A 112828-nucleotide genomic window follows, 5' to 3' on the forward strand; every position below is an offset into this window, starting at 1 on the left:
CCCCGCGCGCGCGGGGCTTCCGACAGGAGGCCCGGCGTGCGCGCGCCCGCCCGGCCCCCCGCCCCGCCGTCCCGGCCCCGGACGCCCCGCTCCCGCGACCGCTCCCACCCGAACCCGGGGAGCCGCCCGAGCCGGAGCCCGCGCCCGAACCACCGCCCGGGCCCGAGCCGGAGCCGGAACCCTTGAAGCTGATCGGCGTGAAGGTGTCCTGGCTTCGGTCGGGGGCGCCGTGCGCGGCCATCGTGATGACGTAGCACCGCGTCTTCAGGCAGTCGACCTTCTTGCCGTTGCCGTCGGTGTAACGGGCCTTCACCGGCAGGCTCACCGAGAAGCCGCCGGACGCGCTCATCGGCGCCTGCCCGCCGCCTCCGGACCCGCCGGGATGCACCCATGTCGCGGCCAGGTACGCGTTGGAGTTCGACACCCAGTCCGGGCCGCGCGGCCCGAAGACGACATAGACGCCGAACTTGTTGTTGCGCACCGCCTCGAAGCCGGAGCCGCGGACCGTGATCGTCTGCCCGCCCGGGTCGAGACCCGTCGTCGGGGACACCCGCACCGACGCCGCGAACGCGGGCTGGGGGGCGATGACGAGCAGGCCGAAGGCCGTCACGGCGACGGCCGCGCTCCGCCGGGACGCGCCGCCGGCCGATCGGAAGTTAGGCAAGGCTCACCTCTTAAAAGTTAGGCAAGGCTAAGCTAATGTAATCGCGAATCTTGGTAAAGCCCCTGGTGGGCCGAGGATCGCCTCCGTTGCCGCCGGAGGACGAGAGGGACTGAAAGCCCGATGCACGCACCACGCAACACCGCATGCCCGATCGCCGCGCTCGCACTGGCGGCGGCGGCCGGCCTCGCGCTCGCCCCCGCCGCGCACGCCGGGGCCGGCAAGGCCACCGGCCCGGACGGGCAGACCCTCACCGTCTCGGAGGTGGAAGGCCTGCCCTCCGACGGCGCCACGGTCCAGGTCAAGGGCTCCGGCTTCGACCCCGGCAAGGGCATCTACGTCGCGCTGTGCAAGGACAACGGGCCGGGCAAGGCCCCCTCACCCTGCGGCGGCGGCGCCGACACGTCCGGGAAGGCCGGGGCCTCGCAGTGGGTCTCGTCCAACCCGCCCCCGTACGGCAGGTCGCTCGCCGCCCCGTACGGGCCGGGCGGCACCTTCGACGTGAAGATCCGGATCGGCTCAGCCCTGTCCGATTCGGTCGACTGCACCGAGGTGCGCTGCGCCGTGGTCTCCCGGGCCGACCACACGCGAGGATCCGACCGCTCCCAGGACGTCGCCGTCCCGGTGACGTTCGGCGACGGCGGCGACTTCCCGGCGTGGGCCTGGGCTGCGTCCGGCACCGGCGGGGCGGTCGTGGTCGCGGGCGGCGCGCTGCTCGTCCTGCGCCGCCGGAAGGCCGCCGCGCCGTCCGGAGCCGCCGCATGACCCGACCCTCCCGGAACGGAGCCGGGCGGCTGGCCGCCCTCGCGCTGGGCGCCGCGCTGCTGCTCAGCGGATGCGGCGTCGGCGCGGCCGGGACGACCGCGGGCGGCACCGACCCCGCCGCCCACTGCGGGCCGAGCACCGTCGCCGCGCCGGAGGGGGACCCGGTTCCCGTCGGCGCGCCGCCCGAGCCCGCGATGCCGGTCACCGTCCGGTCCGCCGACGGCACCGACGTGACCGTCCGCGACGCGCGGCGCGTCCTCGCCGTCAACCTGTACGGCTCGCTGGCCGAGATCGTCCACGCGCTCGGCCTCGGCGACCGGCTCGTCGGACGGGACGTCTCCACCACCTTCCCGGCCGCCCGCGCGCTCCCGCTGGTCACCGGGCAGGGCCACGACCTGTCCGCCGAGGGCGTGCTCAAGCTCGACCCGTCCGTCGTGATCACCGACACGAGCATGGGGCCGCCGGAGGTGCTGGACCAGCTCCGCCGGTCCGGCGTGCCGGTCGTGCTCGTCGACGACCGGCAGACGCTGCCCGCGATCGGCGCGCACATCCGCGCGGTGGCGGGCGCCCTCGGCGTGCCCGAGGCGGGCCGGAAGCTGGCCGCCCGCGTCGACGGCGAGATCAAGGCCGCCGCCGCGCAGGCGTCGGGCACCGGCCTCCGGGTCGCGTTCCTCTACCTGCGGGGCAGCGCGGGCGTCTACCTGATCGGCGGCAAGGGCGCCGGCTCGGACGCGATGATCGAGGCGATCGGCGCGACCGACGCGGGCACGTCCATCGGTCTGTCCGGCTTCCGGCCGCTGACCAGCGAAGGGCTCATCAACGCCGCACCCCACGTGCTGCTCGTCATGACCGCCGGGCTGGAGTCGGTCGGCGGCGTGTCCGGCCTGCTCAAGCTGCCCGGCGTCGCGCAGACCCCGGCCGGGCGGAACCGGCGGATCGTCGACGTCGCGGACGGGACGCTGCTCACCTTCGGCTCGCGCACCGGCGAGACGATCTCCGCGCTCGCCGACGCCGTCCACCGGCCCTGCCGATGAAGGAAGAGCGCACGCACCGCCGGGTGCGCGGGACGGGCCTGATCGCGGTGCTCTGCCTCGCCCTGGTGATCCTGTCGCTGGCCGCGGCCGGAGTCGGGCAGGTCAACGTCCCGCCGGACCAGGTCATCGGGTCGATCCTGCACCGGATCGGGCTCGACGTCGGCCCGCTACCGACCGCCGCGCAGGGCGACAACGCGCTGTGGATCGTGCGGTTCCCGCGCGTCGTGCTGGCCGTCCTCGTCGGCGCCGCGCTCGGCGCGTCCGGCGCGGTGATGCAGGGCGTCTTCGGCAACCCGCTCGCCGAGCCGGCCGTCATCGGCGTGTCCTGGGGAGCCGCGGTCGGCGCCGCCACCGTCATCGTGTTCGGGCTGACCGTCCTCGGCAACTGGACGATCGTGGCCGCCGCGTTCGTGTGCGGCCTGCTCACCACCCTGGTGGTGTACGCGGTGTCGCGGGCGGCGGGCCGTACCGAGGTGGTCACGCTGCTGCTCACCGGCATCGCGATCAACGCGGTGGCGAGCGCCCTGCTCGGGCTGCTGATGTTCGCGGCCGGCAACGACGCGCTGCGCGCCATCACGTCCTGGAACCTCGGCAGCCTGGCGGGCGCGAACTGGGGCGCGGTCGCGACCGTCGCGCCGCTGGCCGCGGCGGGCCTGGCGGTCGCGTTCGGCTGCGCCGGCCGGCTCGACCTGCTGTCGCTCGGCGAGCGCACCGCCCGGCACCTGGGCGTGGACGTGGAGCGGCTGCGCTTCACCGCGATCGTCGTGATCGCGCTGCTGACCTCGTCGGCCGTCGCGTTCGCCGGCGTCATCTCCTTCGTCGGGCTGGTCGTCCCGCACCTGATCCGGATGGCGGCGGGGCCCGGGCACCGGACGCTGATCCCGGCGAGCGCGCTCGGCGGCGCGGTCGTGCTCGTCGCCGCGGACCTGGTCGCCCGGACCGCGATCCCCTACCAGGAGCTTCCGCTCGGCGTCCTCACCGCCCTGTTCGGCGGCCCGTTCTTCTTCTGGCTGCTGCGCCGCGCCCGTAACGGCTCGGGAGGCTGGGCGTGACCGGACTGGACGTGATCAGGCAGAGCGTGATCGGGCTGCGGGCCCGGCGGCCGCGTCCGCCGCGCCCCGTCCCTGCGGGGTCGGCGGCGATCGAGGTGCGGGGGCTGGGCGCCCACCGCGGCGCGCGGACGGTCCTCGCCGGCGTCGGCCTGACCGTCCGGGCCGGTGAGGTGCTGGCGCTCGTCGGCCCGAACGGCGCCGGCAAGTCCACGCTGCTCGGCGCGATCAGCGGGGACGTCGCCGCGACCGGGGACGTCACGGTGGACGGCGCGCCGCTCGGCGCGTGGAGCCACGCGGAGCTGGCGATGCGGCGCGCGATCCTGCTGCAGCGGCAGGCGGTGTCGTTCCCGTTCACCGTCGCCCAGGTCGTCCGGATGGGCCGCGCCCCCTGGGAGGGGACGCCGCTGGAGGACGACGACGAGGCCGCCGTCGCCGAGGCGATGCGGCAGACCGACACCGAGACCTTCGCGCACCGCCCGTACCCGCAGCTGTCGGGCGGCGAGCAGGCCAGGGTCGCGCTGGCCCGCGTCCTCGCGCAGCGGACCGGCGCCCTGCTCCTGGACGAGCCCACCGCCGCCCTCGACCTGCACCACCAGGAGATGGTCTTCGACGTCGTCCGCGGGCGCGCCGCGAACGGTGCCGCCGTGGTCGTGGTCGTGCACGACCTCGGGCTCGCCGCCGCGCACGCCGACCGCGTCGCGGTGCTCGCCGAAGGCCGCCTCGCCGCGTGCGGCCCGCCCGGCGACGTCCTCACCGCCGCGCTGCTCAGCGACGTCTACCGGCACGACGTCGAGGTCCTCCCGCATCCGCGCACCGGCCGCCCGCTGATCCTGCCGCGCCGCGCCGCGCCCGGGTGATGGCCGCCCCGGCCGGTCAGGTGGGAACGTTGAACCGGTGGGCTCCCCGTCGACGTGCAGTGGGTGTCGCGTCTGCGGCGGGGGGACCGAGCCTGGGAGGACGTGCTGACCACCGATAGCCGCCTTGAGCGGGCGAAAGACGATGACGGCGCCGCCGGAGGCGCCACGCAGAAGGCCGCGCAGAAGGCCACGCAGAAGGTCGCGGAGACCGGCCCCGGGCCGGGCGGGCGGCGGAGATGGCGGCGGGCGGCGGGCCGGGCGGTCACCGTCGCGGCCTTCCTGTTCGTGGTGGCCGCGCTCGTCGCACCGGCCGAGTCCTCACGGCTGACCCCGGCGGCGTTCGTGCGGGTGCCGCTGGAGGGGATCGTGGGCATCGCCCTGATCCTCATCTCCCCGGCGAAGGCGAGACGGTACGTCGCCGGGACGGCGGGGGCGGTCCTGGGGATCCTGTTCGTCCTGAAGATCATGGACCTCGGTTTCGAGGCCGTGATGTTCCGGCCGTTCGACCTCGTCCTCGACTGGCCGCTGCTCAGTCCCGCCATCGAGTTCGTCGAGGGGTCGGCCGGGCGGGCCGGGGCGACCGGCGTCGTGATCCTGGCCATCGTGCTGGCCGTCGCCGCGGTCGCGCTCATGTCGCTGTCGGCGCTGCGGCTCGGCCGCGTCGCCGACCGCCACAGCGCGGCGGCGGCGCGCTCGGCCGTCGTCCTCGGCGCCGTCTGGCTGCTGTGCGCCGCACTGGGCGCCCAGCTCGTCGACGGGGTGCCGGTCGCGTCGCGGAGCACCGCCGTCCTCGCCTACGACCACACCGTGCAGGTGCGGTCCAGCCTGAACGACGGGGAGGAGTTCGCCGAGGCCGCCGCCGTCGACGCCTTCCGCGACACGCCCCCCGGCAAGCTGCTGACCGGGCTGCGCGGCAAGGACGTCGTGCTGGCGTTCGTGGAGAGCTACGGGCGTTCGGCGGTGGAGCACCCCGACTACGCGCAGCAGGTCGGCGCGGTGCTGGACGCCGGAACGCGGCGCCTGGACGAGGCGGGGTTCTCCGCGCGCAGCGGCTGGCTCACCTCCCCCACGGCGGGCGGCGGCAGCTGGCTGGCGCACGCGACCCTGCTGTCCGGCCTGCGGGTGGACAACCAGCAGCGCTACCGCACCCTCGTCAACAGCGACCGCTTCACCCTCAACCGCGCGTTCCACCGCGCCGGGTCGCGGACGGTCGCGCTCATGCCGGCCATCACCCGGGCCTGGCCGGAGGGCGAGTTCTACGGCTACGACAAGGTGTACGACAACCGCAACCTCGGATACCGGGGGCCGCGCTTCGCCTTCGCCACCATGCCCGACCAGTACACGCTGTCGGTCCTCCAGCGCAACGAGCTCGCGGCGGACGACCACGCCCCGGTGATGGCGGAGACGGCCCTCGTGTCGAGCCACGCGCCGTGGGCGTCGATCCCCCGCCTGGTCCCGTGGGACAAGGTCGGCGACGGCTCGGTCTTCCAGGGCATGGGCAAAGGCTACGACGCGCCGTGGCCCCCGCCCGACGAGATCCGCGCCGAATACCGCAAGTCCGTCGAGTACACGCTGAACACCCTCGTCTCCTTCATGGAGACCCACGGCGATGAGGACACCGTGCTCGTCTTCCTCGGCGACCACCAGCCCGCGCCGGTCCTCACCGGCCCGGGTGCGAGCCGCGACGTGCCGATCACGATCGTCGCCCAGGACGAGGCCGTCCTGGAACGGATCTCCGGCTGGGGCTGGCAGGACGGTCTCAAGCCCGCGAAGAACGGCCCGGTCTGGCCGATGAAGGATTTCCGCGACCGATTCCTCACGGCTTTCGGTGGCTGACCGAATTGGCGGGTATCGCGTTCTGGAAATGGTCGATGATGATCGATATCGCCGTCCGGAAGAACGGCGCCACGCCAGGAAGTAGATGACGGTCTTCTCATAAGGCGGCATGCGAAAGTGATCCGGTGACCTCTCTTTCCGCCGAGCAGGGAAGGCCGGCGTCTCCCGATGAGGCGCGGACAGGCCGATTCGCGGTGTTGCGCCGGCACCGGCGGTGGCTGCTCGCGCTCGTCGTGGCGGCGCTGCTGGCCGAAATGGCCGTCGCGATGGCCGCCACGGCCGTACGGCAGTCGCCGACCAGCGACGAACCCGTCTACGTGGTGTCCGGCGTCGAGTACCTCCTCGAACACGATCTGCGCCACAACCCGGAGCATCCGCCGCTCGGCAAGCTGCTCATCGGGGCCGGGGCGGTGCTCGCCGGCCCGCATCACGACGCCGCCTACACCGGGTCGCAGACGCAGGCGGGGCGGCACCTGCTCTACGAGTCGGGCAATGACGCGCAGCGGCTGCTGCTGGCCGCGCGGCTCCCGGTCATCCTCGTGACCCTGCTGTTCGGCCTGGTCGTCTTCGCCTTCGCCCGTGACCTGGCCGGGCCGGCCGGCGGGGTGGCGGCGCTCGCGCTGTACGCGTTCTCGCCCGGCGTCATCGCGCACGGTTCCCTGGCGACGCTGGACGTGCCCACGGCCGGTCTCCTGGTGACTTCGGTGTGGCTGGCGTGGCGTGCGAGGCGGCGGCCGCGGCTCTATGTGCCGCTGTCCGGGCTGGCGCTCGGCGCGGCCCTGGCCACCAAGATGTCCGCGCTGCCCGCCGTTCCCGTCCTGATGGCGCTGGTGGCGGTGTCGGTGTGGTCGTCCCGCCGGTCCGGTCGCGCCGCCGCGGCGGCGGCGGCCGGTGTGGCGGCGCTGGCGGTCGCCGTCGTGTGGGCGTCCTACCTGGCCGTCGATCCGCGGCTGCAGTGGACGACGCCCGCCGGCGTCCCCGCCGTGAACGGGCTGCGGGGCCTCGCCGTCGGCCTCATGCCGTTCCCGGAGCCGTTCCGGGACGGCATGCGCCTCCAGTTCGGCTTCGAGAACCTGAAATGGGGCGGATTCCTGTTCGGCGACGCCTACCGGGGCACCCGCTGGTACTACCTGCCGGCGGCGCTCCTGGTGAAGACACCGCTCGGGACGCTCGCCCTGTGGGCGGCGGGGATCGCGGCGACGGCGGCGCTGCCGCGGCTGCGTCCCGCCGCGCCGTACGTCCTGGGCTCCACGGCCGTGCTGCTGGCGGTGGCGATGACCGGCTCTCGCGACTTCGGCATCCGGTACGTCATCTTCATGCCGATGTTCCTGGCGGTGGTGGCGGCCGGCGTGACGCTCGTCCGGTGGCGGTGGGCCAAGGCCGCCGCCGGTGTGCTCGTGCTGTTCGTCGCGGTCAGCTCGCTGCGGACGTTCCCGTACTACCTGCCGTACTCCAACGAGGCGTTCGGCGGCGCGGCCGAAACCCACCGGTACCTGCACGACTCCAACGTCGACTGGGGCCAGGACCTCTGGCGGCTCGCCGACCGGCTTCACGACCGCCACCCGGGCGAGAAGGTCTGGCTCGTCTACAAGGGCGGCGGCGTCCCGGCCTACTACGGCGTCCACGCGTCCGACCCGCGCACCGCGCCGCCGGACGAGGTGCACGGGCTTCTGGTGGTGTCCAACAGCTGGGTCGCCAAGCGGGACCCGCGGCTGGTGCCGCTGATCCGCTCCAGCGAGCGGATCGGCGAGGTCGGCCACTCCATCACCATCTTCCGCCGCCCGTAGGCGCGGGTCCGCGGCGGTGGCTGTGGGCGCGGGCCCAGAGCGCCGGCCAGCCGCCGGAGGAGAGCCAGGACGCGGGGACGCGCAGGCCGTGCGCGGCGATCTCGTCCCAGAAGGCGGCGGTGTCGGCGCCGAGCTCGCGGGCGGCGGGCAGGGCCCGCACCCACGGGCCGTCCTCGTCCTTGAGGGTGGTGGCCGGGTAGCCGGGGACCCTGATCCTCCGCGGCGCCGTCACGGGCACCGGTTCGATCGCGGAGGCGTCGCAGTTGACGGTGACGACGAGCGCGCAGAGGAGCGGCTCGGTCGCTCGCCGCGCGAGGGCGCGGGCGATGACCGGGTCGTCCTGGACGGCCAGCCGCCCGATCGCCAGCCGCGTCCGGCGGCCCGCGAGGTCGAGGTTGTAGGCGTCGGCGACGTCGGGGAGCTTGATGAGCCTGCGCAGCGTCTTCGGGAGCGGCGGCTCGTCCAGCAGGAGCGCGAGCTGGTCGAAGCGGTCGCGCAGGGCCGGGTCCAGGGCGTTCAGCGCGGTGGCGAGGGGGCGGGCCGCGGTCGCCGTCCACAGGCCGAGCAGGTCGGCCGTGCCCGCGTCCAGCGCACGCCGGACGGCGGCGGCCAGCTGGGCGGCGCCCATCCGGCGCAGCCGGACGAGCGCGGCGTCCGGCGGTGTCGCGGCGACGGCGGCGAAGACGTCGAGCACCCCGGGGCCGGCCTCCTCCCAGGCCCGCCGCGCGAGCGGCCCGAGCGCCGGGCCCGCGTCCTCGACGAGGCGGGGCGCGGCACGGCGCCGCGCGGGCCGGGCGGGCGGCAGCTCGTCCGGTACCCGGACGGTCTCCTCCTTGACGGCGCCGGGGATCGCGGCGACCCACTCGCGGAACCGCCGCTCCAGTTCCTCGTCCGGATCGATGTTGAACCTCGCCGCGATCTCGCTGACCCGCCACCCGCGCGACGCGGGCTTCAGCGGGAACAGTTCGGCGTTGACGGCGAGAACCCCGTGCTTGTCGTACAGGCCCACGAGGCCGGAGCGGCCGTTCCTGGCCCCTTCGACGTAGGCCGGGCCGGCGATGCAGTTGCCCATGTAGTCGGCCCACTCCGCCAGGTCGCGGACGCTGCGCGCGACCCTGACGCGGACGCCGGTGCCCGTGACGGCCGCCCCGTCCCGGGCGAGCAGCGGCGCCGGGACGGCGAACTCGCCGGTCAGCGCCTCGGCGATCGCGGTGCCCGACATCAGGGCGCCGGTGAGCTCCGGCCACGTCCGGGCCCCGCGCGGCGGGACGCCGCCGAGCGCGACGAGCTGCGCGGCGCCGGAGACCGCCAGCGTGATCGAGTCGAGCCGCGGCGCCAGCGGCTCGACGGCCGGCTCCGGGTCGTGGTCGAGCCAGGGCGCACCGAAGCCGGGCACGCCCTGCGCCCTGTCGTGCCCGTGCAGCCGGGCCAGCGCGTCGACCAGGTCGGCGTACCACAGCAGGTCGCCGACCTTCTCCACGTCCGCCGGGTCGTCCGCGCCGGCCAGCCGGGCGTGCAGCGGCTCGGTGTCCGGCAGGAGCGGGCCCGACCAGGGCGGGATGCCGGCCCAGCCGGCCGGGGGCCGCTCGTGGCCCACCGCCTCGCGCCAGTCCCGCAGCCCGGTCGCCGCCCACCCGCGGAGCGCCTCGTCGCGGACGCCGATCATCTCGTCCATCAGCCGCTCGACGTCCTCGATGATCAGGACGGCGTAGGCGCGGGCGGACGTCAGGCGGGGCCTGATGTAGGCGGCGAACTTGGCGTCCCTCGGCGCCCCGCCGGAGAGCCTGCGGTGGATGTCGCGGACGTGGGCGGCCGGGCGCGCCGGGATGCCGGTGAGTCCCGGCACGCGGCGCGCCGAATGCGCCGCGGTCATGTCGTCCACCTGCGCCGCCGCCGCGCGGATCAGGGCTGCCGAGCGGTCCAGTCCGTCATGCAGCCCGTGGTCGGCGACCGCCACCGCGGTCCGCAGCAGCGCCGTCGCACCGAGCGCGTCCTGGAGGACGTGCTGAAGCCGGTCACGCCAGTACCGCTCGTCCGGCGTCCACCGCGCGGCTTCCGCTAGCGACGGGTCCCGCACGATGCCCATGGACGTCCGCAGCAGATTCAGAATCCATGCGTCCTCGTAGTGGCGGCGCCGCTCGCGCAGGTCGGGGACCCTGTCCCGGCTGCTCTGCGTCGCCAGCCGCCGCTTCCGCCGCGCCGCCCCCGCATGGTGCTCCAGGACCCGTCCCCACAGATCCACGATCAGGTCGAGCCTGCGGGGCCGCGGCACCGCCTCCATCACCTGCCGCAGGTAGAGCCCGAGCACCGACGGCAGGCCGCCGGGGACGACGTCGACGTCCTCCGGCGCCTCCAGCGCGAGAATGCGTTCCAGCTGCTCGGGCCCGAGGACGTCGCTGGCCGCCACCGCCAGGTGCAGCGCCGCCCACCGCCCCTCCTCCACGGCCCGCCCCGCCGCCGCGCCCACCCGCTTCGTGACCGCGGGCCCGAACAGCGCCACCAGGAACCCGGTCCTGTTCCCCAGCCGCCCCGCTTCGTGGAGGCCGACGACGCGCAGCGCCGCCAGCACCGCGTCGCGCTGGTCCCCGCGCGCCCCGTCCAGCCGCGCGGACCGGAACCCGGCCCCCAGGTCGACGCCCGCCCCCGCCGCGACCGCTCCCCCGGCGGCGACGAGCCGCGCCAGTTCCGCGACGGCGTGCCCGGCATCCCCCTCGGCGGCGTCCTCGGGCCCCAGCGCGACGGCCTCGCCCGGACGCGCGTCCGCTCCGTCAGGCAGCCGGGCCGGACCCGCCGGCCGGGCGACCCAGGCGCCAAGGCCCGAAGCCACCACACCGCCGGAAAGCCGAATCTTCACCCGCCCCATCATCCCGGCCGGACGGCCCGGCGCCAACGGGATTCAGGGCCTCACTCCGGCCGGGACGCGCCGTATCCGTGGGCGACGATCCGCTCGGCCGCCTGCCGGTACGCGTCCTCGTGGGGCGGGAGGCTCGTGGCCAGCCCGTCCACGTACCGGTTGTACATGCAGAAGGCGGCGGCGATGAGCACGGTGTCGTGGATCTCCACGTCCGTGGCGCCGGCCGCCCGCGCCGACGCGACGTGCTCGTCGCCGACCTCTTTCCCGCCGCGCTGCACGGCGGCCGCGACGGCGAGGAGGGCCCGCAGCTTCTCCGAGACCGGCGCGGCGCCGGGGTCGGCGTGGACCTGCCGAACCAGCGTCATCCCGCCGGGCAGCTGCGCCGCCGCGCAGGCCCCGTGGGACGAGGCGCAGAAGTCGCAGTCGTTCAGTTCGGACACGTAGGCGGCGATCAGCTCCCGCTCACCGCGCTCCAGCGGGCTCGGCCCGCGCAGGAGGACCTCCGCCAGCGCGCTGAGCGGCCCCGCCGTCTCGGGCCGGAACCGCAGGAGGGACGGGAGCCCGGGAACCCCGTCGTCCAACTCGATGTGCGCCAAAGAACTGCCTCCAGGAGGGGTGCCGTGTGCCGGTCACCCGATCCTCCATCGAACGCCCTCACGCGGGTAGTTTTCTGGCCACTCCACAAAAGGTCATGGTCTCCCGCGGCTCGCCCCAGGGGCTGGGTTCGGGGCGCCAGCGGGAGCACGACACGACACCCGGCTCCAGCAGCTCCAGGCCGTCGAACAGCCGCTCGATCTCCTCGCGGGTCCGGGCCTTGATGGGGTGCGGGGTGCCGCTGTCGTTCCACGCGCTGACGGCGGTGCGCGTCACCTCCACGTCCAGGCAGGCGTGGGACAGGGCCACGAAGCTTCCCGGGGGCAGTGCGCCCACCAGTTCCGCGAGGATGGCGCGCACCTCGTCGTCGTCGGTGACGAGGTGCAGCAGGGCCAGCAGCATCAGCCCGACGGGCTTCCCGAAGTCCAGCGTGGCCGCGGCGGCCTCCACGATGCGGCGGGGGTCCCGGACGTCCGCGTCGATGTAGTCGGTGACGCCCTCCGGCGAGCTGGTGAGGAGCGCACGCGCGTGGACGAGCACGAGCGGATCATTGTCGACGTAGACGACGCGCGACTCCGGCGCGACCCGCTGCGCGATCTCGTGCGTGTTGTCGACGGTCGGCAGTCCGGTGCCGACGTCGAGGAACTGCCGCACCCCCTCCACGCCCGCGAGGTGGCGGACGCAGCGCCCGAGGAAGAGCCGGTCCGTACGCGCCGCCATCACGATCCCGGGCACCTGCCGGGCGACGCGTTCCCCCGCCTCCCGGTCGACCTCGTAGTGGTCCTTGCCGCCGAGCCAGTAGTCCCAGACCCGCGCCGACAGCGGCCTGTCCGTCCGTACCACGTGCGGCGGTCCGCCATCGTCGGTGCTCATGCGGCCTCTCCTGCTGGGCGGGGGCATTTGCGGAATCGACGGTACACGGCGCCGCGGCGGACGGGGGCCGGGTGTGATCGGGATCGCGCGGCGCCGGGGCTCGCCGCCCGCGCGCCGATCCCGGTCACCGCCGGCCGCAGGCCCGGTGCAGGGCCTCCGTCACGGGTCCGGGGTCGCAGGACGGGAGGACGGCGGCGAGGTGGCCGTCCGGGCGGACGACGTGAACGGTGTCCGGGCCGGCTCGCAGGGCCCTCCGGAGGACTCCGCCGGCGTCGATGTCGTCCAGCGCGTGGAAGCGGTGGGGAACGTCGGTCTCCAGTTCCGGCGCCCGGCGATTCGCCGTCAGGATGACGAAGCCGGTCCCGAACAGGCGGCGCAGGCGGCCGGGCCCTCCGGAGACGACGCACGGGCCGTCCGGGCAGAGGGTTCCGGGCACGGGCGGGCGGACGGCCCCCGGTTCGAGCGGGAAGTCGTCCACCGGGCCGGACGGGGTGGTCAGCGGCGAGTCCAGGTACCAGAACGGTTCGGCGAGCCTGCCCGAGTCGATGATCGTGCGGGGTTCCGGATGCGTCCGGGCCTTCTCCAGCGACTCCAGCCGGTGGGCGCGCTGCGCGGACGTCTGCGGGACGAGGAACTCCATCGTCCGCGTGGTCACGCGGAGGTTCTCCTCCGCTGCGGCGCGGCGTTCGGCGTCGTAGGAGGCGAGCAGCCCCTCGGGCGCCCAGCCGTGCCGGACGAACGCGAGCTTCCACGCGAGGTTCTCCGCGTCCTGGATGCCCGAGTTCAAGCCGCGGGCGCCGAACGGCGCGTACAGGTGGGCGGCGTCCCCGGCGAGGAACGCGCGGCCGGACGCGAACGTCGCGGCACGCCGCTCGTGGAACCGGTACACGGTCGCCCACACGATTTCGTACGGAACATCCCCGACGATCTTCCGGATCCGGGCGTCCAGTGCCCCGGAGGCGCGTTCGGTGTCGAGGTCGTGGTCGGCGGGGACCTGCCAGTCGATCCGCCAGGTGCCGTCCGGGCACTGGTGGACGAGGACCTGCCGGCCGGGGTTCCACTCGGGGTCGAAGTAGAACCGCCGCTCGCTCGGGAACGGCAGATCGGCGCGGATGTCGCAGATGAGGAACCTGTCGGCGAACGTGCGTCCGGGGAAGCCGATGCCGAGCAGCCGCCGGACGGTGCTGTGCCCGCCGTCCGCGCCCACCAGATGGCTGCCCCGGACGGTGACGCCCGCGTCGACCTCGACCCCGCGCCCGTCCTGGTGGACCTCGCCGACGGGATGCCCGTACCGGAGGTCGACCAGCGGCTCGGCCGCCGCGAGGTCGCGCAGGTGCCGCTCCACCTCCGCCTGGGAGATGTTGATCCAGGGCGGGACGGCGCCGCGTCCCGCGTCGGGGAAGGTGACCGAGAACAGCTCGTCCCCGCGGTAGTAGGTCCGGCCGGTCGTCCACGTCACGCCGCGGGCGATCAGCTGCTCGGCGCAGCCGACGCGGTCGAGGACGTCCAGGACATCCCGCTGAAAGCAGATGGCCCTGGACCCGGACGGATCGCGCCGGGCGGCGGCCTCCAGCACCACGCTCGGGACGCCGTGCCGCGCCAGCAGCAGGGCCGTGACCAGGCCGACCGGCCCGGCGCCGACGACGACGACCGGCTCCATCGCGTTCCGGGAGCTCACCTATGAAATGGTGCGCCGCCCGACGGCCCCCGTAAAGACGGCCACGCCGCACGCACCCCCCGGGACCCGGTCAGGTCGTCGTCTTCGTCCGTGCCCGTTCGGCGGCCTGGGAGATGGTCTGGTCGGCGATCTCGCGGTCCTGCCAGCCGCGCACGTCGGAGCTCTTGCCCGGCTCCAGGTTCTTGTAGATGTCGAAGAAGTGGGCGATCTCGTTGCGGACGTGCTCGTGCACGTCGCCCAGGTCCCGGAGCTCGGCGTAGCGGACGTCCTTGGACGGGACGGAGAGGATCTTCGCGTCGGGGCCGCCCTCGTCGTGCATCCAGAACACCCCGAGGCTGCGGACGGTGATCTGGCAGCCGGGGAAGGTCGGTTCCTCCAGCAGCACCATCACGTCCAGCGGGTCACCGTCGTCGGCGATGGTGTCCGGTATGTAGCCGTAGTCGACCGGGTACTGGGTCGAGGTGAACAGCATCCGGTCCAGCCGGATGCGGCCGAGCCGGTGGTCCATCTCGTACTTGTTGCGCGATCCCCTGGGGATCTCGACGATCATCTCGATCTCCATGCGTGCCTCCCCGTGCGTCTTCTACCCCGTGGCCGGTGGTTCATCGGGCCGGTGGTTCATCGGCCGTGGTTCAGTGGGCGGTGGTTCAGTGGGCGGCGGCGTTCCAGTCCGGACCGGTGCCGACGGCGACCTCCAGTCCGACGGAGATCGGGTAGGCGGTCGTCATGTGGGTGCGGACGAGCTCCTCCACCCTGTCACGTTCGCCCGGCGCGATCTCCAGGACGATCTCGTCGTGGACCTGGAGCAGCAGGCGGCTGGCGAGCCCGGCGCCGGTGAGCGCCTCGTCCACCCGCAGCATCGCGATCTTGACGATGTCGGCGGCGGAGCCCTGCACGGGGGCGTTCAGCGCCATCCGCTCGGCGGTCTCGCGGCGCTGCCGGTTGTCGCTGGTCAGGTGCGGCAGGTAGCGGCGGCGGCCGAGGACCGTGCGGGTGTAGCCGGTGACGCGCGCCTCGGCGACGACGTGGTCGAGGTAGTCGCGCACGCCGCCGAGCCGCTCGAAGTAGGCGTCCATCAGGGGGCGCGCCTCCGCCATCGCGATGCCGAGCTGCCTGGCCAGGCCGAACGCCGACAGGCCGTACGCCAGCCCGTACGACATCGCCTTGATCTTGCGCCGCATGTCGGGCGTGACCGCGTCCGGGGCGACCCGGAACACCTGCGCCGCCATGGTCGTGTGCAGGTCCTCGCCGGACTCGAACGCGGCGAGGAGCGTCGGATCCTGCGACAGGTGCGCCATGACGCGCAGTTCGAGCTGCCCGTAGTCGGCCGTCATCAGCGACTCGAAGCCGTCGCCCGGCAGGAACGCGCGGCGGATGCGCCGGCCCTCCTCCGTCCGGACCGGGATGACCTGCAGGTTCGGCTCGGTCGAGGTGAGGCGGCCGGTGGCGGCGACGGTCTGCTGGAACGTGGTGTGGATCCGGCCGTCCACGCCGATCTCCCGGATCAGCCCGGCCACGGTGGTGCGCAGCCGCGCCTGGTCGCGGTGGTGCAGCAGGACCTGCGGCAGGCCGTTGTCGGTCTGAGCGGCGAGCCAGGTCAGCGCGTCGACGTCGGTGGAGTACCCGGACTTGATCTTCTTGGTCTTGGGCAGGCCCAGCTCGCCGAACAGGACCTCCTGGAGCTGCTTGGTCGAGCCCGGGTTGAAGCGGCGCCCGGCGATGTCGGCGGCCTCGTCGGCGGCGCGTTCCATCGCGTCGGCGAAGTGGCGTTCCAGCTCGTGCAGGAGGCCGGCGTCGACATGGACTCCGGCACGTTCCGCTCTGGCGAGCAGATCCGACAGCGGCAGTTCGACGTCGCGGAGGACCTCGTCCATGCCCGTGGAGGCGAGGTCGGCGGTGAACTTGCCCGCCAGGTCGAGGACGGCGCGCGCGTTCAGCATCAGCCCGGCGGCCCCCTCGGCGGGCGGACGGCGCCCCAGGTGACGTCCCGCGAGGTCGGCGATGCCGTAGGCGGCCAGGCCGGGCAGCAGAAGGTAGGCGGCCATCGCGGTGTCGGCGGCGATTCCGCCGAGCCGCCAGCCGCGTTCGCCGAACACGCGCAGCAGCGACTTCACGTCGTGCAGCGCCTTGGGACGGCGGGGATCGGCCAGCCATTCCGCGAAGGCCCGCTCGTCGTCCCCGGTGAGGCCGGACGGTTCGAACGAGGCCGCATACCCGTCGCCGGTGGCCAGCGCGATCCTGGTGACGTCGCCCGCGCCGCGGATCCAGGTGGAGTCGGCGGCCAACCCGACCTCGCCGGCCGCGTGGGACCGGAGCCAGTCCGCCAGCTCGCCGGGCCCCAGCTCACGGCCCCTGATCGGCTCGGGCCGCCCGGCCGGCCCGGCCTCCGGAGGGCGGCCGCCGCCGGGATCGGCGGCGAACAGGCGCTGCCGGAGGCTGGCGTTGCGGAACTCCAGCTCGTCCAGCAGGGCCGTGAACGCGGACAGGTCGTAGGGCCGCCGCCGCAGGTCACCGATCTCCACCGGCAGGTCCAGGTCGCGGACGAGTTCGGTCAGCCGCCGGTTGAGCCGCACCGAGTCGAGCGCGGCCCGCAGCTTATCGCCCGCCTTCCCCTTCACCTCGCCGGACCGGTCCAGCAGGGCGTCGAGGGAGCCGAACTCGCGGACCCACTTCGCGGCGGTCTTCTCCCCGATGCCCGGAATGCTCGGCAGGTTGTCGGACGGGTCGCCGCGCAGCGCCGCGAAGTCGGGGTACTGCGCCGGGGTCAGCCCGTACTTCTCCCGGACCGCGGCGGGCGTGTACCGGATCATCTCCGAGGCCGTCCGGTAGAAGTACAGGACGGTGACGTCGTCGCTGACGAGCTGGAGGACGTCCCGGTCGCCGGTGATGATGAGCACCTCGATGCCGTCCGCCTCGGCCCTGGCGGTGAGCGAGGCGATGACGTCGTCGGCCTCGTAGCCGGGCGCCCGCAGCACCGGCATGTTCATCGCGGCGAGGAACTCGTCCAGGATCCTCAGCTGGCTGCCGAACCCCTCCGGCGACCGTGACCGGGTGGCCTTGTACTCGGGGAACGCCTCGGTCCGGAACGTCTGCCGCGAGACGTCGAACGCGACCGCGGCGTGCGTCGGCCGCTCGTCGCGCAGTGCGTTGGCCAGCATGTTCGCGAACCCGTACACGACGTTGGTGGGCTGCCCGGCGGTGGTGCTGAAGTTCTCGACCGGCAGCGCGTAGAACGCCCGGTACGCCAGCGAGTGGCCGTCCAGGAGCAGCAGGCGGGGCCGGTCGGTCATGCGTCACATACTGGCACCCGGGAAGGGGGCATGAAACGGCCGGACGACTTGTTGGGGGACGGCATGACGAAGATCGATCTGGGCCGGCTCGGAATCTGGCGCCCGTGGAGCGAACTCGACCCCGGACTGGCCGGGGACGTCGAGGACCTCGGCTACGGCACGATCTGGATCGGCGGTTCGCCGCGCGGGGACCTGAAGGTCGCCGAACGACTCCTCGCCGCCACCGACCGCATCGTGATCGCGACCGGGATCGTGAACATGTGGACCACGCCGGCCGATGAGGTCGCGGCCTCGTACCACCGGCTCGACGACGCCTACGGCGGCCGGTTCCTGCTCGGCGTCGGCATCGGCCATCCGGAGACGACGCAGGAGTACCGCAGCCCGTACGAGACGATCCTGCGGTATCTCGACCGGCTCGACGCGGCGGACGTCCCGGCGGACCGGCGGGTGCTGGCCGCGCTGGGGCCGAAGGTGCTGCGGCTGTCGGCGGAGCGCGCCGGGGGCGCGCACCCGTACCTGACCACGCCCGAGCACACGCGCCGGGCGCGGGAGACGCTCGGCGACGGCCCGATCCTCGCCCCGGACCAGAAGGTCGTGCTCGACACCGACCCCGAGCGCGCCAGGGCGCTCGCCAGGAAGAACATCGGCTTCTACTTCCGGCTGACGAACTACGTCTCCAGTTTCAAGCGGCTCGGCTTCACCGACGAGGACGTCGCCGGAGACGGCAGCGACGCGCTCCTGGACGCGCTGGTCGCGCACGGGGACCCGGCGGCGGTGGCGGCGCGGCTGAGCGGCCATCTCGACGCGGGCGCCGACCACGTGGCCGTCCAGGTACTGACCGAGAAGGGCGCGGACCCCCGTCCCGCACTGCGGACGATCACCGAGACGCTCTCCCCGCGCTGAGCCCCGGCACGGCGCGAACGGCACGGCGAACCGGCACGGGAAACAGCACGGGGAAACGGCGAGGGACGCGCCCTATCGCGGGCGCGTCCCTCTGAAGAACTGTTCTGACGAACTGCTCTGACGGGCTACTTCGTCGCGAAGTGGCCGATGACGTCCGGCATGGCGCGCTTGCCGGCCTGCGCCTGCCTCCTGGCGAGTTCGTTGCCGTTGACGGTCAGGGTGCTGTACGCGAACTTCTGGGTGACCGCCGCGGTGCCGTCGATCATCTGGTCGAAGCCCCGGAGGTCCACATTGCCGTAGCGGTCGCAGACGGCGTGATAGCACGGGTCGTACGCCTGCCCCGCGGTTCCGCCGTACACCTGCGCCTGCTCGGGCGTCTTGATGCCCTCGGCGCCGGTGAACAGGCCGCCGGCGGGGATGCCGACGGTGATGAAGGCGTTGTAGTCCGACCGCCCGTTGAACGGCGACGGGTCGGTGGCCAGGTCCCGCTTCGCGAAGTAGTCGTTGAACGCCTTCTCGATCGCGCCGGACCCGGCGGGCGCCTCCACGTTGTTCTGCCCGGCGCTGTTGTCGCCGTCGTAAACGAACCGGACGAAGTTCGGCGAGCCGATCATGTCGAAGTTGAGGTTGAGCGCGATCTTGTCCCGCTCCTCCTGCGTGAGGCCGTCGACGTAGTGCTGGGAGCCGAGCAGGCCCTCCTCTTCGGCGCCCCAGAAGGCGAACCGCACCGTGTTGCGGAGCTTGGGCCCGAGCTTGTGGATCTGCGCGGCCATCTCCAGCAGCGCCGCGGTGCCCGAACCGTTGTCGTTGATGCCGGGCCCGTCGAGGACGCTGTCGTTGTGCGCGCCGACGACCACGACGTTGTCGTCCTTGCCGCGGCGGGTGTCGGCGATGACGTTGGCGGCCTCGCGCTTCTCGCTGAAGGTGTCGGTCTTGACGCGCAGGGTCACGCCGCCGTCCTGCGCCTGCTGGACGAGCGCCGTCCCGACGGCGTTGGTCGGGCCGATGACCGGGATGCCGTACGGCTTGGTCAGCGTGCCGGCGACCGGTCCCGGCTGGTCGGGGAGCTGGTAGATGACGACGGCGGTGGCGCCGGCGGCGATGGCGTTGTCGGCCTTGAGGGAGAAGAAGCAGCCGCCGCGCTGGATCAGCGCGATGTGCCCCGCGGGGAAGCCGGCGAAGTCGTCGGCCTCGCAGCCGCTGCCGACCCCGGTGGCGCCCGGGTCGACGGGGGACGCGGCGGCGGTGACGTCGCCGGCGCCGGAGTACTGCATGGTCGCGAAGTCGGCGCCTGGCTCGAACGTCCTCTGCTCGGGTGCGGTCTGCTCGAAGACCGGCTCCGACAGCTCCTGCCAGAAGTCGAACTCGAACTTCTGGACGGTCGGGTCGTATCCGGCCCGTTCGAGCTGGTTCGCGATGTACTTGACGGTGATCTCGCTGCCGGGGAGCCCGGCGGCCCGGTTCCCGCCGTTGGCGTCCGCGATCTTCTGCAGGTTCAGCTGGTGGTGGCGGACGTTCTTGAGCTTGACCAGGCGGGCCAGTTGGGAGTGCGCCGGTGCGGCGGCCTGGGCCGGAACCGCGGCCAGGGTGGCGGCGGCGAGTGACAGCCCGGTGAGGGCTGCTAGCGCGGCTCTGCGCATGACTAGGTCTCCGTTTGTGGGGGGACGAAGCAACCCGAAGCCTGACATGCGTCAATTCATGCAACAAGACACGACTTTGCATCGAAACGGCCAATATTGGTCTCATCCGGAACATGCATTTACAAGATCAAAATTCGCCTCGCGATCAGCGTCCGTCCCCGCGGACACCACCGCCGGCGCCGATCACGACGGCACGGGCGGAAACGCGTTCTCCAAGGTCAGCACCGGAATGGCCGGCTTGTGCACGTGGTGACCTGCGGGAACGGCGGACGAGCGGGCGCGGGCGCGCGGCGCCCGCCGGCCGGGCCCCGAGACGGGCGGCACATCGGGCGAGCCCGAGTTCCAGCAGGTGAGGCCACTGGCCCCCGGCAAAACGGCCTGAGTATGCTTCGTCACCCTTGCTGGTGGCCGCCGACGATCAGGAGTGGGCCGTTGTCGAGTCCCGAACAGGTGCACCGATCCCGGAGGCGTCCCCGGACGAGTCCGATCGGGCGAAGGATCGCGCTGCTCCTGGCGATACCCGTGGTGTCACTCGTGTCCCTTTGGGCATTTTCGGCCGTCCCGGCGCTGAACGACGCGCTTGAGCGGATCCAGTACGCCGGGAACCATGACCGGGTCGGCCAGCCGTCCAACCTCGCCATGCAGGCGCTGCAGGAGGAACGCGCCGCCGCGATCGCCGCGCTGACGGCGCCGACCGCCGCGAACACGCAGAAGTTCCAGGCCCAGATCGGCAAGACCGACCGCGCGGTGGCCGTCTTCCGCAAGTCGGCGTTCTCCCCCGAGGCCACGCGGAACCGGACCGAAGAGGCGATGCAGCGCACGCGCAACGTCGGCAACCAGTTCGACCAGCTGGCGAGCATCCGGTCGCAGATCACCGCGCGGAACGTCTCGGCGCTGGAGACCATCAACACCTACAGCGAGGCCTTCGACAACGTCGTCCGGCTGCTCAGCGCGCTGGTGAACATCGACGACATCGGCGTCTACCAGCAGACGAGCGGCATCCTCTACATGTACTGGTCGCGCGACTTCATGCTGCGCGAGGACCTGCTGCTGACCAGCCTGCGCGGAAACCGGCTGGGGTCCGGCGGCCGCGCCGCGTTCGCCCAGTGGGCGGGCTCCCGCGCGGAGCTGTTCGACCTGGGCCAGACATTGATCAGCGGCAAGGTCGCGCGGACCATGAGCGGACTCGTGAACTCCCCCGCGTTCGCCAACTACATCGCGTTGGAGAACGGCGTCGTGCGGCAGGGCCGGGCTCCCGACCCGCAGCGGTGGCAGGCCGCCGTCAAGGGGGCCGGCCAGGTGTGGCTCGGCACGACCTACAAGGCCGGCGAAATGATCCAGCACGACGAGCTCGAGCCCGCCGCTCAGCGGATCATGCTGCGGGTCTACCTGGCGGGCGGCGTCGGGCTGCTGGCCGTGATCGTGTCCATCGCGCTGACGCTGCTGTTCGCCCGCCGCCACGCCCGCGAGCTCAGGAGGCTGCAGCGGTCGGCGCAGGAACTGGCGAACGAGCGGCTGCCCCGCGTCGTCGCCCGGCTGCGGCGCGGCGAACACGTGGACCTGGAGGCGGAGACGCCCCGCCCCCCGGCCGGAAGGACCCGCGAGGTGGCCCTGGTCAGCGAGGCGTTCGACACCGTCCAGCGGACGGCCGTCAGCACCGCGATCGGCGAGGCGGGCCTGCGCGCGAGCATCAACCGGGTCTTCGTCAACCTGTCGTGGCGCAGCCAGTCGCTGCTGCACCGGCAGCTGCGGCTGCTGGACCAGATGGAGCGGCGCGCGTCCAGCCCCGAGGAGCTGGACGACCTGTTCCGCCTCGACCACCTGACCACCCGCATGCGGCGGCACGCCGAGGGCCTGGTCATCCTGTCCGGCTCGCCGACCGTCCGGGCCTGGGACCATCCGGTCGCGGCCGAGGACGTGATCCGCGCCGCGATCGCGGAGGTGGAGGACTACACCCGGGTGGAGCTGACCGGGGAGTCCTCGGCCGCGGTCTCCGGCGGCGTGGTCGCCGACGTCATCCACCTGCTGGCCGAGCTGATCGAGAACGCGACGATGTTCTCGCCGCCCGCCACCGAGGTCACCGTCAAGGTCGAGACCGTCGCCAACGGGCTGGCCGTGGAGGTGGTCGACCGGGGCCTCGGGCTGAGCGCGGAGGAACGGGACGAGCTGAACCGGCGGCTGGCCAGCGCGGTGGAGTTCGACCTGGTCGACACCGAACGCCTCGGCCTGTTCGTCGTCGCGCGGCTGGCCGCCCGGCACGACATCAGGGTCTCTCTGCAGCCCTCGCCGTACGGCGGGACCACCGCGATCGTGCTCGTCCCGCACGCCCTGGTCGTCCTGAGCGACGACTGGCACTCCTCCCGGGGGCTCGGCGCCGGCGCGCCGCAGCCGGTCGGGGCGGCGGCCGCGATCGGCTCCCCGCCGCCGCTCGGCCGCCCGTCCCGCCCCGCGCTCCCGGCGGCCGACCTGCCGCCCTCGCCGTCCGGCGAGCCGGCGCCGGGTCCGGTCCTCGACCCGTCGGGCCCTGTTCCCGGCCCGCCGGGCCTCGCCTCCGACCCGGCGCATCCCTCCTTCGACCCGGTGGAGCCGGGCGACGCCCTCGCACGCGGCCGCGGCCGCCCGTCCCGCGAGGACCCGGAGGCGGGCGGCATCGAGGACAGCGAGATCACCGGCAGGCTCCCGCGCCGGGTACGCCGTGCACACCTGGCGCCGCAGCTGCGCGCGCGTCCCGCGCGGCGCAACGCCGAACCGCCCCCGGGGGCCGACGACGACTTCGACGAGCCCAGTCCGGAGTTCAGCCGCGACCTGATGGCCTCGCTACAGTCGGGTTGGCTGCGCGGCAGGAACGCCGACGACGAACCGGGCGATCTCGATCCACGCGACGAATGGGGGGACTCATAATGGGGCAGGGCCACGCCACCGGCGAGCTCGACTGGCTGCTCGACGATCTGGTGGAGCGGGTCGGCGAGGTCCACCAGGCCGTCCTGCTGTCCCGGGACGGGCTGGTCATGGGCGCCTCGAAGGGCGTCACCCGCAAGGACTCCGAGTTCCTGGCGGCGCTGTCGTCCGGCTTCCACAGCCTGGCCAACGGGGCGCGCGAACACTTCGAGGCCAAGCAGGTGCGGCAGACCGTCGTCGAGCTGGACGGCATGCTGTTCTTCATCATCCCCGCCGGCAGCGGCAGCTGCCTGGCGGTGCTCAGCGACGCCGGCGGCAACGCCGGGCTGGTCGCCTACGAGACCACCATGCTGATCAAGCGGGTGCGCCGCCAGCTCAGCGCCTCGCCCCGGACCCCGGACGACGCGCAGGACCCCTCGCTGCATTCGGGTGCCTCGGGCTGATCCGACGGTGGAGACTCCGAGAGAGCGCTGGATCGGGCGGGACGCAGGCCCGGTCGTCCGGCCGTACGCGGTCACCCGCGGGCGCACCCGCGCCCGCGGGCCCGCCGTCGACCTGGTGGCCATCCTCGTCGCGACCGGGCGGACCCCGGGCGACCGGGTGTGGCTGTCGCGTGAGCACCGGATGCTCCTTCAGATGTGCGGGCGGCCCTCCACCCCCGCCGACCTCGCCTCGAAGGCCGACCTGCCGTTCCGGGTGGTGCAGATCCTGCTGGCGGACCTGCGCGAGTACGGCCTGATCGAGGAGTCGGACCAGGACCGGCAGTCCGAACGCCCCGACCCCCGCATACTGATGAGAGTGCTCGATGAACTTCGCCGCCTCTGACACCGTCCCGCCGCGAGACGCGGACGACGACATCCCCCTGCACACGCTGAAGGTGCTGGTGGCCGGCGGCTTCGGCGTCGGCAAGACGACGCTCGTCGGCACGGTGAGCGAGGTCCACCCGCTGCGCACGGAGGAGACCCTCACCGACGCCTCCGTCGGCGTGGACGACCTCGGCGGCGTGGAGCGCAAGACGACCACGACCGTCGCCATGGACTTCGGCCGGCTGACGTTCTCCGGCGGTGTCCGGCTGTACCTGTTCGGGACGCCCGGCCAGGAGCGGTTCTGGTTCATGTGGGACCAGATCGCCTACGGGGCGATCGGCGCGATCGTCCTGGTCGACACCCGCCGGCTCACCACGAGCTTCGCGTCCATCGACTTCTTCGAGCAGCGGCAGATCCCGTTCATCGTCGCCGCGAACAGGTTCGACGGCGCCCGCCCCTACTCCGTCGAGCAGATCCGCGACGCCCTCGACGTCGACCCCGAGGTCCCCGTCATGCTGTGCGACGCGCGGGACCGCGACATGGCGCGGGGCGCCCTCGTCGCGCTCGTCGAGCACGCCCTGCAGGCGTCCAAGGTCTAGCCGGCCGGTCCGGTAGCGGGTCTAGCCTGCCGGTCTAAGTCGGCACGGTCCGGTCGGCGGCCATCCGGGCGACGATGAGGGACGCGAGCGCGGCGTAGGCGGCGGAGTCGTCCAGGCCGGTCTGCGCCTTGATCTCGCCGCGGTGGATGGACTCCATGACCTGCCCCGCGACGGCGCCGACGAAGGCGGCGTCAGCGTCGTCAGAGTCGTCAGAGTCGTCGCCCGTGTCGGCGCCGGTGCAGGGGGCCGCCTCGCGGACGAGCCCCTGCACGCGCCGGACGGCGAACCCGGTGTTCCGCTTGTAGATCTCGCGGGCAGGCGGGAAGGCGTCCAGGTCGGCGAAAAAGGCGGGCGACGCGGGCGCCAGCTCGCCGGAGATCGCGCGCAGGTAGGCGCCGACGCGGTCGCGGGGGTCGGCGCCCGCCCGCGTGACCGCGTCGAGCGCGGCCTCCACCCGGTCGGTGGCGCGGCGGAAGAACGCGCGGACGACGGTCACGATGATCTGCTCCCGGCTCGCCGCGACGGAGTAGAGGGTGCTCTTCGAGCAGCGCAGGGCGGCGGCCAGCTCCGCGACGCTCAGCTCGGCGAAGCCGCGGTCGAGGAAGACGTCGATGAGGCGGCCGACGAGGGCGTCGCGCCGCAGCATGGCCCGGGAGGCCCGGGGGGTGGGCGTGGCGCGGGCGCCGTCCAGCGAGGTCATGCCCAGACGGTACCAAGGACAGTACTGAGGCCGGTTCGCCAGTACTGTCATTGGTACTGTTGGGGCATCGAGAGGAGTCCGCCCATGCCCGCCACCCGGCACCTGCCCACGCCCGAGTCCGAGGACCTCATCGCGCTCACCCGCGAGATCGCGGCGAAGGAGCTGGAGCCGCGGGCCGCCGGCGCCGAGCGCTCCGGGACGTTCCCCCGCGAGGTGTTCACGACGCTGGGCCGTGCGGGGCTGCTCACGCTGCCGTACCCGGAGGAGTTCGGCGGCGGCGCCCAGCCGTACGAGATCTACCTCCAGGTCCTTGAGGAGATCGGCGCGGCGTGGGCGAGCGTCGGCGTCGGCGTCAGCGTCCACGCGCTGTCGTGCTTCCCGCTGTTCGCCTACGGGACCGACGAGCAGCGCGCCGAGTGGCTCCCCGACCTGCTGTCCGGCGAGCGGCTCGGCGCGTACTGCCTGTCGGAGGCGCACGCCGGGTCCGATCCGGCGGCGATGCGGGCCAGGGCCGTCCGGGACGGCGGCTCCTACGTCCTGAACGGCGCCAAGGCGTGGACGACCCACGGCGGCAAGGCCGACTTCTACACCGTCATGGCCCGCACGTCCGACGACGGCGCACGCGGCATCTCCTGCTTCCACGTCCCCGCGGGCACGGCCGGGGTGGAGTTCGACGAGCCCGAGGACAAGATGGGCCTGATGGGGTCGACGACCGCGACCGTCCGGTTCGAGGACGCCCGCGTCCCGGCGGGCAACCTGATCGGCGACGAGGGCCAGGGCCTGTCGATCGCGCTCGCGGGCCTGGACGCCGGCCGCCTCGGCATCGCGGCGGTCGCCACCGGGCTCTCCCAGGCCGCGCTCGACACCGCCGTCGCCTACGCCAGGGAGCGCGAGGCGTTCGGCAAGGCGATCATCGACCATCAGGGCCTGGCGTTCGTGCTGGCCGACATGGCCGCCGCCGTCGAGTCGGCCCGCGCGACGTACCTGTCGGCGGCGCGGCTGAAGGACGCGGGCCGCCCCTACGGCCGGGAGGCGTCGATCGCCAAGCTGGTCGCCACCGACAACGCGATGAAGGTGACCACCGACGCCGTCCAGGTCCTCGGCGGCGCCGGCTACACCCGCGACTTCCCCGCCGAGCGGTTCATGCGGGAGGCGAAGGTGATGCAGATCTTCGAAGGCACCAACCAGATCCAGCGCCTCGTCATATCCCGCCATCTGGCCCGCTGAACGACGCCCCCCGGCTACAGCCGCACGTACTCGTAGTCGAAGGGCTTGCCGTTGATGCCGTTGCGGGGCGGGGCGATCCAGGCGGCGATCTTGCCGCGTTCGTGGACCGGTCTCATCAGCGACCGGACGTGCGTCTTGTCGACCTCGGTCGGGAGCCAGGCGCCCTTGCGGCGCTCCCATTCCCCGGCGGAGAGCACCTCGCCGCCGGGGGCGGCCTCGATGCCCGCGAACGCGCCGACCTTCCGGTTGAAGGCGATGTCGGGGAGGTAGAGGCGCTGCGGGAGTCCCGCGTCGGCCAGGATGCGGTTCCAGCGGTTGACGCCGCTCTGGCAGTCGGCGATGTACTCGCGGCGCAGGTCGGTGTTCAGGCCGACGAGCGCGGCGACCTCGGTCTGCCCGACGGCGCCGTCGACGAAGGCGTCCACCATGATCGCGTCGTCGGTGAGGCGGTGGTCGTCCTTGCGGCGGCCCTCCATCCAGCGGCCCTTGAGTCCGGCGGTGTAGTAGTTCGCGACGTTGCTGGACGTCTCGGAGCCGAACAGGTCGAGCGACACCGAGTAGTGGAAGTTCAGGTACTTCTGGATGACGTCGAGCGAGATGGCGCCGTGCGGCGTGACGTCATCGGTGTCGTGCTCCTTCATGAGCTGGACGGTCCGTTCCACGACGCGGTCGATGCCGGTGGTGCCGACCATCATGTGGTGGGCCTCTTCCTTGAGCATGAACTCGCACGTCCGCGACAGCGGGTCGAAGCCGGACTCCTTCAGCGTGCCGAGCTGGTACTTGCCGTCCCGGTCGGTGAAGTAGGTGAACATGAAGAACGACAGCCAGTCGGGCGTCTCCTCGTTGAAGGCGCCCAGGATGCGCGGCGACTCGTCGCTGCCGGAGTTGCGGTGCAGGAGCTCCTCGGCCTCCTCGCGCCCCTCACGCCCGAAGTGGGCATGCAGCAGGTACACCATCGCCCACAGGTGGCGGCCCTCCTCGACGTTCACCTGGAACAGGTTGCGCAGGTCGTACAGGCTCGGCGCGGTCGCCCCCAGGTTGCGCTGCTGCTCGACGGAGGCGGGCTCGGTGTCACCCTGGATCACGATGAGGCGCTGCAGGTCGGCGCGGTACTCGCCGGGGACCTTCTGCCAGGCGGGCTCGCCCTTGTGCCGGCCGAAGCCGATGCGCCGGTCGCCGTCGCGTTCGGCCAGGAAGATGCCCCACCGGTAGTCCTTCATGGCGACGTGCCCGAAGTGCGCCCAGCCTTCGCGGCCGACGTTGACGGCGGTGCGCAGGTAGACGTCCTGGGTGGGCAGGGTGGGGCCCATGGACTCCCACCAGTTCAGGAAGTTGGGCTGCCACGACTCCAGGGCGCGCTGGAGGCGCCGGTCCTCGTGCAGGTCGACGTTGTTGGGGATCTTCTCGCTGTAGTCGGCGGAGCCGGTCCCGGTCATCGACATGGTCACACTCGCTCTCGGTCGAAGTCGGCGCGCCGCCCGGTGCCGTAGCGGCGCAGGGCGCCGTCGGGGCCGGACGCGTTCGGACGGGTGAAGATCCAGTTCTGCCAGGCGGTGAGGCGGCCGAAGATCTTGGTCTCCAGGGTCTCCGGGCCGGGGAAGCGGTAGTTGGCCTCCAGGCCGGTGAGGGCGTCCGGGCTGAAGCCGGCCCGCTCCTCGACGGCGATGCGGATCTCCTCGTCCCAGTCGATGTCGTCGGGCGCGAAGGTGACCAGGCCGAGCCGTTCGGCGTCCGCGGCCTCCAGGGGTTTGCCCTCGGTGTCGCGGACGGCGGCCAGCGCGTCGTCGTCGCCCAGGAAGCGGGTCGCCAGGCGGCTGAGGCCGTTGCCCATCGGCAGGGGGCCGAAGTTCATGGCGCCGGGGGTGACGGCGGCGGGGTCGGCGTCCGGGTCGACGTCCTCGAAGACGCCGTCGAGGTGGTAGGAGCGGTCGGCGGCCAGCGCGATCTCCAGGAGCGAGCCGGCGAAACAGCCGCCCGGCTCGATGAGCGCGATGATGCTGCGGCTGGTGACGTCGAGGCGCTTCAGCGTCCGCTTGAGGTAGTGCAGGATCTCGTTGGCGAGCCAGTCGCCGGCGTTGCCGAGCAGCAGCCGGTCGTGGGCCAGGACGTGCCGGGCGTCGCCGGACGTGCGGAACACCCAGGTTCCGAGCTCCAGTTCGTTGGTGCGCAGGTCGAGGATCAGGTCGTCCAGCTCGCGGGTCATGGCGAGCGTCCAGAAGGCGGCGCCCATCCGGTGGACGTCGTCGATGCCGCCCGGGGCCTCGTCCGGGCCGGTGACGGTGATCTCGACGGCGCCCGCGTCCCGGTCCAGCTCCGCCCTCACGTGCCGGTAGGCGATGGACGTGCCGGTGCGCGTCTTATCGAGCGGGGTGAGCGCGACGCCCTCCGCGTCCACCGGACGGGACGAGCGGGCCGCCAGTTCCCCGGCGCGTTCCGCGACCGTCGCGTCCCATGCCGTGCGGGGCACCGCCTCGTCCACGAGCCGCCACGCCACGGCCTTCTTGCCGCCGAGGCCCTCGGCCTTGGTGGAGAAGTAGTCGGCGCGGTCGCGGCGGACGTGCCGCTTGTCCGACACCCGGGTCAGGCCGCCGGTGCCCGGCAGGACGCCCAGCAGCGGAAGCTCCGGCAGCGACACCGCCGACGACCGGTCGTCGACGAGCATGATGTGCTCGCACGCGAGCGCGAGCTCGTAGCCGCCGCCGGACGCGGTGCCGTTGCACGCCGCCAGGTAGGTCTGGCCCGAGTTCGCCGTCGCGTCCTCGATGCCGTTGCGGGTCTCGTTGGTGAACTTGCAGAAGTTCACCTTCCAGGAGTGCGGGGAGGCGGCCAGCATGCGGATGTTGGCGCCCGCGCAGAAGATCTTCTCCTTGCCGCTGGTGATCACGACCGTCCGGACGCCGGGGTGCTCGAACCGCAGCCGCTGGACGGCGTCGTACAGCTCGATGTCCACGCCGAGGTCGTAGGAGTTGAGCTTCAGCTCGTATCCGGGAACCAGGCCGCCCTGTTCGTCCACCGCCATCGTGAGCGTGGCGACCGGCCCGTCGACGTCGAGGCGCCAGTGCCGGTATCCGGACGGATCCACCCGGAACTCCACGTGCGGGGCCTGCACCCGCGACGGGTCCGCGCCCTCGGGGCTGGTCATGAGGTGTCCTTCCACGTGCCGGTCGATGGTGCGTCCCACCCATGCTCCACAAAACACAGTCGATCCGTCAAGAGTTTGTAGCATGTGGATGCCCGGGGCGCCCCGCAGGGGGCGGCCCGGTGGGGGCGGCGGAGATCAGGGGTTGAGCAGGGTCGCGGCCAGCTCGCGGACGGCGAAGCGGCGCAGCTTGCCGGTCGGGGTCGTCGGGAGCTTGTCCACGATCAACACCTCGCGGGGACGCTTGTACGACGCGAGCCCCGCGCGGCAGAAATCGATCAGCTCCCCCGGCTCGGCGGACGTCCCCTCCTTGAGGACGACGCAGGCGACCGGCTTGTCCAGGCCGTCGGCGTCCGGCAGCCCGACCACCGCGGCCATCGACACCGCCGGATGCTCCAGCAGCCGCCCCTCCACCTCCGCCGGCGAGACCCAGATGCCGCCCGCCTTCAGCATGTCCCCCGTCCTGCCGAGACACGTGTAGTAGCCGTCGTCGTCCACCACGTACGTGTCGCCGGTGCGCAGCCACTCCCCCTGGAACACCTGCCGGGTGGTGTCGGTGCGGCACCAGTAGCCGGTGGCGATCGACTCGCCCTTCACCAGCAGCGAGCCCGGGGTGCCCGGCTCCACGTCGGCGCCGTCGGCGTCCACGACCCGCAGCTCATAGCCGGGGACGGCGGTGCCCGTCGTCCCCGGACGGACCCGTCCCGGACGGTTCGACAGGAAGATGTGCAGGCACTCCGTCGAGCCGATCCCGTCGATGATCTCCACTCCGTACCTGCTGGTGAACCGGCGGCACAGTTCGGCGGGCAGCGGCTCCCCCGCCGACACCGCGAGCCGCACGGACGCGAACGCCTCCACCGGGACGTCGGCGTTCAGGATCGCGGCGTAGAAGGTGGGGACGGCGAAGAACAGCGTCGGACGGTACTCGGCCAGCCGCCGCGCCACCGACGCGGGCGTGGGCCGGTCCGGGTCCAGGATCGCCGTCGCGCCGGCGGCGAGGGGGAAGAACAGCGAGTTGCCGATCCCGTAGGCGAAGAACAGCTTGGCGACCGAGTAGCAGCGGTCCTCGGGCGTGATGCCCAGAACCTGGCGTCCGTAGGTCTCCACGACGTGCCGGATGTTGGCGTGCCGGTGCATCGCGCCCTTCGGCTTGCCCGTCGTCCCGGACGTGTACAGCCACAGCGCGCTGGAGTCTTCCGAGGTCCGGTAGGGGTCGAGCAGCTCACCGCCCTGGGCCCGTCCCTCCGCGACCAGGTCCTCGAAGGAACCCACCTTCACGCCCTCGGGGGCACGGACGGCCGCGTCCCCTTCGACCACCACCCGCCGGACGCCCGGCGCGTGCGCGAGCGCCGCCTCCGCGGGGACCGCGAACCGGTCGCTGACCAGCAGGATCCTGGCGCGGGCGTCATCGAGGAGGGCCGCCAGCTCCGCGCCGGTCAGCATGGTCGACACCGGGACGGGGACGGCGCCGAGCCGCATCGCGCCCAGGATCGCGGCGGCCATCGGCGGACCGTCGGCCATGAAGAGGACCACGCGCTCCTCGGCCCGCACGCCCCGGCGCTCCAGCCCGGCGGCGACCTGCCCGGCGAGGTCGTCGAGTCCGGCGTAGCCGAGATCGCCCCCCGGACCGGTGAGCGCCGTCCGGGCGGCCGTATCGGGCCGGCGCGCGGCCCGGAGCAGATATTCGGAGGCGTTGAACATGTCGGGCGGGACCGGTGCGGTCGCCGTTTCAGCGGTCATCGGGTCTTCCCTTCGCCGGGAACCGTGCCACACATGCTCTACATGAACAAAACGCCAGTCAATAGACTTGTGGAATGACGCTCCCGCACGGCGGGCGCCGCGCGATACTGGGCGGCGTCTCACCACCGGACGGCGTCTCACCACCGGACGGCGTCGGATGAGTCGTATGACTGGACAGCGTCGCATGGACGGCGGTGTCCGTGAAGGCCGGAGAGGAGAGCGGATGCCCCGGACGGACGAGGACGCGGCGCACGCCCAGCCGGAGTTCCGGCGGCGCCGCGAGCTGGGCGCGGCGAGCGCCCGGTCGCTGCTGCTGACCGTGCTGGGCGAGTTCGTGCTCCCGGCCGGGGAACCGGTCTGGACGGCGACGTTCCTGCGGGCGCTCGGCCTGCTGGGGGTGGAGGAGAAGGCCGTCCGGCAGGCGCTCGCCCGCAGCGCCACCGAGGGCTGGCTCGCCGGGGAACGGCACGGCCGCCGCACCGCCTGGCGGCTCACCCGCTCCGGGGAGCGGCTCCTCACCGACGGCACCGAGCGCATCTACGGCTTCGGCCGGCCGGTCGGCGAGTGGGACGGGCAGTGGCTCGTGGTCCTCGCCACCGTCCCCGAGACCAGCCGCAGGGTCCGCCACCTGCTCCGGACACGGCTCGCCTGGAACGGGCTCGGCAACCTGGCCCCCGGCGTGTGGGTGAGCCCCCACCCCGAGCGCGGGCCGGAGGTCCGCGAGGTCCTCGCCGAGATCGGCGTCGCCGATGCCGCCACGCTGTTCACCGGGCGCCTCGGCGACCTGGCCGAGGCGCGGCACGTGGCCGCGCAGGCCTGGGACCTGGACGAGATAGAGCTGGCCTACGAGGACTTCCTCGACGCCGGGCGCGCCCTACGTCCCGCCGACGATCCCGGGACGTTCGCCGCGCACGCCAGGCTCGTCCAGGAATGGCGCCGGTTCCCGTTCCTCGACCCGGGCCTCCCGGCGGAGCTGCTCCCGGACGACTGGAGCGGCTCCCAGGCGTTCGCCCTCTTCCACGAGCGCCACGACCTCTGGCGCCCCGTCGCCGACCGCCACTGGAAGACCCTGTCGGCCGACTGACCCGGCGGCGGATCAGCCTTCCGGCGGGGAGAGCTTCAGCAGGTTGACGGTGCCCTCGGCGACCACGCGGCCCTTCTCGTCGGTGATCGTCGACTGCCAGGTCACATGGTCGTCCACCCGGTCGACCGGGCGCGCGCGGGCGGTCAGCCGGCCCCCGCGCACGGCCCGGATGAACCGCGTGTGGTTGCTGACGCCGACGACCTGGCTGTCGAGCCCGACCGTGAGCGCCGCACCCATGCTGCACACCGTCTCGGTGATCGCGCAGTACACGCCGCCGTGGACGATGCCGTACGCCTGCATGAGCTTGTCGGTGACCTCCAGTTCGGCCACGACCTCCCGTTCGGACGCCTCGACCACGAGGAGACCGAGCGTCTCGTCCAGGGGACCCGCGTAACCGACCCGTTCAACCGTCATCCCCAGAAGCTATCCAGCCGCTGAAATCGGCGTCAACGAAGGTGTAGGGCCCGGCTGCCCGGGAAGGTGGCCAGCGCCCCGGGGAATGGAGGTCGCGGAATGAGCAGCCTGGTCGGACGGAACCTGCTGGCGGGGGCGGAGCCCGACGTCACGGCGAACGCGGGCTACACCGATCCCCCTCCCAGGATGGGCTTCTTCACCGACACGTCCGTCTGCATCGGCTGCAAGGCGTGCGAGGTGGCCTGCAAGGAATGGAACGCCATTCCCGAGGACGGCCTGGAGTTCACCGGCATGTCCTACGACAACACCCAGGGCCTCGGCGCCGACACCTGGCGGCACGTCGCGTTCATCGAGCAGGACAAGCCGATGGGCAACGCCGAAGCCGGAGTCGACCACCGCGGCGGCCCCGGCGACGGCGCCGCGGACATGCGCTGGCTGATGGCGTCCGACGTGTGCAAGCACTGCACGCACGCCGCCTGCCTGGACGTCTGCCCGACCGGTTCGCTGTTCCGCACCGAGTTCGGCACCGTCGTCGTCCAGGAGGACATCTGCAACGGCTGCGGTTACTGCATCCCCGCCTGCCCGTACGGCGTCATCGACCAGCGCAAGGGCGACGGCCGGGCCTGGAAGTGCACGATGTGCTACGACCGGATCGGCGTGGGGCAGGAGCCGGCGTGCGCGAAGGCGTGCCCGACGGACTCCATCCAGTACGGGCCGCTCGACGAGCTGCGCGAGCGCGCCGCCCTGCGCGTCGAGCAGCTCCACGAGATCGGCGTGGAGGACGCGCGCCTGTACGGGCACGACCCGGACGACGGCGTCGGCGGCGACGGCGCGTTCTTCCTCCTCCTGGACGAGCCGGAGGTGTACGGGCTGCCGCCGGACCCGGTCGTCACCACCCGCGACCTGCCGTCCATCTGGAAGCACGCGGGCGTGGCGGCGGCCACGCTGCTCGGCGGTCTCGCCGCCGTCTTCACCGTCCACGGCCGCAACGGAGGCAGGCGATGAGCGACCCCGGCGAGGAACGGGATCCCGGCAACGAGGGCGGCGTCGGCAAGGACGGTGTGCACGGGCAGCGGCCGGGCCGCGAGGCGCAGATCGGCAAGGGCCTGCCCGGCCGCGGCGGGAGGCGCCGCAAGGGCCGGGGCGAGAAGGCGATGGTGCCGGAGGCGGAGTTCACCTCCTACTACGGGCTGCCCATCCTGAACCCGCCCGTCTGGAGGTCCTACGACGTCGCCGGATACTTCTTCCTCGGCGGGCTGGCCGGCGCCGGTTCGGTGCTGGCCGCCGGGGCGCAGCTCACCGGGCGTCCCGCCGCCGCGCGGGCGCTGAAGGTCTCGTCCCTGCTCGCCATCGGCGGGTCCACGGCCGCGCTGATCCACGACCTCGGGCGGCCCGCCCGGTTCGTCAACATGCTGCGCGTCATGAAGCCCACCTCGCCGATGAGCATGGGCTCCTGGCTCCTGGCCGCCTACGGGCCGGCCGTGGGCGCGGCGGCCGTCCTGGACGTGACCGGGCTGTTCCCGCGCCTGGGCGGGGCGGCGACGGCGGGGGCCGCCGCGCTGGGCCCGGCCGTCGCCGCCTACACCGCGGCGCTGGCCGCCGACACGGCCGTGCCCGCCTGGCACGACGTCCACCGCGAGTTGCCGATGGTGTTCGTGGGCTCGGCCGCGGCCGCCGCGTCCGGGATGGCGTTGATCACCGCCCCCGCCCGCGAGACGGCCCCGATGCGCAGCGCCGCGGTGCTCGGCACGGCCCTCGAACTGGCGGCGGCGAAGCTGATGGAGCGTCGAGCCGGTCTGGTCGCCGAGCCGTACAAGGAGGGCAAGGCCGGCCGGTTCGTGCGCGCGGGTGAGTTCCTGTCGGCCGCGGGCGCCGCCGGGGGCGTCCTGCTCGGCGGGCGCAGCCGCGCGGCGGCGGCGCTCAGCGGGGCGGCGCTCCTGGCGGGCTCGGCCTGTACGCGTTTCGGCGTCTTCCACGCCGGGATCCAGTCGGCCCGGGACCCCAAGTACACGGTCGTTCCCCAGCGGGAACGTCTCGCCTCAGGCGTCCCGGACGGCGGTTAACCGGCTGCCGACTTTCTGAAAGTCGATTGAAATCTTGCGCAAGTACTTGACCTTGCTGCAAGAAGAGAGCATTCTCACGGTGCATCGCGGACGGCCGTCCCCCACCCCCTCAGGCGCCCACACCGCCGGCACCCGGGCGCCCTGTGACAGGAGTTCGCCCCCATGCAACGTGCCAGAGTCCCCCGCCGCCCGTCCCTGGTCACGTCCGCGCTCGCCGCGGGCGCCCTCGTCCTCGGCGGGCTGGTACCCGCCGCCCTCCTCTCCGACGACACCGCCAGTGCCGCCCCGTCCGCCACCGCCTCGCTCAACGCGAGCGACGTCACCGCCAACCTCTGGGAATGGAACTGGCCATCGGTCGCGGAGGCGTGCACCGACCACCTCGGGCCCGCCGGGTACGGGGCCGTCCAGGTCGCGCCGCCCGCCGAGTCGGTCAGCCTCGCCCAGACCAGCGACGGAGCCCACCCGTGGTGGGAGGTGTACCAGCCCGTCTCCTACGGCCTGACCAGCCGGCTCGGCACCCGCGCCGAGTTCTCCGCCATGGTCACCGCCTGCCATGCCGCCGGCGTCCGCGTCTATGTCGACGCCGTCGTCAACCACATGGCCGGCCACAACAACACGGTGAACACCACCTACGGCGGCTCGACGTTCGACCCGCCCGGATTCGCCTACCCCGCCGTCCCCTACGGCCACGGCGACTTCCACCATGCGAACGACGGGTACTGCAACGACGACGACGCGGGCATCGACGACTGGAACGACAAGTCCGAGGTGCAGAACTGCGAGCTGGTGTCGCTGTCGGACCTCAAGACGCAGTCCGGCTACGTCCGCGGGAAGATCGCCGGGTATCTCAACGACCTGATCGCGCTCGGCGTGGACGGGTTCCGCATCGACGCCGCCAAGCACATCGACCAGGACGACTTCGCCGCCATCAAGGGGGGGCTGAACAACACGACCGCCGAAGGCAGGCCGCCCTACATCGCGCAGGAGATCTTCCCGGGGGCGTCCAACCCCGACCTGAAGGCGTCCGCGTTCACCCGGAACGGGGACGTGCTCGGCTTCGCTTACGCGATGGGCCTCAAGACTCAGTTCCAGAACGGCACGCTGTCGAACCTGTCGGGCATCCCGTCATGGTCGCTGGACGCGGACGGCTCCCAGACCTACGCCATGATCACCAATCACGACACCGAGCGGGACGGCTCCACCCTCAGCTACAAGAACGCCGCCGACTACACCCTGGCCAACTACTTCCTGCTGGCCTACCCGTACGGGAAACCGGCCGTCTTCGACGGGTTCACCTGGACGTCCCGGGGGCAGTCGCCGCCCGCCGACTCGCGCGGCTTCGTCACCGGCGCCGACTGCTCGAGCGGCTGGCAGTGCATCACCCTGTCCACCGGGATCAAGGGCATGGTCGGCTGGCGCAACGCGACCGCGTCCGCGACGACCGTGTCCGACTTCACGGCGACGGCGAGCGGCGTCATCGGGTTCAGCCGGGGGTCGCGCGGCTGGATCGGGCTCAACGACTCGTCCGGCCCGTCCACCGCGTCCTACGCGACCGGGCTCGCGGACGGCGTCTACTGCGACGTCATCACCGGCGGGGTCGGATCGAGCGGCTGCGAGGGCACGGCCGTGACGGTGTCCGGCGGGACCGCGACCGTGACCATACCGGCGCACGGCGCGGTCGCCGTCCACGCGGACGCCATGTCCGGCACGACCCCCACGGGAGAGCCGACCTCCCCGCCGGCGACCGTCTCCGACACGTTCGGCGTCCACGCCACCACGACCTGGGGGACGAGCGTCTACGTCGTCGGCAGCGTCCCGGCGCTCGGCTCCTGGGACCCCGCCAAGGCCGTCAAGCTCTCCCCCGCCGATTACCCGGTCTGGAGCGGCCGGGTGACGCTGCCCGTCGGCGTCAGGGTCGAGTACAAGTACATCAAGAAGACCGATGCGGGCGCCGTGACCTGGGAGAACGGCGCGAACCGCAGCTACACCACCGGGGCGTCGCCGCACACCGCGAACGACACCTGGAGATAGCCCGCCCGGACGGCACCGTCCCCCGCCGGTGCCACGGGGCCGGCCTCCACCCGTGTGCGGAGGCCGGCCCTCCTAGGCCTGTGTCTCCTCGGCGGGCCGCCGGGCGGGGCGCCAGAAGACGGCCAGGAGGAGGGCTGCGCCGAGGCCGCCGGCAAGAGCGGTGACGGCCAGGCCCGTCCAGCCGGAAAGGTCATCGGAGATCCCCAGCGCGCGGTCAAGGGACACCGCCCCGCCGCCCAGGGCACCGAGCCCGCACGCCACCATGATGATCATGAGGACGTACTCGTAGCCCTGGCCGGGGCGAAAGATGAAGAAGCCGTTGCGCAGATGGGCGGTGATGAACGCGACCCCCATCGTGCCCACCGCGCCGGCCGCGGCCAGCGGGGTCAGCAGGCCGAGCAGCAGCAGCAGGCCCGCACCGAGTTCGGTACCGGTCGCCATCAGCGCGTGCAGCCTGCCGGGCCGCAGGCCCATCGACTCGAACCAGCCCGCCGTGCCCGCGATCTTCCCGCCGCCGAACGCGTGGTTCCAGCCGTGCGCGATCAGCGTGCCGCCGATCGACACCCGCAGAACGAGGGACGCGATGTCGATGCCCGCCGCGTCAACAGCCATCCACGGCCCCTTCCTCGCCGAGATCACGCCCTTTCGGGCGCCATGTCCCGACAACGTACAGGCCGCGTAGGCGGGCGTGCCGGTGGGGATGGTCATGGGCCGCACATGACGCCCGGATTATCGGACCCGGCGTGGGGCAGATCACAGAGGTCGGTCTCCGGAACACGTCACGTTCAGGGACTTCGATCCATCTTTCTTGTAGGTGCCCCGGTCCGGCGGCACCGGCGGAGAGCTTGGAGGCGCCATGGGTTGCGAGCCAAGGCGGTTCGACCTGACGATGCTGCACGCCGCGTACGACGCGTTCCGCCGCGACACGGCCCGGATCGAGGCCGCGGCCGACGCCGGTGGCACGCCGCGTGCCACGGCGGTCGCGAACACCTGGTCCCTGTTCAGGTTCCACTGGCGCATCCAGGACAACGCGGAGAAGAGCGCCCTGTGGACCGTGATGTACGCCAAGGACGCCGACGCCCCGGGACGGCTCGGGATCGTCCTCGACTCCATGGCGTTCCGGGGGATGCGGGTCGTCTCGCAGATCGACGCCCTGGACGCGGCGATGGAGCATCGTGACCGGCTCATGTTCGCCCGGTACGCGCGGGAGCTCCGCACGTCCGTGGACGCGCTCCTGGACTTCAAGGAGTCGGAGGTCCTCCCGCTGATCTCCGACACCCTGACCGCGTTCGAGTGGGGCACGTTCGACGTCGAGTTCCGCCGCGAACTCGGCATCCGGGGGCTCGGGGTCTTCCTGCCGTGGCTGCTGGACGACGCCCCGGACGCCACCCGCCGCGCGGTGCTGCAGCTGCTGCCGCCGCCGATCCGGCTCTTCTACCGGACGAGCTGGCGTCCCCGTTACGAGCGCCGCAGCCGCCTCGCCGTACCCGCGTACTGACCCCTGCCCGCTGACACCCGTCCGCTGACACCCGCCCGCTGACGCCTGCCTGCCGGCCACCCCGAATGTGACGGGGTCCACATTCGCGCGATGTCACATCCACCCGACTCGATCGGTCTTATGCGCAGAAGCGCGACATGCGCGAGTTTCGGCATGTGCAGTCGCGCGGCGACGACGTGCGACGAGAGGACGTTGACGATGGCGGGGAGTCGGACGGCCGGCGCAGGCAGGCCGGGCGAGCGCAGGCCACCGAAGTCCGTGGACGCGACGGCGCGGGCCCTCGACGAGCGGTTCGGCTCGACCGGATTCGCCCGCAAGGCCATGCGCAAGGCGTTCCCGGACCAGTGGAGCTTCCTGGTCGGCGAGATCGCGATGTACTCGTTCGTGATCATTCTGCTGACCGGCGTGTTCCTCACGCTGTTCTACAAGCCGAGCATGCAGGAGGTCATCTACGACGGCTCCTACACCAGGCTGCAGGGCGTGGAGATGAGCGAGGCGTACGCCTCCACCCTCAAGATCAGCTTCGATGTGCGGGGCGGGCTGCTCGTCCGGCAGCTGCACCACTGGTCGACGCTCATCTTCATGGCGTCGATCCTGGTCCACCTGCTGCGCCACTTCTTCACCGGCTCGTTCCGCAAGCCGCGGGAGCTGAACTGGCTGATCGGCATCGGCATGTTCATCCTCGTCATGCTGAACGGCCTGTTCGGCTACACCCTGCCGGACGACCTGCTGTCGGGAACCGGCCTCCGCATCCTGGAAGGCGTTCTCGCGTCGATCCCGCTGGTCGGCTCGTACGCGGTGATGTTCCTGTTCGGCGGGGAGTTCCCCGGGACCGACATCATCCCGAGGCTGTACGTCATCCACGTGCTGCTGATCCCGGGCATCCTGGCGGCGCTGATCCCGTTGCACGCGATCGTGCTGACGTGGCGGCAGACGCACACCCAGTTCCCCGGGAAGGGCAGCTCCAACAAGGCCCAGTACGGCTACCCGTTCTTCCCCGTGTTCATCGCCAAGACCACGTCGCTGTTCCTGTGGGTGCTGGGGGTGTCGACGCTCCTCGCCGCGTTCGTGCAGATCAACCCGGTCTGGCTGTTCGGCCCGTACGACCCGGGCGCGATCAGCTCCGGATCGCAGCCCGACTGGTACATGGGCTGGCTGGAAGGCGCGCTGCGGATCATGCCGGCCTGGGAGATCACCGCGTGGGGCCACACGATCACGATGAGCGTGGTCGTCCCGGCGCTGGTGGTGCCGGGCGTGCTGTTCACGGGCCTCGCCCTCTACCCGTTCCTCGAACGCTGGGTGACCGGCGACCACCAGATCCACCACCTGCTCGACCGTCCCCGCGACGTCCCCGCCCGCACCGGCATCGGGGTCGGCGGCGTGATCTTCTACGGGACGCTCTGGCTCGCGGGCGGCAACGACATCCTCGCCGAGCGGTTCCACATCCCGCTGTTCTGGACGACCTGGTTCTTCCGCGGCCTGATCATCCTCGGGCCGGTGCTGGGCTATGTCATCGCCTATCGCATCTGCCTCGGCCTGCAGCGCCGCGACCTCGGCCTCGTGCGGCACGGGCTGGAGACCGGCATCATCCGCCAGTCGCCGGACGGGAGGTTCAGCGAGGTCGAGCGGCCCCTGCCCGATGAGGCGGTCGTGGCGATCACCGACCCGCGCCCGGTGGCCGCGTTCGACCTGGACGTCCCGCCGCCGATCGACGACGTCGAGAGCCCGCGCGCCCGCAGCGCCGTGCGCCGGGTGCGCGCCTCCCTGAACCGCCGGTTCCGAGCGGACCTGGCCGTCGTCCCCGAACGCCCCCCGGCCGAGGGCAACGGCGACCATCGCGAGATCGGCGATTCCGAGTCGAAGTCCGTGTCCTCACGCTGAGTCCGTGTCCTCACGCTGAGTCCGTGTCCTCACGCTGAATCCGGGCCGTCACGCTGAGTCCGGGCCGGGCGGGGTTCCGGTCAGCGGTCGAAGAGGTGGCGGATGACCGGGCGGGCGGCGGCCACGGGGTCGTCGCCGAGCCTGGCGGGCAGGGCGCCGCTCAGCCAGAGGTGGGCGAAGCCGTGGACGATCGACCAGGCGGCGATCGGGGCCGTCCGGTCGTCGTTCGGGCGGTCCGGTGCGGCGCCGCGGACGCCCTCGGTGAGGACCCGGTCGGCGCGGGCGCGGGCGGCGGCGACCTCGGGGTCGTCCGGCCGGTACAGCTCCGGCCTGAAGATCACCTCGAAGTACGGCCGGTGGTCGACGGCGAAGCGGATGTAGGCGAGGCCCACCTCGTGCAGGTCGTCGCCGGCGGCTTCGAGGGCGTTCGCGAACAGGGTGTAGCCTTCCGCGGCGACGGCGGTCAGCACCCCCGCCCGGTCGCCGAAGTGGTGGGCGGGGGCCGCGTGGGAGACGCCGGCGCGGCGTGCCAGTTCGCGCAGGCTCCAGGCGGCCGGGCCGGATTCGGCGATCGCCCCGACGGCCGCCTCGATGATCGCCCGCCGCAGATTGCCGTGATGGTAGGTGTCGCCGCTCATGACCGGAATCCTATCTTGCCATTGACAAGTTCGATACTCGGCCGGATCGCGAAGAATTGATGTACACCGGTGTCGGATCGGCGGAACCGCCGTTCGTCTCAAGGACAGGAGGTGACGCACATGAGGTATGTGCTGATGTTCGTGGAAGCCGAGCACTACGCCAAGGACTGGGAGTCCAGGTCCGAGGACGAGCGGCAGGAGCTCTTCGGCAAGGTCGAGAAGTGGCTGGCCGACCACTCGGCGCAGATCGTGCACAGGACGAGGCTTCAGAGCCGCGAGACCGCGACGACGGTCCGGCTCGGCGAAGGCGAGCCGGTCGTGACCGACGGGCCGTTCGTGGAGGGCAAGGAGGTCATCAGCGGCTACGTCGAGGTCGAGGTCGCGGATCTGGACGAGGCGCTCGCCATCGCGAAGGCCTGGCCGTCCTGCCCGATCGTCGAGATCCGTCCCGCGCTCTGACCATGAGCGGCGAGCGGAGCGTCCCGGAGAAGGAGGCCGCGGCCGAACTGGCCCGCGTGGTGCGCGAGCACGCGGGCCGGCTGGCCGGGGCCCTGGTCCGGGTCCTCGGCGACTTCTCCCTTGCGGAGGACGTCGTCCAGGACGCGGTGTGCGTCGCGCTCGAACGCTGGCCGGCGGAGGGCATCCCCGACCGCCCCGACGCCTGGCTGTTCACCGTCGCCCGCAGGCGGGGCCTCGACGTGCTGCGCCGCCAGGCGCGCTACCGCGACAAGCTGGCGCTGCTGGACTGGTCCCCGCCGCACGAACCCGACGACCGGCTCCGGCTGATCTTCACCTGCTGTCATCCGGCGCTGCCGCGCACCGCCCAGATCGCGCTCACCCTGCGGGTCGTGTGCGGGCTGACCACCGCGCAGATCGCCGCCGCGTTCCTCGTCCCGGAGCCGACGGTGGCGCGGCGCATCAGCCGGGCCAAACGCAAGATCTCCGACGCGGGGATCCCCTACCGGATCCCGCGCGACGCCGAGATGCCCGAGCGGCTCGCCGAGGTCCTGACGGTCATCTACCTCATGTTCAACGAGGGCTACCTGTCGAGCGCCCCCGACCAGGAACGCCACCTCGCCGACGACGCCGAGTGGCTGGCCGCGCTGCTGGCGTGGCTCGTGCCCGCCGACCCGGAGGCCACCGGGCTGCTGGCGCTGATCCGGCTCCACCAGGCCCGCGCCGCCGCGCGCTTCGACGCCGCCGGACACCTCGTCCTGCTGCGCGACCAGGACCGGTCGCGCTGGGACCACGCCGCCATCGCCGACGCCACCGCGCTGCTGGCCCGCGCCGCCCGCAAGGGCGAGCCGGGCCCGTACCAGCTTCAGGCCGCCATCGTCGCCTGCCACGCCGAGGCCCCCACCTGGGACGACACCGACTGGCACCAGATCGTCGTGCTGTACGACATGCTGCTGCGGCTCGCCCCGTCCCCGGTGACGCGGCTGCACCGGGCCGTCGCGCTGCACCACCACGCGGGGCCGTCCGCCGCCATGGCCGAACTCGACGCGCTCGCCGGCGACCTGGACGGCCACCACCTCTACCACGCCACCCGCGCCGAACTGCTGCGCGACCTCGGCCGTCCCGGCGAGGCCCGCGAGGCCGACGAGCGCGCCCTGCACCTGACCGCCAACCGCGCCCAGCAGGCCCTCCTGGAGGAGCGCCTCACCTGGCACTAACCGCGCCTGCTCCCCTTCCGGCCCGCTACTCGTTCTCCTTGGCGTACTCGCGGAGGCCGGGCAGGTCCATGACGGTGATCTTGCGCCAGCCGGTGCGGATCAGCCCCTCGCGGCGCAGGCCGTTCAGGGCGCGCGCGACCGTCTCGCGGGACGCGTCCATCCAGCTGCCCAGCTCCTCCTGCGACAGCGGCGGCCCGATCTCGATCGATCCGTCCGGGGCGGGCGGCGCGTAGTGGACGGATCGTTCCGCGAGCTCGGCGAGCAGCATCGCGAGGCGCCGGGTGCCCCGGCTGGTCACGTGGGCCTTCAGGCGCCGGTCCATGTCGTCGATGCGCTGGACGAAGGTGCCGGTCACGAGCATCCACACGTCCGGATGCTCGTCCAGGAAGCCGGTGAAGCGGGCGGCGGGCACCACCAGGGCGCGGATCTGCGACAGTGCGGTGACCGTGGCCGACCTGGTCCGGCCGCCGAGCACCGCGCTCTCGGCGAGCAGGTCGCCGGGGCCGCGGACCGCCAGCACCACGTTGTGGCCTTCCTCGGTCGAGGAGGTCACCTTCGCCCAGCCCCGTTCGATGACGATCACGTGGTCGGACTCGTCGCCCTGGTACACGAGGGGTGATTTCACCGGGAACTGGCGGGGACGGCCGGCGGCGCGCAGGGCGGACTGCTGCGCGGCGTCGAGCGCGGCCCAGAACTCCGGGCGCGGAGAAGTCGCCCCGTAGGGTGCCACCAGCCTCCTCCTCGCCTCCTGCGCGCTCCCGCCTCCGGTCCGCAAGGCTCATCCGGCAGGGCGCGCGCTGAATCCTTGACATGCCCGGAGTCACTTGAACAGTAAACCGGAAGGCGTCACTTGGGGACGGCGACCAGGCGGACGGCGAGGCCCGTGAACACCGTCCCGCTGAAGATGTTCAGGCACCGCGCGACCCGGCGGCTGCGCCGCAGCAGGTCGGCGAGCCGTCCGGAGAGCAGCCCGACCCCGGAGTCGACGGCGAGGCCGATCAGCACGAGCGTGATCCCGAGGACGAGGAACTGCATCATCGGGTGCCCCAGGGAGGGGTTCACGAACTGCGGCAGGAAGGCGATGTTGAACAAGATCACCTTTGGGTTGAGCAGATTCGTGACCACCCCCTGCCAGTACGCGCGCCGCCAGTACGAGCGGGGCCGCCCCGTCCCGGCGACGTCCGTCTCCGCGGCGGGGTCGCCGCGGTCCCGGAACGCCTTCACCGCGAGATAGAGCAGGTAGGCGGCCCCCACCCAGCGCAGCACGTGGTACAGCGTCGGCAGGGCGGTGAAGAGGGCGGAAAGGCCGAGCATCGCGGCGACGGCGTGCGTGAGGGCGCCGGTGCCGACGCCCATCGCGGCCATCACACCGGCGGCGGGCCCTCCGCGCCCGCCCATGGCGACGACGAACATCATGTCGGGTCCGGGGCTGAGGCAGAGGGCGAGCGCCGCCACGACGAACGCGGCGTACAAGGATGTGTCCACCATAGACAAATCATGCGGCAGCGACGTGCCTTGCCGCGAGCCCGATTACCCGCGCCGCTCGCTCTCGATCGTGAGGGCCTCATGGTCGAAGCACAGGTGGCCGCCGACCTTGACGGTGGCCTCAAGCGGATCCTCGTAGGACCAGGCGGCGTCCTCCGCGCCGTCCAGCGACCAGTACGTGGCCTCGCCCTTGTACGGGCAGACGGTCCGCTTCGTGCTCTCGCTCAGCAGCCCGAGGCGGACGTCCTCGGCGGGGATGTAGAAGCGGTTGGGCAGCCCGGTCTCCGACAGCAGCTTCGGCCGCTCGGTCTCCGCGACGACCTCCCCGTTCAGCAGCACCCGGACGTGCCGGGACGAGGCGCGGGCGTCGACGCGGTGGAACGGGTCGCGCAGATGCCCGCGGACCTCCTCGTCCTCGTCGTACCAGGCGTCCATCCGGCCCCAGTAGAACGCCATGAACCCGCGCAGCCACTCCGACTCGGGTTTCGGCTCCGGATACGCCCACACCGCGTTCTCCGCCTCCCGGTCGCCCACCCGGACCGTCCAGTACGCGGCGTCGCCCTTGAACGGGCAATGCGTCGTGTGGCCGGTCTGCTCCAGCAGATCGGTCCGCACGTCCTCCTCCGGGACGTACAGGACGGGCAGCAGGCCCGTCTCGTGCAGGAGCCGTCCACGCTCGGTGTCCAGGACGGTCTCCCCCGCGAACCGGGCACGCACCCGGCGCGGGAAGCCGTGCATGAACAGCTTGTGCTTCGGCCCGTCGATGCTGAAGTTGACCTCGTCTCCCGGCGAACCGGCCAGCGGTCCCGGCCGCATGGTCAGCGACATTCCCTGCTCCTAACGCTCCGTTGGCTCCTCATGCCCCCGCCGGCTCATACTCCCGTCGGCAGCGTCTCCAGCTCACCACGGCGCGCCGCCTCAAGGTGCAGCGGCTCCAGCGCGGACGTCATCCGGAACCAGCACAGGGCGTCGTACCGGTCGGCGAGCCTCGTCGGGACGTACTGGCGCCGGTCGCGGTCCGGGTCGTACACCACACCGATCGCGCGGTGCCCGAGCGTCCGGGTGAGGAAGGCGGGCTTGTCCGGCTCGGGCGGCACGATGAACATCCCGCGGTGCAGCTCCGACTCCGCCAGCACCGCCTCCAGCGACCCGGGCGCCGGCGGCGGGACGTGCATGTTCTCCATCGGGCCGCCCCAGCGCGGCGCCGCGACCACCTCGCCGTGCCCGCCGGCGAACCCGATCAGCACGACCCCCTCCGGACCCCGCCGATCACCCTCCGGACCCCGCCGATCACCGTGCCAGCCCTGCCGATCACCGTGCCGCTCTCTGACGAGCTGGCCAAGGTTGACCATCCCGACGTCGGCCATGGCGGTGGCCCGCGCGTCGCCGACGTGCGTGTTGTGCGCCCACACCACGGCCTTGCCGGCCCGATCCCCGGGACCGGTCCCGGGCCGGGAGAGCGCCCCGCCCCCGTGGAACTCCATGAGCCGGTCGAGGGTGTCGGCCATGTGCACGTCCCGGATGTTCCACGACTCCGGCCCGCCGTGGATCATGGCGCGGTAGTACCGCTCGGCCCCGGCCGCGACCTCGGCGTTCTGCCGGGCGTCGAACTCCTCCACGGGGTCACGGGCGTCGCCGTGGGTCACCGGCCGGCGCAGCCTGGTCAGCAGGGCGAGGATCTCGTCCCGGCACCCGTCCGGGACGAGCGCGGTGTTCCACCCGTACGCCTGCGGGTCCTCGCCGTGCGGCTCGAAGCAGCGGTAGGCCTCCAGCGCCGCGTCCAGCGATTCCGGACGATGCGCCGCCAGGTAGTCGACGACGGCCCGGAGCGACTCCCACAGGCTGTAGACGTCCAGCCCGTAGAAGCCGGCGCGCTCGCCCGGCGGCAGGCCCGCGTTGTGGTCGCGCAGCCAGCGGCAGAACTTGACGGTCTCCTCGTTGGCCCACATCCACGTCGGCCACCGCTCGTAGGCGTCCAGGACCTCCCGCGGGTCCTCGGGCGAGCCCGGCGCCAGCGTCACGCTCCGCCCGACCTTGCGGCAGTCCGGCCAGTCCCCCTCGACCGCGACGAACGAGAACCCGCGCTCGGCGATCAACCGCCTGGTCAGCGCCGCCCGCCACGCGTAGTACTCGTGCGTGCCGTGGCTGGCCTCGCCGATCAGCACGCAGCGCGCGTCCCCGATCCGGTCCATGAGCGGGTCGAGGTCATCCTCGTACTCCAGCGGCAGCGCCGCGCCGTGGACTTCCTCGGCGGTGCTCGCCGGAGGGCTCGCTTCAGGACTCACCGCGATCCCCTCCGCTCGCTGCGGCTTCCTTGGCGTGGCATATCGACGATCCCCCTTTGCCGTCTTCCCCCGCCCTTCCCAGGTTCCGGGCATCGATGCGGCTAGTCCTCCCTCCGGATGCCGGTGGCGGCGGCACGGTAGGCGGTGGGGGTCTGCCCGTAGGCGGCGCGGAACGCGCGGCTGAAGCCGGCGGCGTCGGGCAGGCCCCAGCGGTTCGCGATCGCGCCGATGCGCTGGGTGCCGAGGAAGGGGTCGCCGAGCTCGCGGCGGCAGTGTTCGAGGCGGCGGGCGCGGACGTAGCGGGCGACGGTCGTGCCGGCGGGCTGGAACACCCGATACAACTGGCGGACGGAGATGTGGTGCGCCTCGGCGATCATGGCCGGGCACAGGGCGGGGTCATGCAGGTTCGCCTCGATCCACTCCCTGATCGCGCGCAGCATCTCCGCCGCCTCCGGATGCGAGGACGGCGGCGCGCCCAGCCACTCCCCGGCCGCCCCCGTCACCAACTCGACGACCGCACCGCCGAGATGGTGCGCGTACGGCTCGGCCCCGCCTCCATCGCCGTCTCCATCCCCATCCCCGTCCCCGTTGTCGGCGAGGGCGGCCAGGAGCGAGGAGACGAGTCGCCCGCCACGGGTGCGTCCGGTCATCAGAGTGCCGCCGAACGCGGCCAGCCGGTCGGGCGGCAGCGGGACGGCGCTGTGCGGGATCACGACCGTGAAGATGTGGTGGGGGCCGAAGACGATCTCGACCGGCCGGGTGAGGTCGTAGAACACCACGTCCCCGATCCCGACCCGGGCGCGGCGGCCGTTCTGGCGCAGGACGCACGAGCCGCGCAGCACCAGGCCGAGCTTGTAGCACTCGCGGGTGTCGCGGGCGATCTGCCGGGCGCTGCGCCGCACCGCGTGCGCCGGGGCGTGCACGTCACCGGCGTCGATCGGCCCGAGGGTGCGGCCCGTCAGGCGGGCGGCGAACCCGCCGGGGGCGCGCGGCTGGACGTGGAACGGCCCGAAGGCCGAAGTGATCAGATGACGCCAGTATTCGGCCTGGTCGCGGGCAGGGTGGTCCGAGGTGTCAGCGAGCGTGGGCATGACGCTCCTCCGGTCGGCGGGCGGGGTCTCGGACGCCGACCGCAACGTTTCTACGTCCAGTCAGGGGCGTCAAGGAGCGAGTCGATACGACGCTGAGGGCGCGCTTTGGCACTCGACGCCAAAGCCCCGGCAGGCAGCGCCAAGACCACCCGTCCGGGAACGGCTTATACAGGAGGCGAACTCCCAGGGAGCCCCGCCAGCCGGCCGAATCGCCGGACGACCCCGAGAGGAACCGCCATGTCCACAGACGCCCAGAACCCACCGGACAAGCGATCACAAGCGGACGAGCACGCCCCGTCGGCCGATCCCGCGCCGTCGGCCGAACGTCCGCCGGTGGAGGGGCGGCCGCGCGGGATCAGCCGCAAGGGCTTCATCGTCGCCGCGGGGCTCGGCGCGCTCGCGCTCCCCGCGGCGACGTCCGCGGCACCCGCGCAGGCTCGCGCCGGGCGGCCGCGACTCACTCCGACGCCGCAGTGCGACGACGGGGACGACCCGACCCCGCCGCAGATGGAGGGTCCCTACTTCAAGCCCGGCTCCCCGGAGCGCTCGTCGATCGTGACGCCGGGAATGCCGGGGACCCCGCTGACGGTGACCGGGATCGTCTACTCCCTGTCGTGCCGTCCGGTGAATCGCGCGCTGCTCGACTTCTGGCAGGCCGACAATTACGGCAATTACGACAATTACGGATACACGCTGCGTGGGCATCAGTACACCGACACAATGGGACGATTCAGCCTCACCACGATCGTGCCCGGCCTCTATCCGGGACGCACCCGGCACATCCACGTCAAGGTCCAGGCGCCGTACCAGCGGATCCTGACGACGCAGCTCTACTTCCCGAACGAGCCGCGGAACTCCACCGACATGCTCTTCGATCCCGAGCTGCTGATGGACGTCCGGACCGGCCCGACCGGGCGGGCGGCGGCGTTCGACTTCGTCCTGCGCGTCCCGTAGCCGGTTCGCAGCCACGGCTCCGCAGCTTCCACGGGAACCCCGTCCCCGCCGGGCCGCCAGTGCGCACCGGCGGGGACGGACGCCCCGCACACGGCCGACCCCGAATGGCCCAACGCACCTGTCGTCCGAAAAGCGTCGTTTCGCACCCTTTATCCGCCCGTCGTCCTCTCCGGCGTCCGACCGGAATGGGACCGAGACGTGATGCGAATCCCCTACGAAACACCAAAGGAATGGATAGTCTCCCTTCGATAACTTTCAGTTGGTAAGCAAATCTGGAGCACACCCCGCATGAGCGTTGCCAACCGGGCACAGGTCATCACACGGTGGGGGGCCATCGCATTCATGGCGGCGGCGGTCTTGACCGCCACCGCCGGTGGCTTCGCCCAGTCCTATGCAGGCCTCTATCACTGGGCGATGGAACACGGCCTGCGGGGCTGGAAGGCCGAATCGTTCCCGCTCCTGGTCGACCTGTTCATCATCGTGGGAGAGCTGGGCCTCTTCCTGCTGGCCATAGACGCCTTCGTGCTGCGCCGCCGGGCCCTGCTGAGCTGGCTGGACTTCTTCCTGCCGCTGACGATCGCCCTCGCCGGCTGGACGGCCAGCCTCGTCTTCAACGTGGGCCACGTCGGCCACAAGACGTTCTCGTACCAGGCCACGGCCGCCGTCCCGCCGATCGTGTCGATGCTCGGCCTGTTCGTCCTGCTGCGGACGCTGCACCGGTACGTGGCGCAGCAGGAGGAAGAGGAGGAGCCGCCCAAGCAGCCGGAGCCGCAGACGCGCGCCATCGCCGGGCCCGTCACGCTGAACCAGATCACGCTGATGCCCATGCGGAACACCGGCCCGTTCCCGCGGATCCAGGTCCCCGGCCACTCCGGGAGGGCGATCGAGTCCGGCCGCTCCGCCACGGCGACGGAGACCGCGGCCAAGGCGGAGGCCGGCGCCGAAGCCGAGGCTCAGCCGGCGGCACCCGCACAACCGGCGGCCCCCGCTCAGCCCGCCCACGCCCGGGCGGCCGCTCCTGCTCCGGCGCCCGCTCCGGAACCCGAGCCCGCGCCCGAACTGGCCGTCGTCAGCGCCGCCGCGCGCGGAAGCCTCAACGGCCGCAGCGGCTACGGCACGGCCACCGAGGAGCCCGCCGTGGCGCCCGCACGCGACCCGGAGGGCCTGCGCGCCCTCGTCATCGACGTCCTGGAGCGCCGCCACGGCGACGTCACCGGGACGCTCGCCGAGGTCAGGGCCGAGGGCTACGCCACCGACGAGGCGGAGATCCAGCGGATCAGCGACAACCATTGGTTCCCGTACGCGGTGTACCGGCTGCTGGCCAAGCACCACGGCGACGGCGAACTCGTCGCCGGGGAACTGAGGGCGCAGGGCATCGTCTACGACCCGACCATGCTGGACGAACTCGTCCGCTCCTGGCGCGTCTGACCCACCCGACCCGCTCTGATCCACCCGACCCGCTCTGACCCACCCGACCCGCAAGATCGCCGAACCGATCCCGCCCCGCCCATGCCGGGGCGGGACCGTGCGCCCTACGCGTCGCGCTGCTGCTCCTGGGACGGGTCGGTGCGGAGTCGGGCGTGCAGGCCGCCGTCCACCCGCAGGACATGCCCGTTGAGCTGCGCCGCCGCCGGCGACGCCAGGAACAGCGTCGCGTCGGCGACCTCCTCGGGAGCGGTCGTGCGGCCCGCCGGGAGATCGGTCGCCGGCCGCACCTCCCCGACCACACTGGCCGGCGCGACACAGTTCGCGCGGATGCCGAGCCCGCCGAGCTCCACGGCGATCGCGCGGCTGAGGGCCTCGATGCCCGCCTTGGTCACGTCGTAGGCGCTCTGGTCGTCGTGCGCACGGGAGCCGCCCGGCGACGACATGTTGACGATCGCGCCGCCGCGCCCCGCGTCGCGCCAGTACCGGACGGCGCGCACCGACAGCAGATACGCCGAGCGCAGGTTCGCGGCGATCACCGCGTCCCAGACGGGGGTGTCGATGTCGATGAACGGGGTGCGCAGCTCGGTCATCGCGGCGTTGTTCACGAGCACGTCCAGGCCGCCGTCCCGGCGGAGCCGTTCGAAGACGGCGTCGGCGACGTCCTCGCGGGCCAGGTCGCCGTCCATCGTGGTGACCCCGGGCAGCGCGTCGAAGACCTTCAGCCCCTCGGCGTCCACGTCCACGGCGAGCACCTCGGCGCCCGCGTCCGCGAACCGGTGCACCAGCGCGCGGCCGATCAGGCCCGCGGCCCCGGTGACCAGCACCCGCTCCCCCGAGAAGTCGAACCGCACGGCGCTCATATGGCCATGCTCACTCGACCGCACCCGACATGGCCCAACCCGACCAGCCTGTGCCCGACCCGCCTGCGCCCGACCTGCCTGCGCTTGACCTGCCTGCGCCCAACTCGACTGAGCCCAACTTGCCTGTGCCCGACCTGCCTGGGCCTCGCATGCCTGAGGTTCATTCGCTGGGAGCCTCCCTCACCTGGGCGACGATCTGTGTCGGGTTGACGAACATCAGCGCGATGATCAGCAGCAGCGCCGACAGCGCCATGTAGATCACGGCCATCGCGTCGATGGCCTGCGCGGCGCGGATCCCCGGCGTGAACGCGGCGCTGTACAGCGCGACGATCAGGGTCTGGCTGTCGGCGTCGGCGACCAGGAACGTCAGCTCGAACATCGCGACGGTCCGGACCAGCACCAGGATTCCCGCGGCGAGGATGCCGGGCAGCAGCAGCGGCACCAGCACCCGCGTGAACACCTGCCGTGTCCGGGCCCCGCACATCCGCGCCGCCGACTCCACGTTGGTGTCGATCTGCTCGACGAACGGCGTCATGACGAGGATGACGAACGGCAGCGCCGGGACGAGGTTCGCCACGATCACCCCCGTCATCGTCCCCGCCAGGTGCACCTTGTACAGGACGGTGGCGAGCGGGATGCCGTAGGTGATCGGCGGCAGCAGCACCGGAAGCAGCAGCAGGAACATCACGATCCGCTTGCCCGGGAAGTCGCGCCGCGCGAGCGCGTACCCGGCGGGCACGCCGATCAGCAGCGACAGCGCCACCACGATGAGCGTGATCTCCAGCGTGACGGTCAGCACGTCGCCGAGAGCGAACTCCGACCAGGCGTTGGAGTACCAGGCGGTGGTGAAGCCCTGCGGCAGCCAGCCGGCGAACCACTTCGTGCCGAACGAGTTGACGATCACCGAGAGGATCAGCGCGGCCAGGTTGACCAGGAAGAACGCGACGCAGGCCCAGACGAACCAGCCGCTCATCCGGCCCGTCGGCAGCCGTCTCCTGCGCACCGGGGCGGCGTTGCCCGCTACAGCGGCGGTCATGATCCCTTACCTCCCATCGCGGGCCCGGTGTACAGGCGGCCGCGCAGCAGCAGCGTCACCGAGATGACGAGCAGCTCGAACACGCCCATCAGCACGGCGATGGTCGAGGCCATCGAGTAGTCGTACTTCTCGAACGCCGCCTGGTAGGCCGCGATCGCCATCACCCGCGTCTCCCCCGCCGGTTCACCGACGAGGCTCGCGGACGGGAACACCGAGAACGCCAGCACGAACGCGAGCACGAACGTGGTGGCGAGGCCCGGTGCCAGCAGCGGCAGGATGATCCGCCGCATCCGCTGCCAGGGCCCGGCGCCGAGCGTGGCCGCGGCCCGCTCCAGCGTCGGGTCGATGCCCGACATGTAGGCGAGCACCAGCAGGAACGCGAACGGGAACCCGGTGATGAGCAGCGAGAACAGCACGCCCCAGTAGTTGTAGATCAGCCGGACGGGCTCGTCGACGAGCCCGATGTCCATCAGGACCCGGTTGAACCACCCCTTGGGGCCGAGGTAGCGCAGCAGCCCGTCCGCGACGAGGACGGTGCCGAGCGTCACCGGCAGGACGAGCGCCGCCGTCAGCAGCCGCCGCCCCCGGAACTTCCCGCGCAGCCGGTACGCGATCGGCACCGACGCGCCGACGTTGATCAGCGCGGCGGGGAGGGCGAGCCGCAGCGTCTTCCAGACGGTGCTGCGCTCGTAGGAGTCGCGGAAGAAGTCGGCGTAGTTGCCGAACGGGCCGCCGCCGTTCTTCGGCTGCAGCGACAGGCCCACCCCGTACGCCATCGGATAGATGAACAGCAGCCCGACGACCAGCACCGCGGGCAGCAGCAGGAGCAGCACCCGGTCGACGCCGCGTTCGGCGAGCCGGTGCCGCAGACCGCTGCGCCGCGGCACCGGCGTCTTCGGTGGACGGGCGGGAGCCTCAACCGCCATCCTGCACCCCGATCTCCGCGGGGTCGTCGAACGCCTCCGCGGCGTCCCGGGCGCTCTCCCCGAACACGAGCACGCGTTCGGGCGGGACGGTCAGCGCGACCCTCTCCCCCGGCGCGATCCGCTCCGGCGACCTGAAGTGCACGACGCGGCCGTCGTCCATCACCCCCTCGGCGGCGACCTCGCGTCCGTGGAACTCCGACACCTCCACCCGGACCGTCACGAGGTTCTCCCCCGTCGCCGAGCCGGGCGGCCCGGCGACGTGGAAGTCCTCGGGGCGGACGGCGGCGACCGCCCGCGCCCCCGCGATCGGCCGCCGGCACACCCCCGTCAGCGTGAGACCGCCCTTCTCCCCGAGCGAAACCCTGCCGCCCTCGGCCCCGCCACTCACAGCCCCGCCATTCACAGGGCCGCCGCCCGGCAGGACGGGCAGCTCCAGCAGGTTCCGATAGCCCATGAATCCGGCGATGTAGGCGCTGGCCGGGTGGGTGTAGACCTCCTCCGGCGTCCCGATCTGCTCGATCTCGCCGGACCGCAGCACCACGACCCGGTCGGCGAGCGCCAGCGCCTCCTCCTGGTCGTGCGTGACGTACACGGTGGTCAGGCCGAGGTCCTGGTGGATCCGCCGGATCTCGGTCCGCATCTGCACGCGCAGCTTGGCGTCCAGGTTGGACAGCGGCTCGTCCATCAGGACCAGCTTCGGCCGCAGCACGATCGCGCGGGCGATCGCCACCCGCTGCTGCTGCCCGCCCGACAACTGGCCGGGCAGCTTGTGCTCGTGCTCGGTCAGCTCGACCGTCGCGAGCGCCTCGTCCACCCGGCGGGCCGTCTCGGCCTTTCCGACCCGCCGGACCGACAGCCCGAACGCGACGTTCTTGCGGACGGACAGGTGCGGGAACAGCGCGTAGTTCTGGAACACCATCCCGAACCCGCGGCGCTCCGGCGGCAGCGTGTCGATGCGCTCCTCGTCCAGCCAGATCGCGCCGTCCGAAAGGGGCAGCAGCCCGGCCAGGCAGTTCAGCGCGGTCGACTTGCCGCAGCCGGACGGCCCGAGCAGGGCGATGAACTCGCCGCCCTCGATCCGCAGATCGAAACCGTGCAGCGCCGTCGCCTTGCCGAAGCGGCGGGTCACGCCGTCAAGGCGCAGATGCCCGAACGCGGCGTGCGCGTCCCCTCCGCCGGCGCCCTCCAGCACGGTCTCCGCCATCATGACGCACCTCCCGGGGACGCGGAGTCTCCTCGCGTCATTGCTTCTTGACCTTCTGCCCGCCGATCTCGCGGTCCCAGCGGTCGAACGCGGCGACGAGGGACTTGGCGTCCAGCGGCGGGGCCTTCGGGTTGTCGGCGATGAGCTTGTCGTATTCGGGACGCCCGAACTCCTTGATGGCCTGCTGACTCTCGGCCGGCGCCATGTCCAGCGTCACGCCCTTCACCGCCGGGCCCGGGTAGAAGTAGCCCTTGTCGAACGTGATCGCCTGCTGCTGCGGCTGGAGCGCGAACTTCATCACGTCGAGCAGCACGGCGAGCTTCTCACCCGATACGCCCTTGGGGACGACCATGTAGTGCGCGTCGGTGACCCAGGTGAAGCCGTCCAGCGGCTGGATCCTGACGTCCTTCGGCACCTGGCCGAGCACGCGCGGGTTGATGTCCCAGCCCGTGGTGCTGAGGATGATGTCGCGGGTGCCCTCACCCAGCTCCTTCATCGTCTGCGTGGTGCCGGTCGGGTAGTACTCGACGTACTGGTCGAGGTCCTTGAGGTACTTCCAGGTCTTGGCCCAGCCGTTCGTCGGGTCCATGGGGTCCTTGTCCCCGAGGATGTAGGGCAGGCCCATTAGCCACGTCCGTCCGGGTCCCGAGTTGGACGGGCGCGCGTACATCAGCTTGTTCGGGTGCGCCTTGGCCCAGTCCAGCAGTTCCTGCGCCGTGGTGGGCGGATCCGACACCGTCTTCGGGTTGTACTCCAGCAGCGGCCCGGACGGGTAGTACGTCACGACGACGCCCTTGCCCTGCGCCAGGTCCTGCATCTTGGACGCCGGCTCCAGATACAGCGACTTCAGGTCGGGAAGCTTGCTGGAGTACTTGCCGACCAGGTCGACCCACAGGTTCTGCTCCAGGCCCGCGGAGAGCCCGTCGGTGCCGGTCAGCACCAGGTCGATGTCGATCTGCCCGGCGTCCTGCTGGGCCTTGACCTTGCCCGCCAGCTCCGGCGAGGTCGCCTTCGTGTAGGTGATCTTGCTGATGAGCTCCGGGTGATCCTTCTTGTAGTTCTCGAAGATCTCCTGGGTGAGCTGCAGGTTCCCGGCGACGTCGATGATGTTCAGGGTGACGGGTTCGGACGGCATCTTGACGTCCGCCGCCGACGGCTCGGACGCGGTGCCGCCGTCCGAGCCCGGCGCGCCGCACGCGGCGAGCAGCAGGCCGGCGGCGGTCGCGAGGGTGAGGAGGGCGGATCGAGGAGTTCTCATGGGGTGGGTCCTCCTGGCAGGACGCCTGGTCTCAGACGTCTCGTCCTGATGGCCGGGCCGGGCTCACACCGGCCCGGTGGTGCCTCGAATGAGGAGTCGGGTCGCCAGCTCCGCGGCCGGCGGCAGGGGAGGCGCCTTCGGCGCCCGGGGGTCGAGCATCGAATGCATGGTGGCGGCCGCCGCCCGCGACAGCGCGTTCACGGGCATGGCCACCGTCGTGAGGGGCGGATTGGTCATGGACGCCATCGGGACGTCGTCGAACCCGACGATGCTGAGCCCTTCGTACGAGCCCCCACCGGACACGGGTCCCCCGGAAGCGGGCCTTCCGGGGACGGGAACGCCGCGCGCGGTGAGCCGTGACAGCACCCCGAGCGCGACCAGGTCGTTGTAGGCGAACACCGCGGTCACACCCGCGGCGAGGACCTCGTCGGCGGCCCGGAAGCCGCCGGTGAAGCGCGGCTCGTACGGGCCGAGATCGACGAGTTCGATGCCGCGCTCCGCGCAGGCGGCGCCGATGAACTTGCGCCGCTGCCGGTTCGACCACGAGTTGGCCGGACCGGACAGGTACGCGCACCGCCGGTGGCCGAGCGCGTGGACGTGCGCCGCCGCCTGGTCCATGCCGGACTGGAAATCCGACACGATCGAGGGCGCGGCCCGGCTCGTCCGGTAGGCGAGGACCACGGTCGTCTTGGACGCGACGGCCCGCAGCCGCGTCCCCGACATGCGCGGCGCGCACAGGATCAGCCCGTCCACCCGCTCGACCATGGCCTCGGCCAGCCTGACCTCCGTCGCCGTGTCCTCGTCGGTGTCGGCCAGGAACACCGCGAACTCGGTGTCCCTGAAGTAGGCCTCCACGCCCTTGATGAACGGTGCGAAGAACGGGTTGGCGATGTCGGGGACGATCAGCCCGATGTTGCGGGTCCGCCCGAGGACCAGCGACTGCGCCGCACGGTTCGGCTGGTAGCCCAGCCGCTCGGCGCATTCGAGCACGCGCCGCCGGGTTTCGGCGTTCACGAGCTCCGGGGAGTTCAGCGCACGCGAGACCGTCGAAGGCGATACCCCTGCGAGGCTCGCCACGGCCCGGATCGAGGCCCGGGTGCTGTCCGCGCTCATGGCGAAGATTATGAAAACGTTTGCGGAACAGTGTCAATGGCAGGCGCCAAGAACCCGTGCCCGTGACGAACCCGTTACCTGAGCACACCCGTCCTTCCACCGTGACCCGCACACCAGCCGCCCTGACGGGCTACGCACGCCTCCTGCGGATCGCCGCCCGCGGTCTCGTCCGCCGGCAGAAACGCATCGAGTCGCAGCGTCGACAACGTGATCTCAACGGTGGTGGCGAACGAGGTGACTGTGCTGATGAGGCGCAACTCCGCCTTCCGGCACGCGCACCCGCAGCGGAACGGCAAAGCCCAGGTGGCTTGCGGACGGCGACACGACGGAAAGCTGACCGTCCAACTCGGCGATCAGCCCGTCCAGGCGAGGATCCGGGCTATCCAGCGCCTCGCTCCGCAGGCCGCCGGTGATGCGGCGGCCCCACTCGGCCAGGTTCTCCACCCGCCGGGCCATCCATCCAGGGTGAAAGAGCGAGCCGCAGCACGGCGACCCGGGGGGCACCGGAAGCTCCGGCGCGGCACCCTCCGCCGAGACCGAACGCCAAGTCGGCGGCGACCAGTTCGCCGTACGGCCGGACGACGACAGCGAGGCAACGCATCTGCCTGGCGAAAACAATCTCCGGAGCCTCACGCACCGGGCCGAGCTCCGGCCCGTCGAGCGTCGACTCGACACAACCGGCGCGCACCCGCGACGATAAACAACCCGTTTCGCTCCCGCAGCAACAGGCTCAGCGACTCGGCGAGCCGCGCGACCATGGCGCGACCAGGCGCCGGGAACCCCGTCCGAGGGAGCTCAAGTGACAGGGTCCTTTACGCCCTAATCGCCAGATCGAGCTGGCTCCAGCCACGGAGCCGCCCCCGGTGCCGCAGCCCATCCGGCGAACCGACGAGACTCACCCAGCGCCCGTATCCCCCTGTTCACCCCGCCCAGAGGGTCCGCGACACCGCCGCACGTCTCGTGTTCCCCGAGCCCCCGGGAGGCCCGTGGCCACAACGCCCTTGACCGCCTGCGTCACTCGCGCCGACGAATGTTCGGAGCCCCAGGCGAATACACCCTCAAGGCTCACAGCGACGCTTTCCTCCCGATTCCGGCGTGGTAGCCGTCCACTGGACAATGGCGTCCGTAGACAACGGCCAAGCCGTCGGCAGAGGCCTACGCCGTTGCGTGACAACCGCCTCCGCCGGCAGCGATGCCGCCGACGGAGGCGATGTATTGCGAGGATGTATTTCGACGATGCGAGATCCCGGTTCGCTCACGAGGTGAGCGGAACGTCAGTTCCAGTTGTCGATCTTGACGTCGTCTGGTTCCGGGGCGCCCTTCCCGGTTTCGATCAGCGACTTCAGGCTCATCATGAACACTGCCCACTTGGTGCTGCAGTGGTGCATGAAATCCACCGGCTCCTTCCATCCTTCGTGCTTGAAGAGAACGATGGTGTAGTCGTCGACCTGATCGAGCTTCCAGTCCACGTGCGTGTCGATCCACTCTTCAGGCCCGTCGATCACCTCCCACAGGACGCGCTTGTCCGGGTGGAGCTCCAGGACCTTCATGTCGAATCCGCCCGCCTCGAACCGGAACTGGAGCACGCCGCCGAGCTCGTCGCCTTCGCCCTTCGTGTCGGTCGTATACCAGTCGGCCAGCCCCTCGGCTGTGGTCAACGCCGCGTAGACCTCCGCCACCGACGACTTGATTCCCACCCTGTGCAAAATGTCCACCATTGTCGTTTCCTCTTTCCAGACGAACTACTGAGTGCCGTGCTGGTCTTTGCTGCGCTGAATCGCTTCGGCGATCTCCTTGATGCGCCGGAGCCTGGCGTCCCAAGCCGCCCCCACCGAGGACAATTGGGCGACCGCGCGGGCGAGTTGCACCTCGTCCACCCGGTACCTCCGCTCCCGCCCAGCGGACGACGCGTGCACCAGGCCGACACGGTCGAGTACGCCGAGATGTTTCGCGACGGCCTGCCGCGTCACGGGCAGCTGCTCACTGAGGCTGGTGGCGGTTCCATCGCCGTCCACCAAGAGCAGATCGAGCATCCGCCGACGGGTCGGGTCGCCGACCGCGGACCACAGGTCGTCGTCGACGGCGGCGGTCATGAGGTGGACACCAGCCGCGCGAGGTACTCCCCGAGCCGGGGAACGAAGGTGTCCCACCCGACGACGTGGTCGCGGTACTGCTCTTCCAGCTTGGCGATCTCCCAGCCCATCTCCCGGAATCCGGTCTCGGTGAGCCGGATCCGTGTACCCGCACCCGACGGGATGAGCTCGAAGGTGACCAGCAGCGAGTCGGCGGAGTCTTCGACCTTGCCGTCTGGATGGCCCCAGCGGAACGAGAACAATCGAGGAGGCTCGGCCTTCACCACGACGATCGGGACGACCTCCGCCCTGTCGCCCCAGACGAGCTCACCCACCGCGCCGGGAGCCGCTTCGATGTCGGCGTCGTCGGTCCACCATTTCGAGATGTGCTCCGGGCGGCTGACAACCTCGAAGACCACCTCGGGCGAGGCGTCCACGTGGATCTCGCGCTCGATGCTGCCGAACTCCATACTCTTCGCTCCATCTCGACGCGCAACGTTTGGTTGCATGTCAAGCTAGCGCACAGTCCAGGATCACGCAACCTTCGGTTGCGCATTGCGGCGGAGGAGCCGAGCCGTTCCGAGCCCGACCCGATCACCAGCAGCCGAGCGCCCCGCCCACCAGCACCAGCACCAGCACCAACTTCAAAGCCCACCCACCGACGAGAAGCCCTACACGAGGACCGACGACGCCTCCCCCGCACGAATGCGCGCAGCATTAGCGAAATGCCACGCCCAGGGGCAGGCTCAGCCACCGCGCACCGACGGCGGGGCACGCGGGATGAACGGGCACATCGCGTTCGGCGACGTCCTCCAGTTGGTGGTGGTGCCATCGACACCGCCGGTAGTTCTTGCCTGCCAGGCCAGCGCCAAGAGGCTGCGGCACCATCCAGTTCCGGGTGATCTGGCCCTTGATGGCCACACCTGCACAGTCACAGACCGGCGTACGCCGTCATCCTGGTCACGAGGCCGGCCCGGTCTTTGATGGCCGAGTCGGCGCGGATCGGCTCAGTAAGACGCACGGGGCAGGTTCTGGCGCCCGACGACGTCATAGGGCAGTCGGGTGTTCCATCATGCGGCGCCGCGATCTCATCGACGCGACCGGCAGGCCATCGGCACGGGTGACTGTGCGCTGGCGGCGGCCGTGGAAAGCCGAATGACCCTCTGACAGCGCGCCAAGGACCCGAGTCGCCGCAGCTGGTAATCGCGTCGGGTGGCGCCGAAGGGAGAAGGCTGCGTCATGCAGGTCGCGGACAGAGCAACGAGCCGACGTACCAGACACTTGGGCGGCCGGAAGGTGATCATCTCTGGCGCTCGTTCCTTATGGCACCGGCCCTGGGCCTCCGCGGCGGGGGGCTGTGAGCGGGTGCTGTGGGCGGTGACCATCTGTTGACGAGGTATCCGGCTCCAAAGCACCCGTTTCCGATGCGGTCTTGCTCCATCAGGGACGGCGAGCTTGCCGAGGGGTATCCGTTGCCGCCTGCGGATCTGGGACGGCATACTGCTCGGCGCTCGACAAGGCCGCCACCGAGGCATTCAACTCCACGCTCAAGGTCGAGTTCGTCCACCGGCAGCACTTCACCACCCGCGCCGGGGCCCGGATCAAGGTCGCGACCTGGATCGCCGACTTCTACAACACCCACAGGAGACACAGCGCCAACGACGGGCTCTCGCCGATCACGTTCGAGCGGCAGCCGGCAGCCGGCAGTCGGCAGAAGCGCGAAGGGGATCAACAGCCCAGCTCAGGGCCGAAGTGGCATAACAACGTCTCCACGCTTTGAGGGGCTTGACATCGGTGCTGGGCGGTCGGCGTTGCTGCCGGTTACTCCCACTGGCCGGGCTGGTAGTCACCGGCGGGCTGCTGGGTGATGACGTTCATGCGGTTCCAAGCGTTGATGAGGGCGATGACGGACACCAGGGCGGCGAGCTGGTCGTCGTCGTAGTGCTTGGCGGCGTTCGCCCATGCCTCGTCGGTGACACCGCCGGCGGCGTCGGCGGTCCGGGTGCCCTGTTCGGCCAGTTCCAGGGCGGCGCGCTCGGCGTCGGTGAAGACCGTCGCCTCCCGCCACGCCGCGACGAGGTTGAGTCGCAGCGAGGTCTCCCCGGCTTGCGCGGCGTCCTTGGTGTGCATGTCGATGCAGTAGGCGCAGCCGTTGATCTGGCTGGCACGGATCTTCACCAGCTCCTGTGTCGCGACCGGCAGCGTCGAGTCCGCGAGCACTTTGCCCGCCGACTGGAGGTACTTCATGTACTTGGCCGCGACGGAGGTGCCGTAGTAGTTGATACGAGCGTCCATGTTGATCTCCTTGCCGTGTCAGCTGTGACACCTCAAATGACGGAGCGGCTCGGCAAGACGTGACCGCCGACCGAGTGTGAGGCCGCAGGCTTTGGATCACCTGGTCACGACGACCTTGCGGCAGGCTGCATCGCAGGACAGGCCAGGCGACCAGGAGGCCGACGAGCGTGCTGGTGGAGTCCACCGGAGCAGGCGGACGGCAGCCCGGGCGTGGTGATGTGGCGGTGCGGCGACGCGACGCGTGGGGGTGGTCATGGGCCCGCGGTTTGGCGTCGTCCTCGGGTGGAGGGCCCGGTTCGTGCGGAGCGCGTTCGGTGGCGGTGATGCGGGCGGCGCGACGGGCACGACTCCACGGGTGGATCCCAGGGATTGGGGACGCCCTCAGGTGGTCGGTGCCGGTCGCGAGAGTCTTCCGGGGACAGGAGCCGGTAGATGTAACGGCCGTTGACACTTCGGGTGATGTGGATCTGGTCGGGGTTTGACGCCTTGAACCGGTTGTGGAAGCCGCAGGCCAGGGCGAGGTTGTCGATGTCGGTGGGGGTGTCACCGAGGGCCCAGCCGTTGACGTGGTCGACTTCGGCCAGGGTGCCGGGGACTTCGCAGCCCTGTACCGCGCAGGTGGGGTACAGGGTTTCAAGAACGCGGCGTTGGCCGGCGCTGGCGAATCGGACCGAACGGCCGAGATAGAGCGGGATATGGCCGCGTCCCAGGATGAGTGGGGAGACTCCGGCGGAGAGGGCGATGCGGCGGGCTTGCTCGGCGGGGATGGGGGTGCCGTCGGTGAGGCGGGCGGGGGCGCGGCCGCCGGTGAGGGTGTCCAGGTCGCAGATGACGGTGACCTTGGTCGCCTTGTGCCCGCCCGACAGGACGTTGGTCAGCGCGGCAGCCGTGCGTTCGGACAGGTCTCGGCGGTCTTCGGTACCGGCGGGTTTGGCCAGGGGCGCGAGGGTGCCGTCCCAGAGGGCGGCGTCTTCGGCATTCAGCCAGCCTTTGAGGAAGCGGCCGCCGTCCAGGGCGCGGGTCGAGTCGATCCAGGAGTGCTCGTAGCCGCGCCGCGAGTCCGCGTCCGGGGTTTGGGTGCCGTCACGGTCGGCGATCAGGTCGGTGATCCGGTTGCCGAACGCGGCGACCTTCCCGGCGGAGAAACCCTGACGGGCCAAGTCGAGGAGGATGTCCTGTGCAGCGGTGCAGTCTTCGTCGTTCAGGCGGGTAACGGCCCCGGCGATGGTGGCGGCATAGCCGTAGGACAGTTCCCCGATGGCGAGTCGCCTGGTGACCTCGGGGACGCGGTGGCGTTCGCGGGACAGGGCGATGCGTTCTTTGGCGCGGGCCTCGCGCATCCCCAGGCTGGTACGTAGCCAACTGCGGGTGGAGGGGTAGCCCCAGCGGCGCATCTCACCGGAGGCGTCCACTCGGCCGATCATCTCGGCCAGGGCGCTCTCGTACAGGTCGATGGTGCGCCCGAGCGTCTCGGCATCGCGCAGGCACACCGCCGGGGCACCGGGCACCTCACGTTGGGCGAGTTCGGCCGCGATCGCGGCAGCCGCGTCCACCAGCTCACTGGTGGACATCGACGCCACATCGATCACCTCGGTCGAACACATGACTCAATGATATCGAAAGATCACACTGCGTATCCACGATCGCACGGGTTTTCGAGGTGAGAATATTAAGACCTGTAAGATAGTCGGAGTCTTCCAACCCCGGATTCGATCGCCAACATCGGGTGACCGCCCTCGGATCCACCTGGAATTATAAAATCCATTGGAGTCAACGCCTTGCGGCGGCGCATAACCGGACGCATCCACCCAGGTGAACGTTTGATCTCGGGGCGCCGGTAGGCGCGCAGGGCAGAGCCCCGCACAGAACCTCAACTCAAGCACCCTTCCCCGACCACCGACCCCAGCCGAAGTGACCTCAGCCGCCAACAGACCGCGCCGCGCACACCGACCCGCCAGGGGCCACCTCAGCCATGCACCCACAGCAACCACACTATTCCGGTAAAAGACCGCCGCAACCTTGAAAAGCGACAGAACACCCGCTAGTGAAGCCAATTGCCACCCAATATCACTTTTTGGATATCCACGGCCGCCGACACCGCTGAGAACATCACTGAGAACGCCATTGAGGACATCGCCATGGACACTTTGAAAACATTGCTGTGAGGCATCGTCGACAGCTATCGAGTCGCTACAAATGAAAGTCGATGACTACTGAAATCGAATGTTGACATGCAACACATCCGAAACCCTGAGCTCGAGGGACGATCCCACGCGACCGCGACCGCGTCCGGGCGGACGGGGCACGGGGCGGCCTGCTCGCGGTGGCTGGCTGGAGTGCGGCCAGGTCAGCGCGTCCTTCAGTAGGCGTAGGTCAATCCGCAGGTCGAGTGGTTGTAGGTGTTCGTTCGGAATTCGCCCTCGACCACCCTGTCGAAGGCGTCGATGCCATCCAGGCAGGCGTAACGAGGTCCTTCATCGGTGGAGAAGGAGAACAGCATCACGGTGTTGGGCTTGGGTGCGATCGTCTTGGTGACGCGCATCGGTTCGTCTTCGGCGAAGGTGAACAGGATGGTGGCCGCCGGCTGTCCCTTTTTCATTACGCCGTAGCCGGTGCGGCCGTCCGGGGCCATCACCGCGGAGGTGACCTGGCCGGAGTCGTCCGGTTGACGGAACAGGCGGCGGGCCGCGCGCAAGTCGGTGCCCTGATCACCGGTGTCGAGAGCGTAGACGGCGACGTTGACTACCTTGCCTTCGTTCGGCGAGCGTTGGGGGGAGGGGGCGGGGCCGGTGTCTACCGGCGCATCGCGGTGGACGTCGCTGAGGGTGTAGCCGAGGGTGTCGTTGTCGCTCGCCCAAACGATCTCGCCGATCACGGAAGGCGCGGTCGTGCTCCATGTGCGGCGCCTGCCCGAGTTGAGGTCCAGGACGGTCAAAGCGGCGCGTGGTGGCTGGGGGACGTCCGTACAGGGAGTCGTCGCGAAAGCGACCCGGTCGCCGTCCGGGCTCATCGCCAGGCCTGCGATGCGGGACGAGATGACGCCTTCGTGCAATGGCTCGATGTCGGTCACATGGCCGTCGCTACCGACCCGGAAGCGGTAGATGCGCGACTCGCACGGTTCATCACGGGACGAAGCCACCAAGAACGTCCCCTTGGGACCGGCGAGGAGTTCACGTGCTTTGCCGGGGGACGGCGACGGCGATTGGACCGAGTCGGCCAGGCGTTGCCGTCCGCCTTGAAGGGAATGCACCTGGAACCATGGTTCTGGTCCCTCCTCCTGTGAGGGACCTCCGATTCGCCCAGCACTGAGGATGAAGCGCGGTTTCCGGTGGTCGCCGTAGGGCGTCGCCGACAAGACGTCTTCGTCGGTCAACAGTTGCACAGCGCCGATGGAGGCCGTGACCGACAACGCCATCGCGATCGGTGCCGCCCATCGTCGTATCCGCCATGACAGCGGCTCACGGTCGTGTGGCTCATCCCATTCGTCAGGCATCTGATGATCATGCCGTGCGGCGTCGCCGCTTCGGGCTCGTTCAGGACGATAGGGCCGTGGCCACGGCGGCCTGGCCGAGGCTTATGCCACCGTCGTTAGGCGGTACGCGGTGGTGGGTCAGCACCTCGAAGCCCGCGTCCGTAAGACCGGACACCGCGCGGTCCAGCAAGAACATGTTCTGGAACACGCCGCCGGACAATGCGACCGTGCCGAGCCCGGTCGTGTCGCGGATGCGTGTCGCACCGTCCACGATCAGAGCGGCCACGCCGTTGTGGAATCTCGCGGCGATGAGCGGGACGGGGACACCGGCCCGGAAGTCGGCCACCACCGCGTCGAGCAGGTCCCCTCCCCGCACAGTGAAGTCGGCGCCCTGCGCAGTGAAGTCGGCGCCCTGCGCGGTGAGACCGTCCACTTTGTTGATGGGGGCCGGGTATGCGGCGTGTTCTGAGGGGTCGGCGCGTTGTTCCAGTTCGATGGCGGCCTGTCCTTCGTAGTTGACCCGGTCGCGGACGCCGAGGACGGCTGCGACCGCGTCGAACAGGCGTCCCACGCTGGAGGTGAGCGGTGCGTTGACGCGGCGGCGCGCCATCGCGGTGACCGTGGCCCAGTCGGGTCGGCGGGCTACCGGCAGATCGTCCGGGACCCCGTAGGCGGCCGCCATACGCCACGGCTCGCGGATCGCCGCCGCGCCGCCCGGCATCGGAACCGGGTCCAGGTGTCCGGCACGTTCGAAGCCGCGCAGGTCGGCGACGAGGAACTCGCCGCCCCACAGTGTGCCGTCCGCGCCGAAGCCGGTGCCGTCGAAGGCGACGCCGATCACCGGGCCGGTCACGCCGTTGTCGGCCAGGCAGGACGCGATGTGCGCGTGGTGGTGCTGGACGGCGATCGCCGGCAGGTCTTGGGCGTGGGCGTACTTGGTCGACAGGTACTCGGGGTGCGGGTCGTAGGCGACGAGTTCGGGGGTGATGTCGAACAGTCGCCGGAAATGTCCGATGCCCTCCTCGAAGGCGCGGAGCGTCTCGTAGTTCTCCAGGTCGCCGATGTGGTGGGAGATGAACGCCCGGCCGTCGCGGGTGAGGCAGAACGTGTTCTTCAGCTCGGCTCCGCACGCCAGGACCGATCGTCCCCGCGCGATCGGCACGGGTTCCGGCGCGTACCCGCGGGAGCGTCGTACCGGCAGCGGGTGGCCATGGAAAACCCGCACCACCGAGTCGTCGGTGCGGGTATGGATCGGACGGTCGTGGAGAAGGAACGCGTCGGCGATTCCGCTGAGCCGTTCGATGGCGTCGTCATCCCGGTAGGCGATCGGCTCATCGGAGACGTTCGCGCTGGTCAGGACGAGTGGTTCGGTGACGAGCAGGTGATGCAGCGGGGTGTAGGGCAGCAGGAGGCCGACGAAGGCGTTGCCCGGCGCGACGGCATCGGCCAGTCGCGGTCGACCGCACGGCGTACCGGGGTGCCGGCGGGCCAGGACGATCGGACGCCGGGGGCCGGTGAGCAGCCTTTCCTCGGTGTCGTCGAGCAGGCAGACCGCGCGGGCGGCCGGCAGGTCGGGCACCATGACGGCGAACGGCTTGTCCGCACGGTGCTTGCGTGCGCGCAGTGCGGCCACCGCGTCCTCGTCCGCGGCCCGGGCCGCCAGGTGGTAACCGCCCAGTCCCTTGACGGCGAGGACGGCACCGTCCGCGAGCATCGCCCGAGCGGTCGCGATCGGGTCGGCCGCCGCCGTGCCGCCTGCCGGCGGGCGCATCGGGTCGGCGATTCCGGCGCTCGCCAGCGCGGGGGTGGGGATGGGAGTGGGAGTGGGGATGGGGGTAGACGGGAGTAGCGACAAGGAGGGGCCGCAGGCTGGGCAGCACAGCGGCTGGGCGTGGAACCGGCGGTTCGACGGGTCCCCGTACTCGGCGGCGCAGGGCCCGCACATGGTGAAGCCGGCCATGGTCGTGTTAGGGCGGTCGTACGGGACACCCGTCACGATCGTGAAGCGCGGCCCGCAGTCGGTGCAGTTGATGAACGGGTATCCGTGGCGCCGGTCGGCCGGGTCGCGGAGTTCTCGGAGGCAGTCGTCGCAGGTCGCGGAGTCCCAGGACACCAGTGCGCGCCGATCCCCCGACGTCGCGCTGCGCACGATCTCGAACCCGTCCTGTCCCTGTGCGTCGAGGTTCCGCATGGTGACTCGTTCGACGACGGCCAGGCGCGGCGGGCGGGTGCGCAGGGCGTCCAGGAACCGCCCGACCACGTCGGGTGCTCCCTCGACCTCGATGAACACGCCGCCCGCGTCGTTGCCGACCAGTCCGGACAGTCCGAGGCCGGTCGCGAGCCCGTGCACGAACGGACGGAACCCGACGCCCTGCACGACCCCCTCGACGCGGACGCCGACCCTGACGTCCATGCCGCCATTCTGCCTGGTCAGCACTCACGGAACGGGAAGGGCCACGCGAAGGGCGCGTCACCGATGAGGGACGCGGCCAAGTCGTGGGTCGTGGCGGGCTGCTCAGGACTGGGGCTGGTGGAGCGGCAGGGCTGGTGGAGCGGCGGGGCTGGCGGGGCTGGCGGGGCCTAGTCGATCTTGGACAGGCCCCGCGGCGGCGTCATGGGCCGGAGGTCATTCCGGGTCTCCGGTGTAGGCGGCGATGGTGCGGTCCGCGCAGGCCCGGGCGACGGACGCGTCGGTGCCGGACGCGATGTGCGCCTCGCGCCATGCCTCGCCGCTCTGCCGCGTGAACTCCTTGCCCTCGTCCGTCATGGCCCACTCCGGGCCCATCCCTTCGGGGACGCCCTCGCCGGACGCCAGGTGCAGGGCAAGGCCGAGGAGTCCCTGGTCCCAGCCGATGCCGACGGCGGCGGGTCCGAACTGGTTCCACATGTCGTCGTCGACGTGGGCGATGTGCTCCAGTTCGAACCGTGCCCCGCCGTCCGGCTCGGGGGTCAGCCGCACCTCGATCCAGCTGGTCTGGCCGCCGTACTCCCACGTCGCGGAGAATCCCTTGGGCGGGTCGCAGCGCTCGATCGTCCCGCTCGCGTTGCCCTCCAGTTCGTAGCGGCCGCCGAGCCGCAGTTCGCCGGAGACGGGCAGGAACCAGCGGGAGATCCGCTCGGGGGTGGTGACGGCGTCCCAGAGGTCCTCGACGTCGGTGTCGTAGACCTGGCTGACCGTCGCCGTCCGCGCGGTGCCGGCCTCCAGTACGCGTTCGCCGACCCGGCGCCGCACCGCGTTGATCTGACCCGTCACTTCGATCATGGCTGGCTCCCTGCTGCTTCCTGTCCTGGCGACTGTTCGTCCGGTGCCCGGAGGTCCGGGCGGCGTGCGCGCTTGCCACGGGCGATCTCCGTCGCCAGGGCGTCCAGATGCGGCGTCCAGAACCGGCGGAAGCGGTCGAGCCACGCGTCGACCTCCTGCAGCGGGGTGGAGTCGACGGCGTAGAGCCGCCGTGTCCCCTCCGCGCGCACGACCGCGAACCCGGTGTCCCGCAGCACCTTCAGATGCTGCGACACCGCGGGCTGCGAGATCCCGAACTCCTCCCGGATGACCCCCGACACCTCCCCGGAGGACCGCTCGCCGTCGGCGAGCAGCTCCAGGATCCTGCGTCGTACCGGGTCGCCCAGCACATCGAATGCGTGCACGCGCCTAAGCTACAGCCTCCACTTATATAAGCCAAGCCTAAAATACTTACCGGCCGCTCGCGGACAGGAGATCTTCGAACGGAACCGGGGTGTCGTACGGGTCGGGCTTGGCCGGCGCGGGACGGGCGTCCATCAGCGCCGCGAGCTCCACACCGGCACGGGCGACCCGCTCCGCGAGAGGGTCGGCCTGGCCGGACGCGCCGCCTTCGGAGCCTCCGGCGCCGCCCCAGTCCTCGGACGCCGCGTACACGGCGGTCGGGACGACGGCCGCGCGCAGGTAGGCGAACAGCGGGCGCATGGCGTAGTCGATGGCGAGGGAGTGCCGCTCGGTCCCGCCGGTGGCGCCGAGCAGTACCGGCTTGCCGTCCAGGGAATCGCGTTCGACGACGTCGAAGAAGGTCTTGAACAGGCCGCTGTAGGACGCGTTGAAGACGGGCGTCACGGCGATCAGGCCGTCGGCGTTCGTGACCGTCTCGACGGCGGCGCGGAACGTCCCGGCCGGGAAGCCGGTGAGGGTCGCGTCCACCATCGCGTGCGCGTGGTCGCGCAGCTCGATCACCTCGATGGCGACGTCCCGCCCAGGCGCGTCCGAACCGAGGGCGTCCGAACCGAGGGCGTCGGGGCTGAGTGTGTCGGGGCTGAGTGTGTCGGGGCTGAGTGTGTCGGGGCGGAGGGCGTCGGCGGTCGCCGCGGCGAGCCGGTCGGCGAGGAGCCGGGTGGACGACGGCTGCCCGAGCCCGGCGGAGATCACGGCGAGCGTGCTCATCGAACCTCCTCGGCGTCCCGCCTCCCCGCGGCGACGCGGGACGCGTGGGTGGGGGCGGCCGAGGGGACGTGCGCCGGGCGCAGCGCCTCGAACTCCTTGCGCAGCACCGGGACGACCTCCTCCCCCAGCATGTCGATCTGCTCCAGGACGGTCTTCAGCGGCAGTCCGGCGTGGTCCATCAGGAACAGCTGGCGCTGGTAGTCGCCGAAGTTGTCGCGGAACGTCAGGGTCTTGTCGATGACCTGCTGCGGGCTGCCGACGGTGAGGGGCGTCTCCGCGGTGAAATCCTCCAGCGAGGGGCCGTGACCGTACACCGGGGCGTTGTCGAAGTAGGGACGGAACTCGCGGACGGCGTCCTGGGAGTTCTTCCGCATGAAGACCTGCCCGCCGAGGCCCACGATCGCCTGGTCGGCGGAGCCGTGACCGTAGTGCTCGTAGCGCTGCCGGTAGAGGCCGATCAGCCGCTGGAAGTGCTGCTTGGGCCAGAAGATGTGGTTGGCGAAGAAGCCGTCGCCGTAGTAGGCGGCCTGCTCGGCGATCTCGGGGCTGCGGATGGAACCGTGCCACACGAACGGCGGGACGCCGTCCAGCGGGCGCGGGGTCGAGGTGAACGACTGCAGCGGCGTACGGAACTTGCCCTCCCAGTCGACGACGTCCTCGCGCCAGAGCCGGTGCAGGAGGTGGTAGTTCTCGACGGCGAGCGGGATGCCGTCGCGGATGTCCTTGCCGAACCACGGGTAGACGGGGGCGGTGTTGCCGCGTCCCATCATCAGGTCGACCCGGCCGCCGGCCAGGTGCTGGAGCATCGCGAAGTCCTCGGCGATCTTCACCGGGTCGTTGGTGGTGATCAGCGTCGTCGCGGTGGAGAGGATCAGCCGCTCGGTGCGGGCCGCGATGTAGCCGAGCATCGTCGTCGGGGAGGACGGTACGAACGGCGGGTTGTGGTGCTCGCCGGTGGCGAAGACGTCCAGCCCGGCCTCTTCCGCCTTCGCCGCGATGGCGACCATCGCCTGGATCCGCTCGGCCTCGGACGGGACGCGTCCGGTGGTGGGGTCCGGGGTCACGTCACCTACCGTGAAGATTCCGAACTGCATGCCGGGCTCCCAAAAAATAGTAGAACGTTCAATCATCTTACCGAACGCCGCGGGCGGAGATCATATTCCGGGCGTCCCGGGAGCGCCGGGCGGCGTCAGGCCGGGGCGCGTTCGAGGTCAGGATGCCAGGGCGCTTTCGAGCGAGTCGATCAGCCAGGTGTTGACCGCGCCGGAGGTCACCGGCTCGCCCGTGACCTCGCCGTACAGGTCCCAGTAGCGGCGGAGCCGCGGGTCCTGCTCCATGGTGATGGCGGGCAGGAGCGCGCGCCGGAACCGGGGCGTGTCGCGCTCGGCCCGTCCTCGCGCGTGGGCCCCCACGAAATGGTCCAGGACGGGGCCGGGCCCCGGTTCGCGTCCCCCGGTCACCAGCGGCGCGGCCATCTCGATCGCCTCGCCGAGTCCCGCGATCAGCGTCGGCTCGTCCACCACCCGCTCCGCGTTCACCCGGCCCCGCTCGCGCACCTCCCGGACGAGGGACCGGTCACCCGCCAGCACGACCATCCCGGCGTAGGCGACGACCTGCTCCGGCGCCGGGTCCGGGGGCGGCTCCGGCACGCTCGCCTCCAGGAACCCCCGGACCGCCTCGGCGGGCATGGGGACGAGGATGCGGCGTCGCCAGAACTCCATGAGCACGTCCCGCGCGGCCAGGCGACCGTCCTGCACCGCCGCGAGCAGGTCCAGACGGGCCGCCCGCTCCCCCGGGCCCGCGTCCTCGACGGCGCGAAGGGAGGCGCGACGCCAGGCGAGTGCGGACAGTTCGGCGTCCACCGCACGCCGTTCGGTGGCGACGGCCTCCCCCAGCGAGCGGTCGCCGGTGAGGACGGCCACGATGGCGGGCAGGCCGAGCCCGAGAGCACGCAGCCGCCGGACGAGGCGGAGCCGGTCGACGTCCGCCGCTTCGAACCGCCGGTGCCCGCCCCCGCTGCGCCGCGGTTCGAGAATGCCCTCGTCGCAGTAGAAACGGATCGTGCGTACGGGCACGCCCGTCAGCGCCGCCAGATCACCGATCCCCATTGTCATGTCGTCCGTCACACCGACTTGAACCTCCACCGGACTGGAGTTCCTACGTTAGGGGCCCACACGCCGGACCGGGAGAAACCGGAACGGGAGAGACGAGGACGAGGATATGGACGCACTTGAGGATATGGACGCACTTGACGCCGCGCGCATGTCGCAGGGGCTGCGCGAGCACTCTGCCGGCTTGACTGACTCTGCCGGCTTGACCGACTCTGCATGCTCGACCGACTCTGCCGGATCGGCCGACTCCGCCGGGCGGCCGGGCCCGTCCACGCGTGTGCCGACCTGTCCCGAGTGGACGCTGCAGGACCTGGTCGGGCACGTCGGGGGCGCGCACCGGTGGGTCACCCACCTGATCCGGACCGGCGGCACCGACGCCGCGAAGGCGCTGCCCGGCACAGTCCCGGACGACCCGCGGGCATGGCACGGCTGGCTGCGCGACGGCGTGGAGGACCTGATCGCGGCCTACGAGGCGAACCCGGACGGGACGGTCGAGCATCCCCTGCTCGGGACATGGCCGACCGTCAGATGGCTGCGGCGGATGACACACGAGACATCCATCCATCACGCCGACGCGGCGTTCACGGCGGGAAGGCCGTTCGCATTGGCGGACGACCTCGCCGCCGACGGGATAAGCGAATGCCTGGAGCTGCTGTCGAACGTGTCCGCGGTGGAGCACAAGCCAGGGCTCGCCGAGTTGCGGGGGCGCGGGGAGACAGTGTTCCTGCGTCCGGCACGTCTGCGTCCGGCACGTCTGCGTCCGGCGGAACGGTCTTCAGCCGGCTGGCTGATCACCCGCACGCCCGAAGGCCCCGTCTGGGAACGCGAAGACGGGTGCGGAGGCGGTGGCGCCGCCGCGGACGTGACCGTCGCCGGGCCCGTCCGCGATCTGCTGCTGGTGCTCGCCCGCCGACTCACCCCGGACGACGCGCACGAGGTGAAGGTGACCGGTGACCGCTCGCTTCTGGACCACTGGCTCACTCACACGGCGGTCTGACCCCCAGCGGCGCGGCCGCCGCAGGCGCACGTTGGCTCGGGTTCAGGTGGCGTCGGATGCAGGTGGCGTCGGATGCAGGTGGGGTCGGATGCAGGTGGGCGCAGGTCAGGCGTGGGCGTCCGTCGAGGCGTCGGCGCCGGCGTCCTGGTGGGCGTCGTCGGGGGTGCGGACGGCCTGGATCTCCAGGGCTATCGTGACCTCGTCGCCTAGCATGACCTTGTCGCCCTGGAACGGGATGTTGAACTCGATGCCGAAATCGCTCCGGCTGATGGACGCGGTCGCGGTGAATCCGGCGCGGGTGCCGCCCCACGGGTCGGCGCCGACGCCGTGGAACTCCGTGAGCAGCCGGACGGGGCGGGTGACGTCCTTGATCGTCAGATCGCCGTCGAGGTGGTAGCGGGGGCTGCGGGCGCGGCGGCCGATCTTGGCACGTTCCACGCCGGTTCCGGTGAACGTCATGACCGGGTGCTCGTCCACGGCCAGGATCTCGGACGAGCGGACGTGCTCGTCCCGTTCGGCGTTGCGGGTGTCGATCGAGGCCATCCGGATCTCGGCGCGGGCGCGGGAGTCGTGCGGATCGTCTCCGATGACGACCTCGCCCCCGAAGTCGGGGAACGAGCCGCGCACCGTGGTCATCAGATGCCGGATCGTGAAGGTGATCTCGGAGTGGACCGGGTCGATGGTCCAGCGGCCGGCTTCGAGATCGGGCACCTCGGGCCCCATGCATATCCCCCCAAAAATCGACAACCAGGAAAAACTACCTCAAATCCCCCCTGGTCTGATCGGCCGCCTCGGGGGAATGCTGGTCCCATGATCGGAGCGCGGGTCACATGATCGGGGATCACGTCCTGGCGGGATTCGTCAACGACGGCGGCGGCAGGGAGGCGGTCGACCTGGCCTCGGCGATCGTCGCGCTGACCGGCGGGCGGCTGAGCGTGGCGACCGTCCATCCCCCGGATCTCCCGGCGGCGGCCGGTGAGGCCCGCGCGCTGCTGGACCAGGTGCCCGACCTGCTGGACGGCCGGCCCGCCGACCTCCTCATCCAGGAGGGACGCAGCGTCGCCCGCGGGCTCACCGTCCTCGCCAGCCGGATCGGCGCCGACCTGATCGTCGTCGGCTCCCCCGAGGGCGGCGCGCGCGGCCGCATCGGCGTCGGCGCCGCCGCCGACCATCTGCTGCACTCGGCGACCGAGGCCGTGATGCTCACCCCGGCCGGCTACAACCCGCCCGAGGACCTCGGCCGCATCACGGTCATGTACGTCCGGCGGCCGCAGTGCGACGACGCGGTCATCCGCGCGGCGCAGGCCGCCGAGCGCCTGGACGTCCCCCTGCGCCTGGTCACGCTGGCCGTCGGCGACGTCGGCGGGGACGACGGCGTCGAGCGGCTCCGCGACGATCTGGCCCTCGCCATCCGCCTCGCCCTCGACTCCGCCGACCTGCCCCCCGAGGACGTCTCCGCGGAGCTCGCCGAAGGCGACGACGTCGCCGACGCCCTGGACGACGTCGACTGGCCCGAGGACGAGATCCTCGTCTGCGCGTCCAGCGAGGACGCCGCCGCCCACCGCGTCTTCCTGGGCGAAGTCGCCCTCAAGGTTCTGCGGGCCGCGTCGTGCCCCGTGACCGTCCTGCCCAGGGGCTACTTCTGAGTAGCCCGATTTGACCGGTTCCACGGAACGGGTTGCCGCCCACGGTTTACCTCGGCTACATTCCGTCGAGATCAGAACGTGACCTTGGAACGTGCCCTTGCGGCACGGGCACGGTCCGTCCCCCCGGTCGGGCATCCCCTGCCCGAACGAGCGAGGCGGCAGGGAGCGCAATGGACCCGATCGGCAAGAAACTGCTCGACATCGCCGAGAACGAACTCGGATACACCGAGAAGGGCGACGGCTACACCAAATTCGGCAACTGGTGGACCGAGAACGTCGACGGCGACCACGGCGACTACTTCAAGACGGCCCCCTGGTGCGACATGTTCCTCGCCTGGGCCGCCGACAAGGCCGACGTCACCGAGCAGGTCGGGCAGTTCGCCGCCACCGTCGACCACGCCAAGTGGTTCGAGAAGCACGACGCCTGGGGCAGCGAACCCGAACCCGGCGCGATCGTCTTCTACGACTGGAACGGCTCCAAGGACCTCGACCAGATCGATCACGTCGGCATCGTCGAGAAGGTCGACGGGCGCACCCTCCACACCATCGAGGGCAACGCCGACGGCTACAAGCTCATGCGCAAGACCCGCGACATGGACAGCGTCGTGGGCTTCGGCTACCCGTCCAAGGTCAAGGTCGAGGCCAAGTACACCCCGAAACACGCGGCCCCCGCCACGACCGTCGACAAGGTCGGCACCCGCACCACCTCGACCAACACCCACGAGCAGGAACACGCCGCCCCCGAGCAGCTCCCCTCCCAGGAGGTCGTCCTGGGCGGCATCCTCGCCTTCATCCTGTGCGGCAGCGTCGCCCTCGCCGCCGGCCGCGCCGCCGCCGCCAAGACCCCCACCACACCGCCCATCCGCGTCCGCAAGCGCGGTAAGCACCACCGTCCGTCCGCCCCCGTCGCCCTGCCCGCCGACATCACCCCCGCCGACCTGGAGTCCGCGGACGCCGGCACCGCCGTCATGCCCGCCCTCTCCCTGGCGGCCGCCCACGAGGCCGAGGACCGCGAGTTCTGGGGCCGCATCGCCCACCTCGAAGAGGACGGCGAACTCGCCTTCTGGAACTCCCTGCACGACGAAGTCAGCGAGACCACACCCGCCCTGTACGCAAGCACCCCGGGATTCCGCTAGAGTTGTCCATGCAAGCCCGGAGGGCGACCTCCGGTCGGCACGCGGACGTGGCTCAGCTGGTAGAGCATCACCTTGCCAAGGTGAGGGTCGCGGGTTCGAATCCCGTCGTCCGCTCTGAGAGGCCCCCGGTCAGGCCTCGCTCTGGTGGAGTGGCCGAGAGGCGAGGCAACGGCCTGCAAAGCCGTGTACACGGGTTCAAATCCCGTCTCCACCTCGCAGCGCACAAGGGCGATTAGCTCAGTGGGAGAGCGCTACCTTGACACGGTAGAGGCCACTGGTTCAATCCCAGTATCGCCCACCGCACAAGCCCAGGTCAGGCCATGGACGCCGACCTGGGCGTCGTCGTTTTGACCCAGTTGGGCACGAAACCGGGAGCACGCCGCTCCCGCCTCCTCGCCCTTCGGCGGCCGCGCGAGCGGCCGGCTCGCCCAGGGCGGTCCGCCGGGTTCGGTGAAGTACTTCCCGTCGGGATTCGGCCGGCGGAGTCACGGAAGAGACCGTGATCATCCCGTCCACCCGACACCGGTGGCAACGCCGCCAGCTCACCGGGTCGGGAGAACCGCTCCCCCACGATGAGAAGCCCAGCCCGGAAGCCTGGTCGAGCCTGTTCCCATGTTCCGCGTGACCTGAAGGCGATGGGACGTCCCACGCGCGGCGCCGCGACGCCGGACCGCTGACCTTTCCGATCCCGCGCCCCGGATTGTTGAAGCAAGGGAGACATTTCTCAGCTTTGACGTTATCTTGGCGTGAATCTATCAGGCGATCCTGATATGGACTCATTCTCAGATGAGGGCGACGGACGGGAAGGGAAGGGTGCAGGTGGGCAGAAACGTAGGAGTCGGGCCTGCTCTGAGCGATCCGGCCAGGCGACGTTTCATGGGGTACTCCGGGATCGGGGCGCTGGCACTGGCGTTCGGGCCGTTGCAGGCGGAGCCGTCGACCCTGACCCGCGAGGTGTCCCGGTTCAAGGACGATCCGTTCAGCCTCGGCATCGCGTCCGGCGATCCGTTGCCCGACTCGGTCGTGCTGTGGACGCGGCTGGCACCGGAACCGCTGGCATCGCTCGGCGGGATGGAGCCGCACCGCGTCCCCGTCCGCTGGCAGGTCGCCGAGGACGCGAAGTTCCGCAGCGTCGTCCGGCAGGGGACGGCGACCGCAAGGCCGGAGTACGCGCACTCGGTGCACGTCGACGTGCGCGGCCTGCGGCCCGGACGGGAATACTTCTACCGGTTCCAGGCGGGCAACGAGATCTCACCGACCGGACGGACCAAGACCGCCCCCGCACCCGGGGCAACGGCGAGCGCGTTCACCTTCGGGATGGTGTCGTGCCAGGCATGGTTCGACGGTTACTACACCGCGTACGGCCACCTGGCCGAGGAGGACCTCGACCTGGTCGTTCATCTCGGCGACTACCTGTACGAATACGGCGTGCAGACCAATGGCGGCAGGCCGGACACGCCGGTGCCGGACAAGTTCCACACCCCCACCGTTCACCTGTCCGAATATCGCGACCGGTACGCGCTCTACAAACTCGACCCGGAGCTGCAGGCCGCGCACGCCATGGCACCGTGGCTCGTCACCTGGGACGACCACGAGGTCGTCGACAACTACGCCGCCCTCGCCCATCCGTCGGCGCCGCCGGAGGACTTCCTCGTCCGCCGCGCCAACGCGTACCGGGCATACTGGGAGCACATGCCGCTGCGGGCACTGGAGCCGGTCGGTCAGAACATGTCGCTGTACCGCCGGTTCACCTTCGGCCGGCTGCTGGAGTTCAGCGTCCTGGACACCCGCCAGTACCGCAGCGACCAAGCGTGCGGCGACGGCCTGGAGACCGACTGCGACCAGCGGCTGGACCCGTCCCGGACGATGCTCGGCGACGCCCAGGAGGCGTGGCTGCTGGACGGCCTCGGACGCTCGCAGGCGAAGTGGAACGTTCTGGCGCAGCAGATCATGGTGTCGCAGGTCGACTTCAACACCGATCCCGGGCAGGCGTTCGGGATGGACCTGTGGGACGGGTACAAGCCCTCCCGGGACCGGCTGCTGAACGGGATCGTCGAGCGAAAGGTGCGCAACCCGATCGTGCTGTCGGGCGACTTCCACCGCAGCATGGCCGCGAACGTCAAGCAGGACTTCGACGACCCCGCGTCCCCCACGATCGCGACGGAGTTCCTCGGTTCGTCCATCTCGTCCGGCAGGGACGGGGCGGACATGGACGAGTACGGTTCGCAGTTCCTCGCGGCCGATGACCACATCCGCTTCTACAACGGGCAGCGCGGATATATGACGTTCAACGTCACGCCCAGCACCTGGAACGCGTCCTACCGTGTCGTGCCGTACGTCCGGGAACGCGGCGCGCCCGTGTTCACCCGCGCGAGCTTCACCGTCGAGGACGGCAGGCCCGGTCTGCAGGCCGACTCCCAGAGCGCGGCACGCGGCAGGAGCTACCTGTCCGCCGGCGAGGTCGACCCTCCCGAGCCATTGAAGGGGGACCGCAAATGAGCGTTCGCAAGATCATCGCAGTGCTGGCGGTGTCGCTCACGGCGGTCGCCGGTGTCGCCCTGTACGCCGGCGCGGCCTCCGCCGCCAGGCAGGGACACGGGTCGGTCACGATGACGGTGCAGTCCCGGTCGCTGGACGTGCTCGCCGCCCCGTGCGGAGGCAGGCCGCTGGTGGTCGACCTCGCCAACTCCGGCTCCGAGGGCGCGTACGTCGACGTGTTCATCACGCCGGAGCGCCCACTCGTCACCTCACATGATGTCATCTCGACCTACGTGCCGCCGAACGACAACGTCGTCCTCCGAGCGCAGATCTCTGCGCCGCTCGGTTCCGCCGGAGGGACACACGACGTGTCGCTGCGGCTGGGGCCGCGCGGGCATCGGCAGCAGACGGCCGTCACGGTCACGCCGAAGCCGTCCGGGCCGGGCGCCAACCTCGCCCTCGGCGGTCCCGTCAGTGCCTCGTCCACGCACGGCAACTTCCACGCCTGCGGCGGCGTGGACGGCAACACCGACTCCGAGGACTGGTCCACGCGGACAGGCTGGAACGACGGCACGCGCGCGGTGTTCCCGGACACCTACACGGTCGAGTTCGGCGGCCCGCAGCCGATCAACCGGATCGTCCTGTACACGCTGGACTCCGCGCGCTACCCCGCTGCCCGCTACGGCCTGCGCGACTTCGACGTTCAGGTGCTCGGCAGCGGCGACGAGTGGACGACGGTGTCGAGCGTCCGCGGCAACATCACGGGGCGGCTGGAGATTTCGCCTGATCCGGTGGTCTCCACCACGTCCGTACGCATCGTCGCGCTCGCGTCCAACAGCGGCGACTACTCCCGGATCGTCGAACTGGAGGTGTACCAGGACTCGTAATCGCCGCCCTTCGCCGACGTGAGGCCGCCGCACGGCCTGGCGATGACCGGTCCGGAGCCCCCGCTTCAGCACCGCCGAGCTCACCTGGCCGACGAGGCACCGGCGATGCGCGACCTGATGCCGCCGGCCGCCGAGAGCCGCACGGTCGGCGGCTCGAACGAACGCTTCGACGGCGCCGTCGGCCACTGACGCCATCGAGCCGCTGACGAGCGGATCGCGGACGAGGACACCGCTGATGAGGGTGAAGGACCCGTTCCCGGCCACCCGTGCGCTGCCTTGCACGGGACGGTGCCGGCGGCGCTCGCCACGGCATCTTCACGACGGGGCTTCGTGAACCGTTCACCCGGTCGGTAGCAGACCATCCCGGCGACCGAGACGTGCCCGCCGTGGCCGCCGCCGTGGCCGCCGCCGTGCACCCTCACCGTGCACCCTCCACCTGCGGCCGGTGTCCCCGCCGGCTCCAGGTGCGTCCTATGGGCGGCCTGAGCCCCCGACCGGTCTGAACCGCCCCGGGCGCGTTGACGTGCGGCTGCCGGAGAGGTTGGGCAATCTCGGTCCGGTGACGGCGTCGCCGGTGCCGCCGCGCCGCTTGCATGTCCCGCTCGACCGCAGCACGCTGACCACCCACGTCGCCGCTCCGCGCGGCCCCGGCCCCGCCGCATCCTGCGCCGGGCCTCGGGGGCGGCGAGTTTCCACGGAGGAACGCCGATGAGCCATCGCATCATGCCGAACGCCGAGGTCGACCCGTCCGCGGAACTCGGGGCCGGGACCACCGTGTGGGGCCTCGCCCAGATCCGCGAGGGCGCGCGGCTCGGCGCGGGCTGCATCGTAGGGCGCGGCGCGTACGTGGGCACGGGCGTGCGGATCGGCGACAACGTCAAGCTCCAGAACCACGCGCTCGTCTACGAGCCGGCCGTGCTTGAGGACGGCGTGTTCGTCGGGCCCGCGGTCGTCCTCACCAACGATCGCGCGCCCCGCTCGGTGACCCCGGACGGGACGCTGAAGCGGACCGCCGACTGGGAGGCCGTCGGGGTGCACGTCGCCGAGGGCGCCTCGCTCGGCGCGCGCAGCGTGTGCGTCGCGCCGGTGCGGATCGGGCGCTGGGCGATGGTCGCGGCCGGGGCGGTCGTGACCCGCGACGTTCCCGACTTCGGCCTGGTCGCGGGCGTTCCCGCCCGGCGGATCGGCTGGGTCGGCCGTGCCGGGGCCCGGCTGGCCGAGCGGCCGGGCGAGCCGGGCGCGTGGGAGTGCCCGGAGACCGGCGAGCGCTACGTCGAGTCGCCTGCCGCCGACGGCTCCGGAGCGACCGTCGTGGAGGCGAAGGGCTGAGCCGGTCAGGGCTCGGCGTCGAGGCTCTTGGTCTGCCGCGTCGTCACGATGAGGCCGGGGTTCCGGCGGGCCAGCCAACGGGCGAACGGCACCGACGTCCGGTCCATCACGATGACCCGGGCGAGCCCGGCCGGGTCGATGTCGCGCAGGACGCGCCGCCGGGCGATACGGGCCAGCAGGAGCGGCCGGACGTGCCGGTAGAACGGCACGAAGAGCCGCCGGTGGACGTGGCGCGAGGCCGTGATCCGCGCACGGTCCAGCCGCGCGCCCCGACGGCCGCGCCGCGCGACCGGCAGCACGACGATCCGCGGCAACCTGACGACCAGCGTGTGCTCCAGCCAGGGCAGCGGATGCCCGGCCTCGGCGCGGTCGAGCCGGTGCAGGCGCACCCGTTCGTCCAGCTCGTCCCAGCCGTCCGATCCGGCGGTCAGCAACTCGACCCGCGCCCCCTCCTCGGCCGCGAAATGACCGGCCAGCCCGATGATCCGCCCGTACTGGCGGATGGGCTTCACGTTCGGCTTGGGGTCCATGGTCAGCCCGGGGTCCATTGCCACGATCAGCACCCGCGGGGCCTGCGCACCGTTCACGTCGCCTCCGAGCATGATCAACCGCCTGCGGGGCGCCCGCGGGCGGCCAGTTCGGTCAGCCGCCGCACCAGCGGCTCCAGCGTGCGGTTCCGTTCGAAGCGGTCCGCGTAGGCGCGGGCCTCCTCCACCTGCCGCTCGGCCAGGCCGGCCGCCGCCTTCGCGGCCTCGACCATCGAGACGGCGATGTCCGCCGGTTCGAGCCCGCCCGGGTTGAACCACAGCGGGTAGCCCCGCAGCAGCTCCTCGGCCGCCGACCCGGGCGCGTGGACGGACACGATGGGCCGTCCCGCCGCCATGTACTCGAAGATCTTCCCGGACGTGACGTAGCGGCCGCCGCCGTTCAGGAACACCAGGACGTCCGAGTCGCGGTAGACGTCGACAAGATCGGTCTTCGACACCGGCCCGCGATAGCGCACCCCAGGGGCGAGCACCCGCCCATCGCCGTCCCCGTCCCCGGTTCCGGCGGCGGTTCCGGCGGCGGTTCCGGCGAATCGCCGCCGGAGCACGGTCTCGGCGCCCTTGAAGAACCCGAAGTATCCGTAGAAGTCGAGTTCTGCACGCTCCATGTCGGCATGCTCGCGGGCACGGGAAAACCCCTCGACCAGTTCCTCGATGGGCTGCTTGTCGGTGATCGTGCCGACGTAGGAGAACCGGGGCGCGTGCTCGCCCGTCTCCGCTCGTGCGGCCGGCGGCGGCTCGGTGGTCTCGGGGAGGGTGTCGGCGTCCCACCCGTTCAGGACCGTCATCATGCGGCCGGCCGCCCGCGGGTAGCGATCGGCGTGCCAGGACCGCTGACCGTCGTTGACGAACAGCGTGCTGGCCGCGGACTCCACCACCCGGCGCTCCCAGCGCCAGGCGGGATGCCCGTCCTCGTACCTCGGCTCCTCGCTGAACTGGTCGAGAGTCCAGGAGTCCCGGTAGTCGAGGACGTAGGGGGTGCGGGTCAGCTTGTGGATCAGCCACGCGGCGGCGAACGAGGCGAACGGGTTTCCCGTCGCGAGGACCACGTCGAACTTGCGTCGCGCGTGCATCCGCACCGCCCGCCGGACGGCGGCACGCGCCCAGGATGCGTAATGCTCGGGGAAGACGTGGTTCTGTCCCCACGTGTACAGCGACTGGGCGAGCTGCGGGAACGTCCCCCGGAACGCGCTGTACTCGCGCAGGTCCGTCTGCCAGGCGAACCGGTTCAGCTTGGGCCTCACCAGGGTGATCCGCGGATCGATCGTCTCCATCAGCTTGTCGTCGACCGAGCCGAGCGTGCCGTACAGGAACGGCAGCGGCGCCGCGAAGACCGTGACGTCCCAGCCCAGCTCGGCCAGCCGGTTGGCGGCCGCCCGGGGACGGAACACCCCGCTGGCGCGGGACGGCGGAAAGTAGAAGGCGAGGTACAGCAGGTGCGGGCGGCGCTCGATCATCAGGATCATCCTCGGATGTAACCGGCCGGTGGCCGCTCATGGGCAACGGAGGCGATGGAGTAGGCCGGCCGCGCTCCCGCGTCCGCGATCACGTCCACCAGCTCGGACACGGTCACCAGCGACTGCGGGTCCGCGACGACGACGAGGTCGACGGAACGGCCGCGCAACTCGCGGGCGATCACCCGCCGGCGGATCGCGGCGCGGTCGCGCCGGTAGAGGCGGGCCAGCCGGTCGTCGACGGGGCGGGCGATGCGCCTCCGGTATCCGGCGTCGATGCGGTCGCCGACCCCGCGGAGCGGTCCGGGGAGGCACACGCGCAGCAGCAGCCGCGGGATCCGGTACAGCAGGATCCGTACCGCGGCGGGACGGTAGCGGCGTTCTAGCGCGGGCAGCTCGATGGCGTCGACACCGTCCGGGAGCGGCTCCCTCGCCCACGCCGACGCGTTGCGGACGAGCACGGCCGCGTCGCCGCGCTCCGCGACGACCTGCGCGGACTCCCGGATCACCGCGGGCCGGCGGGAGGCGCCGAGGGCCACGAAAAGCACGTTCACGAGCCGTTCCTCCCCGGCTGCGGCCAGGCCGCCGTCCGTACCGGCGTCTGTGCTTGCGTCCGTGCCGGCGTCCGTGCTGATTGCGGCGGCTTCAGGGAACCAGTGGCGGTGGTGGGCTTCGGCTACCACGCGATACCCGAAGCGGCCGTCCAGGACCTCGCGGGCCTTCGCGAGGTCGAGGCCGTCCGGGAAGCGGTCGCGCAGCCGGCGATAACCCGCGACGATCGACTCCGCGTTCTCCTCGACGTCGATCATCTCCCCCGCGGCGTTCTCGATTCCGGCCAGCGTCCGCTCGGGGCCGCCGCAGCGCGTGACGAGCACCGGCAGGCCGGCCGCGACCGCCTCGACGATCGTCACGCCGAAGGTCTCCCACCGGGCCGCGTGCACGAGGAGATCGTGGTCCCGCATGAGCCGCGTGGCCTCGTTCGGGTCGACCGCGCCGAGGAACGACACCGCGCGGTCGACGCCGAGTTCGGCGGCCCGCTCCGCGAGCCGTCCGGCCAGCTCGCCCGGCCCGGCCATGGTGAGTGTCAGCCCGGGGTCCTCGGCGTGGCATTCGGCGAACGCCTCCAGCAGCAGGTCGACGCCCTTGCGTTCGACGAGCGTGCCGACGTACAGCCAGCGGCGCAGCTCGGTGACGGGACGCGGCCGCAGCACGTCGAAGGAGATCGGGTTGGAGATCGTCTCGATCTTGTGGGCGAGTGCCGGGAAGGCTTCGGCGAGCTTGTCCCGCAGCACATCCGTCACCGCGAAGAAGCCGGTGCAGCGGTCCAGGACCTGCTCGTACATATCCCGCGAGTCCGGCTGCGCGAGGACCTTGTCGAGGAAGGAGGCGTGCTCGGTGACGAACACGCGGGCGTCCGGGCGGGCGTTCTCCAGCGCCGTCCATCCCCCGCGCAGCCCCACGTGCGCGTGCACGACCCCCGCCGGGATCGGCGCGCCGCCCAGCGCTTCGCGCAGCCACGACGCGTGTTCCCGCGCGAGTTCCGCGAAGGTGCAGCCCGGGACCGCCGGCACCGGGACGCGCACCAGCCGGGCGCCCGCGACCGCCGGCGCGGCGCGCAGCGCGACCGGCAGGAGCCGCCGGTGCGCCGCGCACGCCGCCGCGTACTCCGGTCCGCGCCGCAGCCACCACGCTTCGGTGTGGTAGACGGTGACCGCGTCGCAGCCCGGCGCCGTCGCCCCGACCATCGCCTGGACGAACGCCCCGGCCCACTCCTGCACCGGGTTGGGATACCAGGGCGCGACGACCGCCACGTCCCTGCCTGCTGCGCGGTTCATCGTCACACCTCGTCATGGGCGCCGATGAGGTCACCGCCGGACGCCGGCGCAGCGGACGCCGGCGAAGAGGCCGTCGCCGAAGGCGACGTCCGAGGGGCGGCGGGCAGCAGCCCGCTGTAGACGCCGTCCAGAACCTCGGCCTGCACCTCCCACGACCACTCGCGCAGCAGGTCGGGCCGGTCGTCGTACACGGCGCGGTAGCGCTGCGGATCGCCCCGCACCGCCTCGACCGCCCGCACGTAGTCGTCGACGTCCTCGGCGTGGAAGACCTCGCCCTGCCCGGTGGCCTTCACCATGCCGCCCATCGCCTGCACGTCGCTGACGACGATCGGCAGCCGTGCGTGCGAGTACTCGAAGAACTTGGTGATCAGCGCGATCTCGTGGTTGGGCCAGTGGTGGATCGGGATGACGCCGATGTCGGCCGCCGCCAGGAAGGGGACGACCTGGTCGAACGGCACGTACGGCAGCATGTGGACCCGGTCGGCGACGTCGAGTTCCACCGCGCGGGCGCGCAGCCCCCGCAGGTACTCGGATCTGGCCGTGGAGACGATCAGGGCGACGTGCAGGCGAGGCAGCCGCGGAAGCGCCTCGATCATGACGTCCAGGCCGCGCTGCACGCAGGCCCTGCCGCTGTAGACGGCGATCTGCGTGTCCGGGCCGACCTCGCACAGCTCCCGCAGGTCCGGTACGGGTTCGGTGTGCCCCGCTTCGCCCCCGGTGAGCGGGGCGTTGAGCACGACAGTCGGCCGGTGCCGCAGGCCGTGGCGCTCGACGAGCCGGTCGGCGAGGACGTCCGAGACGGTCACCACCGCGTCGGCCGCGCCGGCGTACTCGCGCTCGTAGGCGCACATGGCGGGCAGCCAGCCCGGCCGGGCGCCGCCCCACGGCTTGATGCCCGGCAGGAATTCATGGACGTCCCACACGAGCTTCGTCTCCAGCCCCCTGGCGTGCGCCCGCCGCGCGGCGCGCGCCCCCACGCCGAGCATCCGGAAGTCGTTGGCGTGGATGATGTCGGGCTCGAGTTCGTCGATGACGTACCGGTACGCGCTGTCCCAGTCCCACAGGTTGCGGTCGAGAACGCGCCAGGCGCGGTCGCCGAGGAGCGTTTGCCAGAATTTGATCGCGCACCGCTCCACGGGCGAGTGCGGGTCGTTGCGGGCCGCCGTGAGCGACTCCGTCCGGTGCGCGCGCATCGCGACCCAGCGGGCCTGGAGCCTCGCCGCGACCCGCCGCGTCAGCAGCCACGCCCCGCGCACCGGGCCGCCCCGGGGCGTGATCCGGCTCGCGGCGAGGTCGGACCGCCGGGACTGGACGAGCCGGCGCCGGTAGTTCGCCACGCTCGGGTGCGCGTACGCGAGCGGACGGCGCAGCGTGGCGCGCACGACGCTGTGCCTGTTCCGGCGGAGCGTGTGCCGCAGCGGGACGAGCCGCACACGAGCACCGCCCAGCGTCCAGGAGCGGCCCCTCCTGGCCAGGACGCAGCCGAGGAGGTGCACTTCCCAGCCGGCGGCGGCGGCGGACGCCGCCGCCTTCTGCACCCGGGAGTCGCACGCGACGTCGTTGTCGACGAGCATGACGATGCGGCCGCGCGAGGCGACGGGGAACGGCTCCTCTTCGGTCGGCTTGTCTTCTCTCAGCATGCGACCCTCCAGTCGTGGTCGGCCGAGACCGCCTGCGTCCCGGACGTGGAATGCGCTGCCGACCACGGCGCTGCGGCCGGCCGGCCCGAGCAGATCGGCGGGGTGCGAGCCCGCTCAGCAGGACGTGCGGGCATCCCCCTCCCCGTCCGGGGCGCCGATGACGACGCGGTTGACGCCTCTCCAGCGGTCCGGGTCGGTGACGCGGCGTCCGTCCACCAGGGCCTTGACGCCGGGGAGGTCGGCGGCGCCGAGGTCGCGGTACGCGGCGTGGTCGGCCTGGACGATCGCGGCGGCGACCGGTTCGCCCCGGTGCGGAGGCAGGCCGAGAGCCTCCAGTTCCTCGGCCGTGTACATCGGGTCGGAGACGTACGGGACGGCTCCCCGCGCGCGCAGCACCTCGACCGTCGGGAAGACGCCGGAGAAGGCCGTCTCCTTGACGCCGCCCCGGTACGCCGCGCCGAGGACCAGCACCGATGCGCCCGTGAGGTCGCCGTAGGCGCCGGTGAGGAGGCCAACCGCGTATTCGGGCATCGCCTCGTTGGCGTCGCGCGCGGCACGGACGATGGTCGCGTCCGGATCGTTCCAGAGGTACATGCGCGGATATACCGGGATGCAGTGACCGCCGACCGCGATGCCGGGCTGGTGGATGTGGCTGTACGGCTGGGTGTTGCACGCCTCGATCACCTTGGTCACGTCCACCCCGATCGCGCCGGCGTGGCGCGCGAACTGGTTGGCGAGGCCGATGTTGACGTCGCGGTAGGTCGTCTCGGCGAGCTTGGCCAGTTCGGCCGCCTCCGCCGAGCCGAGGTCCCACACCCCGTTGGCACGTTCCAGATCCGGACGCTCGTCGAAGTCGAGGACCTGCTCGTAGAACGCCACGCCGCGCCGTGCGGACGCGTCGTCGACACCGCCGACGAGCTTGGGATAGCGGCGCAGGTCGGCGAAGACCCGGCCGGTCAGCACCCGTTCGGGGCTGAACACCAGGTGGAAGCCGTCACCGGGGATCAGCCCCGATCCGTCGGCGAGCATCGGCATCCAGCGGTTCCTGGTGGTGCCGACGGGAAGCGTCGTCTCGTAACTGACGAGCGTCCCGGGGCGCAGCCCCTCGGCGATCGACCGCGTCGCGGCGTCCATCGCGCCGAAGTCGGGGACGCCCGCCGCGTCGACGAACAGCGGCACGACCACGACGACCGCCTCGGACCTCGCGACGGCCGCCGCCGTGTCCGTCGTCGCCGCCAGCCTCCCGTCCGCGACCGCCCCGGCGAGGAGGCGGTCCAGGCCGTCCTCGCCCGGGAACGGCTCGCGGCCCGCATTGACGTCGGCGACGACCCGCTCGTCCACGTCGGCGCCGACCACCCGGTGCCCCCTGCGCGCGAACTGCACCGCCAGCGGAAGACCGATCTTGCCGAGCGCGACCACGCAGATCCGCAGCACTGCTCACCTCCGGAGTTCGGCCCGCGCCGGGCGCGGCGACGCCGTGGCGCGAACGGGACGGGACGGAACGGGATGGAACGGGCACGTCTCGGTCATCGGCGGCACTCCTGCGCGGAACCGCCGGCCGGACGGTTCGCGGTCAGCCGGCACCCAGCACCTCCCCGTCCTGCAGCGAGACCGTCCCGCCGACCTTCGCCGACTCCAGGACGGCCGCCGAGACCTGCACGGTGCGCAGCCCCTGCCGCAGCGTCACGATGTCCCCGGCGGGACCGACCGCCGCTCCGGTGCCCGCGCGGACGGCGTCCCTGAACCGCTCATGCTCGGTCAGCAGCGGCTCCGGCTTCGGGATCGCGTACCGGATCATGTCGCCCTGCGAGACGCCGACGAACGTCCGCAGCGCCTCCCACTGGGTGCCGAACTCGCCGTTCGCGTAGAACGTCAGGTCGGCGGTGAGGGTGTCGGCCACGCAGCAGCCGCGCTCCCCGGTGACGACCGTGGTGCGCTCCTTGAGCGGGCTCAGCCAGTTCACCAGGTGGCTGACCATCGAGTCGTCCGCGAGACGGCCGACGGCGGCGACCATGTCCTCGTGCGGGCGCCCGCTGCGCGCCACCGTGTGCGCGGAGATCGACACGTAGTCCTGGCCGGTGACCCACGTGGTCAGGTCGATGTCGTGCGTGGCGAGGTCCTTGACGACCCCGACGTCGGCGATCCGGTGCGGGAACGGCCCCTGCCGACGGGTGACCACCTGGAACACCTCACCCAGCTCCCCCGCCTCCAGCCGGGCCCGCAGGCTCTGCAACGCCGGGTTGTACCGCTCGATGTGCCCGACGCCCGCGACCAGGCCGCGCGACTCGAACGCCGTCGCCAGCCGCTCCGCCGCCGCCACCGAGTCCGCCAGCGGCTTCTCGATCAGCGCGGCCACGCCGGCCTCGGCCAGCCGCAGCCCGACCTCCTCGTGCAACGCCGTCGGGCAGGCCACCACCGCGTAGTCGATTCCGAGCGCGAGCAGCTCGTCCAGGGAGCCCAGGAGTGGCGGCCCGTGCGGGGCGATCTCCGGCCGACCCGCCGGGTCCACGACCCCGGCCAGCTCCACGCCGTCCAGCGCGGACAGCACCCGGGCATGGTTGCGGCCCATCGCCCCCAGCCCGACCAGGCCCGCGCGCAGCGCGGTCACGGGGCCCCTCCGGCCTCGTTCACCGCGTCCGCCACCCGGATCAGCTCCTCCCCGGTGAGGCCGGGATGCACCGGCAGCGACAGCACCTCCGCCGCCGCGCGGTCGGTCTCGGGCAGGTCCCAGCGCGGATCCGGCCGCCCGTCCCGCAGGAACGGCGCGAGCCGGTGAACGGGCGTCGGATAGTAGACGGCGCTGCCCACGCACCGCTCGGCCAGATGCCGCCGCACCCCGTCCCGGCCGCGGACCCGGACCGTGTACTGGTGGTAGACGTGCCGCGCACCGGCCGCGACCGGCGGCGCCACCGCACCGGCGATCTTCGCGTCCAGGAACGCGGCGTTGGCGCGCCGCCGCCGCGTCCAATCCGTGAGGCGCTTCAACTGCTCACGCCCAACGGCCGCGGCCACGTCCGTCAGCCGCGCGTTCATGCCGACGACCTCGTTCGCGTACCGCTGCTCCATGCCCTGATTGCGCAGCAGCCGCAACGTCCGCGCCGTCTCCGCGTCCGCCGTGGTGACCATGCCGCCCTCCAGAGCGTGCATGTTCTTGGTCGGGTAGAAGCTGAAGCAGCCGGCCGTGCCCAGAGCACCGGCCGGAGTGCCGCGCAGCGCGGCGCCATGCGCCTGCGCCGCGTCCTCCACGACCGCGAGACCGTGCCTCTCGGCGAGCGGGACGAGCCGGTCCATCGCCGCCGGATGCCCGTACAGATGGACAGGCATGATCGCCGCCGTACGCGGCCCGACCGCCGCCGCGGCGGCGTCCGGATCGAGACAGAACGACCCCGCCTCGATGTCGGCGAACACGGGCTCGGCACCCACCAGCCGCACGACGTTGGCGGTGGCCGCGAACGTGAACGACGGCACGATCACCTCGTCACCCGGGCCGATGCCCAGCGCCAGCAGCGCCAGATACAGCGCGGACGTCCCCGAGTTGACCGCGACGCAGTGCCGCCCGGCGACCAGCCCGGCGAACTCCTCCTCGAACGCGGCGACCTCGGGCCCCTGCACGACCCGTCCGCCGCGCAGCACGCGAACCACCGCCTCGATCTCCGCATCGCCGATAACAGGACTCGCCGCGGGGATCGGCTCCTCGGCTTCCACGGGCATGAGCAGACTCCTATCGGCCGTGACCGTGCACGACTTCCCTGCACATCCGGCGAACCGTGCGCCCGCATGCACCGCGACCCAACCCGCACCGCATCGGATCAACACGGTCACCGAACGTCACTGCCGACATACCCTCTGCGTACGTGTTAATCCACACACCTCTGACCACGCCGTTCTCATCGTGGCTCGGCCGGTGTCCTGCCCGTTACCGGCGCTCGGCGTCCGAGCGAAGACGGCCTCGGATCAGGCGGAGGGCTTCGTCGCGGTCGGGTCGGTGGTGGCGGGCGCCGGCTGTGCGGGGGCGGGTTTGCTCCTGCTCGGCAGCAGGAACAGGGTCAGCACGGGGACGACGTACAGCGTCCACACCACCACCTGCAGCACCGTGGGGTCGGGCTGGAAGTTGATCGTGCCCTTGAGCAGGGTCCCGTACCAGCTGCCCGGCGGGATCGCGTCGCTGACGTCGAACGCCTTGGTGCCGAGGCCCGGCAGGAAACGCGCCTCCTGGAGGTCGTGGAAGCCGTAGGCGAGCACACCGGCGGCCACGACCACCAGCATCGCGCCCGTCCACGTGAAGAAGCGGGCCAGGTTGATCTTCAGGGCGCCGCGGTAGAACAGCCAGCCGAGCAGCACCGCCGTGGCCAGGCCGAGCGCCGCGCCGGCCAGCGGGCGCACCCCGTCGCCGGTGGCCTGTACCGCCGACCAGATGAACAGCGCGGTCTCCAGCCCTTCCCGGCCGACGGCCAGGAACGCCGTGACCACCAGGGCGGTGGTGCCCATGACGAGGGCCTGGTCGAGCTTGCCGTGCAGTTCGGCCTTCAGGTGCCGGGCGGTGCGCCGCATCCAGAAAACCATCCAGGTCACCAGGCCCACCGCGATGATCGACAGGGTGCCGCCGAGGAGCTCCTGCGCCTCGAACGTCAGCGTCGTCGTCCCGTACTGCAGGATCGCGCCGAAGGCGAGGCTGATCCCGACCGCGATGGCCACGCCCGCCCAAATGGGCCGCAGCGCGTCCCGCCGCTCGGTCTTGACCAGGTACGCGACCAGGATGCAGACGATGAGGCTGGCCTCCAGGCCCTCCCGCAGCCCGATCAGATAGTTGGCGAACATCAGGAGAACAGCTCCTTGCCCCACCAGCCGGCCGCGTCCCGGACCCCGGGCGGGATCGCGAAGACCGCCGAGCCGACGTGCTGGATGTACTCGTTGAGGGCGTCGATGCGGGCGAGGCTCGTCTGCACCGGCAGGAACCCGCGGCGGATGTCGCGCTGGTAGGCCAGGAAGAACAGCCCCGCGTCGAGGCGTCCCAGGCCGTCGGTGCCGTCGGTGTAGGAGTAGCCGCGCCGCAGGAGCCGCGCCCCCTTGTTGGCGTCGGGGTGCGCCAGCCGTACGTGCGCGTCGGGCAGCATCGCGTTCAGGTTCGGCTCGTCGTGTTCGCGCTTCTTGCCGATCGGCGCGCCCTCGCCCTTGGTGCGGCCGAAGATGGCCTCCTGTTCCGTGAGGGAGGTGCGGTCCCAGGTCTCGATCCGCATCGCGATCCTGCGCGCGACCAGGTAGGAGCCCCCGGCCATCCAGGCCGGGCCGTCCTCCGGCGACGCCCACACGTGCTCGTTCAGCGCGGCCGTGTCGGTACCGGAGATGTTGCGCGTTCCGTCCTTGAAACCCAGCAGGTTGCGCGGGGTCTGCGCTTCGGGGGTGGTCGACGAGGTCTTGCCGAACCCGAGCTGCGACCAGCGCACCGTCACCTCGCCGAAGCCGATGCGGGCCAGGTTGCGGACGGCGTGCACGGCGACCTGCGGATCGTCGGCGCACGCCTGGACGCACAGGTCGCCGCCGCTGCGCGCCGGGTCGAGGTTGTCGCCGGCGAACGTCGGCAGGTCGATCAGCGCGGGCGGGCGGCGGGAGGCGATCCCGAACCGGTCCTTGCCGTCCTTGGTGAAAAGGGTGGGCCCGAAGCCGACGGTGAGGGTCAGCCGGGACGGTTTGAGTCCCAGCGCCTCGCCGGTGTCGTCGGGCGGGGCCTCGGGCGGGCCGCCGACCGCGCCGCCGCCGACCGCCCGCCCGGCCGTCATCTCCTCCGCGGCCCGCGTCCACTTCTTGAGCAGGGCGATCAGCTCGTCGCGGTCGCCGGTGGTGACGTCGAACGCGGCGAAGTGCATCCGGTCCTGGACGGGTGTGGCGATCCCCGCCTGGTGTGCGCCGTGAAACGGGACGGCCTCCCCGGCCGGAGCGTCGTCGGCGATGCCGATCGCGGCCGCGGCGGCACCGCCGGAGGCGGTCACGCCGATCGCCAGGCCCGCCCCGCCCCAGCCGAGCAGGGCCCGGCGCGAGAACGTCCTCGACTCGCCCTTGTCCGGAGATTCGGGGCCTTGGGGAGAGCCAGGGCCTTGGGGACGTTCAGGGCCTCGGGGGCTCATCGCGGCCTCCCTCACTTCGCGACGGCGGCGGCCAGCTTCGACAGCGGCTCGGCCAGGGCGTTGACCCCGTCCGACAGCTTCTTGCGGTCGTCGTCGCCGACGGTGTCGTAGGCGACGAAGCCGGCGGGGCGGTCCTCGTCGCGGTACTTGCCGAGCAGGTCGAACAGCGCCGCGAACTGCGTGTCCAGCTCCTTGGCGAGCGCCGGCTCCTTTTCGGTCACCACCGGCTTGAGCAGGTCGTAGGCCTTCTTGGCGCCCTCGACGTTGGCGTGGAAGTCGATGAGGTCGGTGTGGCTGTAGCGCTCTTCCTCGCCGGTGACCTTGCCGGTGGCGACCTCGTCCAGCAGTTCCTTCGCGCCGTTGGCCATGCCGGTCGCGGTGATCTCGGCGGTGCCGACGCGCTTCTGCCAGTCCCGCAGGTCGGTGATGAGCTGGTCGGCGAGCTTCTTCTCCTCGTCGCCGATCTTGCCGTCCTGCCACAGCGCCTTCTCCAGGCGGTGCCAGCCGGTCCACTTCTGGCCCTGTTCGAGGCCGTCCTCACGGACGTCGACCTTGGGGTCGATGTCGCCGAACGACTCGGCGACCGGCTCGGTGCGCTCCCAGCCGACGCGGGACAGCGCGTAGGTCTTCTTGGCGCCCTCGACGTCGCCCGCCTTGACGGCGGCGGCGAACTTCTCCGCCTTGGGCAGGGTCTCGTCGGCCTGCGCCTGCGCGTACTTGCGGTACTCGGCGACGGCGCGGTCCAGGCGCGGGTCCTGCGCCTTGACCGAGCCCTGGCCGGTGGCGGTCACCTTCTGCCGGATGCCGTCGCCCTTCATGCCGGGCTTGCAGGCGATCTCGTACGACCCGGCCTTGACCTCGGCGGTGATGTCGGCCGTGGTGCCCGGCCCGATGTTCTCCCGCTCGGTGACGATCCGGTCGCCGGGCGCGTAGATGTAGACCTCGGTGACCTTGGAGCCCTTGTTCTCCACGTGCAGCTGGACGTGCCCGGCCGGGAACTCCGTGCGCGACACCTCGCACTCGGTGTCGCCGGCGGTGACCTGGATCACGTCCGATCCGCCGCCGCCTTTCTCCGCACAGCCGGGGACGCTCACGAGCGCCACGAGAGCGGCCACGACGGCCGCGCAGCTTCGGAGATGACGGACGGCTTTCATGCTCGGCTCCAGGACGATCGGGCGGGGAAGCACCTCGCCGGCAAATTAGGCGAGCCTAATTTAGCTTAGCTTTACCTAAGATATCCAGGTGCCTGTCCGGATCCGGCATTCCGGCCTGGCCGGGGCCGGTGGTGTGGGCGCCGCTCCGCGAACTCCGCCGGCCCGATCCGCCGTACGTCCCGCGGCGTAGCGGCCGATACCGCGCGGTGCTGATGTGCGACCGCCCTGACGGGCGGCAAAGTGGACGGGCCAGGCCAGCGCGTGGAAGGACCATCCAGCGATGACCGTCCTGAGTCACCGTCAACGACTGCACGCGTGGGCGGACGCGGGAGTGGCGGCCGCGCTGGTGGGGGCCGGACTGATCTCGGCGCCCGTGCAGGACGGGTTCAGCGACGCCGACCGGCCCGTCGACGCCGTCTCGTTGATCTGCATCACGGTGGCCGGTGCCGCCACCGCGGGGCGGCACCGGTGGCCCATGCCCGTGCTGGTCGTGGCGGCAGCGGCGACCGCGACCTATCTGATGCTGAGTTACCCGTACGGCCCCATCATGTTCTCCCTGGCCGTGGCGGTCTACGGCGCCGCCCGCCGGGTCGGCGCGGTCACCGCGCTGCTGATGTCGGCGGGCGTCTTCCTGGTGCTGGCCCGCCACGCGCTGACCCATCCGGCCTCGCTGCCGGGGTTCTCCAGCCTGCCGCCGCTGCTGGCGTGGGTGGCGATCCCGTACGCCGCGGGCGCCGCCCGCAGGGTGGTGGTCACCGGCCGGGTCCGCGAGCGCGCCGAGGCCGATCGGCGGCTCGTCGACGCCGAACGGCTCAGGGTCGCCCAGGAGGTGCACGACGTGGTCGGTCACGGGCTCGCCGCGATCCAGATGCAGGCCGACATCGCCCTGCACCTGCGCGACCGCGATCCGGCGCAGTCGACCCGGGCGCTGACCGCGATAAGCCGGGCCAGCTCCGAGGCACTGGACGAACTCCGGGCCGCGTTGGCGTCCATCCACCCCGCCGGTGACGGCGGGTCCGGCGCCGCGGGAGCCGATGCCGCCACGCGCGCTCCGAGCCCTGGCCTGGCGCTGGTCGAGGATCTGCGGGACAGGGTGGAGGCGGCAGGGGTGAGCGTCGACCTCGCCGTCCGCGGGCGAGTCCGCCGCCTGCCGCCCGCCGTCGACCTCGCGGCCTACCGGGTACTGCAGGAGGCCCTGACCAATGTGGTGAAACACTCCGCCCATCCGAAGGCCGAGGTGAGCATCGCCTACGGCGGCTCCAGCATCGGCGTCCGGGTGGCGAACCAGGACCTGGCAGCCTGCGCTCCCGTCGCCGAGGGACTCGGCGTGACCGGCATGCGGCGTCGCGTGGAACACCTCGGCGGCCGGTTCGCCGCGGGACCGGACGGCGACGGCACCAGGTTCGTGGTGCGCGCCGAGATCCCTGTGGAGGCGGAGTGACGACCGAACACGGCGGCGGAGACGGGCAGGCGGTGCCGGGACCGCTGTCGGTGCTGATCGTCGACGACCAGGATCTGGTGCGGCTCGGCCTGCGGGCCCTGTTCGAGCAGGAACCCGGTTTCACGGTGGCCGGGGAGGCCGGCGACGGGCTGGCGGCGGTCGAGGAGGCGGTGCGGGCACGGCCGGACGTGGTGCTGATGGACATCCGGATGCCCGGTATCGACGGGCTCGCCGCCACCGGCCGGATCACCGCGCACCCCGACCTGGCCGGCACGCGGGTGATCGTGCTGACCACCTTCGAACACGACGAGTACGTCTTCGACGCACTCCGCCGGGGTGCCAGCGGATTCCTGCTGAAGAACACTCCGCCCGCCCAGCTGCTCGACGCGGTCCGCACCGTCGCCGACGGCGGTGCGCTCCTTTCCCCGACGGTGACCCGGACCCTCATCCGCGAGTTCACCGGGCTGTCGCCTCGCTCGGCCGTCCCCCATCCCCGGCTCGGCCGGCTCACCGAGCGGGAACGCGAGATCCTCGTCCTGGTGGCCCAGGGGCTCAACAACCATGAGATCGCCGAACGGCTCGTGCTCAGCCCCGCCACCGCGCGCACCCATGTCAGCCGGGCCATGACGAAGCTCGAGGTGCGGGACCGTGCGCAGCTCGTGGTGGTCGCCTATCAGTCCGGGCTCCTTTGACCCTGCGGATTGAGGCGGCACTGCAATTGAGGCGGCACGATCAGCCGCCGTCCATCTCGCTGCGGAGAAGGGTCGCCAGCTCGGTGCGGTTGGACAAGCCGAGCTTGGCGTACATGCGGGCGAGGTGCGCCTTGACCGTGCTGCGGCTCATGTAGAGCCGTTCCGCGATCTGCGGGTTCGACAGCCCGTCGCCGGCGAGCCGGGCCACGTCCAGTTCGGTGGGGGTGAGGGCGCCGAGGAGACCGGGCGCCTGGGTGCGCGTGCCCCTGCCGCGGGTGCGGGCGGCGACCAGGACGTCCAGGTCGGCGGCCGCGCCCTCTTCCCACGCCGCGCGGAACCTCGCCTCCTCGACCGCCGCGCGCACCGCCTTGATCATTTCTTCGTGGGTCCGCCGGTCCACCTGGTGGCGCGGATACCCCATGGCCGACCTGGCGCTCTCCCCGGCGCCGCAGAGCCGCGCGGCCTCCTCGGCGTCTCCGGCCTCGGCGGCCAGGCGCGCGAGCGCGTCGAGGCTGTCGGCGTAGCCCAGCCGGACACCGTTGTCCCGGCGTGCCACGAGTGCCTGCACATGCAGTTCCCGTGCCTTGGCCGGATCGTCCCCGGCGACCAGCCTGCCGTGTTCGTCGAGGGCGTCCGCGTACTCGTACCAGCCGCCGAACGCCCGCAGCTGGCGTAGCCCCTGGCGGACGCGGAGCGCCGCCTCTTCGCGCCTGCCCGACCGGCGCAGGGCACCGACCAGTCCGGGGAAGCAGCGGGCGGCCGTCCAGTCCCTGCCGTGCTCCCCGAGACGGGCCACTCCCTTCTCGAACCACTCCACCGCCTCGTCCAGGCGCCCTTCCCAGAGGTGGACGAGCCCGTAAGGCACCATGAAGCCGACCACGTCCGCCTCGCGGGCGGTGTCCAGCGATCCCACGATCGGCTCCATGAGCGTGCGCGCCTCCTCCAGCGCGCCGGACATCGCGAGCGCGTAGGCCGCGTTGCAGGTGAGCGTGCCCACGGCGAAGTAGTCGCGCAGAGGCCGGGCCATGTCGACCACCTCGCGCCCGACGGCGACCGCGGCGGGGACGTCGCCGCCGAGCAGTAGGGTGAAGATCTCCACCCCCCGGGCGAACGCGGCGCAGAACCTGTCGTTCCGGCTCCGGCTGCGGTAGAACGCCGGACGTGCCACGGCGACGGCCTCTTCGTTGCGGTTCCGGGCCAGGAGTGAGTAGGCCTCCACCGTGGCGGCCCAGTCACGTCCGAAGGGCTCGCCGGCGTTCTCGGCGGCCGACTGCGCAGCACGGGTCTGCTCCTCGCAGCGCTCGAAGTCGGAGAAGAACTCCCGGAAGGCGCCGAACGCCAGGCAGCGGGCCCGGGTCGGCTCGTCGCCGGCGAGCTCGGCGATCCGCGCCCCGCGCCGTGCGGCCTCGGTCACCAGTGTGAGGCGGCCGGCGGCCATCCCGAGCATCGTCTGGCCGGCGTACAGCCGGGCCTGGAGGGCGGACTCCTCCCGGGGAGCGAGCCCGGCGGCCGACTCCAGCATCTGGAGCCCGTCCCCGATGTGCCCGTGGACGAGCCACTGGCGCGCCATCGCCGCCGCGAGTCTCCGGCCGCGATCCGCCTGACCGGGCGGCGGGGAGGGCGGCTGGGACAGGCCCCACCGCAACGCGGCGCCGATGTCGGGCCGGTGACCTTCGAGGACGATCCGCCACCGGTCCTGGTCGACGTCCATCCCGGCCTCGGCTTCCTCGGCGAGGGCGAGGAAGTAGTCCAGGTGGCGGTCGCGGACCGCCTCGGCCTCCCCGGCGGCGCGAAGCTCGGCGCCGGCGAACTGGCGGACGGTGTCCAGCATGCGGTACCGCAGTTCCCCGCCGACCTCCCGGACGGTCACCAGGGAGGCGTCCAGCAGCCGGCTCACGAGGACGAGCGTGTCCGGGAGGCCGGAGCCGCCCGCGCCCGTGTCGTCGCCGGCGACGGCTCGGGCGGCTTCGAGCGTGAACGCGCCGGCGAAGACGGACACGCGCCGGAACAGACGCCGTTCTTCATCGTCCAGCAGCGCGTGACTCCACGCCATCGACGCCTGCAAGGTCTGGTGGCGCGCCACCGCGTTGCGAGGACCGCCGACGAGCAGGCGGAACGAGTCGTCGAGGCCCCTGTCGATCTGTACCGGGGTGAGCGCGCGCACCCAGGCGGCGGCCAGCTCGATGGCGAGCGGCAGGTGGTCGACGCGGGCGCAGACCGCGGCGACGTGCTCTCCCGCACGATCGGCGTCGAAGCCGGGCGCGACCAAGGTCGCGCGTTCGGCGAACAGCCGCGCCGCCTCGTCCGGCCGCAGGGACGGCACACGCCAGACCATCTCCCCCGCGATCCCGAGCGGCTCGCGGCTGGTCGCCAGCACGGAGGTCCCCGGTGATCGCGTGAGCAGGGCGGCCACGAGTTCGCCCACCGCGTCCAGGAGGTGTTCACAGGTGTCGAGCCAGATCAGCAGCCGCCGCCCGTGCAGCTGGGCGGCCAGCCTGCCCATCTGGTCACCGCCGGGTTCGACGGCGACGCCGACGGCCGATGCCACGGTCGCGGGGACCAGCGACGGGTCGGTGACCGGCCCCAGGTCGACGAACCTCGTCCCGTCCTGCCAGGACGGGCCGGCCCGGTCCGCGACCCGCGCGGCGAGCCGCGTCTTGCCGCAGCCGCCGACGCCGGTCAGCGTCACCAGCCGCCGCTGCGCGATCAGCCCCGTCACCTCCGCCAGTTCGGCCTCACGGCCGACGAAGCTGGTCAGCTCCTCCGGGGGGCGGGCCACGTCGCTCACCGGTGCACCGTCCTCTCCCCCCGGGGCCGCACGGCCGCCGATGCGTCCGCTCATGACCACACGGTCGGGGTTCCTCCCGGCTGCGGCGTCCGCTGCCGGACGTACTCGGGCGTACGCCCGGGGACGTACTCCCGGCCCCGGCGGCGCGTCGGCCATTCGGCCGGCACCACCGCCGCCCCTGCCCATCTGGCCGACGGTACGACGCGGACCGTACGGGCGGGCGCCGGCGTGCACCGCGTGGCGTACCCGAAGTGTCGACGCGCAACGGACGGCATCCGGGCTGCGAAGCGGGATCGTCGTCGTGTGGAGACGGGACGGGCTCGTGTGGACGGGACGGAATGGCCACTTGGGCGATGTCCGGCGGCCGGCCATGGAGTCAGCTTCGAAAGCGGTCGATCGCTCGGCAGTCCGTCCCGAGGAAGACCGAGGACGACCAGTGCAGGCCCGTGAAAGACCGATGAAGACGATGAAGACCGATGAAGAAAGGCATGAAGAGATGGCGGCAAACGAACGATCTCTCGCGCACGGCTCGCGGCCGCAGGGCGGCGGGGCCGCATGGCGGCTCCTCGCGGGCTCGATCGCCTTCCTGGTGTTCTACCTGAGCGTCAGCTTCGTCACGCCGAGCCTGGCCTCCGACGCGCTCCCGCTTCCCAACGACCCGGCCGCGGAGACCCGGGCGTGGTACGCCGGCAACGCGGCCGCGGCGGTGGCCACGGGCGTCTGCCAGCTGCTGTCGGTGGCGTTCCTGGCGTTGTTCGTGCAGGGTCTGGTCCGCGCGGCCGCGGGTCCGGAGCGGGAAAGGATCGCGGGCAGGGCCCGCGCCTGGGGGTACGGGGCCGTCGCGCTCATGGCCGCGTCCAGCGTGCTGTCCTGGACGCTGGCCGCCGTCGCCTCGTCGGCGTCGGTCGACACGGTGTCGGTGCTGCGCACGGCGAACTTCATCGCCGGCGGGACCGCGCACGTGGTGGCGCTCGGCGTCTTCGTCCTGCTGGCGTCGCGGATGCCGGGGTTCGGCAAGGGCGTCCGGGGGTTCGCCTGGGTGGTCGCGGTCCCGGCCGTCGCGTCCCTGATCTCCATCGTGGTGTTCGAGGGCGCCGCCCTCATCCTGCTCGGCCGCCTGCTGGGCATGATCTGGACGATCAGCGCGGCCGTCAGCGTGACCCGCGGCCTCTCACGGGGGACGTGGCCGGCCGCACGCGGACCCCGGACCATGACCGTCCTCTCGCCCCAGGGGGAATCATGACCGCCGCACTGACCAGATCGCCGTCCGCGACCCGGCGGCAGGAGGGCCTGTTCCGGCTCGGCAAGAAATGGCGCAAGGCGACGCTCGTCGTCCATATCGTTTCGGCCGGCGCCTGGATCGGGATCGACGTCATGGTGGCGGTCCTGGTCCTCACGGGACGGTTCGGAACGTCCGACGAGGTGCGCGGCCTGGCCTATGAGGCGCTGGCGGCCTTCGTCGTCTGGCCGATGCTGACCTCGGGCCTGGTCTGCCTGATCACCGGGATCATCCTGGGCCTCGGCACGCGATGGGGGCTGCTGCGCTACTGGTGGGTCGCCATCAAGCTCGCCCTCAACCTCACTTTGTGCGCCCTCATCCTGGTGGCTCTGCAGCCGGGAATGGACGAGGTCGGCGAGTACGGCCGGAGCCTCGGCACCGGCGTGCCCGAGCCGACGGACGTCTCGAACCTGTTCTTCCCGCCGGCGGTGTCGCTGACGACTCTGACGCTCGCGACCGTGCTCGCCGTGGCCAAGCCGTGGGGCCGGATCCGCCGCGCACGCAAGGAAGGCGGACCCCGATGACGACGGCATTGACCACCAGCGGGCTGACCAAGCGGTACGGCTCCCTCGTCGCCGTGGACGGCCTGGACCTGCACGTGCGGACCGGCGAGGTCTACGGGTTCCTCGGCCCGAACGGCGCCGGGAAGACCACGACGCTGCGCATGCTCCTCGGGCTCGTGCGCCCCACCGCGGGCTCGCTCAGCATCCTCGGGGACAACGGCCGGGCGTGGCCCTCGCCGGCGCTCGGCCGGGTCGGCGCCCTCATCGAGGGGCCGGCGTTCTACCCGTACCTGTCCGGGCAGGAGAACCTGCGGGCGCTGGCGCGCCGGGCACGGGTGTCTCGCGAACGCGTCACCGAGATCCTCGAACTCGTCGACCTCGACCAGCGTGCCAAGGACCGGTACGCCACCTACTCGCTCGGGATGAAGCAGCGGCTCGGCCTGGCCGCCGCGCTGCTCAAACGCCCCGAACTGCTCGTCCTCGACGAGCCGACCAACGGCCTGGACCCGGTCGGCATGGCCGACATGCGCCGGACGATCCGCAGGCTCGCCGAGGACGGCTGCACCGTGCTGCTCAGCAGCCACCTGCTGACCGAGGTCCGGCTGATCTGCGACCGGGTGGGGATCATCCATCGCGGCCGGCTCGTCTCGGAGCGGCCCATCGGCGAACTCGGCGGCGCCGGACGGCTGTCGGTGCGCGCCGACCCGCTCGAACGCGCCCAGGACAAGCTCGGCAGGCTGGTCGGCCCGGGCGCCGTCCGCCGGTCCGACGCGGACCTCCACCTCTCCGTGGACGCCGGGATGGCCCCGGCCATCAACCGCGCGCTCGTCGCCGAGGGCATCGCCGTCAGCGAACTGCGCTGGCACCAGCCCGACCTCGAGGAGGTCTTCCTCGAACTCACCGAAGGGAACGGCGCCGTCCAAGGGAACGCCGCCCCCGAAGGGAATGGCAACGTCGGAGGGAATGGCCATGTTTCCTGACATCCATGCCGAGATCGGCGTTCAGGCACGCCGCGCGGCCAATTGGCTGCTCCTCGCGACCGCCATCGCGTTGACCGTGACGTTCGCCTACGTCATCCCCTACGCCGGGTACAAGGGCGCCACCGAAGGCCCCGGGTCGGATCTCACGCCGATGCTCACCGGCAACTTCGCCGGTTCGGCCATCGGCGGGATGCCCGCGTTCATCGGTGCGCTGGCGCTCATTCACGGGGTCCTCATCGCCGGGAGCGACTACGCGTGGGACGTCTGGAAGACGATCCTCGTCCAGCAGCCGTCCAGGATCCGCGTGTTCCTGGCCAAGGTGGTGACGGCGGCGCTGGGCTGCCTCGTCCTCGTGGTCGTCCTCTTCGCGGTGAGCGCGGCGGCCAGCCTGGCCGTCACGACCGCGGAGGGCGGCGCCGTCGCGTGGCCCGCCGCGTCCGGCGTCGCCGAGGGCCTAGGCGCCGCGTGGCTCATCACGTCCATGTGGGCCCTGCTCGGGGTGTTCCTGGCCGTCGCGCTCCGCGCCGTCGCCCTGCCCGTGGGGATCGGGCTGGTGTGGATGCTCGCCGTGCAGAACCTGATCAGCGGGCTGGCCGCGCCGCTGCTGGACTGGGTGGACGCCCTCCAGGCGTGGCTGCCAGGCGGCGCGGCGGGGTCGCTCGCCGCCTCCCTCGGCGCGCGGGAGGACACCCCGGCCGTGGCCGAGCTCACCGGCCCGGCCCAGGCGAGCCTGGTCCTCACCGCGTACCTGCTCGTCTTCGCGATCGCCGCCGGATTCCTCCTACGCCGCCGCGACCTGTGAACCCCGCGCCCGCGTGCCCGCGGCCGGGATTGTCATCGATCCCACGGGGTATGGGATCGGCCCTGCAGGACGCATCGGGCCGTAGGGGGAGGCCGTGAGGCGGCTGAGGTTATGAAGAATCACCGTTCCGAGCCCCATGGGCCGGAGAACGAGCCTGATCTGGTGGGCCAGTACCTCACGCAGATCGGCCGGACGCCGCTGCTGACCGCCGACGAGGAGGTCGAGCTCGCCAGGCGGATCGAGGCGGGGGTGTACGCGCGTCACCTTCTGGACAGCGGGGAGACGCAGGCCGGGCGTGCCGAACTGGAGGCGGTCGCCCGGGACGGGATGCTGGCCAAGGATCACATGATCCGGGCGAATCTGCGGCTGGTGGTGGCGGCCGCACGCAAGTTCCCCCATCGCGGGCTGTCGTTCCTCGACCTCGTCCAGGAGGGCAACCTCGGGCTGATCCATGCGGTCGAGAAGTTCGACTACGCCAAGGGATACAAGTTCTCCACCTACGCGATGTGGTGGATCCGGCAGGCCATCGGGCGCGGCCTCGCCGAGAAGGCCCGGACCGTGCGGCTCCCCGCGCACGTCGTCGAGGACCTGTCCAAGCTCGCCCGGATCGAACGCGCGCTGGAGCGGGCCGGCACCGAGCCGACCGACGAGCGGGTCGCCGCCGAGGCCGGAGAGCCCGTCGAGAAGATCGTCGCGCTGCGGCGCGTCGGCCGCGACGCCATCAGCCTGGACACGGTCGTCGGCGAGGACGAGGACACCAGGGTCGGTGACCTGATCGCCGATCCCGGCGCCGTCGCGGCGCCGGACCTGGTGGAGTTCCAGCAGCTGGCGGAGGAGCTGCGGTCGATGGTCGACCGGCTGCCGCCCCGCGAGGCGCTGATCCTCACGCTGCGGTACGGCCTCAGCGACGGCCGCCCGCACACCCTCCAGGACATCGCCGACAGGATCGGCCTCACCCGCGAACGGGTCCGCCAGCTCGAGAAGCAGGCTTTGGCGCAGCTGCGCGACCCGCGGCACGGTGAGCCGCTGCTCACCTGGGTCAGCTGAGCCCCGCGTCGGCCTCCCCGTAAGTGCTGCCACGGCCGGCCGTCCCTGTGTACGGCGTCGTGTCGCGGTCTGGTCGGCGACGCCGTTCTCACGCCCTCCCGGCTCCCTGCCTGAACGAAACGCAGCGGAGCGGAGTACTCACTAGTGAGAGATGAGCGTGAGGAGCCTCATGAGCTATCCACCGCAGGCTGATTCCCGGTACGGCATGGGGCGGGACACTGCCCAGTACGGTCTCCGCGACGACGTCCGCTACGGCCTGGGCGATGCTCGCGGGACCGACTTCCTGTCGCCTCCGCCCCCTCGTACGTGGCCGCAGGACGATCCGTTCAGGCTGCCGCCGCCGTCCGATCCGTGGGCGCTGCCCGACTACGACGAGCCGCGCCGCGACCGCCGGGGCGGCCCCGGCCGGGCCGTCGTCGCGGCCGTGCTCGCGGCGCTGCTGGCCGGTGGCCTGGCCGGGGCCGTCGCGGGGCGGGTGACCGCCGGCGGCCCGCTCACGAGCCTGGCCGAGTCCACCGCCGGGCCGGTGAACGCCGGGTCCGGCGACCTCAGCGACGTCGCGGCGCGGGTGCAGGCGAGCGTGGTGTCGATCGAGGTGGAGGCGGGGAACGCGCGCGGCACCGGGTCCGGGTTCGTGATCGACCGGCAGGGGCACGTGCTGACCAATGCGCACGTCGTCGAGGACGGCGGCCGGGTCACCGTGGTGCTGGCCGACCGGAGCCGCGTCGCGGCGCGGGTGGTGGGCTCCGACAGCGCCCTCGACCTGGCGGTGGTGGCGATCCCCGCCGGGCGGAGCCCGGAGCCGCTGACGTTCGGCCGCTTCGCGGACGTGCGGGTCGGCGACCCCGTCATCGCGCTCGGCTCCCCGCTGGGCCTGCAGGGCACCGTCACCGGCGGCATCGTCAGCGCGCTGAACCGCCAGGTGCGGCTGGGCGAGGGCGGCGCGGGCACCGCCGTGCAGACCGACGCGTCCATCAACCCCGGCAACTCCGGCGGCCCGCTCGTCAACGCGCGCGGCGAGGTCATCGGGGTGAACACGGCGATCGCGACGCTGATGCGCGGCGGAGGCGGCGGCTCGATCGGCATCGGTTTCGCGATCCCCGCGGACCGGGCGCGGGCGGGGGCCCGGCGGCTCCTGCGCTGACCCCGCGGCCGGTCTAGAGGCCGAGGCGGCCGGCGTGGCGGCCGAGGAAGGCGACGACCTCGTCCTCGGGCTTGTCCGGGAGGCCCCAGATGATCTCGGTGACGCCCGCCTGCTCCCAGGCCGCCATGTCCTCGGCCGACGGGCGCGTGGCGGCCAGGACGGAGATCTCCGGCCGACCGGCGCGGCCGGCGTCGTCCCATGCGGCCCGCAGGGCGGTGGCCTTGGGCAGGATGTCCTGCTCGATCGGGGTGGTCATCCAGCCGTCGGCGTTGGCGGCGATCCACGCGAACGTCTTCGGGCCGCCGCCGGCGCCGATCAGCAGCGGGATGTGCGGCTGGACCGGCTTGGGCCAGGCCCAGGACGGGCCGAAGGAGACGAACTCCCCGGCGTAGGACGCCTGCTCCTCCGTCCACAGCGCCCGCATCGCCTCCACGTACTCCCGCAGGACCGTGCGGCGCTTGCCGGCCGGGACGTGGTGGTCGGCGAGCTCGTCGGTGTTCCAGCCGAATCCGGCACCGATCGTGACGCGGCCGCCCGACAGGTGGTCGAGCGTGGCGATGGCCTTGGCGAGGGTGATCGGGTCCGACTCCACCGGGAGCGCCACGGCCGTCGCGAGCCGGATGGACGACGTGACGGTGGCCGCGGTCGCCAGCGACACCCAGGGGTCCAGCGTGCGCATGTAGCGGTCGTCCGGGAGAGACTCGTCACCCGTGCCGGGGTGCGCGGCATCGCGCTTGACCGGGATGTGCGTGTGCTCGGGCACGTAGAACGTGTGGAACCCGTTCTCCTCTGCGGCCTTCGCCGCGGCGGCGGGCGTGATGCCCCTGTCACTGGTGAAGAGCACGATGCCATGGCGCATGGCGTCGATACTAGAACGTGTTCTAGGAGTCGGGCCAGGGGACTCCCCGCGGATCGTGAACGCTCACCCGCGGGAGAAGCGACGCACTCCTCGCGGCCAGTGGCGCCCGGTGCCCGGACCTGCCAGTATTCTGGTTACTGTCTAGTCAACAATATGACTATCAAGGTGAGTGCATGCATCCGTTCCGAGCGGCCGCCGAGGCGGGCGACCACGGCGCGATCGAGGCCCTGCTGTCCGACGACGTCGTCTTCACCAGCCCGGTGGTCTTCAAGCCGTACGCCGGCAAGCCCGTCACCACGGCGATCCTGCGCGCCGTCCTGCGGGTCTTCACCGACATCCGCTACATCCGGGAGATCAACGACGTGGGCGGCCGCGACCACGCGCTGCTCTTCGAGGCCAGGGTCGGCGAGCTGACGATCAGCGGCTGCGACTTCCTGACAATGAACGACGAAGGCCTGATCGAGGACCTGACCGTCATGGTCCGGCCGCTGTCGGCGGCCCGGGCCCTGGCCGACGCCATGGCGGCGGAATTCGAGCAGGTCGAGCGCGACCTGGCGGCGGGCTGACCGCGACCTGCCGATTTACTGACATTTCTGGTGTTGAACTGTATTTCGTTTCGGTCGGTTGACATGTCCGAAATTACGGGAGCCTGGACCTTCCCCCGGCCACGTTCCTAGGCTCGGCGGCAATCACCGAATCGCGTTCCAGGGAGTGTCATGACCACGAGTCCGGAGCTGCCCGAAATCTTGTCGGCCGACTTCGCCTCCGACCCCTACAGCGGCTACGAGGTCCTGCGCGAGCAGGCTCCGCTTCACTGGCACGAGGGGACGCAGAGCTATGTGATCTCGCGGTACGAGGATGTGGCGCGGGCCTTCCGGGACCCCGTGTTCACGACGGCGAACTACGACTGGCAGCTCGAACCTGTGCACGGACGCACCATTCTGCAGCTCAGCGGGCGTGAGCACGCGGTGCGGCGGGGGCTGGTGGCCCCGGCGTTCCGGGGCGGCGAACTGCGGGAGAAATTCCTCCCGGTGATCGAGCGGAACGCACGCACGTTGATCGACGATTTCCGCGCGGCCGGAAAGGTGGAGCTGGTCGGGCAGTTCAGCACGCATTTCCCCATCAACGTCATCGTCGACATGCTCGGGCTCGACCAGGCCGACCACGCCCGTTTCCAGCGGTGGTACACCTCGATCATCGCGTTCCTGGGGAACCTCTCCCAAGATCCGGAGGTGGCGGAGGCGGGGCTGCGGACGCGGGAGGAGCTGGCCGCCCACATGCTGCCGATCATCGCCCGCCGCCGCGAGGAGCCCGGGGACGATCTGCTGTCGCGGCTGTGCCTGGCCGAGATCGACGGGACGCGGATGAGCGACGAGGACATCAAGGCGTTCGTCAGCCTGCTCCTCGCCGCCGGCGGGGAGACGACCGACAAGGCGGTCTCCGCGCTGTTCGCGAACCTTCTCGCGCACCCGGACCAGCTCGCGGCGGTGCGGGAGGACCGCGGCCTGATCGCGCGGGCGTTCGCCGAGACGCTGCGCTTCTCGCCGCCCGTCCACATGATCATGCGGCAGCCGGCCGAGGACGTGGAGATGGGCGGCGGGACGATCCCCGCGGGCAGCACGGTCACCTGCCTGATCGGCTCGGCCAACCGGGACCCGGAACGCTACCGGGATCCCGGCCGGTTCGACATCTTCCGCGACGATCTGACGACCACGAGCGCGTTCTCCGCCGCGGCCGACCATCTGGCGTTCGCGCTGGGCCGGCACTTCTGCGTCGGCGCGCTGCTGGCCAAGGCGGAGGTCGAGGTCGGGACGAACATGCTGCTGGACGCCATGCCCGACGTCCGGCTGGCCGCACACGCCGACCCCGTCGAGCGCGGGGTGTTCACCCGTGGCCCGGCGTCCCTGCCGCTGGAGTTCACGCCGGTGGGGTGAAAGGCGCCCCGCCGGCACGGTGGGCGGCCGGGCTGAAGGTGACCGGGAGCGTGTGCAGACCCCGCATCCAGAGCGACGGCCGCCATTCCAGCTCGTCCGGCGGGACGGCCAGCGCGATGTCCGGCAGCCGGTCGAGCAGCACCTCGATGGCCGTCCGCGCGATGACCTCGGCGTGCTCCGGGGCGGGGAACGGGCAGCCGTGCTCGCCGTGCCCGAACGACAGGTGGGCGCGGTTGCCGATGTCGCCGCCGTCCGCCGGCCGGACCTGCGGGTCGGTGTTGGCCGCGGCCAGCCCCATGACCAGCAGGTCGCCGGAGCGGATGTCGCGGCCGCCCAGCCGGCAGGCGTGCACGGCCCAGCGGCCGATGAAGTTCTGCGTCGGCGTGTCCTCCCAGAGCACCTGCGTGAGCGCCTGGTCGACGCTGCTCCTGCCTCCCTGGAACGTCATGGAGAAGTGGTCGTCGACCAGCATCAGCCGCAGGGCGTTGCCGATCCAGTTGCCGGTGGGCTGCTGCGCGGCGGCCATCACCACCAGCAGGTCGATGGTCACCTCGTCGGCGGTGAGCCCCGCGGGGTGCGCCAGCAGCCGCGACGGGACGTCCGTTCCCGGGCGGAGCCGCCGCTCGGCGACCAGCCGCGCCATCCGCCGCTGGATGCGCTGATGCGCCTCGACGGCCTTCTCGTCGGCGTCGAGGGACTCGGCGACGTCCTGGGCCAGGACGGGCACATCCGCGTCGGGCAACCCGAACAGCCGGGCGATGACCAGGAGCGGGACGCGGTGGGAGTACTGCGCGACGAGATCGGCCTCCCCGCCGCCGGCGAAGCCGTCGATGAGCCCGTCGGCGAGTTCCTCGCAGATGCCGGCGAGTTCGGTGCGGTCGACGGTGTCGAGCGCGTCGCCGATCGCACCGGCCCGCCGCTGGTGTTCCTCTCCCTCGGCGAACATCACCGACGGCGTCCACCCGACATAGGGCATCAGCGGCCAGTCGTCGGGGACGCGGTCCCAGGCGTTCCAGCGGCGGCAGTCGCGCGCGAACAGCATGGGGTTGCTGGTGATGTGGTTGACCTCCCGGTAGCCGACGACGAACCACGCGGGGACGTCGCCGTCCAGCAGGACCGGGACCACCGGGCCGTGCTCGCGGCGCAGTTCACGGTAGAGCGAGGCGGGGTCGCGGGTGATGGCGGCGCCGTACAACCGCACGGCGGGGCCGTCCGGCCGGACGTTCTCGGCGGGGGCGGGCGGCTCGGTCACGACGTCGCCTCCTGGACGGCGGACGGTTCACGGAGACGGGTGAGGTGCCGGACGAGCGTGACGAGCACCGTTTTGGACGAGTCGCGGACGCGGGCGTCACAGTCGATCAGCGGGATGCCCTCGTCGAGGGACAGCGCATCCCGGACCCGGTCGAGCGTGGGCCGCCCGCCGTCGCCGAACCGGTTGACCGCCACGACGAACGGCATCGCGTGCGCCTCGAGCCGGTCGAGACTGTAGAAGCAGTCCTCCAGCCGGCGCGTGTCCACCAGGACGATGGCGCCCAGGCTTCCGGAGAACAACTGGTCCCACAGGAACCAGAACCGTTCCTGGCCCGGCGCCCCGAACAGGTAGAGCACCTTGTGCGCGTCCAGGGAGATGCGGCCGAAGTCGAATGCGACCGTGGTGGTGTTCTTGGTCTTCACCCGGCCGGGGTCGTCGATCCCGATCCCGGCCCGCGTCATGGTCTCCTCGGTGCTGAGCGGGCGGATCTCGCTGACCGAGCCGACCATGGTGGTCTTGCCCGCGCCGAATCCCCCGACGATCACGATCTTCAACGCGTCCCGGACGGTGCGGCGCAGCGGCGTACCGGCGATCTGGCCGCCGGTCCGCGCGCCGGGGGGCGGGTCAAAGGCTTTCGAGTCCAACGAGCACCTGCTTCAGCGTTTCCAGGTCGGCCTGATGCGCGGCCGGGGCCGCGGCCGAGGACGGATGGCGGACGGTGACACGGCCCGTGTCGCGCAGGTCGAGCAGCAGGATCTTCACTACGCTCACGGGCAACCGCAGATGGGAGGAGAGCTCGACGACCGCGACCGGGCTGCCTTGGCACAGCCGCAGGATCGCGGCGTGCTCGGACTGCATGCCGGCCGCCGGCTCGTCCTCGGCGACGATCAGCGCCACCAGGTCGAGCGTGTCGTCGGCGGCCTCGCTGCGGCCCCCGGTCACGGTGTAGAGCCGGTCGGGGTCCTCCCGGCTGAGAGGGCGGGGGGTCATGCGCGGACGTCGTACTCGGATCCGCGGGGCGCTGCCGTGAGGTAGCCGCCGATCTGCTCGACCAGCTCGTTCATGGAGTGCCCCACCAGGCCGACGTCGGCGAGGTCGTCGGTGACCACGGCGAGGTGGGCGCCCTCGCCCGCCGGCACGATGAGCAGCACCCCGCCGGGGAACTCCACCATCGACTGGCCCGTGCCCAGGGCGTCGCCGAACTCGCCGGAGGCGCTCAGCGAGAGGCTCTGGATGCCGGACGCGACGGCGGCGAGCTGGTCGGCCCTGTCCTCGTCGAGCCCGGCGGTGTAGCAGATCTTGAGGCCGTCCCTGGACAGCACCAGGACGTGCCGGACACCCGGCGCGCGGTCCACCAGGCCCGCGAGTAGCCAGTCGAGATCACGCTGATCGGTGCTCATCGGTTTCCGGGGCGGCCGGTGGCCCGGACGCCCCTCCTCCCATCTGTGAGTCCTGCTGTTGGTCGGTCCCGCGGGTCCGTGCGATCTCACTCGGCCGCGGCGGGCCCGGTCTCACCGTTTCCGGTCTCACCGTTTCCGGTCTCGCCGTTCCCGGTCTCCCCGGTGACGGTCCGCTCTGTCTCGGTGTCCTCCGGTCCGGCCCCGGGCACGGGGGGACGCCCGGCCGAGGACTGGCGGAACGCGGCGAAGCGGTTCCCGGCGTCACGGGGGCGATGGTCCCGGGCGGCGGCCCGCTCGGCGGGCGCGCTCGCGAGGGCGGCACCGCGGCTGCGTTTGGGCAGGACGAGATCGTCGGACTCCGCGTCGTCCGGCGGAGGCACCGCCGCCGCGTGCCGCGGCGCCGCCGGGCGAGGAGCGGCGGGGACGGCGCCGGCCGGGCCGCGCGTGCTCCGCCCGCCCCGGGCGTGCCCGGAGTCGGGCTGCGGGGAGTAGATCACGAGCTTGGCGGGGATCAGCACGATCACGCCGATGCCGCCGCGCGAGGACGGCCGGAAGCTGACCCGCAGGTCGTGCTTGCGGGCGAGCCGGCCGACGACGGCGAGGCCCAGCCTGGTGCCGGGCAGCGAGCTCAGGTCGGCGGCCTCGGAGACGAGCCGCTCGGCGCGCTGCCGTTCGCGCTGGCGCATGCCGAGACCGCCGTCCTCGATCGTGACGACGATCCCCGCGTCCTCCTCCTCGACGTACACGTGCACGGCGCTGCCCTGCGGCGAGAAGCAGGCGGCGTTGTCCATCAGCTCCGCCAGCGCGTGGATCACGCCCTCGGCGGCGAAGCCCGCGACCGCGGCGGAGCTGGTCGAGTGGTACTGGACGCGCTGGTACGCGCCGATCCGGCCCATGGCGCCGCGCAGGATGCTCTCCATCACGATCGGCTTGGTCCAGCGCCGGCCCGACCGGCCGCCGCTGAGCAGCGCGATGCTGTCGGCCAGCCGGCCCAGCTGGGAGACGCCGTGGTCGATGGCGAGCAGGTCGCCGAAGACCTTGTCGTCGCCGTAGCGGTCCTCGAGGTCGCGCAGGTCGCCGAGCATCCGGGTCGTCTGCGCCTGGATCCGCGCGGCGGCGCTCGCGCAGGCCGCCAGCGCGGCGGCGTTGGTCCGCACCCCCGCGGCGAGGTCCTCGGCGACCCGGTGCAGGACACGGCGGGTCGTGTCGTGGGCGGGCTCGGCGCACTCGGCCAGGGCGGCCGGGGCGGAGGCCCGGTCGCGCCGGATCCGGGTCGCCAGGGCGGGTACCGCGGTGTCGGCGAGCCAGGCCGCCTCCCGCACGAGGTCGTCCGACTCCGCCCGCGCCCGGGCGGCCGCGCGCTCACCGGCCGCGACGCCGTCCACGACGATGCGCAGCAGCCGGCCGAGGACGCGGTCGGTCACGGGCGGGAAGCCGGCCAGCACCTCTTCGGGCGGGGATCCGCGGCGCAGCCGGGCGACCAGGTCCGGCAGCGGCCCGTCGACGAGTTCCGCGAGGCGGCGTTCCAGCCGGTCGTCCTGGGCCGTGACCTCCTGCAGCAGGGCGTCGAGCCGCCGCGCACGCGCGGCGGAGTACGCCGCCGCCGCGATGGCGACACTGAGCGCGAGGACCAGGCCGCCGCCTCCTCCGGCGACCAGTGGACGGTGCTGCTGATCGACGATGGACAGGGCGGCCAGCCAGCCGCCGCCGCCGATGGTCGCCAGGATGAGCCAGACGAGGAGTGCGCGTTCCAAAGCGGCGCGCTCGATACGGGATCGGCCTGCGTGTACTGCCATCCATCCTGTCCTTCGAGCGACTGCGGGGACGGCCGGGCTGATCCGGCGGAGTACGGAGCCTCGCCACCAGATCGGACCACGGGGAATGCGGTCCTCGGCATGGGCGGGCGTCCGGCAGAACGCGACCATGATGCATCAACCCAGGGCGGCAACGTGAACTACTTACTGAAATTCCGGTGCCAACAGAACATTTCTGACGCACATTGTCCGAAATTGCGGAGTATCGCCGTTACGTAACGTATCGTCGCTTATATCAATTTAGGCCCGACCGTCGATCCACCCGGCGATGCCGGCCCCCGTGTCCGGCGGCCAGCGCCGACGGGGTCGCGGGAGGTCGTGGCGCATCTTGGGCAGCTTGTTGATTGCCGTCGCGACAGTGCCTAGATTGGCAGCGTCCAAGTCCCGCCCCGCAGAGGAGCAAGCCTTGTCCGTGCGAACCAAGCCACCGTTTCGGGCCGACCACGTCGGCAGTCTGCTGCGTCCGTCCGAGCTTCTGGCGGCGCGGGAGGACCATGCGCAGGGCCGCATCGACGCCGCCCGGCTCGCCGAGATCGAGGACGCCGCCATCCGCGACGTGGTGCGGCTGCAGGGCGAGGCCGGTCTGCGGTCGGCCACCGACGGGGAGTTCCGCCGCACCTCGTGGCACATGGACTTCATCTACCAGCTCGGCGGGATCAGCCCGGCGGACGAGAAGATCAAGGTGCAGTTCCACAGCGACGCCGGGGACATCGAGTTCACCACGGCGGCGCTGAGCGTGCACGACAAGGTCCGGCTGGAGCACACGATCTTCGCCGACCACTTCGCGTACCTGCAGAGCGTCGCCGGGGACGGGGTGACGCCGAAGCTGACGATCCCGTCGCCGAACATGGTCCACTACCGGGGCGGCCCGGCGTCGATCGACCCGAAGGTCTACCCCGACATCGAGGAGTTCTGGGACGACCTGGCCGCGGCCTACGCCGAGCAGGTGCGCCGGCTGGGGGAACTGGGCTGCCGGTACCTCCAGCTCGACGACACCAGCCTCGCCTACCTCAACGACCCGGCACAGCGGGCCATGATCTCCGAGCGCGGGGACGACGCCGAGCACCTGCACCTGCGCTACATCCGGCAGATCAACGCGGCGCTGGCCGGGCGGCCCGAGGGCATGAACGTCACCACGCACATGTGCCGGGGCAACTTCCGGTCGTCCTGGACGGCCGAGGGCGGCTACGACTTCGTGGCCGAGGCCCTGTTCGGCGAGCTGAACGTGGACGGCTTCTTCCTGGAGTTCGACGACGAGCGGTCGGGCGGCTTCGAGCCGCTCCGGTTCGTCCCCCCGGGCAAGATGGTCGTGCTGGGCCTGGTGACCACCAAGCGCGGCGAGCTGGAGTCCAAGGACGACCTGAAGCGCCGCATCGACGAGGCGGCGCGGCACGTCCCGCTGGAGCAGCTCTGCCTGTCGCCGCAGTGCGGGTTCTCCTCCACGGTGGAGGGCAACGCGCTGACCGCCGAGCAGCAGGCGGCGAAGCTCCGCCTCATCGCCGAGACCGCCGAGGACGTCTGGGGCTGATCACCCTGGTCGACCACTCCAGGTAGACCACTCCCCGGCTGATACGCCGGCCGGCACGACGCGCCGGCCGGCGTTTCCCGTCTCCGGCGAGCCCGCCGCACGCTGACCATCCGGTTAACGGCAGGTGAAGTTATCGTCCTCGTGACCGATCGTGATCGCGGGGCCCCAGTAGGCTCGCGGCGGACGGGTGCAGGTCAGGAGAGGAATCGGGTCATTGAGCGCGATCAATGTCGGGCAGGCCATCGTTCTCGGCATCGTGGAGGGCCTGACCGAGTTCCTCCCGGTGTCCTCGACCGGCCATCTGAAGATCACCGAGGGCCTGATGGGCGTCCCGGTGGAGGACCGCGCGGTCATCGGGTTCACCGCCGTCATCCAGACCGGGGCGATCGCGGCGGTGCTGGTGTACTTCTTCTCCGACATCGTCCGCATCGTCAAGGCCTGGGGACGCGGCATCGTCGACAAGGACGAGCGGTACCACCACGACTACAAGTTCGGCTGGTGGGTCATCTACGCCACGATCCCCGTCGTCGTCGTCGGGATCGCCGCCGACGACCTCATCCACGGCCCGCTGGCCTCGCTGTGGGTGGTCGCGGGGTCGCTGATCGGCGGCAGCGTCGTGATGTGGCTCGCGGACCGGTACGGCAGGCACAAGCGCGGTGAGGACGACACGTCCCTCACCGACGCGATGCTCATCGGCTGCTCGCAGATCCTCGCGATGCTGTTCCCCGGGTTCTCCCGCTCGGGCGCGACCATCTCCACCGGCCTGCTGCTCGGGCTGGACCGGGTCGCCGCGACCCGGCTGTCGTTCTTCATGGGCATCCCGGCGCTGACCGGCGCCGGGATCTACGAGCTGCCCTCCGCGCTGACGTCGGGCGCCGGTGCCCTCCCGCTGATCGTCGGGACCGTCGTGTCGTTCATCGTCGCCTACGCGTCCATCGCGTGGCTTCTCAGGTTCGTGGCCGGGCACAGCTTCACCTCGTTCGTGGTCTACCGGGTCGTGATCGGCCTGCTCCTCTTCGCCCTCCTCGGTGCGGGGACGTTGAACGCCTGAGCCTGGCGGTATATGGGGAACACTGGCCGTTTCATTGAGGAACCACCGGGCTTCGACCGGGAGAACGGAGCGCTGCAGCCATGAAGGACGCCATGTGGGCCGGAACCGTGGCGGTCAAGGGGCATGAGGAGGCCGAGCTCGAGGCGTACCTGGCGAGGCCGCTGAGCGACGCCCCGCGCGGCGGCGTGGTGGTGATCCACCACCTGCCCGGGTACGACGCGGGCACCAAGGAGTTCGCCCGCACGTTCGCCGCGCACGGGTACGCGGCGATCCTGCCGAACCTGTACTCGCGGGAGGGCGCCGCCGACCCCGATGACCAGGCCGCCGCGGCCCGGGCCAAGGGCGGTGTGCCGGACGAGCAGCTCGTCGGCGACGTCGCCGGGGCCGCCGCGTACCTGAACATGCTCGACCACGCCAACGGGAAGGTCGGCGTGATCGGCTACTGCTCGGGTGGGCGGCAGGCGTTCCTCGCCGCCTGCTCACTGGACCTCGACGCCGCCGTCGACTGCTACGGCGCGTTCGTCGTCGACGACCCGCCGCCGGACGCGCCGCTCGCCGTCGAGCCGATCATCTCCAGGGCGCCGGACCTGTCGTGCCCGCTGCTCGGCCTGTTCGGCGGCGACGACAGGTTCCCGGGGCCGGACGAGGTCGCGACGCTCGACGCCGAGCTGACCAGGCTCGGCAAGGAGCACGAGTTCCACAGCTATCCGGGCGCCGGGCACGCCTTCTTCGCCGTCGAGCGGCCCGCCTTCCGGCCGGAGGCCGCCAAGGACGGCTGGGCGAAGATCTTCGATTTCTTCGGCCGCCACCTGAGCGCCTGAGAGGAGACCCCATGTGCACCTACCAGACGGTGAAGGTGGAACTCGACGGTGCGG

Annotated in this window: 102 protein-coding genes and 3 tRNA genes (1 of these 105 cut by a window edge); 47 read left to right on the forward strand and 58 right to left on the reverse strand. The window is 71.8% G+C overall.

Annotation, left to right across the window (positions count from 1 at the left end; translation table 11 throughout):
• A partial coding sequence (locus tag AB0C35_RS28550) for a hypothetical protein (protein WP_358462137.1) occupies nt 1–664 on the reverse strand: 664 nt, incomplete at its 3' end.
• A 120-nt stretch (nt 665–784) separates the two neighbouring features.
• Between AB0C35_RS28550 and AB0C35_RS28555 the strand changes: the two genes are divergently transcribed.
• From AB0C35_RS28555 to AB0C35_RS28580, 6 genes are all read left to right on the forward strand, one after another.
• Complete coding sequence (locus tag AB0C35_RS28555; protein WP_358462139.1) at nt 785–1426, forward strand: hypothetical protein; 642 nt, start codon at nt 785–787, stop codon at nt 1424–1426.
• Complete coding sequence (locus AB0C35_RS28560; RefSeq protein ID WP_358462142.1) at nt 1423–2460, forward strand: ABC transporter substrate-binding protein; 1038 nt, start codon at nt 1423–1425, stop codon at nt 2458–2460. The genes AB0C35_RS28555 and AB0C35_RS28560 overlap by 4 nt, the downstream gene beginning before the upstream one ends.
• Entirely contained in the window at nt 2457–3512 is a 1056-nt protein-coding gene (locus AB0C35_RS28565; protein WP_358462145.1) for an iron ABC transporter permease, read from the forward strand. The genes AB0C35_RS28560 and AB0C35_RS28565 overlap by 4 nt, the downstream gene beginning before the upstream one ends.
• Entirely contained in the window at nt 3509–4369 is an 861-nt protein-coding gene (locus AB0C35_RS28570; protein ID WP_358462148.1) for a heme ABC transporter ATP-binding protein, read from the forward strand. Before AB0C35_RS28565 ends, AB0C35_RS28570 begins: the two co-directional genes overlap by 4 nt.
• Before the next feature lie 102 nt (nt 4370–4471).
• Complete coding sequence (locus tag AB0C35_RS28575; protein WP_358462151.1) at nt 4472–6205, forward strand: sulfatase-like hydrolase/transferase; 1734 nt, start codon at nt 4472–4474, stop codon at nt 6203–6205.
• A 125-nt stretch (nt 6206–6330) separates the two neighbouring features.
• Complete coding sequence (locus AB0C35_RS28580) at nt 6331–7992, forward strand: phospholipid carrier-dependent glycosyltransferase (RefSeq protein ID WP_358462154.1); 1662 nt, start codon at nt 6331–6333, stop codon at nt 7990–7992.
• On the opposite strand, the gene AB0C35_RS28585 is transcribed toward AB0C35_RS28580, so the two are convergent.
• The 6 genes from AB0C35_RS28585 to polA all read right to left on the reverse strand — a co-directional run bounded on the left by AB0C35_RS28585 (nt 7970) and on the right by polA (nt 17281).
• A complete protein-coding gene (locus tag AB0C35_RS28585) occupies nt 7970–10846 on the reverse strand; it encodes a hypothetical protein (RefSeq protein WP_358462157.1) in 2877 nt (958 codons plus the stop codon). The two genes, AB0C35_RS28580 and AB0C35_RS28585, sit on opposite strands and share 23 nt — an antisense overlap.
• A 50-nt stretch (nt 10847–10896) precedes the next feature.
• On the reverse strand, nt 10897–11442 hold the full coding sequence (locus tag AB0C35_RS28590; RefSeq protein WP_358462160.1) for a carboxymuconolactone decarboxylase family protein: 546 nt from the start codon (nt 11440–11442) through the stop codon (nt 10897–10899).
• Between the two features lie 58 nt (nt 11443–11500).
• A complete protein-coding gene (locus AB0C35_RS28595; protein ID WP_358462163.1) occupies nt 11501–12313 on the reverse strand; it encodes an SAM-dependent methyltransferase in 813 nt (270 codons plus the stop codon).
• A 124-nt stretch (nt 12314–12437) separates the two neighbouring features.
• Nucleotides 12438–13991 carry an FAD-dependent monooxygenase gene (locus tag AB0C35_RS28600; RefSeq protein ID WP_358462166.1) on the reverse strand — a complete coding sequence of 518 codons (1554 nt, stop codon included), beginning with the start codon at nt 13989–13991 and terminating at the stop codon, nt 12438–12440.
• Between the two features lie 70 nt (nt 13992–14061).
• A complete protein-coding gene (locus AB0C35_RS28605; protein ID WP_358462169.1) occupies nt 14062–14553 on the reverse strand; it encodes an inorganic diphosphatase in 492 nt (163 codons plus the stop codon).
• Nucleotides 14554–14638: 85 nt separating this feature from the next.
• Nucleotides 14639–17281, reverse strand: a complete 2643-nt coding sequence (gene polA / locus AB0C35_RS28610; protein ID WP_358462171.1) for a DNA polymerase I — start codon at nt 17279–17281, stop codon at nt 14639–14641.
• Nucleotides 17282–17344: 63 nt separating this feature from the next.
• Between polA and AB0C35_RS28615 the strand changes: the two genes are divergently transcribed.
• Nucleotides 17345–18184: an LLM class F420-dependent oxidoreductase gene (locus AB0C35_RS28615; RefSeq protein WP_358462174.1), complete on the forward strand. Its 840-nt coding sequence runs from the start codon at nt 17345–17347 to the stop codon at nt 18182–18184.
• Between the two features lie 125 nt (nt 18185–18309).
• On the opposite strand, the gene AB0C35_RS28620 is transcribed toward AB0C35_RS28615, so the two are convergent.
• Nucleotides 18310–19824 (reverse strand): M20/M25/M40 family metallo-hydrolase, encoded by a 1515-nt coding sequence (locus AB0C35_RS28620; protein ID WP_358462177.1) that lies wholly within the window; start codon nt 19822–19824, stop codon nt 18310–18312.
• Between the two features lie 534 nt (nt 19825–20358).
• Between AB0C35_RS28620 and AB0C35_RS28625 the strand changes: the two genes are divergently transcribed.
• The 4 genes from AB0C35_RS28625 to AB0C35_RS28640 are packed head-to-tail and all read left to right on the forward strand — an operon-like array spanning nt 20359 to nt 24127.
• A complete protein-coding gene (locus AB0C35_RS28625) occupies nt 20359–22725 on the forward strand; it encodes a nitrate- and nitrite sensing domain-containing protein (RefSeq protein ID WP_358462180.1) in 2367 nt (788 codons plus the stop codon).
• Nucleotides 22725–23165, forward strand: coding sequence for a roadblock/LC7 domain-containing protein (locus tag AB0C35_RS28630; protein ID WP_358462183.1), 441 nt, complete (start codon nt 22725–22727; stop codon nt 23163–23165). Before AB0C35_RS28625 ends, AB0C35_RS28630 begins: the two co-directional genes overlap by 1 nt.
• A 7-nt stretch (nt 23166–23172) precedes the next feature.
• Nucleotides 23173–23547, forward strand: coding sequence for a DUF742 domain-containing protein (locus AB0C35_RS28635; RefSeq protein WP_358462186.1), 375 nt, complete (start codon nt 23173–23175; stop codon nt 23545–23547).
• On the forward strand, nt 23528–24127 hold the full coding sequence (locus AB0C35_RS28640; RefSeq protein ID WP_358462188.1) for an ATP/GTP-binding protein: 600 nt from the start codon (nt 23528–23530) through the stop codon (nt 24125–24127). Before AB0C35_RS28635 ends, AB0C35_RS28640 begins: the two co-directional genes overlap by 20 nt.
• A 34-nt stretch (nt 24128–24161) precedes the next feature.
• Here the strand turns inward: AB0C35_RS28640 and AB0C35_RS28645 are convergent, their stop codons facing one another.
• Nucleotides 24162–24827, reverse strand: coding sequence for a TetR/AcrR family transcriptional regulator (locus AB0C35_RS28645; RefSeq protein ID WP_358462191.1), 666 nt, complete (start codon nt 24825–24827; stop codon nt 24162–24164).
• Between the two features lie 84 nt (nt 24828–24911).
• On the opposite strand from AB0C35_RS28645, the gene AB0C35_RS28650 reads away from it, so the two are divergent.
• The gene (locus tag AB0C35_RS28650) at nt 24912–26054 is read left to right on the forward strand and encodes an acyl-CoA dehydrogenase family protein (protein ID WP_358462195.1); all 1143 of its coding nucleotides are present in this window, start codon (nt 24912–24914) and stop codon (nt 26052–26054) included.
• 14 nt (nt 26055–26068) lie between these two features.
• On the opposite strand, the gene boxB is transcribed toward AB0C35_RS28650, so the two are convergent.
• The 3 genes from boxB to AB0C35_RS28665 form a co-directional block, all read right to left on the reverse strand.
• Nucleotides 26069–27496: a benzoyl-CoA 2,3-epoxidase subunit BoxB gene (boxB, locus tag AB0C35_RS28655; RefSeq protein ID WP_358462198.1), complete on the reverse strand. Its 1428-nt coding sequence runs from the start codon at nt 27494–27496 to the stop codon at nt 26069–26071.
• Nucleotides 27497–27498: 2 nt separating this feature from the next.
• On the reverse strand, nt 27499–29235 hold the full coding sequence (gene boxC / locus AB0C35_RS28660; RefSeq protein ID WP_358462200.1) for a 2,3-epoxybenzoyl-CoA dihydrolase: 1737 nt from the start codon (nt 29233–29235) through the stop codon (nt 27499–27501).
• A gap of 96 nt (nt 29236–29331) precedes the next feature.
• Complete coding sequence (locus tag AB0C35_RS28665; protein ID WP_358462202.1) at nt 29332–30933, reverse strand: benzoate-CoA ligase family protein; 1602 nt, start codon at nt 30931–30933, stop codon at nt 29332–29334.
• Nucleotides 30934–31156: 223 nt separating this feature from the next.
• Between AB0C35_RS28665 and AB0C35_RS28670 the strand changes: the two genes are divergently transcribed.
• Nucleotides 31157–32017, forward strand: a complete 861-nt coding sequence (locus AB0C35_RS28670) for a PaaX family transcriptional regulator C-terminal domain-containing protein (protein WP_358462205.1) — start codon at nt 31157–31159, stop codon at nt 32015–32017.
• Nucleotides 32018–32029: 12 nt separating this feature from the next.
• On the opposite strand, the gene AB0C35_RS28675 is transcribed toward AB0C35_RS28670, so the two are convergent.
• Nucleotides 32030–32431, reverse strand: a complete 402-nt coding sequence (locus AB0C35_RS28675) for a PaaI family thioesterase (protein ID WP_358462208.1) — start codon at nt 32429–32431, stop codon at nt 32030–32032.
• A gap of 186 nt (nt 32432–32617) precedes the next feature.
• Between AB0C35_RS28675 and AB0C35_RS28680 the strand changes: the two genes are divergently transcribed.
• From AB0C35_RS28680 to AB0C35_RS28690, 3 genes are all read left to right on the forward strand, one after another.
• A complete protein-coding gene (locus tag AB0C35_RS28680; protein ID WP_358462507.1) occupies nt 32618–33436 on the forward strand; it encodes a 4Fe-4S dicluster domain-containing protein in 819 nt (272 codons plus the stop codon).
• Entirely contained in the window at nt 33433–34494 is a 1062-nt protein-coding gene (gene nrfD / locus AB0C35_RS28685; RefSeq protein WP_358462211.1) for an NrfD/PsrC family molybdoenzyme membrane anchor subunit, read from the forward strand. Before AB0C35_RS28680 ends, nrfD begins: the two co-directional genes overlap by 4 nt.
• A 162-nt stretch (nt 34495–34656) precedes the next feature.
• Nucleotides 34657–36525 (forward strand): carbohydrate-binding module family 20 domain-containing protein, encoded by a 1869-nt coding sequence (locus AB0C35_RS28690; protein ID WP_358462214.1) that lies wholly within the window; start codon nt 34657–34659, stop codon nt 36523–36525.
• Between the two features lie 72 nt (nt 36526–36597).
• Here AB0C35_RS28690 and AB0C35_RS28695 read toward each other — a convergent pair whose 3' ends face one another.
• Nucleotides 36598–37137 carry a DoxX family protein gene (locus tag AB0C35_RS28695; RefSeq protein WP_358462217.1) on the reverse strand — a complete coding sequence of 180 codons (540 nt, stop codon included), beginning with the start codon at nt 37135–37137 and terminating at the stop codon, nt 36598–36600.
• 244 nt (nt 37138–37381) lie between these two features.
• Between AB0C35_RS28695 and AB0C35_RS28700 the strand changes: the two genes are divergently transcribed.
• Nucleotides 37382–38023 carry a hypothetical protein gene (locus AB0C35_RS28700; protein WP_358462220.1) on the forward strand — a complete coding sequence of 214 codons (642 nt, stop codon included), beginning with the start codon at nt 37382–37384 and terminating at the stop codon, nt 38021–38023.
• A gap of 198 nt (nt 38024–38221) precedes the next feature.
• A complete protein-coding gene (locus AB0C35_RS28705; RefSeq protein WP_358462223.1) occupies nt 38222–39904 on the forward strand; it encodes a ubiquinol-cytochrome c reductase cytochrome b subunit in 1683 nt (560 codons plus the stop codon).
• 80 nt (nt 39905–39984) lie between these two features.
• Here the strand turns inward: AB0C35_RS28705 and AB0C35_RS28710 are convergent, their stop codons facing one another.
• The gene (locus tag AB0C35_RS28710) at nt 39985–40542 is read right to left on the reverse strand and encodes a TetR/AcrR family transcriptional regulator (protein ID WP_358462226.1); all 558 of its coding nucleotides are present in this window, start codon (nt 40540–40542) and stop codon (nt 39985–39987) included.
• Between the two features lie 120 nt (nt 40543–40662).
• On the opposite strand from AB0C35_RS28710, the gene AB0C35_RS28715 reads away from it, so the two are divergent.
• Nucleotides 40663–41001: a YciI family protein gene (locus AB0C35_RS28715; RefSeq protein ID WP_358462229.1), complete on the forward strand. Its 339-nt coding sequence runs from the start codon at nt 40663–40665 to the stop codon at nt 40999–41001.
• Nucleotides 41002–41003: 2 nt separating this feature from the next.
• A complete protein-coding gene (locus tag AB0C35_RS28720) occupies nt 41004–42215 on the forward strand; it encodes a DUF6596 domain-containing protein (RefSeq protein ID WP_358462232.1) in 1212 nt (403 codons plus the stop codon).
• Nucleotides 42216–42240: 25 nt separating this feature from the next.
• Here AB0C35_RS28720 and AB0C35_RS28725 read toward each other — a convergent pair whose 3' ends face one another.
• The 5 genes from AB0C35_RS28725 to AB0C35_RS28745 form a co-directional block, all read right to left on the reverse strand.
• Complete coding sequence (locus AB0C35_RS28725) at nt 42241–42945, reverse strand: Crp/Fnr family transcriptional regulator (protein ID WP_358462235.1); 705 nt, start codon at nt 42943–42945, stop codon at nt 42241–42243.
• 116 nt (nt 42946–43061) lie between these two features.
• A complete protein-coding gene (locus tag AB0C35_RS28730) occupies nt 43062–43703 on the reverse strand; it encodes a LysE family translocator (protein WP_358462238.1) in 642 nt (213 codons plus the stop codon).
• Between the two features lie 42 nt (nt 43704–43745).
• Entirely contained in the window at nt 43746–44528 is a 783-nt protein-coding gene (locus AB0C35_RS28735; RefSeq protein ID WP_358462241.1) for a DUF427 domain-containing protein, read from the reverse strand.
• Nucleotides 44529–44572: 44 nt separating this feature from the next.
• Nucleotides 44573–45985 (reverse strand): erythromycin esterase family protein, encoded by a 1413-nt coding sequence (locus AB0C35_RS28740; protein ID WP_358462244.1) that lies wholly within the window; start codon nt 45983–45985, stop codon nt 44573–44575.
• Nucleotides 45986–46086: 101 nt separating this feature from the next.
• Entirely contained in the window at nt 46087–47076 is a 990-nt protein-coding gene (locus AB0C35_RS28745) for a helix-turn-helix domain-containing protein (RefSeq protein ID WP_358462247.1), read from the reverse strand.
• A 237-nt stretch (nt 47077–47313) separates the two neighbouring features.
• Between AB0C35_RS28745 and AB0C35_RS28750 the strand changes: the two genes are divergently transcribed.
• Nucleotides 47314–48030: a dioxygenase gene (locus AB0C35_RS28750; RefSeq protein ID WP_358462250.1), complete on the forward strand. Its 717-nt coding sequence runs from the start codon at nt 47314–47316 to the stop codon at nt 48028–48030.
• Nucleotides 48031–48318: 288 nt separating this feature from the next.
• Nucleotides 48319–49458: a DUF2637 domain-containing protein gene (locus AB0C35_RS28755; RefSeq protein ID WP_358462252.1), complete on the forward strand. Its 1140-nt coding sequence runs from the start codon at nt 48319–48321 to the stop codon at nt 49456–49458.
• Nucleotides 49459–49562: 104 nt separating this feature from the next.
• Here the strand turns inward: AB0C35_RS28755 and AB0C35_RS28760 are convergent, their stop codons facing one another.
• The 11 genes from AB0C35_RS28760 to AB0C35_RS28810 form a co-directional block, all read right to left on the reverse strand.
• Entirely contained in the window at nt 49563–50318 is a 756-nt protein-coding gene (locus AB0C35_RS28760) for an SDR family oxidoreductase (RefSeq protein WP_358462255.1), read from the reverse strand.
• Between the two features lie 160 nt (nt 50319–50478).
• Nucleotides 50479–51354: an ABC transporter permease subunit gene (locus AB0C35_RS28765; protein WP_358462258.1), complete on the reverse strand. Its 876-nt coding sequence runs from the start codon at nt 51352–51354 to the stop codon at nt 50479–50481.
• Nucleotides 51351–52280 (reverse strand): sugar ABC transporter permease, encoded by a 930-nt coding sequence (locus AB0C35_RS28770; protein ID WP_358462261.1) that lies wholly within the window; start codon nt 52278–52280, stop codon nt 51351–51353. Before AB0C35_RS28770 ends, AB0C35_RS28765 begins: the two co-directional genes overlap by 4 nt.
• Nucleotides 52270–53487 (reverse strand): ABC transporter ATP-binding protein, encoded by a 1218-nt coding sequence (locus AB0C35_RS28775; RefSeq protein WP_358462264.1) that lies wholly within the window; start codon nt 53485–53487, stop codon nt 52270–52272. The genes AB0C35_RS28770 and AB0C35_RS28775 overlap by 11 nt, the downstream gene beginning before the upstream one ends.
• A 34-nt stretch (nt 53488–53521) precedes the next feature.
• On the reverse strand, nt 53522–54742 hold the full coding sequence (locus AB0C35_RS28780; RefSeq protein ID WP_358462267.1) for an extracellular solute-binding protein: 1221 nt from the start codon (nt 54740–54742) through the stop codon (nt 53522–53524).
• 63 nt (nt 54743–54805) lie between these two features.
• Nucleotides 54806–55855 (reverse strand): LacI family DNA-binding transcriptional regulator, encoded by a 1050-nt coding sequence (locus tag AB0C35_RS28785; RefSeq protein ID WP_358462270.1) that lies wholly within the window; start codon nt 55853–55855, stop codon nt 54806–54808.
• Between the two features lie 213 nt (nt 55856–56068).
• The gene (locus tag AB0C35_RS28790; protein ID WP_358462273.1) at nt 56069–56311 is read right to left on the reverse strand and encodes a hypothetical protein; all 243 of its coding nucleotides are present in this window, start codon (nt 56309–56311) and stop codon (nt 56069–56071) included.
• Between the two features lie 818 nt (nt 56312–57129).
• Complete coding sequence (locus tag AB0C35_RS28795) at nt 57130–57552, reverse strand: SRPBCC domain-containing protein (protein ID WP_358462276.1); 423 nt, start codon at nt 57550–57552, stop codon at nt 57130–57132.
• A 45-nt stretch (nt 57553–57597) separates the two neighbouring features.
• Nucleotides 57598–57948, reverse strand: coding sequence for a winged helix-turn-helix domain-containing protein (locus tag AB0C35_RS28800; RefSeq protein WP_358462279.1), 351 nt, complete (start codon nt 57946–57948; stop codon nt 57598–57600).
• Nucleotides 57945–58397 carry an SRPBCC family protein gene (locus AB0C35_RS28805; RefSeq protein ID WP_358462282.1) on the reverse strand — a complete coding sequence of 151 codons (453 nt, stop codon included), beginning with the start codon at nt 58395–58397 and terminating at the stop codon, nt 57945–57947. The genes AB0C35_RS28800 and AB0C35_RS28805 overlap by 4 nt, the downstream gene beginning before the upstream one ends.
• Nucleotides 58398–58644: 247 nt before the next feature.
• Nucleotides 58645–58848 (reverse strand): hypothetical protein, encoded by a 204-nt coding sequence (locus AB0C35_RS28810; protein WP_358462285.1) that lies wholly within the window; start codon nt 58846–58848, stop codon nt 58645–58647.
• A 511-nt stretch (nt 58849–59359) separates the two neighbouring features.
• Between AB0C35_RS28810 and AB0C35_RS28815 the strand changes: the two genes are divergently transcribed.
• Complete coding sequence (locus AB0C35_RS28815) at nt 59360–59707, forward strand: integrase core domain-containing protein (protein WP_358462288.1); 348 nt, start codon at nt 59360–59362, stop codon at nt 59705–59707.
• A 41-nt stretch (nt 59708–59748) separates the two neighbouring features.
• Here AB0C35_RS28815 and AB0C35_RS28820 read toward each other — a convergent pair whose 3' ends face one another.
• The 9 genes from AB0C35_RS28820 to AB0C35_RS28860 all read right to left on the reverse strand — a co-directional run bounded on the left by AB0C35_RS28820 (nt 59749) and on the right by AB0C35_RS28860 (nt 70249).
• Nucleotides 59749–60222, reverse strand: coding sequence for a carboxymuconolactone decarboxylase family protein (locus AB0C35_RS28820; RefSeq protein ID WP_358462291.1), 474 nt, complete (start codon nt 60220–60222; stop codon nt 59749–59751).
• Nucleotides 60223–60473: 251 nt separating this feature from the next.
• Nucleotides 60474–61826 (reverse strand): DUF222 domain-containing protein, encoded by a 1353-nt coding sequence (locus AB0C35_RS28825; protein WP_358462293.1) that lies wholly within the window; start codon nt 61824–61826, stop codon nt 60474–60476.
• Nucleotides 61827–62581: 755 nt separating this feature from the next.
• Nucleotides 62582–63715: a hypothetical protein gene (locus tag AB0C35_RS28830; RefSeq protein ID WP_358462295.1), complete on the reverse strand. Its 1134-nt coding sequence runs from the start codon at nt 63713–63715 to the stop codon at nt 62582–62584.
• Nucleotides 63716–63755: 40 nt separating this feature from the next.
• Nucleotides 63756–66107, reverse strand: coding sequence for a carbamoyltransferase HypF (gene hypF / locus AB0C35_RS28835; RefSeq protein ID WP_358462297.1), 2352 nt, complete (start codon nt 66105–66107; stop codon nt 63756–63758).
• Nucleotides 66108–66320: 213 nt separating this feature from the next.
• A complete protein-coding gene (locus AB0C35_RS28840; protein WP_358462299.1) occupies nt 66321–66956 on the reverse strand; it encodes an SRPBCC family protein in 636 nt (211 codons plus the stop codon).
• Nucleotides 66953–67339, reverse strand: a complete 387-nt coding sequence (locus AB0C35_RS28845; protein ID WP_358462301.1) for a metalloregulator ArsR/SmtB family transcription factor — start codon at nt 67337–67339, stop codon at nt 66953–66955. The genes AB0C35_RS28840 and AB0C35_RS28845 overlap by 4 nt, the downstream gene beginning before the upstream one ends.
• Nucleotides 67340–67385: 46 nt before the next feature.
• Nucleotides 67386–68105, reverse strand: coding sequence for an FMN reductase (locus tag AB0C35_RS28850; RefSeq protein WP_358462303.1), 720 nt, complete (start codon nt 68103–68105; stop codon nt 67386–67388).
• Nucleotides 68102–69199 carry an LLM class flavin-dependent oxidoreductase gene (locus AB0C35_RS28855; protein ID WP_358462306.1) on the reverse strand — a complete coding sequence of 366 codons (1098 nt, stop codon included), beginning with the start codon at nt 69197–69199 and terminating at the stop codon, nt 68102–68104. The genes AB0C35_RS28850 and AB0C35_RS28855 overlap by 4 nt, the downstream gene beginning before the upstream one ends.
• Before the next feature lie 117 nt (nt 69200–69316).
• Nucleotides 69317–70249: a MerR family transcriptional regulator gene (locus tag AB0C35_RS28860; RefSeq protein ID WP_358462309.1), complete on the reverse strand. Its 933-nt coding sequence runs from the start codon at nt 70247–70249 to the stop codon at nt 69317–69319.
• Between the two features lie 169 nt (nt 70250–70418).
• On the opposite strand from AB0C35_RS28860, the gene AB0C35_RS28865 reads away from it, so the two are divergent.
• Entirely contained in the window at nt 70419–71213 is a 795-nt protein-coding gene (locus tag AB0C35_RS28865) for a maleylpyruvate isomerase N-terminal domain-containing protein (RefSeq protein ID WP_358462312.1), read from the forward strand.
• A 105-nt stretch (nt 71214–71318) separates the two neighbouring features.
• On the opposite strand, the gene AB0C35_RS28870 is transcribed toward AB0C35_RS28865, so the two are convergent.
• Entirely contained in the window at nt 71319–71936 is a 618-nt protein-coding gene (locus AB0C35_RS28870) for a YceI family protein (RefSeq protein ID WP_358462315.1), read from the reverse strand.
• A gap of 107 nt (nt 71937–72043) precedes the next feature.
• Between AB0C35_RS28870 and AB0C35_RS28875 the strand changes: the two genes are divergently transcribed.
• From AB0C35_RS28875 to AB0C35_RS28915, 9 genes are all read left to right on the forward strand, one after another.
• Nucleotides 72044–72859, forward strand: coding sequence for a universal stress protein (locus AB0C35_RS28875; protein WP_358462318.1), 816 nt, complete (start codon nt 72044–72046; stop codon nt 72857–72859).
• A 170-nt stretch (nt 72860–73029) separates the two neighbouring features.
• Nucleotides 73030–73995: a CHAP domain-containing protein gene (locus AB0C35_RS28880; RefSeq protein ID WP_358462321.1), complete on the forward strand. Its 966-nt coding sequence runs from the start codon at nt 73030–73032 to the stop codon at nt 73993–73995.
• 41 nt (nt 73996–74036) lie between these two features.
• Nucleotides 74037–74109: transfer RNA gene (locus AB0C35_RS28885), tRNA-Gly, on the forward strand.
• A 29-nt stretch (nt 74110–74138) separates the two neighbouring features.
• Nucleotides 74139–74209: transfer RNA gene (locus tag AB0C35_RS28890), tRNA-Cys, on the forward strand.
• Nucleotides 74210–74221: 12 nt separating this feature from the next.
• Nucleotides 74222–74293: transfer RNA gene (locus tag AB0C35_RS28895), tRNA-Val, on the forward strand.
• Between the two features lie 578 nt (nt 74294–74871).
• On the forward strand, nt 74872–76494 hold the full coding sequence (locus AB0C35_RS28900; protein ID WP_358462324.1) for an alkaline phosphatase D family protein: 1623 nt from the start codon (nt 74872–74874) through the stop codon (nt 76492–76494).
• Nucleotides 76491–77360: a discoidin domain-containing protein gene (locus tag AB0C35_RS28905; RefSeq protein ID WP_358462327.1), complete on the forward strand. Its 870-nt coding sequence runs from the start codon at nt 76491–76493 to the stop codon at nt 77358–77360. Before AB0C35_RS28900 ends, AB0C35_RS28905 begins: the two co-directional genes overlap by 4 nt.
• A gap of 42 nt (nt 77361–77402) precedes the next feature.
• On the forward strand, nt 77403–77549 hold the full coding sequence (locus AB0C35_RS28910) for a hypothetical protein (protein ID WP_358462330.1): 147 nt from the start codon (nt 77403–77405) through the stop codon (nt 77547–77549).
• Between the two features lie 519 nt (nt 77550–78068).
• On the forward strand, nt 78069–78689 hold the full coding sequence (locus tag AB0C35_RS28915) for a DapH/DapD/GlmU-related protein (protein ID WP_358462333.1): 621 nt from the start codon (nt 78069–78071) through the stop codon (nt 78687–78689).
• A gap of 5 nt (nt 78690–78694) precedes the next feature.
• Here the strand turns inward: AB0C35_RS28915 and AB0C35_RS28920 are convergent, their stop codons facing one another.
• The 10 genes from AB0C35_RS28920 to efeO all read right to left on the reverse strand — a co-directional run bounded on the left by AB0C35_RS28920 (nt 78695) and on the right by efeO (nt 91439).
• On the reverse strand, nt 78695–79276 hold the full coding sequence (locus AB0C35_RS28920) for a hypothetical protein (RefSeq protein ID WP_358462336.1): 582 nt from the start codon (nt 79274–79276) through the stop codon (nt 78695–78697).
• 17 nt (nt 79277–79293) lie between these two features.
• Nucleotides 79294–80691, reverse strand: a complete 1398-nt coding sequence (locus AB0C35_RS28925; RefSeq protein ID WP_358462339.1) for a glycosyltransferase — start codon at nt 80689–80691, stop codon at nt 79294–79296.
• 5 nt (nt 80692–80696) lie between these two features.
• Entirely contained in the window at nt 80697–82523 is a 1827-nt protein-coding gene (locus AB0C35_RS28930) for a glycosyltransferase (RefSeq protein WP_358462342.1), read from the reverse strand.
• A gap of 2 nt (nt 82524–82525) precedes the next feature.
• Nucleotides 82526–84163 carry a glycosyltransferase family 4 protein gene (locus AB0C35_RS28935; RefSeq protein WP_358462345.1) on the reverse strand — a complete coding sequence of 546 codons (1638 nt, stop codon included), beginning with the start codon at nt 84161–84163 and terminating at the stop codon, nt 82526–82528.
• Between the two features lie 114 nt (nt 84164–84277).
• Nucleotides 84278–85597 carry a nucleotide sugar dehydrogenase gene (locus AB0C35_RS28940; RefSeq protein ID WP_358462348.1) on the reverse strand — a complete coding sequence of 440 codons (1320 nt, stop codon included), beginning with the start codon at nt 85595–85597 and terminating at the stop codon, nt 84278–84280.
• Between the two features lie 139 nt (nt 85598–85736).
• Nucleotides 85737–86771 carry a Gfo/Idh/MocA family oxidoreductase gene (locus AB0C35_RS28945; RefSeq protein WP_358462350.1) on the reverse strand — a complete coding sequence of 345 codons (1035 nt, stop codon included), beginning with the start codon at nt 86769–86771 and terminating at the stop codon, nt 85737–85739.
• Nucleotides 86768–87874 (reverse strand): DegT/DnrJ/EryC1/StrS family aminotransferase, encoded by a 1107-nt coding sequence (locus AB0C35_RS28950; RefSeq protein ID WP_358462353.1) that lies wholly within the window; start codon nt 87872–87874, stop codon nt 86768–86770. Before AB0C35_RS28950 ends, AB0C35_RS28945 begins: the two co-directional genes overlap by 4 nt.
• A 243-nt stretch (nt 87875–88117) precedes the next feature.
• Entirely contained in the window at nt 88118–88981 is an 864-nt protein-coding gene (efeU, locus tag AB0C35_RS28955; protein WP_358462356.1) for an iron uptake transporter permease EfeU, read from the reverse strand.
• Nucleotides 88981–90285, reverse strand: coding sequence for an iron uptake transporter deferrochelatase/peroxidase subunit (gene efeB, locus AB0C35_RS28960; RefSeq protein ID WP_358462359.1), 1305 nt, complete (start codon nt 90283–90285; stop codon nt 88981–88983). Before efeB ends, efeU begins: the two co-directional genes overlap by 1 nt.
• 11 nt (nt 90286–90296) lie before the next feature.
• Entirely contained in the window at nt 90297–91439 is a 1143-nt protein-coding gene (gene efeO / locus AB0C35_RS28965; protein WP_358462362.1) for an iron uptake system protein EfeO, read from the reverse strand.
• Nucleotides 91440–91719: 280 nt separating this feature from the next.
• On the opposite strand from efeO, the gene AB0C35_RS28970 reads away from it, so the two are divergent.
• Nucleotides 91720–92880, forward strand: a complete 1161-nt coding sequence (locus tag AB0C35_RS28970; RefSeq protein ID WP_358462365.1) for a histidine kinase — start codon at nt 91720–91722, stop codon at nt 92878–92880.
• Entirely contained in the window at nt 92877–93572 is a 696-nt protein-coding gene (locus AB0C35_RS28975; RefSeq protein ID WP_358462368.1) for a response regulator transcription factor, read from the forward strand. Before AB0C35_RS28970 ends, AB0C35_RS28975 begins: the two co-directional genes overlap by 4 nt.
• 40 nt (nt 93573–93612) lie before the next feature.
• On the opposite strand, the gene AB0C35_RS28980 is transcribed toward AB0C35_RS28975, so the two are convergent.
• The gene (locus tag AB0C35_RS28980; RefSeq protein ID WP_358462371.1) at nt 93613–96414 is read right to left on the reverse strand and encodes a LuxR C-terminal-related transcriptional regulator; all 2802 of its coding nucleotides are present in this window, start codon (nt 96412–96414) and stop codon (nt 93613–93615) included.
• A gap of 442 nt (nt 96415–96856) precedes the next feature.
• Here AB0C35_RS28980 and AB0C35_RS28985 point away from each other — a divergent pair, with 442 nt between their 5' ends.
• From AB0C35_RS28985 to AB0C35_RS29010, 6 genes are all read left to right on the forward strand, one after another.
• A complete protein-coding gene (locus tag AB0C35_RS28985) occupies nt 96857–97603 on the forward strand; it encodes a hypothetical protein (RefSeq protein WP_358462374.1) in 747 nt (248 codons plus the stop codon).
• On the forward strand, nt 97600–98163 hold the full coding sequence (locus tag AB0C35_RS28990; RefSeq protein ID WP_358462377.1) for a hypothetical protein: 564 nt from the start codon (nt 97600–97602) through the stop codon (nt 98161–98163). The genes AB0C35_RS28985 and AB0C35_RS28990 overlap by 4 nt, the downstream gene beginning before the upstream one ends.
• Nucleotides 98160–99122: an ABC transporter ATP-binding protein gene (locus AB0C35_RS28995; protein ID WP_358462380.1), complete on the forward strand. Its 963-nt coding sequence runs from the start codon at nt 98160–98162 to the stop codon at nt 99120–99122. Before AB0C35_RS28990 ends, AB0C35_RS28995 begins: the two co-directional genes overlap by 4 nt.
• Entirely contained in the window at nt 99112–99924 is an 813-nt protein-coding gene (locus tag AB0C35_RS29000) for a hypothetical protein (RefSeq protein ID WP_358462383.1), read from the forward strand. The genes AB0C35_RS28995 and AB0C35_RS29000 overlap by 11 nt, the downstream gene beginning before the upstream one ends.
• 162 nt (nt 99925–100086) lie before the next feature.
• Nucleotides 100087–100971: a sigma-70 family RNA polymerase sigma factor gene (locus tag AB0C35_RS29005; RefSeq protein ID WP_358462386.1), complete on the forward strand. Its 885-nt coding sequence runs from the start codon at nt 100087–100089 to the stop codon at nt 100969–100971.
• Between the two features lie 169 nt (nt 100972–101140).
• Entirely contained in the window at nt 101141–102115 is a 975-nt protein-coding gene (locus tag AB0C35_RS29010) for a trypsin-like peptidase domain-containing protein (RefSeq protein WP_358462389.1), read from the forward strand.
• Between the two features lie 13 nt (nt 102116–102128).
• On the opposite strand, the gene AB0C35_RS29015 is transcribed toward AB0C35_RS29010, so the two are convergent.
• Nucleotides 102129–102974: an LLM class F420-dependent oxidoreductase gene (locus AB0C35_RS29015; protein WP_358462392.1), complete on the reverse strand. Its 846-nt coding sequence runs from the start codon at nt 102972–102974 to the stop codon at nt 102129–102131.
• A 173-nt stretch (nt 102975–103147) separates the two neighbouring features.
• Between AB0C35_RS29015 and AB0C35_RS29020 the strand changes: the two genes are divergently transcribed.
• Together AB0C35_RS29020 and AB0C35_RS29025 are read left to right on the forward strand one after the other, a co-directional pair.
• A complete protein-coding gene (locus AB0C35_RS29020) occupies nt 103148–103540 on the forward strand; it encodes a nuclear transport factor 2 family protein (protein WP_358462395.1) in 393 nt (130 codons plus the stop codon).
• 150 nt (nt 103541–103690) lie between these two features.
• On the forward strand, nt 103691–104908 hold the full coding sequence (locus AB0C35_RS29025; protein WP_358462398.1) for a cytochrome P450: 1218 nt from the start codon (nt 103691–103693) through the stop codon (nt 104906–104908).
• On the opposite strand, the gene AB0C35_RS29030 is transcribed toward AB0C35_RS29025, so the two are convergent.
• From AB0C35_RS29030 to AB0C35_RS29050, 5 genes are all read right to left on the reverse strand, one after another.
• The gene (locus tag AB0C35_RS29030) at nt 104892–106160 is read right to left on the reverse strand and encodes a cytochrome P450 (RefSeq protein WP_358462401.1); all 1269 of its coding nucleotides are present in this window, start codon (nt 106158–106160) and stop codon (nt 104892–104894) included. The two genes, AB0C35_RS29025 and AB0C35_RS29030, sit on opposite strands and share 17 nt — an antisense overlap.
• Nucleotides 106157–106753: an ATP/GTP-binding protein gene (locus AB0C35_RS29035; RefSeq protein ID WP_358462510.1), complete on the reverse strand. Its 597-nt coding sequence runs from the start codon at nt 106751–106753 to the stop codon at nt 106157–106159. Before AB0C35_RS29035 ends, AB0C35_RS29030 begins: the two co-directional genes overlap by 4 nt.
• Before the next feature lie 31 nt (nt 106754–106784).
• A complete protein-coding gene (locus tag AB0C35_RS29040) occupies nt 106785–107150 on the reverse strand; it encodes a DUF742 domain-containing protein (protein ID WP_358462404.1) in 366 nt (121 codons plus the stop codon).
• On the reverse strand, nt 107147–107560 hold the full coding sequence (locus AB0C35_RS29045) for a roadblock/LC7 domain-containing protein (protein ID WP_358462407.1): 414 nt from the start codon (nt 107558–107560) through the stop codon (nt 107147–107149). Before AB0C35_RS29045 ends, AB0C35_RS29040 begins: the two co-directional genes overlap by 4 nt.
• Before the next feature lie 86 nt (nt 107561–107646).
• Nucleotides 107647–109356, reverse strand: a complete 1710-nt coding sequence (locus tag AB0C35_RS29050) for an ATP-binding protein (protein WP_358462410.1) — start codon at nt 109354–109356, stop codon at nt 107647–107649.
• A gap of 430 nt (nt 109357–109786) precedes the next feature.
• Between AB0C35_RS29050 and AB0C35_RS29055 the strand changes: the two genes are divergently transcribed.
• The 4 genes from AB0C35_RS29055 to AB0C35_RS29070 form a co-directional block, all read left to right on the forward strand.
• Nucleotides 109787–110902, forward strand: a complete 1116-nt coding sequence (locus tag AB0C35_RS29055) for a 5-methyltetrahydropteroyltriglutamate--homocysteine S-methyltransferase (RefSeq protein WP_358462513.1) — start codon at nt 109787–109789, stop codon at nt 110900–110902.
• A gap of 214 nt (nt 110903–111116) precedes the next feature.
• Nucleotides 111117–111953: an undecaprenyl-diphosphate phosphatase gene (locus AB0C35_RS29060; protein WP_358462413.1), complete on the forward strand. Its 837-nt coding sequence runs from the start codon at nt 111117–111119 to the stop codon at nt 111951–111953.
• Nucleotides 111954–112033: 80 nt separating this feature from the next.
• Nucleotides 112034–112774, forward strand: a complete 741-nt coding sequence (locus AB0C35_RS29065; RefSeq protein WP_358462416.1) for a dienelactone hydrolase family protein — start codon at nt 112034–112036, stop codon at nt 112772–112774.
• Between the two features lie 11 nt (nt 112775–112785).
• Nucleotides 112786–112828: the 5' end (the start) of a DUF6295 family protein gene (locus AB0C35_RS29070; RefSeq protein WP_358462419.1), read on the forward strand. 254 nt of this gene lie beyond the right edge of the window; only the first 43 of its 297 coding nucleotides appear in the window; the start codon lies at nt 112786–112788; its stop codon lies off the right edge, out of view.

Origin of the sequence: Spirillospora sp. NPDC048819, from assembly GCF_040650055.1 — a bacterium.
Taxonomy (GTDB): domain Bacteria; phylum Actinomycetota; class Actinomycetes; order Streptosporangiales; family Streptosporangiaceae; genus Spirillospora.

What these genes read in the sequence shown, in the direction of transcription:
- AB0C35_RS28555 (WP_358462139.1), top strand. Translation starts at nt 785, where the DNA reads ATGCACGCACCACGCAACACCGCATGCCCGATCGCCGCGCTCGCACTG.
- AB0C35_RS28560 (WP_358462142.1), top strand. Translation starts at nt 1,423, where the DNA reads ATGACCCGACCCTCCCGGAACGGAGCCGGGCGGCTGGCCGCCCTCGCG.
- AB0C35_RS28565 (WP_358462145.1), top strand. Translation starts at nt 2,457, where the DNA reads ATGAAGGAAGAGCGCACGCACCGCCGGGTGCGCGGGACGGGCCTGATC.
- AB0C35_RS28595 (WP_358462163.1), bottom strand. Translation starts at nt 12,313, where the DNA reads ATGAGCACCGACGATGGCGGACCGCCGCACGTGGTACGGACGGACAGG.
- AB0C35_RS28605 (WP_358462169.1), bottom strand. Translation starts at nt 14,553, where the DNA reads ATGGAGATCGAGATGATCGTCGAGATCCCCAGGGGATCGCGCAACAAG.
- polA (WP_358462171.1), bottom strand. Translation starts at nt 17,281, where the DNA reads ATGACCGACCGGCCCCGCCTGCTGCTCCTGGACGGCCACTCGCTGGCG.
- AB0C35_RS28615 (WP_358462174.1), top strand. Translation starts at nt 17,345, where the DNA reads ATGACGAAGATCGATCTGGGCCGGCTCGGAATCTGGCGCCCGTGGAGC.
- AB0C35_RS28620 (WP_358462177.1), bottom strand. Translation starts at nt 19,824, where the DNA reads ATGCGCAGAGCCGCGCTAGCAGCCCTCACCGGGCTGTCACTCGCCGCC.
- AB0C35_RS28630 (WP_358462183.1), top strand. Translation starts at nt 22,725, where the DNA reads ATGGGGCAGGGCCACGCCACCGGCGAGCTCGACTGGCTGCTCGACGAT.
- AB0C35_RS28640 (WP_358462188.1), top strand. Translation starts at nt 23,528, where the DNA reads ATGAACTTCGCCGCCTCTGACACCGTCCCGCCGCGAGACGCGGACGAC.
- AB0C35_RS28645 (WP_358462191.1), bottom strand. Translation starts at nt 24,827, where the DNA reads ATGACCTCGCTGGACGGCGCCCGCGCCACGCCCACCCCCCGGGCCTCC.
- AB0C35_RS28650 (WP_358462195.1), top strand. Translation starts at nt 24,912, where the DNA reads ATGCCCGCCACCCGGCACCTGCCCACGCCCGAGTCCGAGGACCTCATC.
- boxB (WP_358462198.1), bottom strand. Translation starts at nt 27,496, where the DNA reads ATGTCGATGACCGGGACCGGCTCCGCCGACTACAGCGAGAAGATCCCC.
- AB0C35_RS28665 (WP_358462202.1), bottom strand. Translation starts at nt 30,933, where the DNA reads ATGACCGCTGAAACGGCGACCGCACCGGTCCCGCCCGACATGTTCAAC.
- AB0C35_RS28670 (WP_358462205.1), top strand. Translation starts at nt 31,157, where the DNA reads ATGCCCCGGACGGACGAGGACGCGGCGCACGCCCAGCCGGAGTTCCGG.
- AB0C35_RS28675 (WP_358462208.1), bottom strand. Translation starts at nt 32,431, where the DNA reads ATGACGGTTGAACGGGTCGGTTACGCGGGTCCCCTGGACGAGACGCTC.
- AB0C35_RS28680 (WP_358462507.1), top strand. Translation starts at nt 32,618, where the DNA reads ATGGGCTTCTTCACCGACACGTCCGTCTGCATCGGCTGCAAGGCGTGC.
- nrfD (WP_358462211.1), top strand. Translation starts at nt 33,433, where the DNA reads ATGAGCGACCCCGGCGAGGAACGGGATCCCGGCAACGAGGGCGGCGTC.
- AB0C35_RS28690 (WP_358462214.1), top strand. Translation starts at nt 34,657, where the DNA reads ATGCAACGTGCCAGAGTCCCCCGCCGCCCGTCCCTGGTCACGTCCGCG.
- AB0C35_RS28695 (WP_358462217.1), bottom strand. Translation starts at nt 37,137, where the DNA reads ATGGCTGTTGACGCGGCGGGCATCGACATCGCGTCCCTCGTTCTGCGG.
- AB0C35_RS28700 (WP_358462220.1), top strand. Translation starts at nt 37,382, where the DNA reads ATGGGTTGCGAGCCAAGGCGGTTCGACCTGACGATGCTGCACGCCGCG.
- AB0C35_RS28705 (WP_358462223.1), top strand. Translation starts at nt 38,222, where the DNA reads ATGGCGGGGAGTCGGACGGCCGGCGCAGGCAGGCCGGGCGAGCGCAGG.
- AB0C35_RS28710 (WP_358462226.1), bottom strand. Translation starts at nt 40,542, where the DNA reads ATGAGCGGCGACACCTACCATCACGGCAATCTGCGGCGGGCGATCATC.
- AB0C35_RS28715 (WP_358462229.1), top strand. Translation starts at nt 40,663, where the DNA reads ATGAGGTATGTGCTGATGTTCGTGGAAGCCGAGCACTACGCCAAGGAC.
- AB0C35_RS28720 (WP_358462232.1), top strand. Translation starts at nt 41,004, where the DNA reads ATGAGCGGCGAGCGGAGCGTCCCGGAGAAGGAGGCCGCGGCCGAACTG.
- AB0C35_RS28730 (WP_358462238.1), bottom strand. Translation starts at nt 43,703, where the DNA reads ATGGTGGACACATCCTTGTACGCCGCGTTCGTCGTGGCGGCGCTCGCC.
- AB0C35_RS28735 (WP_358462241.1), bottom strand. Translation starts at nt 44,528, where the DNA reads ATGTCGCTGACCATGCGGCCGGGACCGCTGGCCGGTTCGCCGGGAGAC.
- AB0C35_RS28745 (WP_358462247.1), bottom strand. Translation starts at nt 47,076, where the DNA reads ATGCCCACGCTCGCTGACACCTCGGACCACCCTGCCCGCGACCAGGCC.
- AB0C35_RS28750 (WP_358462250.1), top strand. Translation starts at nt 47,314, where the DNA reads ATGTCCACAGACGCCCAGAACCCACCGGACAAGCGATCACAAGCGGAC.
- AB0C35_RS28755 (WP_358462252.1), top strand. Translation starts at nt 48,319, where the DNA reads ATGAGCGTTGCCAACCGGGCACAGGTCATCACACGGTGGGGGGCCATC.
- AB0C35_RS28760 (WP_358462255.1), bottom strand. Translation starts at nt 50,318, where the DNA reads ATGAGCGCCGTGCGGTTCGACTTCTCGGGGGAGCGGGTGCTGGTCACC.
- AB0C35_RS28765 (WP_358462258.1), bottom strand. Translation starts at nt 51,354, where the DNA reads ATGACCGCCGCTGTAGCGGGCAACGCCGCCCCGGTGCGCAGGAGACGG.
- AB0C35_RS28770 (WP_358462261.1), bottom strand. Translation starts at nt 52,280, where the DNA reads ATGGCGGTTGAGGCTCCCGCCCGTCCACCGAAGACGCCGGTGCCGCGG.
- AB0C35_RS28775 (WP_358462264.1), bottom strand. Translation starts at nt 53,487, where the DNA reads ATGATGGCGGAGACCGTGCTGGAGGGCGCCGGCGGAGGGGACGCGCAC.
- AB0C35_RS28780 (WP_358462267.1), bottom strand. Translation starts at nt 54,742, where the DNA reads ATGAGAACTCCTCGATCCGCCCTCCTCACCCTCGCGACCGCCGCCGGC.
- AB0C35_RS28785 (WP_358462270.1), bottom strand. Translation starts at nt 55,855, where the DNA reads ATGAGCGCGGACAGCACCCGGGCCTCGATCCGGGCCGTGGCGAGCCTC.
- AB0C35_RS28790 (WP_358462273.1), bottom strand. Translation starts at nt 56,311, where the DNA reads ATGGCCCGGCGGGTGGAGAACCTGGCCGAGTGGGGCCGCCGCATCACC.
- AB0C35_RS28800 (WP_358462279.1), bottom strand. Translation starts at nt 57,948, where the DNA reads ATGACCGCCGCCGTCGACGACGACCTGTGGTCCGCGGTCGGCGACCCG.
- AB0C35_RS28805 (WP_358462282.1), bottom strand. Translation starts at nt 58,397, where the DNA reads ATGGAGTTCGGCAGCATCGAGCGCGAGATCCACGTGGACGCCTCGCCC.
- AB0C35_RS28820 (WP_358462291.1), bottom strand. Translation starts at nt 60,222, where the DNA reads ATGGACGCTCGTATCAACTACTACGGCACCTCCGTCGCGGCCAAGTAC.
- AB0C35_RS28825 (WP_358462293.1), bottom strand. Translation starts at nt 61,826, where the DNA reads ATGTGTTCGACCGAGGTGATCGATGTGGCGTCGATGTCCACCAGTGAG.
- AB0C35_RS28830 (WP_358462295.1), bottom strand. Translation starts at nt 63,715, where the DNA reads ATGCCTGACGAATGGGATGAGCCACACGACCGTGAGCCGCTGTCATGG.
- hypF (WP_358462297.1), bottom strand. Translation starts at nt 66,107, where the DNA reads ATGGACGTCAGGGTCGGCGTCCGCGTCGAGGGGGTCGTGCAGGGCGTC.
- AB0C35_RS28840 (WP_358462299.1), bottom strand. Translation starts at nt 66,956, where the DNA reads ATGATCGAAGTGACGGGTCAGATCAACGCGGTGCGGCGCCGGGTCGGC.
- AB0C35_RS28850 (WP_358462303.1), bottom strand. Translation starts at nt 68,105, where the DNA reads ATGAGCACGCTCGCCGTGATCTCCGCCGGGCTCGGGCAGCCGTCGTCC.
- AB0C35_RS28855 (WP_358462306.1), bottom strand. Translation starts at nt 69,199, where the DNA reads ATGCAGTTCGGAATCTTCACGGTAGGTGACGTGACCCCGGACCCCACC.
- AB0C35_RS28870 (WP_358462315.1), bottom strand. Translation starts at nt 71,936, where the DNA reads ATGGGGCCCGAGGTGCCCGATCTCGAAGCCGGCCGCTGGACCATCGAC.
- AB0C35_RS28875 (WP_358462318.1), top strand. Translation starts at nt 72,044, where the DNA reads ATGATCGGGGATCACGTCCTGGCGGGATTCGTCAACGACGGCGGCGGC.
- AB0C35_RS28880 (WP_358462321.1), top strand. Translation starts at nt 73,030, where the DNA reads ATGGACCCGATCGGCAAGAAACTGCTCGACATCGCCGAGAACGAACTC.
- AB0C35_RS28900 (WP_358462324.1), top strand. Translation starts at nt 74,872, where the DNA reads ATGGGGTACTCCGGGATCGGGGCGCTGGCACTGGCGTTCGGGCCGTTG.
- AB0C35_RS28905 (WP_358462327.1), top strand. Translation starts at nt 76,491, where the DNA reads ATGAGCGTTCGCAAGATCATCGCAGTGCTGGCGGTGTCGCTCACGGCG.
- AB0C35_RS28910 (WP_358462330.1), top strand. Translation starts at nt 77,403, where the DNA reads ATGACCGGTCCGGAGCCCCCGCTTCAGCACCGCCGAGCTCACCTGGCC.
- AB0C35_RS28915 (WP_358462333.1), top strand. Translation starts at nt 78,069, where the DNA reads ATGAGCCATCGCATCATGCCGAACGCCGAGGTCGACCCGTCCGCGGAA.
- AB0C35_RS28925 (WP_358462339.1), bottom strand. Translation starts at nt 80,691, where the DNA reads ATGATCGAGCGCCGCCCGCACCTGCTGTACCTCGCCTTCTACTTTCCG.
- AB0C35_RS28930 (WP_358462342.1), bottom strand. Translation starts at nt 82,523, where the DNA reads ATGAACCGCGCAGCAGGCAGGGACGTGGCGGTCGTCGCGCCCTGGTAT.
- AB0C35_RS28935 (WP_358462345.1), bottom strand. Translation starts at nt 84,163, where the DNA reads ATGCTGAGAGAAGACAAGCCGACCGAAGAGGAGCCGTTCCCCGTCGCC.
- AB0C35_RS28950 (WP_358462353.1), bottom strand. Translation starts at nt 87,874, where the DNA reads ATGCCCGTGGAAGCCGAGGAGCCGATCCCCGCGGCGAGTCCTGTTATC.
- efeU (WP_358462356.1), bottom strand. Translation starts at nt 88,981, where the DNA reads ATGTTCGCCAACTATCTGATCGGGCTGCGGGAGGGCCTGGAGGCCAGC.
- efeB (WP_358462359.1), bottom strand. Translation starts at nt 90,285, where the DNA reads ATGAGCCCCCGAGGCCCTGAACGTCCCCAAGGCCCTGGCTCTCCCCAA.
- efeO (WP_358462362.1), bottom strand. Translation starts at nt 91,439, where the DNA reads ATGAAAGCCGTCCGTCATCTCCGAAGCTGCGCGGCCGTCGTGGCCGCT.
- AB0C35_RS28970 (WP_358462365.1), top strand. Translation starts at nt 91,720, where the DNA reads ATGACCGTCCTGAGTCACCGTCAACGACTGCACGCGTGGGCGGACGCG.
- AB0C35_RS28980 (WP_358462371.1), bottom strand. Translation starts at nt 96,414, where the DNA reads ATGAGCGGACGCATCGGCGGCCGTGCGGCCCCGGGGGGAGAGGACGGT.
- AB0C35_RS28985 (WP_358462374.1), top strand. Translation starts at nt 96,857, where the DNA reads ATGGCGGCAAACGAACGATCTCTCGCGCACGGCTCGCGGCCGCAGGGC.
- AB0C35_RS28990 (WP_358462377.1), top strand. Translation starts at nt 97,600, where the DNA reads ATGACCGCCGCACTGACCAGATCGCCGTCCGCGACCCGGCGGCAGGAG.
- AB0C35_RS28995 (WP_358462380.1), top strand. Translation starts at nt 98,160, where the DNA reads ATGACGACGGCATTGACCACCAGCGGGCTGACCAAGCGGTACGGCTCC.
- AB0C35_RS29000 (WP_358462383.1), top strand. Translation starts at nt 99,112, where the DNA reads ATGTTTCCTGACATCCATGCCGAGATCGGCGTTCAGGCACGCCGCGCG.
- AB0C35_RS29010 (WP_358462389.1), top strand. Translation starts at nt 101,141, where the DNA reads ATGAGCTATCCACCGCAGGCTGATTCCCGGTACGGCATGGGGCGGGAC.
- AB0C35_RS29015 (WP_358462392.1), bottom strand. Translation starts at nt 102,974, where the DNA reads ATGCGCCATGGCATCGTGCTCTTCACCAGTGACAGGGGCATCACGCCC.
- AB0C35_RS29020 (WP_358462395.1), top strand. Translation starts at nt 103,148, where the DNA reads ATGCATCCGTTCCGAGCGGCCGCCGAGGCGGGCGACCACGGCGCGATC.
- AB0C35_RS29025 (WP_358462398.1), top strand. Translation starts at nt 103,691, where the DNA reads ATGACCACGAGTCCGGAGCTGCCCGAAATCTTGTCGGCCGACTTCGCC.
- AB0C35_RS29040 (WP_358462404.1), bottom strand. Translation starts at nt 107,150, where the DNA reads ATGACCCCCCGCCCTCTCAGCCGGGAGGACCCCGACCGGCTCTACACC.
- AB0C35_RS29045 (WP_358462407.1), bottom strand. Translation starts at nt 107,560, where the DNA reads ATGAGCACCGATCAGCGTGATCTCGACTGGCTACTCGCGGGCCTGGTG.
- AB0C35_RS29050 (WP_358462410.1), bottom strand. Translation starts at nt 109,356, where the DNA reads ATGGCAGTACACGCAGGCCGATCCCGTATCGAGCGCGCCGCTTTGGAA.
- AB0C35_RS29065 (WP_358462416.1), top strand. Translation starts at nt 112,034, where the DNA reads ATGAAGGACGCCATGTGGGCCGGAACCGTGGCGGTCAAGGGGCATGAG.